Source organism: Amycolatopsis sp. NBC_00348 (assembly GCF_036114655.1).
GTDB lineage: Bacteria > Actinomycetota > Actinomycetes > Mycobacteriales > Pseudonocardiaceae > Amycolatopsis.
In genome coordinates this window covers 6689744-6803956 of sequence record NZ_CP107994.1, presented here as the reverse complement: position 1 = coordinate 6803956, position 114213 = coordinate 6689744, and the positions used below count along the sequence as shown (strand labels likewise).

The 114213-nt window shown below is 70.6% G+C and carries 100 protein-coding genes, 1 tRNA gene and 3 pseudogenes (2 of these 104 only partly in view); 50 read left to right on the top strand and 54 right to left on the bottom strand.

Annotation, left to right across the window (positions count from 1 at the left end):
• The 4 genes from OHS58_RS29605 to ald all read right to left on the bottom strand — a co-directional run.
• On the bottom strand, window positions 1-1578 hold the 5' portion of the coding sequence (locus OHS58_RS29605) for an ABC transporter ATP-binding protein (protein ID WP_326944249.1). It extends 2172 nt beyond the left edge of the window; only the first 1578 of its 3750 coding nucleotides appear in the window; its start codon is at window positions 1576-1578; the stop codon falls past the left edge of the window.
• Between the two features lie 96 nt (window positions 1579-1674).
• The gene (locus tag OHS58_RS29600; protein WP_328644728.1) at window positions 1675-2556 is read right to left on the bottom strand and encodes an ABC transporter permease subunit; all 882 of its coding nucleotides are present in this window, start codon (window positions 2554-2556) and stop codon (window positions 1675-1677) included.
• Entirely contained in the window at window positions 2556-3623 is a 1068-nt protein-coding gene (locus tag OHS58_RS29595; protein WP_326944247.1) for an ABC transporter ATP-binding protein, read from the bottom strand. The genes OHS58_RS29600 and OHS58_RS29595 overlap by 1 nt, the downstream gene beginning before the upstream one ends.
• Window positions 3624-4110: 487 nt before the next feature.
• A complete protein-coding gene (ald, locus tag OHS58_RS29590; protein WP_328644727.1) occupies window positions 4111-5226 on the bottom strand; it encodes an alanine dehydrogenase in 1116 nt (371 codons plus the stop codon).
• 172 nt (window positions 5227-5398) lie between these two features.
• Between ald and OHS58_RS29585 the strand changes: the two genes are divergently transcribed.
• Window positions 5399-6334, top strand: a complete 936-nt coding sequence (locus tag OHS58_RS29585; RefSeq protein WP_328644726.1) for a zinc-binding dehydrogenase — start codon at window positions 5399-5401, stop codon at window positions 6332-6334.
• 66 nt (window positions 6335-6400) lie between these two features.
• Here the strand turns inward: OHS58_RS29585 and OHS58_RS29580 are convergent, their stop codons facing one another.
• Together OHS58_RS29580 and OHS58_RS29575 are read right to left on the bottom strand one after the other, a co-directional pair.
• Window positions 6401-7300 carry a zinc metalloprotease gene (locus OHS58_RS29580; RefSeq protein WP_326944245.1) on the bottom strand — a complete coding sequence of 300 codons (900 nt, stop codon included), beginning with the start codon at window positions 7298-7300 and terminating at the stop codon, window positions 6401-6403.
• Window positions 7301-7458: 158 nt separating this feature from the next.
• Entirely contained in the window at window positions 7459-9021 is a 1563-nt protein-coding gene (locus OHS58_RS29575) for a PucR family transcriptional regulator (protein WP_328644725.1), read from the bottom strand.
• Window positions 9022-9071: 50 nt separating this feature from the next.
• Here OHS58_RS29575 and OHS58_RS29570 point away from each other — a divergent pair, with 50 nt between their 5' ends.
• A complete protein-coding gene (locus OHS58_RS29570; protein WP_326944243.1) occupies window positions 9072-9692 on the top strand; it encodes a class I SAM-dependent methyltransferase in 621 nt (206 codons plus the stop codon).
• Between the two features lie 32 nt (window positions 9693-9724).
• Here OHS58_RS29570 and rdmE read toward each other — a convergent pair whose 3' ends face one another.
• On the bottom strand, window positions 9725-11281 hold the full coding sequence (rdmE, locus tag OHS58_RS29565) for an aklavinone 12-hydroxylase RdmE (protein WP_328644724.1): 1557 nt from the start codon (window positions 11279-11281) through the stop codon (window positions 9725-9727).
• Between the two features lie 191 nt (window positions 11282-11472).
• On the opposite strand from rdmE, the gene OHS58_RS29560 reads away from it, so the two are divergent.
• On the top strand, window positions 11473-12783 hold the full coding sequence (locus OHS58_RS29560) for a bifunctional o-acetylhomoserine/o-acetylserine sulfhydrylase (RefSeq protein ID WP_247057373.1): 1311 nt from the start codon (window positions 11473-11475) through the stop codon (window positions 12781-12783).
• Window positions 12780-13895, top strand: coding sequence for a homoserine O-acetyltransferase MetX (gene metX / locus OHS58_RS29555; protein ID WP_328644723.1), 1116 nt, complete (start codon window positions 12780-12782; stop codon window positions 13893-13895). The genes OHS58_RS29560 and metX overlap by 4 nt, the downstream gene beginning before the upstream one ends.
• On the opposite strand, the gene OHS58_RS29550 is transcribed toward metX, so the two are convergent.
• Window positions 13892-14110, bottom strand: coding sequence for a hypothetical protein (locus tag OHS58_RS29550; RefSeq protein ID WP_326944240.1), 219 nt, complete (start codon window positions 14108-14110; stop codon window positions 13892-13894). The two genes, metX and OHS58_RS29550, sit on opposite strands and share 4 nt — an antisense overlap.
• Window positions 14111-14120: 10 nt before the next feature.
• Window positions 14121-14999, bottom strand: a complete 879-nt coding sequence (locus tag OHS58_RS29545; RefSeq protein WP_328644722.1) for an AurF N-oxygenase family protein — start codon at window positions 14997-14999, stop codon at window positions 14121-14123.
• 79 nt (window positions 15000-15078) lie between these two features.
• Here OHS58_RS29545 and OHS58_RS29540 point away from each other — a divergent pair, with 79 nt between their 5' ends.
• Window positions 15079-15708 carry a TetR/AcrR family transcriptional regulator gene (locus tag OHS58_RS29540; protein ID WP_326944238.1) on the top strand — a complete coding sequence of 210 codons (630 nt, stop codon included), beginning with the start codon at window positions 15079-15081 and terminating at the stop codon, window positions 15706-15708.
• A gap of 28 nt (window positions 15709-15736) precedes the next feature.
• Here the strand turns inward: OHS58_RS29540 and OHS58_RS29535 are convergent, their stop codons facing one another.
• On the bottom strand, window positions 15737-16243 hold the full coding sequence (locus OHS58_RS29535) for a hypothetical protein (protein ID WP_326944237.1): 507 nt from the start codon (window positions 16241-16243) through the stop codon (window positions 15737-15739).
• A gap of 46 nt (window positions 16244-16289) precedes the next feature.
• On the bottom strand, window positions 16290-16880 hold the full coding sequence (locus OHS58_RS29530; RefSeq protein WP_247057361.1) for an SACE_7040 family transcriptional regulator: 591 nt from the start codon (window positions 16878-16880) through the stop codon (window positions 16290-16292).
• Between the two features lie 322 nt (window positions 16881-17202).
• Here OHS58_RS29530 and OHS58_RS29525 point away from each other — a divergent pair, with 322 nt between their 5' ends.
• The 7 genes from OHS58_RS29525 (at window position 17203) to OHS58_RS29495 (ending at window position 25584) form a co-directional block, all read left to right on the top strand.
• Window positions 17203-18015 carry an SGNH/GDSL hydrolase family protein gene (locus OHS58_RS29525; protein ID WP_442792234.1) on the top strand — a complete coding sequence of 271 codons (813 nt, stop codon included), beginning with the start codon at window positions 17203-17205 and terminating at the stop codon, window positions 18013-18015.
• A gap of 137 nt (window positions 18016-18152) precedes the next feature.
• A complete protein-coding gene (locus tag OHS58_RS29520) occupies window positions 18153-19766 on the top strand; it encodes a carboxyl transferase domain-containing protein (RefSeq protein ID WP_328644721.1) in 1614 nt (537 codons plus the stop codon).
• Between the two features lie 2 nt (window positions 19767-19768).
• Complete coding sequence (locus OHS58_RS29515) at window positions 19769-21754, top strand: acetyl/propionyl/methylcrotonyl-CoA carboxylase subunit alpha (protein ID WP_328644720.1); 1986 nt, start codon at window positions 19769-19771, stop codon at window positions 21752-21754.
• A complete protein-coding gene (locus tag OHS58_RS29510) occupies window positions 21751-22905 on the top strand; it encodes an acyl-CoA dehydrogenase family protein (protein ID WP_247057353.1) in 1155 nt (384 codons plus the stop codon). The genes OHS58_RS29515 and OHS58_RS29510 overlap by 4 nt, the downstream gene beginning before the upstream one ends.
• A 58-nt stretch (window positions 22906-22963) precedes the next feature.
• Window positions 22964-23476 (top strand): GNAT family N-acetyltransferase, encoded by a 513-nt coding sequence (locus OHS58_RS29505; RefSeq protein ID WP_328644719.1) that lies wholly within the window; start codon window positions 22964-22966, stop codon window positions 23474-23476.
• 59 nt (window positions 23477-23535) lie between these two features.
• Window positions 23536-24381, top strand: coding sequence for an SDR family oxidoreductase (locus OHS58_RS29500; protein WP_328644718.1), 846 nt, complete (start codon window positions 23536-23538; stop codon window positions 24379-24381).
• A 132-nt stretch (window positions 24382-24513) separates the two neighbouring features.
• Window positions 24514-25584, top strand: coding sequence for an alpha/beta fold hydrolase (locus OHS58_RS29495; RefSeq protein WP_247057346.1), 1071 nt, complete (start codon window positions 24514-24516; stop codon window positions 25582-25584).
• Here the strand turns inward: OHS58_RS29495 and OHS58_RS29490 are convergent.
• The 5 genes from OHS58_RS29490 to OHS58_RS29470 all read right to left on the bottom strand — a co-directional run bounded on the left by OHS58_RS29490 (window position 25573) and on the right by OHS58_RS29470 (window position 30153).
• Window positions 25573-26436 (bottom strand): peptidoglycan recognition protein family protein, encoded by an 864-nt coding sequence (locus tag OHS58_RS29490; protein WP_328644717.1) that lies wholly within the window; start codon window positions 26434-26436, stop codon window positions 25573-25575. The two genes, OHS58_RS29495 and OHS58_RS29490, sit on opposite strands and share 12 nt — an antisense overlap.
• Window positions 26437-26438: 2 nt before the next feature.
• Window positions 26439-26660 carry a hypothetical protein gene (locus OHS58_RS29485; protein WP_326944227.1) on the bottom strand — a complete coding sequence of 74 codons (222 nt, stop codon included), beginning with the start codon at window positions 26658-26660 and terminating at the stop codon, window positions 26439-26441.
• Between the two features lie 46 nt (window positions 26661-26706).
• Complete coding sequence (locus OHS58_RS29480) at window positions 26707-27912, bottom strand: acyl-CoA dehydrogenase family protein (protein WP_326958034.1); 1206 nt, start codon at window positions 27910-27912, stop codon at window positions 26707-26709.
• Between the two features lie 17 nt (window positions 27913-27929).
• Window positions 27930-29225 carry an acyl-CoA dehydrogenase family protein gene (locus tag OHS58_RS29475; RefSeq protein WP_326960082.1) on the bottom strand — a complete coding sequence of 432 codons (1296 nt, stop codon included), beginning with the start codon at window positions 29223-29225 and terminating at the stop codon, window positions 27930-27932.
• Between the two features lie 100 nt (window positions 29226-29325).
• Entirely contained in the window at window positions 29326-30153 is an 828-nt protein-coding gene (locus OHS58_RS29470; protein WP_328644716.1) for an SDR family NAD(P)-dependent oxidoreductase, read from the bottom strand.
• Between the two features lie 100 nt (window positions 30154-30253).
• Here OHS58_RS29470 and OHS58_RS29465 point away from each other — a divergent pair, with 100 nt between their 5' ends.
• Window positions 30254-31087, top strand: coding sequence for a helix-turn-helix transcriptional regulator (locus OHS58_RS29465; protein WP_326944224.1), 834 nt, complete (start codon window positions 30254-30256; stop codon window positions 31085-31087).
• Here OHS58_RS29465 and OHS58_RS29460 read toward each other — a convergent pair.
• Window positions 31082-32285, bottom strand: a pseudogene (locus OHS58_RS29460) (low temperature requirement protein A). The gene OHS58_RS29465 and the pseudogene OHS58_RS29460 overlap by 6 nt on opposite strands.
• A 152-nt stretch (window positions 32286-32437) precedes the next feature.
• Here OHS58_RS29460 and OHS58_RS29455 point away from each other — a divergent pair.
• The 4 genes from OHS58_RS29455 (at window position 32438) to fxsT (ending at window position 40422) form a co-directional block, all read left to right on the top strand.
• Window positions 32438-33316, top strand: coding sequence for an effector-associated domain 2-containing protein (locus tag OHS58_RS29455; protein WP_328644715.1), 879 nt, complete (start codon window positions 32438-32440; stop codon window positions 33314-33316).
• 81 nt (window positions 33317-33397) lie between these two features.
• The gene (locus tag OHS58_RS29450; RefSeq protein WP_328644714.1) at window positions 33398-34861 is read left to right on the top strand and encodes a VMAP-C domain-containing protein; all 1464 of its coding nucleotides are present in this window, start codon (window positions 33398-33400) and stop codon (window positions 34859-34861) included.
• 7 nt (window positions 34862-34868) lie between these two features.
• Window positions 34869-35936 (top strand): AAA family ATPase, encoded by a 1068-nt coding sequence (locus tag OHS58_RS29445; protein ID WP_328644713.1) that lies wholly within the window; start codon window positions 34869-34871, stop codon window positions 35934-35936.
• Between the two features lies 1 nt (window position 35937).
• The gene (gene fxsT, locus OHS58_RS29440; RefSeq protein WP_328644712.1) at window positions 35938-40422 is read left to right on the top strand and encodes an FxSxx-COOH system tetratricopeptide repeat protein; all 4485 of its coding nucleotides are present in this window, start codon (window positions 35938-35940) and stop codon (window positions 40420-40422) included.
• Between the two features lie 9 nt (window positions 40423-40431).
• Here fxsT and OHS58_RS29435 read toward each other — a convergent pair whose 3' ends face one another.
• Both OHS58_RS29435 and OHS58_RS29430 read right to left on the bottom strand, forming a co-directional pair.
• Window positions 40432-42270: an HEXXH motif domain-containing protein gene (locus OHS58_RS29435; RefSeq protein ID WP_328644711.1), complete on the bottom strand. Its 1839-nt coding sequence runs from the start codon at window positions 42268-42270 to the stop codon at window positions 40432-40434.
• A gap of 301 nt (window positions 42271-42571) precedes the next feature.
• Window positions 42572-43753: a TetR/AcrR family transcriptional regulator gene (locus OHS58_RS29430; protein ID WP_328644710.1), complete on the bottom strand. Its 1182-nt coding sequence runs from the start codon at window positions 43751-43753 to the stop codon at window positions 42572-42574.
• 149 nt (window positions 43754-43902) lie between these two features.
• Between OHS58_RS29430 and OHS58_RS29425 the strand changes: the two genes are divergently transcribed.
• From OHS58_RS29425 to OHS58_RS29410, 4 genes are all read left to right on the top strand, one after another.
• Window positions 43903-45114 carry an acetyl-CoA C-acetyltransferase gene (locus tag OHS58_RS29425; protein WP_247057317.1) on the top strand — a complete coding sequence of 404 codons (1212 nt, stop codon included), beginning with the start codon at window positions 43903-43905 and terminating at the stop codon, window positions 45112-45114.
• A gap of 8 nt (window positions 45115-45122) precedes the next feature.
• Window positions 45123-47294 (top strand): 3-hydroxyacyl-CoA dehydrogenase NAD-binding domain-containing protein, encoded by a 2172-nt coding sequence (locus OHS58_RS29420; protein ID WP_328644709.1) that lies wholly within the window; start codon window positions 45123-45125, stop codon window positions 47292-47294.
• 131 nt (window positions 47295-47425) lie between these two features.
• Window positions 47426-49762, top strand: coding sequence for a GH92 family glycosyl hydrolase (locus tag OHS58_RS29415; protein WP_328644708.1), 2337 nt, complete (start codon window positions 47426-47428; stop codon window positions 49760-49762).
• A 93-nt stretch (window positions 49763-49855) separates the two neighbouring features.
• The gene (locus OHS58_RS29410) at window positions 49856-51373 is read left to right on the top strand and encodes a hypothetical protein (RefSeq protein ID WP_328644707.1); all 1518 of its coding nucleotides are present in this window, start codon (window positions 49856-49858) and stop codon (window positions 51371-51373) included.
• 1 nt (window position 51374) lies between these two features.
• On the opposite strand, the gene OHS58_RS29405 is transcribed toward OHS58_RS29410, so the two are convergent.
• The 4 genes from OHS58_RS29405 to OHS58_RS29390 all read right to left on the bottom strand — a co-directional run bounded on the left by OHS58_RS29405 (window position 51375) and on the right by OHS58_RS29390 (window position 56050).
• The gene (locus OHS58_RS29405) at window positions 51375-53480 is read right to left on the bottom strand and encodes an MMPL family transporter (protein WP_328644706.1); all 2106 of its coding nucleotides are present in this window, start codon (window positions 53478-53480) and stop codon (window positions 51375-51377) included.
• Between the two features lie 113 nt (window positions 53481-53593).
• On the bottom strand, window positions 53594-54262 hold the full coding sequence (locus OHS58_RS29400; RefSeq protein WP_326944206.1) for a response regulator transcription factor: 669 nt from the start codon (window positions 54260-54262) through the stop codon (window positions 53594-53596).
• Between the two features lie 7 nt (window positions 54263-54269).
• Window positions 54270-55328 (bottom strand): sensor histidine kinase, encoded by a 1059-nt coding sequence (locus OHS58_RS29395; RefSeq protein WP_328644705.1) that lies wholly within the window; start codon window positions 55326-55328, stop codon window positions 54270-54272.
• Window positions 55329-55348: 20 nt separating this feature from the next.
• A complete protein-coding gene (locus tag OHS58_RS29390) occupies window positions 55349-56050 on the bottom strand; it encodes an MBL fold metallo-hydrolase (protein WP_328644704.1) in 702 nt (233 codons plus the stop codon).
• A 141-nt stretch (window positions 56051-56191) separates the two neighbouring features.
• Between OHS58_RS29390 and OHS58_RS29385 the strand changes: the two genes are divergently transcribed.
• Both OHS58_RS29385 and OHS58_RS29380 read left to right on the top strand, forming a co-directional pair.
• A complete protein-coding gene (locus tag OHS58_RS29385; RefSeq protein ID WP_326958073.1) occupies window positions 56192-56692 on the top strand; it encodes a DUF3761 domain-containing protein in 501 nt (166 codons plus the stop codon).
• Between the two features lie 69 nt (window positions 56693-56761).
• Entirely contained in the window at window positions 56762-58201 is a 1440-nt protein-coding gene (locus OHS58_RS29380) for an MFS transporter (protein WP_442788322.1), read from the top strand.
• A gap of 43 nt (window positions 58202-58244) precedes the next feature.
• On the opposite strand, the gene OHS58_RS29375 is transcribed toward OHS58_RS29380, so the two are convergent.
• Genes OHS58_RS29375 through OHS58_RS29360 form a run of 4 tightly spaced genes read right to left on the bottom strand, consistent with a single transcriptional unit; the run spans window position 58245 to window position 62880 of the window.
• On the bottom strand, window positions 58245-59051 hold the full coding sequence (locus tag OHS58_RS29375) for an SAM-dependent methyltransferase (protein ID WP_247057299.1): 807 nt from the start codon (window positions 59049-59051) through the stop codon (window positions 58245-58247).
• Between the two features lie 47 nt (window positions 59052-59098).
• Window positions 59099-59896: an SAM-dependent methyltransferase gene (locus tag OHS58_RS29370; protein WP_328644703.1), complete on the bottom strand. Its 798-nt coding sequence runs from the start codon at window positions 59894-59896 to the stop codon at window positions 59099-59101.
• A 42-nt stretch (window positions 59897-59938) separates the two neighbouring features.
• Complete coding sequence (locus tag OHS58_RS29365) at window positions 59939-61498, bottom strand: acetolactate synthase large subunit (protein ID WP_328644702.1); 1560 nt, start codon at window positions 61496-61498, stop codon at window positions 59939-59941.
• Window positions 61495-62880, bottom strand: a complete 1386-nt coding sequence (locus OHS58_RS29360) for an FAD-binding oxidoreductase (protein ID WP_328644701.1) — start codon at window positions 62878-62880, stop codon at window positions 61495-61497. The genes OHS58_RS29365 and OHS58_RS29360 overlap by 4 nt, the downstream gene beginning before the upstream one ends.
• A gap of 158 nt (window positions 62881-63038) precedes the next feature.
• On the opposite strand from OHS58_RS29360, the gene OHS58_RS29355 reads away from it, so the two are divergent.
• Window positions 63039-63860, top strand: a complete 822-nt coding sequence (locus OHS58_RS29355) for an aldo/keto reductase (RefSeq protein ID WP_328644700.1) — start codon at window positions 63039-63041, stop codon at window positions 63858-63860.
• Window positions 63861-64396: 536 nt separating this feature from the next.
• Here OHS58_RS29355 and OHS58_RS29350 read toward each other — a convergent pair.
• A complete protein-coding gene (locus tag OHS58_RS29350) occupies window positions 64397-64894 on the bottom strand; it encodes a DUF3830 family protein (protein WP_328644699.1) in 498 nt (165 codons plus the stop codon).
• Window positions 64895-64896: 2 nt separating this feature from the next.
• Window positions 64897-66153, bottom strand: a complete 1257-nt coding sequence (locus OHS58_RS29345) for an aspartate aminotransferase family protein (protein ID WP_326958082.1) — start codon at window positions 66151-66153, stop codon at window positions 64897-64899.
• Between the two features lie 93 nt (window positions 66154-66246).
• On the opposite strand from OHS58_RS29345, the gene OHS58_RS29340 reads away from it, so the two are divergent.
• Genes OHS58_RS29340 through OHS58_RS29330 form a run of 3 tightly spaced genes read left to right on the top strand, consistent with a single transcriptional unit; the run spans window position 66247 to window position 69290 of the window.
• Window positions 66247-67710 carry an NAD-dependent succinate-semialdehyde dehydrogenase gene (locus OHS58_RS29340; protein ID WP_328644698.1) on the top strand — a complete coding sequence of 488 codons (1464 nt, stop codon included), beginning with the start codon at window positions 66247-66249 and terminating at the stop codon, window positions 67708-67710.
• Window positions 67707-68765, top strand: a complete 1059-nt coding sequence (locus tag OHS58_RS29335; RefSeq protein WP_328644697.1) for a tartrate dehydrogenase — start codon at window positions 67707-67709, stop codon at window positions 68763-68765. Before OHS58_RS29340 ends, OHS58_RS29335 begins: the two co-directional genes overlap by 4 nt.
• A 60-nt stretch (window positions 68766-68825) precedes the next feature.
• Window positions 68826-69290, top strand: a complete 465-nt coding sequence (locus tag OHS58_RS29330; RefSeq protein ID WP_328644696.1) for a DUF4262 domain-containing protein — start codon at window positions 68826-68828, stop codon at window positions 69288-69290.
• 253 nt (window positions 69291-69543) lie between these two features.
• Here OHS58_RS29330 and OHS58_RS29325 read toward each other — a convergent pair whose 3' ends face one another.
• Genes OHS58_RS29325 through OHS58_RS29315 form a run of 3 tightly spaced genes read right to left on the bottom strand, consistent with a single transcriptional unit; the run spans window position 69544 to window position 71802 of the window.
• On the bottom strand, window positions 69544-70254 hold the full coding sequence (locus OHS58_RS29325; RefSeq protein WP_328644695.1) for a GntR family transcriptional regulator: 711 nt from the start codon (window positions 70252-70254) through the stop codon (window positions 69544-69546).
• Between the two features lies 1 nt (window position 70255).
• Window positions 70256-71002 carry a maleate cis-trans isomerase family protein gene (locus OHS58_RS29320; protein WP_328644694.1) on the bottom strand — a complete coding sequence of 249 codons (747 nt, stop codon included), beginning with the start codon at window positions 71000-71002 and terminating at the stop codon, window positions 70256-70258.
• A 59-nt stretch (window positions 71003-71061) separates the two neighbouring features.
• Window positions 71062-71802 carry a maleate cis-trans isomerase family protein gene (locus tag OHS58_RS29315; protein ID WP_328644693.1) on the bottom strand — a complete coding sequence of 247 codons (741 nt, stop codon included), beginning with the start codon at window positions 71800-71802 and terminating at the stop codon, window positions 71062-71064.
• Window positions 71803-71906: 104 nt separating this feature from the next.
• Here OHS58_RS29315 and OHS58_RS29310 point away from each other — a divergent pair, with 104 nt between their 5' ends.
• The 3 genes from OHS58_RS29310 to OHS58_RS29300 are packed head-to-tail and all read left to right on the top strand — an operon-like array spanning window position 71907 to window position 74598.
• Window positions 71907-72905 carry a D-2-hydroxyacid dehydrogenase gene (locus OHS58_RS29310; RefSeq protein WP_328644692.1) on the top strand — a complete coding sequence of 333 codons (999 nt, stop codon included), beginning with the start codon at window positions 71907-71909 and terminating at the stop codon, window positions 72903-72905.
• Window positions 72902-74284 (top strand): amidase, encoded by a 1383-nt coding sequence (locus tag OHS58_RS29305; protein WP_328644691.1) that lies wholly within the window; start codon window positions 72902-72904, stop codon window positions 74282-74284. Before OHS58_RS29310 ends, OHS58_RS29305 begins: the two co-directional genes overlap by 4 nt.
• Window positions 74285-74340: 56 nt before the next feature.
• Complete coding sequence (locus OHS58_RS29300; RefSeq protein WP_326944188.1) at window positions 74341-74598, top strand: hypothetical protein; 258 nt, start codon at window positions 74341-74343, stop codon at window positions 74596-74598.
• 195 nt (window positions 74599-74793) lie between these two features.
• On the opposite strand, the gene OHS58_RS29295 is transcribed toward OHS58_RS29300, so the two are convergent.
• Window positions 74794-75471 (bottom strand): ArsR/SmtB family transcription factor, encoded by a 678-nt coding sequence (locus OHS58_RS29295; RefSeq protein ID WP_328644690.1) that lies wholly within the window; start codon window positions 75469-75471, stop codon window positions 74794-74796.
• A gap of 65 nt (window positions 75472-75536) precedes the next feature.
• On the opposite strand from OHS58_RS29295, the gene OHS58_RS29290 reads away from it, so the two are divergent.
• On the top strand, window positions 75537-76016 hold the full coding sequence (locus OHS58_RS29290; RefSeq protein WP_328644689.1) for a MaoC family dehydratase: 480 nt from the start codon (window positions 75537-75539) through the stop codon (window positions 76014-76016).
• Here the strand turns inward: OHS58_RS29290 and OHS58_RS29285 are convergent.
• A complete protein-coding gene (locus OHS58_RS29285; RefSeq protein WP_328644688.1) occupies window positions 75967-77211 on the bottom strand; it encodes an MFS transporter in 1245 nt (414 codons plus the stop codon). The genes OHS58_RS29290 and OHS58_RS29285 overlap by 50 nt on opposite strands.
• A 301-nt stretch (window positions 77212-77512) precedes the next feature.
• Window positions 77513-78028, bottom strand: a complete 516-nt coding sequence (locus OHS58_RS29280) for an ArsR/SmtB family transcription factor (protein ID WP_326958108.1) — start codon at window positions 78026-78028, stop codon at window positions 77513-77515.
• Between the two features lie 107 nt (window positions 78029-78135).
• Here OHS58_RS29280 and OHS58_RS29275 point away from each other — a divergent pair, with 107 nt between their 5' ends.
• Window positions 78136-79095, top strand: a complete 960-nt coding sequence (locus OHS58_RS29275) for an aldo/keto reductase (RefSeq protein WP_328644687.1) — start codon at window positions 78136-78138, stop codon at window positions 79093-79095.
• Between the two features lie 16 nt (window positions 79096-79111).
• Here the strand turns inward: OHS58_RS29275 and OHS58_RS29270 are convergent, their stop codons facing one another.
• On the bottom strand, window positions 79112-80476 hold the full coding sequence (locus OHS58_RS29270; RefSeq protein WP_247057256.1) for a WS/DGAT/MGAT family O-acyltransferase: 1365 nt from the start codon (window positions 80474-80476) through the stop codon (window positions 79112-79114).
• Window positions 80477-80572: 96 nt separating this feature from the next.
• Between OHS58_RS29270 and OHS58_RS29265 the strand changes: the two genes are divergently transcribed.
• The 6 genes from OHS58_RS29265 to OHS58_RS29240 are packed head-to-tail and all read left to right on the top strand — an operon-like array spanning window position 80573 to window position 88640.
• Window positions 80573-81751, top strand: coding sequence for an NAD(P)/FAD-dependent oxidoreductase (locus tag OHS58_RS29265; RefSeq protein WP_328644686.1), 1179 nt, complete (start codon window positions 80573-80575; stop codon window positions 81749-81751).
• A 43-nt stretch (window positions 81752-81794) separates the two neighbouring features.
• Window positions 81795-83426, top strand: a complete 1632-nt coding sequence (locus tag OHS58_RS29260) for a thiamine pyrophosphate-binding protein (RefSeq protein WP_326944181.1) — start codon at window positions 81795-81797, stop codon at window positions 83424-83426.
• A 10-nt stretch (window positions 83427-83436) separates the two neighbouring features.
• Window positions 83437-85467 carry a hydantoinase/oxoprolinase family protein gene (locus tag OHS58_RS29255; RefSeq protein WP_328644685.1) on the top strand — a complete coding sequence of 677 codons (2031 nt, stop codon included), beginning with the start codon at window positions 83437-83439 and terminating at the stop codon, window positions 85465-85467.
• A complete protein-coding gene (locus OHS58_RS29250) occupies window positions 85464-87164 on the top strand; it encodes a hydantoinase B/oxoprolinase family protein (RefSeq protein WP_328644684.1) in 1701 nt (566 codons plus the stop codon). The genes OHS58_RS29255 and OHS58_RS29250 overlap by 4 nt, the downstream gene beginning before the upstream one ends.
• Entirely contained in the window at window positions 87164-87949 is a 786-nt protein-coding gene (locus OHS58_RS29245) for an SDR family NAD(P)-dependent oxidoreductase (protein WP_328644683.1), read from the top strand. Before OHS58_RS29250 ends, OHS58_RS29245 begins: the two co-directional genes overlap by 1 nt.
• 10 nt (window positions 87950-87959) lie before the next feature.
• Window positions 87960-88640, top strand: coding sequence for a GntR family transcriptional regulator (locus OHS58_RS29240; RefSeq protein ID WP_326944177.1), 681 nt, complete (start codon window positions 87960-87962; stop codon window positions 88638-88640).
• On the opposite strand, the gene OHS58_RS29235 is transcribed toward OHS58_RS29240, so the two are convergent.
• Complete coding sequence (locus tag OHS58_RS29235; protein WP_442875476.1) at window positions 88630-90594, bottom strand: NPCBM/NEW2 domain-containing protein; 1965 nt, start codon at window positions 90592-90594, stop codon at window positions 88630-88632. The genes OHS58_RS29240 and OHS58_RS29235 overlap by 11 nt on opposite strands.
• A 151-nt stretch (window positions 90595-90745) precedes the next feature.
• On the opposite strand from OHS58_RS29235, the gene OHS58_RS29230 reads away from it, so the two are divergent.
• Window positions 90746-91936 (top strand): CaiB/BaiF CoA transferase family protein, encoded by a 1191-nt coding sequence (locus OHS58_RS29230; RefSeq protein ID WP_326944176.1) that lies wholly within the window; start codon window positions 90746-90748, stop codon window positions 91934-91936.
• Between the two features lie 144 nt (window positions 91937-92080).
• Window positions 92081-93346, top strand: a complete 1266-nt coding sequence (locus OHS58_RS29225; RefSeq protein ID WP_328644682.1) for an aminotransferase family protein — start codon at window positions 92081-92083, stop codon at window positions 93344-93346.
• A 150-nt stretch (window positions 93347-93496) separates the two neighbouring features.
• Here OHS58_RS29225 and OHS58_RS29220 read toward each other — a convergent pair whose 3' ends face one another.
• The 6 genes from OHS58_RS29220 to OHS58_RS29195 all read right to left on the bottom strand — a co-directional run bounded on the left by OHS58_RS29220 (window position 93497) and on the right by OHS58_RS29195 (window position 97833).
• Window positions 93497-93934: a VOC family protein gene (locus OHS58_RS29220; RefSeq protein ID WP_328644681.1), complete on the bottom strand. Its 438-nt coding sequence runs from the start codon at window positions 93932-93934 to the stop codon at window positions 93497-93499.
• A complete protein-coding gene (locus tag OHS58_RS29215) occupies window positions 93913-94110 on the bottom strand; it encodes a hypothetical protein (RefSeq protein ID WP_323323023.1) in 198 nt (65 codons plus the stop codon). Before OHS58_RS29215 ends, OHS58_RS29220 begins: the two co-directional genes overlap by 22 nt.
• Window positions 94111-94253: 143 nt before the next feature.
• Window positions 94254-94757, bottom strand: a complete 504-nt coding sequence (locus OHS58_RS29210; RefSeq protein ID WP_326944173.1) for a GNAT family N-acetyltransferase — start codon at window positions 94755-94757, stop codon at window positions 94254-94256.
• 43 nt (window positions 94758-94800) lie between these two features.
• The gene (locus OHS58_RS29205; protein WP_326951649.1) at window positions 94801-95586 is read right to left on the bottom strand and encodes an IclR family transcriptional regulator; all 786 of its coding nucleotides are present in this window, start codon (window positions 95584-95586) and stop codon (window positions 94801-94803) included.
• 151 nt (window positions 95587-95737) lie between these two features.
• Window positions 95738-97285 (bottom strand): PH domain-containing protein, encoded by a 1548-nt coding sequence (locus OHS58_RS29200; RefSeq protein WP_326944172.1) that lies wholly within the window; start codon window positions 97283-97285, stop codon window positions 95738-95740.
• Entirely contained in the window at window positions 97282-97833 is a 552-nt protein-coding gene (locus OHS58_RS29195; protein WP_442788282.1) for a PH domain-containing protein, read from the bottom strand. Before OHS58_RS29195 ends, OHS58_RS29200 begins: the two co-directional genes overlap by 4 nt.
• A 142-nt stretch (window positions 97834-97975) precedes the next feature.
• Here OHS58_RS29195 and OHS58_RS29190 point away from each other — a divergent pair, with 142 nt between their 5' ends.
• Window positions 97976-98896, top strand: a complete 921-nt coding sequence (locus tag OHS58_RS29190; RefSeq protein ID WP_247057202.1) for a proteasome assembly chaperone family protein — start codon at window positions 97976-97978, stop codon at window positions 98894-98896.
• Here OHS58_RS29190 and OHS58_RS29185 read toward each other — a convergent pair.
• On the bottom strand, window positions 98893-99498 hold the full coding sequence (locus tag OHS58_RS29185; protein ID WP_328644680.1) for an NAD(P)-dependent oxidoreductase: 606 nt from the start codon (window positions 99496-99498) through the stop codon (window positions 98893-98895). The genes OHS58_RS29190 and OHS58_RS29185 overlap by 4 nt on opposite strands.
• Before the next feature lie 83 nt (window positions 99499-99581).
• On the opposite strand from OHS58_RS29185, the gene OHS58_RS29180 reads away from it, so the two are divergent.
• Both OHS58_RS29180 and OHS58_RS29175 read left to right on the top strand, forming a co-directional pair.
• On the top strand, window positions 99582-100364 hold the full coding sequence (locus tag OHS58_RS29180; protein ID WP_328644679.1) for a class I SAM-dependent methyltransferase: 783 nt from the start codon (window positions 99582-99584) through the stop codon (window positions 100362-100364).
• A 14-nt stretch (window positions 100365-100378) separates the two neighbouring features.
• Window positions 100379-101200 (top strand): class I SAM-dependent methyltransferase, encoded by an 822-nt coding sequence (locus OHS58_RS29175; RefSeq protein ID WP_328644678.1) that lies wholly within the window; start codon window positions 100379-100381, stop codon window positions 101198-101200.
• Here the strand turns inward: OHS58_RS29175 and OHS58_RS29170 are convergent.
• The 4 genes and pseudogenes from OHS58_RS29170 to OHS58_RS29155 all read right to left on the bottom strand — a co-directional run bounded on the left by OHS58_RS29170 (window position 101187) and on the right by OHS58_RS29155 (window position 103923).
• Window positions 101187-101537, bottom strand: coding sequence for a YciI family protein (locus tag OHS58_RS29170; RefSeq protein WP_326944167.1), 351 nt, complete (start codon window positions 101535-101537; stop codon window positions 101187-101189). The genes OHS58_RS29175 and OHS58_RS29170 overlap by 14 nt on opposite strands.
• Before the next feature lie 21 nt (window positions 101538-101558).
• Window positions 101559-101964, bottom strand: a pseudogene (locus OHS58_RS29165) (ABC transporter substrate-binding protein); the annotation flags it as partial.
• Window positions 101957-103147 carry an FAD-dependent monooxygenase gene (locus OHS58_RS29160; RefSeq protein WP_328644677.1) on the bottom strand — a complete coding sequence of 397 codons (1191 nt, stop codon included), beginning with the start codon at window positions 103145-103147 and terminating at the stop codon, window positions 101957-101959. The gene OHS58_RS29160 and the pseudogene OHS58_RS29165, both read right to left, overlap by 8 nt.
• Window positions 103148-103212: 65 nt before the next feature.
• On the bottom strand, window positions 103213-103923 hold the full coding sequence (locus OHS58_RS29155; protein ID WP_328644676.1) for a helix-turn-helix domain-containing protein: 711 nt from the start codon (window positions 103921-103923) through the stop codon (window positions 103213-103215).
• Window positions 103924-104070: 147 nt separating this feature from the next.
• Between OHS58_RS29155 and OHS58_RS29150 the strand changes: the two genes are divergently transcribed.
• The 3 genes from OHS58_RS29150 (at window position 104071) to OHS58_RS29140 (ending at window position 106479) form a co-directional block, all read left to right on the top strand.
• The gene (locus tag OHS58_RS29150; protein ID WP_326944164.1) at window positions 104071-104892 is read left to right on the top strand and encodes an alpha/beta fold hydrolase; all 822 of its coding nucleotides are present in this window, start codon (window positions 104071-104073) and stop codon (window positions 104890-104892) included.
• 2 nt (window positions 104893-104894) lie between these two features.
• The gene (locus OHS58_RS29145; protein WP_326944163.1) at window positions 104895-105746 is read left to right on the top strand and encodes an alpha/beta hydrolase; all 852 of its coding nucleotides are present in this window, start codon (window positions 104895-104897) and stop codon (window positions 105744-105746) included.
• A 67-nt stretch (window positions 105747-105813) separates the two neighbouring features.
• Window positions 105814-106479 carry a TetR/AcrR family transcriptional regulator gene (locus tag OHS58_RS29140; RefSeq protein WP_326958144.1) on the top strand — a complete coding sequence of 222 codons (666 nt, stop codon included), beginning with the start codon at window positions 105814-105816 and terminating at the stop codon, window positions 106477-106479.
• Here the strand turns inward: OHS58_RS29140 and OHS58_RS29135 are convergent.
• The 3 genes from OHS58_RS29135 to OHS58_RS29125 all read right to left on the bottom strand — a co-directional run bounded on the left by OHS58_RS29135 (window position 106459) and on the right by OHS58_RS29125 (window position 108184).
• Complete coding sequence (locus OHS58_RS29135; RefSeq protein WP_326944162.1) at window positions 106459-106734, bottom strand: YggT family protein; 276 nt, start codon at window positions 106732-106734, stop codon at window positions 106459-106461. The genes OHS58_RS29140 and OHS58_RS29135 overlap by 21 nt on opposite strands.
• A 68-nt stretch (window positions 106735-106802) precedes the next feature.
• Window positions 106803-107276 carry a GNAT family N-acetyltransferase gene (locus OHS58_RS29130; protein ID WP_328644675.1) on the bottom strand — a complete coding sequence of 158 codons (474 nt, stop codon included), beginning with the start codon at window positions 107274-107276 and terminating at the stop codon, window positions 106803-106805.
• Window positions 107264-108184: an MBL fold metallo-hydrolase gene (locus OHS58_RS29125; RefSeq protein WP_328644674.1), complete on the bottom strand. Its 921-nt coding sequence runs from the start codon at window positions 108182-108184 to the stop codon at window positions 107264-107266. Before OHS58_RS29125 ends, OHS58_RS29130 begins: the two co-directional genes overlap by 13 nt.
• Before the next feature lie 87 nt (window positions 108185-108271).
• Here OHS58_RS29125 and OHS58_RS48815 point away from each other — a divergent pair.
• A pseudogene (locus tag OHS58_RS48815) lies at window positions 108272-109148 on the top strand (AraC family transcriptional regulator).
• A gap of 56 nt (window positions 109149-109204) precedes the next feature.
• Here the strand turns inward: OHS58_RS48815 and OHS58_RS29110 are convergent.
• A tRNA-Arg gene (locus OHS58_RS29110) sits at window positions 109205-109277 on the bottom strand.
• A 148-nt stretch (window positions 109278-109425) separates the two neighbouring features.
• Between OHS58_RS29110 and OHS58_RS29105 the strand changes: the two genes are divergently transcribed.
• Both OHS58_RS29105 and OHS58_RS29100 read left to right on the top strand, forming a co-directional pair.
• Complete coding sequence (locus OHS58_RS29105; protein ID WP_328644673.1) at window positions 109426-110526, top strand: epoxide hydrolase family protein; 1101 nt, start codon at window positions 109426-109428, stop codon at window positions 110524-110526.
• A gap of 177 nt (window positions 110527-110703) precedes the next feature.
• Window positions 110704-111624 (top strand): cation diffusion facilitator family transporter, encoded by a 921-nt coding sequence (locus OHS58_RS29100; protein ID WP_247057166.1) that lies wholly within the window; start codon window positions 110704-110706, stop codon window positions 111622-111624.
• 93 nt (window positions 111625-111717) lie between these two features.
• Here OHS58_RS29100 and OHS58_RS29095 read toward each other — a convergent pair whose 3' ends face one another.
• Together OHS58_RS29095 and OHS58_RS29090 are read right to left on the bottom strand one after the other, a co-directional pair.
• Window positions 111718-112440, bottom strand: coding sequence for a DUF305 domain-containing protein (locus OHS58_RS29095; protein WP_326944156.1), 723 nt, complete (start codon window positions 112438-112440; stop codon window positions 111718-111720).
• Entirely contained in the window at window positions 112437-113252 is an 816-nt protein-coding gene (locus tag OHS58_RS29090) for a DUF3105 domain-containing protein (protein WP_328644672.1), read from the bottom strand. Before OHS58_RS29090 ends, OHS58_RS29095 begins: the two co-directional genes overlap by 4 nt.
• A 195-nt stretch (window positions 113253-113447) precedes the next feature.
• Between OHS58_RS29090 and argS the strand changes: the two genes are divergently transcribed.
• Window positions 113448-114213, top strand: the start of a protein-coding gene (argS, locus tag OHS58_RS29085) for an arginine--tRNA ligase (RefSeq protein WP_328644671.1). Its footprint extends 890 nt past the window's final position; the window shows 766 of its 1656 coding nt (coding positions 1-766); the start codon lies at window positions 113448-113450; the stop codon falls past the right edge of the window.

Here is a 114213-nt window from a genome sequence, read left to right as displayed (position 1 = left end):
GTGGATCGCCGCCTCGGTGACGGTGTCGATGGCCGACGTCGCGTCGTCGAGGACCAGGATCCGCGGGTCGGTGATGAGCGCCCGCGCCAGCCCGAGCCGCTGCCGCTGGCCGCCCGACAGGGTCAGGCCGCGCTCGCCGACCAGGGTTTCGTAGCCCTCCGGCAGCTCGCGGATGAACTCGTCGGCCTCCGCCGCGCGCGCCGCCGCGACGATCTCCTCGTCACTCGCGTCGGGCCGGCCGTAGGCGATGTTGTCGCGGATCGAGGAGGAGAACAGGAACGCCTCCTCGAACACGACGCCGATCGCCTGGCGCAGCTGCCGCAGCGGTACGTCCCGGACGTCGAGCCCGCCGACGCGGATCGCGCCCGCGTGCACGTCGTAGAAGCGGGGCAGCAGCAGCGAGATCGTCGACTTCCCGGACCCGGCGGTGCCGACCAGCGCGAGCGTCTCGCCCGGGTGCGCGGTCACCGAAAGGCCGTCGAGCACCGGTTCGCTGCGGGTGTAGCCGAACCGGACGCCGTCCAGCTCGATGCCGAGCGGGCCCGCCGGCAGCGGGCGCGCGCCGGCGGCGTCGACGACCTCCGGCTGCGCGTCGATCAGCTCGTAGACGCGTTCGGCGCCGGCGCGGGTCAGCTGGGCCTGCACGACCAGGCCGGACAGCATCCGGGCCGGGCCGATCAGGGTGGCGAGGTAGGTCGCGAAGGCGAGGAAGGTGCCGAGCGTGATCGAGCCGTTGAGCGCCAGGACACCGCCGATGCCGAGCACCGCGACCTGGCCCGCGGCGGGCAGCGCGGCCGTGGTCGCCGTCGGCACCGCGGACAGCTTCGCCGCGCGAAGGCGCTCCCCGAACAGCTTGCGCGCCGTGCGCTCCAGCCGGCCGACCTCGCGCGACTCCTGGCCGAAGCCCTTCACGACGCGGACGCCGGTGACGGTCTCCTCCACCTGCTGCGCGACGTCCGCCGCGCGCTGCTGCGCCGACCACGTCGCCGGGAACAGCCGCTTCCGGCTGCGGGTCACGACGATGCCGACCGCGGGCGTGACGACCAGCGCGATCAACGTCAGCACCGGGGACATCCACAGCATCGCCACGAACGACAGCAGCGCGAAGATCACCGAGCCGAACGACAGCGGGATCTGCATCAGGATCCCGGTGACCAGCTGCAGGTCCGAGATCGCGCGCGAGACGACCTGGCCGGTGCGCAGCGCGTCCTGCTTGCCGCCGTCGAGCCGCGACACCGCGTTGAACACCCGCTGGCGCAGGTCGTGCTGGACGTCGAGCGCGAGCTTGCCGCCGAAGTACCGGCGCAGGAACGCGGTGGCGAACGCGACCAGCTGCAACGTCACCAGGACGACCGCGATCCCCGGCAGCGCGCCGGTCTGCCCCGCGACCGCGTCGTCCACCGCCGCGCGCACCAGCAGCGGGCTGGCGGCCTGGACGCCGACGCTCAACATGGCGGCGACCAGCGACAGCACGACTGTCGCGCGGTGCTCCCACGCCGCGGCGGACAGCCTGCGGACCCAGCCGACGGTCTCGGCAGGTGGGAGCTCTTGACGGGGACGAGGTGGAGCGATGGTCACGTAGCAACACTAAGCGCCGCCACCGACAGAATATTTCCCGAAAGCCGTGAGGGCCCCTTCCCGACGTCGGGAAGGGGCCCTCACGGGATCGCTCGATCAGGTGATGTCGCGCTTCTGGTTGCCCAGCCAGCCGAAGCCGAAGAAGATCATCGTCCAGGCGAAGAAGATCAGCGCCGACACCCACCACGAGATCACGCCGGGCGCGCCCGCCGCGAGCTGCAGGCCCAGCTGCGACCAGTGGTCGACGCCGCCCGGCAGGTTCAAGGTGTTGATGCCGAACGCGCTCGCCGCGATGCCGCCGACGATCCCGTTCGCGGTGCCGTTCGGCAGGATCCCGCCCAGGATGTCGGTGGTGTTCCAGAACGCGATCACCAGGACGTTCTCGACGATGAGGAACCACACGACCAGCAGCACGACCGCGAGCGGCACGTTGCGGAGCACCGCGCCGAACCCGATGCCGAACAACGTCACCAGCACCGCGGCCAGCACGGTCCCGCCGAGCGCGGCCAGCCACTGGCCGGCGCTGGGCCAGCGGCCCGAGTCCACCGACACCATCACCGCGATCGCCGAGACGCCGAAGCTGACCAGGCCGTAGATCGCGCCCCACGCGACGTAGGTCAGCATCTTCGCGGTCAGCGCCGAGATCCGGTTCGGCGCGGTGAGGAACGTCGTCGTGATCGTCTTGCTGCGGTACTCGCCGGCCAGCGCGAACACCCCGAACAGCGCCGGGATCAGCTGCGCGATGTTCACGCCGTGCGCGAACGCCAGCAGGCCCACCGGCAGCTTGCTCGCGTCCAGGCCGACCGCGCCCGCGACCTCGCGGGCGTCGCTGGAGCCGATGAAGTCCGCGAAGTCGTTCGTGATCTTGCCCCACACGTAGGTCAGCCAGAAGGCGACCAGCACGAGCGGGATGAGCAGCACCCACCACGTCTTCAGCGAGAGCGTCTTGCGGAACTCCGCCTTGATCAGGTTCCCCATCACTGCTGCGGACCTCCCCAGCCCTGCGGCGGACCTTGTTGGTACTGCTGCTGTTGCGGCCCCGACGGCGGCCCCTGCGGCGGGTACTGCTGCGGCGGGTACCCGGGCGGCGGCGGGCCCTGGTACTGCGGCTGCGGGGGATAACCCTGGGGGCCACCGCTGAACTGGCCCTGGGTCAGCTGGAAGAACATCCGCTCGAGGTCGGCGTGCTCCTCCTGCATCCCGTAGACGGCGATCCCGGCCTTCGCGGCGAGGTCACCGATCTGCTGGACGCTCGACCCGGCGACCGCGACCCGGCCGTCCGGCGTCGGCGAAACCTGGGTGACGCCGTTCTCCTGCAACGCCTTCACCAGCGCGGCGGCGTCCGCCGGCTGCACCAGCACCCGGGACTGCTGGCCCTTGCGCAGCTGGTCCAGCGACCCGTTGTAGCGCGTCACGCCCTGGCTGATGATGACCACCTGGTCGATCAGCTGCTCGACCTCGTTGAGCAGGTGGCTCGACACGAGGACCGTGCGGTGCTGCTCACGGGCGTAGGAGCGCAGGAAGTTGCGCAGCCAGAGGATGCCCTCCGGGTCCAGGCCGTTCGTCGGCTCGTCGAGCACCAGCACCTGCGGGTCACCCAGCAACGCCGTCGCCAGCGCGAGCCGCTGCCGCATGCCGAGCGAGAAGCCGCCCGCCTTCCGGTCAGCGGCGCTGCCCAGGCCGACCAGGCCCAGCACCTCGTCCGCGCGGGTGTCGGGCACCCCGATCGCGGCGGCGTAGACGCGCAGGTGGTTCCGCGCCGTCCGGCTCGGGTGGAAACCCTCGTTCTCGAGCACCGAGCCCACCACCCGCGCCGGGTTCCCCAGCTGCGAGTGCGGCCGCCCGTTGATCGTCGCCGACCCCTGGGTCGGCGTCACCAGCCCGAGCAGCATGCGGAGCGTCGTCGTCTTGCCGGCACCGTTCGGGCCCAGGAAGCCCGTCACCGAGCCCGGCTCGACCGTGAAACTCAGGTTCTGCACCGCGTTCACCGTGCCGAACTGCTTGCTCAGGTTCTGCACCACAATCCGGCCACTGCCGTCGTGCATACCGTCCCCTTACGTTCCCGCTGATGGGGCGCATCCTGCCCTACTCGGGCGAGACGTGCGCCCGGAACGGGCGAATCGGCGGAGAGCGACCTTCGTCACGTTCCGCAACCGGTTCCGGACACCGGGGGTAGCGGCGGCGAGCGTCTGACCAGAGGGTTTGCTCCCGCGCCCGCGGGGCCACCGGACCGAGTTGATAAAGAATTTGCCAGACTTGCCGACCCGGTGCAGCAAAGTCCTCCGAAGCCCTCTAAGCTTGTCAGTGGCGGCCCGCTCCCAATGACCCCCAGGTTGGTTGAGCGGGCCGTCGTTATGTCTTCGCTTCGCTTCGACTCACTTCGTTGTGTCTCCCGGGGGCCGAGCCCCCGGACCCCCACGGTGCCTCTGGTGCACCTTCCAGCGTGGCTGGTGTTCGCGGCCTTGGCTTGATCCTTGTGCAAAGGAGCGGGCCCCTGTCTTGCGACAGGGGCCCGCTTCTTTGGTTCTTTGGTCAGGCTAGGACTTTGGTCAGGGGGGTGTGCGGGAGGTCGTGGGCTACCGCTACTGGGGCGTTCGTTAGGGCTCCGGCTTGGGTGTTGAGGCCCTTTGCCAGGGCCTCGTCTGCCTGTAGTGCTGCCTTCCAGCCCTTGTCGGCCAGTTGGACTGCGTAGGGCAGTGTGACGTTCGTTAGGCCGTAGGTTGAGGTTCGGGGGACTGCTCCCGGCATGTTTGCCACGCAGTAGAAGACCGACTCGTGGACCGTGTACGTGGGGTCGTCGTGGGTTGTGGGGCGGGAGTCTGCGAAGCAGCCTCCCTGGTCGATTGCTATGTCGACCAGCACGCTGCCTGGCTTCATTCGGGAGACCAGCTCGTTCGAGACCAGCTTTGGTGCTTTTGCTCCTGGGACCAGTACTGCGCCCACGACCATGTCGGCCTGCAGTACCGACTCTTCTACCGAGAGCCTGGTTGAGGTCACTGTGCGGATGCGGCCGCCGAAGTCGTTGTCGATCTGGCGCAGGCGGTCGACGTTGGTGTCCAGGATCTCGACGTCCGAGCCGAGGCCCAGTGCGACGCGGGCGGCGTTGAGGCCGGCCACGCCGCCGCCGATGACGACGACGCGTGCCGGGTGCACGCCGGGGATGCCGCCGGGCAGCACGCCGCGGCCGCCGCTCGGCTTCATCAGGGAGTACGCGCCGACCTGCGGGGCCAGCCGGCCCGCGACCTCCGACATCGGGGCGAGCAGCGGCAGCGCGCCGTTGGCGGTCTGGACGGTCTCGTAGGCGATCGCGGTGGTGCCCGCGGCCAGCAGCGCGTCGGTCAGCGGCCGGTCGGCGGCGATGTGCAGGTAGGTGAACAGCACCTGGTCGGCGCGCAGGCGCGGGTACTCCTCGGCGATCGGCTCCTTGACCTTGAGCACGAGCTCGCCCTGGGCCCAGGTCTCGTCCGCGGTGGCGAGGATCTTCGCGCCGGCGGCGACGTACTCCTCGTCGGAGATCGAAGAACCGACACCGGCACCGGTCTCGACGAACACGTCGTGCCCGCGCCCGACCAGCTCGTGCACGCCGGCCGGGGTCAGCGCGACCCGGTACTCGTGCTTCTTGATCTCACGGGGAACGGCGATACGCACGGTCGGCCTCCTGGGTCGGTCTGCGTCCGGAAACGGTGCGGTGGTGTCCTTCACGGTGAGCCACCCGGACGGCGGTGTCATCGTGCTGAGCGGACAGTTGTTCGACGCATTCATGGTGCTGAGCCGACAGGCCGTTGACTTCGACCGCGCTTGAGGTTGCAGCCTGTGCGGCATGCGCGTGGTGTGGATGCGGGAGTTCGGCGGTCCGGAAGTGCTCGTCCCGGGGGAGGCCCCGGACCCGGTCGCGGGGGACGGCCAGGTGGTGGTCGAGGTGGCGTTCGCGAACATCACGTTCGTCGAGACGCAGCTGCGGGCGGGCGGCCCGGGACCGTTCCGCCCCGAGCTGCCGATCGTGCCCGGCAACGGCGTCGGCGGCGTGATCAGCGCGGTCGGCGCGTGGGTGGACCCGGACCTCGCCGGGCAGCGGGTGGTCACCTCGACCGGCGGGTCCGGCGGGTACGCCGAGCGCGTCGCGGTGGACGCGGCGGCGGTGTTCCCGGTGCCGGAAGGCCTGGCCCTCGACGCGGCGGTGGCGCTGCTCGCGGACGGCCGCACGGCGACGGGCTTGATCCACGCGACCGGGGTACGGCCCGGTGACCGGGTCCTCGTCGAGGCGGCGGCGGGCGGCGTCGGCGGTCTGCTGGTGCAGCTGGCGAAGGCCGCGGGCGCGACGGTGGTGGGCGCCGCGGGCGGCCCGGCGAAGGTGGCCCAGGTGCAGGGGGCCGACGTCGTCGTCGACTACCTGCGGCCGGACTGGACGTCCACCGCCGGTGCGGTCGACGTGGTCTTCGACGGAGTGGGCGGCGCCATCGGCACGGCGGCGTCCGGCCTGCTGCGTCGTGGCGGCCGGATGGCGATCTACGGCCTGGCGAGCGGTTCGTGGGCGGAAGTGTCCGAAGTGGACGCTGCCGCCCGCGACGTCACGCTGGTCCGTTCGCTGGGCGGCCCCGAAGACATGCGCACGTTCACGAAGTCGGCGTTGACGGAGGCGGCGGAGGGCCGCTTGACCCCTGTGATCGGCCGACGCTTCCCGCTGGCCCAGGCAGCCGAGGCCCACGCGGCCATGCAATCCCGCACCACGGTGGGAAAGACGCTGCTGGTGCCCTGAAGTCCGTGAATGCCACATTGAGGGACACTAGGTCTCTCAATGTGGCATTCACGGACTTGCGGAGTGTCAGGCGCGGTAGGCCGACCAGGAGCTGGTCATGCGCGTGCCCTGGCCCGCGGTGAACTCGTACATGCAACCGTCGTAGCTGTAGTCCATGAAGTTGTGGATCGGGTCGCTGCCCGCCGCCGAGCAGGTGTTCTTGCTCGCCGGGCAGCCGGACGTCGCGGTCGCTTCGGCCGGGGTGTCGGAGACGTAGTCGCCCGAACCGGAGCAGCCGCCCTGGAAGGTGTGGTAGAGCCCCATCCAGTGGCCGACCTCGTGGGTCGCCGTGTCGCCCTCGTTGTAGTTGGTCGCCGAGCGGCCCGGGAGGGATTCGTCGAGGATGACGACGCCGTCGAGCTTCGGCGACGCGGTGTAGTTCCACGGGAACGTCGCCCAGCCGAGCAGGTCGTCACCGAGGTTGGCGGTGTAGATGTTCAGCGCGTTCTTGCCGCCCTTGCGCAGCGCGTTCTTCATGTTGCGCTCGGCGGACGTGCCGTCGGTGATGCCGTTGTACCAGGTGGAGTTGTTCGTGTAGTCCGTGCTCACCAGGCTGAAGCTGAAGCCCTTGCTGCCGTAGGCGCTGTTGAGCACCGAGATCTGCTTGGTGATCGTGGCGGCCGGCAGGTTGCCGGTCGAGCCGCTGGTGATCACGTGGAAGTACACCGGGATCGACGTCGCCGCGGGCGCCAGCGCGGCGCGCTTGCCGGCCAGCTTGCTCTGCATGTCGGCTTCGACACGGGCGGCTTCGGCCGGCGACAGGCTGTCGGCGTGGCCGTCCTTGCTGCGGTCCGCGGACTGCGTGGGCGTGAAGCAGTCGCCGCTCGGCGCCGCGACGGCGCTCCCGGCAGTGGCGCCCGGGACGGCCAGGGAAACCAGGGAGAGCGCGGACACCGCGCCCAGCTTCAGGGCCCTGCGAAAACTCATGGACACTCCTCTGCGACGACCCGGCTACCGCGGGTGGTGCAGCGAAAATGCGCCGGACAATCGCGAGAATCCACCCTCTTTCGGTGGGAAAGGACAATCCGTACGATCGGCGCGATCCATGCGGAGTAGTGCATGGGTGACGTGTTGGGCCGATCGGCTCAGCTCCAGCGCAACGCCACCAGCTGGGTGATCAGCGCGAGCCGGACGTCGGGGTCGTCGAGATCCAGCGGGACCAGCGCCAGCAGCTTCCGCATCCGGTACCGCAGGGTGTTGGGGTGGATGCGCAGCTCGCGCGCCGCCGCGCGCGGGTCGCCGGGGTGCCGCAGCCACTCGTAAAGCGTGTCGGTGTACCCGGCCTTGCTCGTCTCGTCGTGGGCGCGCAGCGCGCCGAGCGGTCCGAGCTCCGCGACCTTCGCCGCGACCGCCGCCGTCGCCCCGCGGTGCAGCGCCAGCGCCGTCCAGGCTTCGTCGAAGGTGATGACGCGCTCGTCGAGGATTTCCGCGCGCAGCAGGCCGAGGGCTTCGTCGGCTTGGGCGCGCGACGTCGACAGGTCGCCGATCTCGCCGGGCGAACCGGCCGCGGCCCGCGGGGCGCCGCCGCGGCGGGACGCCGGCTGCGTCGCGAGCGCGTCGCGCAGCTCGGCCCAGCCGCCGGAGCCGGCGCGGTCCGGGACCACGGCGTAGAGCAGCCCGCCCAGCTCGGTCGCCACCGGACGGCGGCCGATGCCCTGGGAAAGCCGTTCCAGCAACGCGAGCCGCAGGCCCTCGGCGTCGCGGCCGTCGCCGCCGGTGACCTCGATGACGACCACGCGGTGCGGCTCGTCGGACAGGTCCAGCTCCGCCATCGCCTTGCGCGGGTTGGCCCGGCCTTCGAGCACACCGCGCAGCAGCTCGGCCGACGCGCGGCGCTGCGCGTCCGTGTAAGCCCGGCGCCGCAGCAGGTGCAGGGCGACGACCGGGGCGGCGTCGGCGAAGGCGGCCGCGCGCTCGTCGGACACCGGCCCGGCGACCACCGCCCACATCGAGCCGAGCAGCTCCCCGCCCATCCGGATGGGCACGATCAGCCGCGGCAGCGTGCCGTCGCGCTGGGCCGGCACGAAGATCGTCTGCCGCCCGCGCGACAGCTCGCGGAACACGCCGCGTGAGCGGAACCGCGCGAGGACGTCGTCCGGGATGCGGCGGCCCATGATCGTGGCGACGCGCGCGGGGTCGGTGAGGTCCTGGCGGGCGGAGTAGGCGAGCACGCGCGAGTTGGTGTCCTCGATGGTCACCGGAGCGTCCACAACGGACGCGACGGCGTCGGCGAGCCGGAACAGGTCGCCGGAGCCGGTGTCGTTCTCGAGGTTCTCGGACTCGTCGGCGAGCGCGTCGAGGACGGTCCGCAGCAGCCACACGAGCTGCGCCCACGACGTCGCCGCGTGCACCTGGATCAACGCGATCCCGGCGGCTTTCGCGGCCCGTTTCACTTGGGTTTTCCCGGCGACGGGCGGCTTGAGCAGTACGGCGGCCGCACCCTGTTCGGCGCTCTGTTTCACCAGCTCGGCGGCATCTTCGGGCCCGGTGGTGGCCACCCCGAGCACCAGATCCCCGGCGGCGAGGGTGAGACCCCCGCCGGGCTCGGCGATCACGACGTCGGCGACGGCGGGCGAGTCGTCGGGCACCTGGAGCGCGTGGAGCAGCGTCGGCCCCACCCGGTCGACCACGCTGCGCACCGACACCACGGCCTCATTCTGGCCGAAAACGGATCGCCCGGCTCGCTAGGGTCGGCAGGGTGAGCGAACCCCGGCGGATCGTCGAATCCGGCTACGACAGCTCGGCGGAGCGTTACCTCGAGTGGAGCGCGCGGATCACCGACGACCCGCGGCTGCGGTTCCTGGGGGAGCTGACCGGCCGGCTCGCCGACGGCGCCGCGGTGCTCGACCTCGGCTGCGGCGCGGGCGTGCCGTGCACGGCGTCGCTCGCCGAGCGGCACGACGTCCTCGGCGTCGACGTCTCCGCGGCGCAGCTGGATCTCGCGCGCCGGAACGTCCCCGGCGCGCGGTTCGAGAAGGGCGACATGGCGGAGGTGTCGTTCCCGGGCGGGAGTTTCGACGCCGTCACGGCGTTCTACTCGGTGCTGCACGTGCCCCGCGAGGAGCAGGGCGACCTCTTCAAGCGGATCGCCGGCTGGCTGCGGCCCGGTGGCTGGTTCCTGGCCGCGCTGGGGTGCAGTGAGGCGAACGGCGTCGAAGCCGACTGGCTCGGCACGCCGATGTTCTTCAGCAGCCACGCCCCGGCGGAAAACCGGCGGCTCCTCGAAGCCGCCGGTTTCACGCTGGTCGTGGACGAGCCCGTGACGATCCACGAGCCCGAAGGCGAAGCGACCTTCCACTGGGTGCTGGCCCGGTCGTGAGTGTTTAGGGCGGTTAGAACCGCCCTAAACACTCACGACAAGCCGCGGCAGACCGGCTGACGCGACAGGACCGCGTCCAGGACCCGCTTCAGCTCGGCCGCCGGGTCGTCGACCGGTTTCTTCGAGCGCCACGCGACGATGCCGTCCGGGCGGACCAGGGACGCGCCTCTCGGGGCCAGCCCGTACTTCGTCGCGAACTCCTCGCCCTCGATGGCGTGGCAAGCCAGTCCGATGCCGGAAGCGGCGGATGCCCAGCGCGAGGCGTCACCCGCGCACAGCAGGACCCACGAGTGCCCCAGCAAGTCCACTGTGGACGTCATGCCCGGCGCGCGGAACCCGGGACGTCCGGTCGTCGCGTGGACGTCTTCGACGCGTGCGCCGTCGTCCGGCTCTTCCGAGAGCACCGCCGTCGAGCGGTAGCGGAAGCCGAGGACCGCCGCTAGGGGGTCCTCGGCCTTCGTCAAGCCGGAGACGTCCAGGTCGGGGTGCATGCGCTGCTTCAGGTTGTGCAGCGACATGTCGACAATCATCCGCGCGATCGGCTTCCGCTCGGCCTCGTAGGTGTCCAGCAGCGCGTCGCCCGCGTCGCCGCGGAGGACCGATGCGAGCTTCCACGCGATGTCCGCGCCGTCGCCGACCGCGGTGTTGCCGCCCTGGCCGCCCGACGGCGGGGTCACCTTCGCCGCGTCGCCGGCCAGGAAGACGCGGCCGGCGCGGAACCGCTCCGCGATCCGCGCGGCGATCTCCCACGAGCCCGTCCAGACGATCTTCGGGTCGAGCTCGGGCAGGTCGGTGGCGGTGCGGATCATCGCGACCAGCCGGTCGTGGCCGAAGTCGTCCGGGCTCTCGCCGCGTTCCGGGTGGTAGTCCGGGGCGAAGACGTACCGGCCGGCGACGTCGGTGTTCGACAGCCCGGCCGTGAACTCCGGGTTCTGCAGGTAGAAGAGATCCGTCACGCCCGCCTTGACGCGGTCGCCGAGGTCGGCGTCGAACACCACGCCCAGGCAGTGGCTGAGCCCGTCCAGTCCCTCGGTCGGGATGCCCAGCAGCTGCCGGATCCCGCTGCGCCCGCCGTCGGCCGCGACGACGTAGTCCGCGCGCACCACTGTCTCCTCGCCGGAGTCGCGGTGCCGCAGCGTCGCGGTGACGCCGTCGTCGTCCTGCTCCAGCTCGATCAGTTCGGTCCGGAACCGGACGCGCGCGCCCGCCTTTTCCGCGGCCGCCAGCAGGATCGGCTCGACGACGTCCTGTCCGGCCATGCCGTGCGGCATCGTGGTCGTGGCCGAGACGTCGAACTCGCTGCCGTCCTCCACGAGCCGGTGGAAGACCTGGCCTGCCAGGCTGGTCGCGACCGTGATCCGCAGGCCCTGCGACGCCCGTGGGCTCGCGTGCAGCACGTCGTCGTCGATGCCCGCCCAGTGGAACAGCTCCATCGTGCGCCAGTTCTGCCCGGACGCTCGCGAGTGGACCGACGTTCCGGTGTGCCGCTCGACCGTCAGCACGTCCACTCCTGCCTGCGCCAGGAACATCGACGCCGACAGCCCGCCGAGCCCGGCCCCCACGACCAGCACCTGTGTCCGTTCCGCCATGACTACCTCCCGTGAAGTCTCCCTGTAAAAGTATCTTAGATACAAAGAGATTCGACTCGCAAGATAATTCTCGGCGGCAACCCCGGGTAGCCTGTCTCCCAGGACGTGGGAACGGTTGGGTACTCCGTTCGGCCGAAGTAGCTTCGGACAAGCAGCCCTCCAGCACCCCCCTTGAGCCGCAAGGAGAACCGATGAGCGCGGACGACACCTCGGCGTGGTCCTTCGAGACCACGCAGATCCACGCGGGCGCCGCGCCGGATCCGGCGACGGGCGCGCGGGCGACGCCGATCTACCAGACGACGTCGTACGTCTTCCGCGACAGCCAGCACGGCGCCGACCTGTTCAGCCTGGCCGAGCCGGGCAACATCTACACGCGGATCATGAACCCGACCCAGGACGTCCTGGAGCAGCGGGTCGCCGCGCTCGAAGGCGGCGTCGCGGCGCTCGCGTTCGCGTCCGGTTCGGCCGCCACCACCGCGGCGATCCTCAACCTGGCCAACGCGGGCGACCACTTCGTCTCCAGCCCGTCGCTCTACGGCGGCACCTACAACCTCTTCCACTACACGCTGCCGAAGCTGGGCATCGAGGTCTCGTTCGTCGAGGACCAGGACGACCTCGAGCAGTGGCGCGCCGCCGTCCGCCCGAACACCAAGCTGTTCTTCGCCGAGACGCTGGCCAACCCGGGCAGCAACGTCCTCGACATCCGCGGGGTCGCCACCACCGCGCACGAGGCCGGTGTCCCGCTGGTCGTCGACAACACCGTGCCGACGCCGTTCCTGCTGCGCCCGATCGAGCACGGCGCCGACATCGTCGTCCACTCGGCGACGAAGTACCTCGGCGGCCACGGCACCACGGTCGCCGGCGTGCTGGTCGACGGCGGCACGTTCGACTTCGGCAAGGACGCGGCGAAGTTCCCGGGCTTCAACGAGCCGGACCCGAGCTACCACGGTCTCAAGTACTGGGAGGCGCTCGGCCCGGGCGCGTACGCGGCCAAGGCGCGCGTCCAGATCCTGCGCGACACCGGCGCGGCGATCTCGCCGCTGAACAGCTTCCTGATCCTGCAGGGCATCGAGACGCTGTCGCTGCGCATCGAGCGGCACGTGTCGAACGCGCAGGCGCTCGCCGAGTGGCTCGAGCAGCGCGACGAGGTCGAGAAGGTCTACTACGCGGGCCTGCCGTCCAGCCCGTTCTACTCCGCGGCGCAGAAGTACCTGCCGCGCGGCGCGGGCGCGGTCCTGTCGTTCGACCTGCGCGGCGGCGTCGCGGCGGGCCGGAAGTTCGTCGACGGCACCGAACTGCACAGCCAGCTGGTGAACATCGGCGACGTCCGCAGCCTGATCGTGCACCCGGCGTCGACCACGCACAGCCAGCTCTCCCCGGAGGAGCAGCTGGCCAGCGGCGTGACGCCGGGCCTGGTCCGGCTCGCCGTCGGGCTGGAGGGCATCGAGGACCTCAAGGCCGACCTGGAGGCCGGATTCCGGGCGGCCAAGGCGGATCTGTGACGGCTGAGCCCGTCACCGGGGCCTGGCGGATCGGTGATCCGCCAGGCCGCAGGCAGTTCGTCACCGGCCCCGAGCTCGCGCTCGAGGCCGGTGGTGTGCTGCCCGGGTACACCCTGGCCTACGAGACGTGGGGGACGCTGAACTCCGACGCGTCCAACGCGATCCTCGTCGAGCACGCGCTGACCGGCGACAGCCACGCCGCGGGCCCGGCCGAGCCCGGCCACCCCAGCGCGGGCTGGTGGGACGGCCTGATCGGGCCCGGGAAAGCCTTGGACACCAAGGAGTTCTTCGTCGTGGTCCCGAACGTGCTCGGCGGCTGCCAGGGCTCGACCGGGCCGTCGTCACCCGATCCGGACGGGACGCCGTGGGGCAGCCGCTTCCCGGTCGTGACGGTCCGGGACCAGGTCGCGACCGAGGCCGTGCTGGCCGACGCGCTCGGGATCACGCGCTGGGCGGCCGTCGTCGGCGGGTCGATGGGCGGGATGCGCGCGCTCGAGTGGGCGGTATCGCTGCCGTCGCGGGTGGCGACGGTGCTGGTCCTGGCGTCGACGGCGCGCGCGTCGGCCGAGCAGATCGCCTGGGCGGCCCCGCAGCTGCACGCGATCCGCGCCGACCCGGACTGGCACGGCGGTGACTACTACTCGGCGCCGGCCGGGCCGTACCGCGGCCTCGGCGTCGCGCGCCGGATCGCGCACGTGACCTACCGCAGCGAGCCGGAGCTGGCCGACCGGTTCGGCCGGAACCACCAGAGCGGCGAGGACCCGTTGCGGGGCGGGCGGTTCGCCGTCGAGTCCTATTTGGACCACCACGCCGAGAAGCTGGCCGGCCGGTTCGACGCGAACAGCTACCTGGTCCTGACGGAGTCGATGAACACCCACGACGTCGGCCGCGACCGCGGCGGTGTCGCGGCGGCCCTCGGGCGCGTGACGGCTCGCGCGGTGATCGGCGGGGTGGACAGCGACCGGCTTTATCCGTTCTACCAGTCGGCGGAGATCGCGGCCGGGATCAAGGGCGCGACGGAGCCTGCGGTGGTGACGTCGCCGTACGGCCACGACTCGTTCCTCATCGAGACCGAGCAGATCGCCGCGTTGGTGAAGGCGCTGCTGGGCTAGCGGCCCGCGACCCGTTCGCCCAGCCGCACCAAGCGGTTCGCGACCCGGCGGGACGCGCCGGCCGCGACGTCGCCGAGGCGCTCGGCCGCCTTGTCCGACAGCTTCGCCACCCGCCAGGCGACGTCGTCGGCGCGTTCGCCCGCTTCGTCGCCCACTGTGCTGATCCGGTCCGCGAGGCGGCCGGTGCCCGCGACGAGAAGATCCTTGAGTGCCATGGCTTTCCTCCTAGAGCATCCCGGCGCGGCGCCAGAGCACCGCGCTCGGCCCGCCGATCAGGTCGTTCTCCCGCAGGAACCGCACCAGCTTCCGGGCGCCGAACGAGAGCGTCTCCCGCCGGTGCGCGCTCGCCCGCGCCGCCGCGACGGCCACCGCGGGGTCGAGCCCGGCGCGCTGGTACTGCCGCGGCCGGGACAGCAGCCGCGACATCAGCAACGCGCCCGCGGCAACGACAATGCGCGTGAACTCCTTGCGCCACCACGGTGCGCCGGCCAGCGAACGGACCAGGTCGTCACGCGCGTAGCGGACGTGCCGCGCCTCTTCGGTGACGTGGATCCGCATCACCGCGCGCACCACCGGCTGCACCATCTCGTCGTCGAGGTGCTCGCGCTGCAGCGCGTCGAAGATCTCCTCGCCGATCAGCGTGGCCACCCACATCGCGGGCCCGTGCAGGATCAGCGGCAGCGCCTGCGCGGACCGTTGCAGCCAGCGGTTGTTGCGGTAGGGCCGGCCGCCGACGCGCTCGATCAGCGTCGCGAACATCGTGGAGTGCCGGCATTCGTCGGCGACCTCGGTCAGCGCGTAGTGCACGTGCCGCGTCGTCGGGTCCTGCCGGTAGGACGCGCGCAGCAGCATCTGCATCAGGATGATCTCGAACCAGATGCCGACGCTGACGGTGTTGACCAGCTCTTGGCGCGACAGCTCGATCCGCTGCGCGCGCGTCAGCGTGTCCCACAACGGCGTGCCGTACAGCGAAACCAGCCGTTCGGGGATGAAGAACTGGTCCTCGTTGAGCGGCGCGGCCCAGTGGACGTCGACGTCCGGGTCGTAGGAGAGCCGGGCGCTCGACTTGAGCAGCCTCTCGGCCGTCGCTTCCCGATCACCCATGCGTGCCTCCCCGTGTCCTGAAACAGGAGAACGCATGAAACAAGTTCCGTCAAGTTGTAAAGCGGCCTAGGGTTGCCCCATGCGCAACCTCCTGCAGCACGCGCTCGACGCCGAGCTGCCCGGTGACGAGACGTCCGAGCGGATCATGGGCGCGGCCCTGACCCAGGCCGAAGACTTCGGGCTGCGCCGGTTCACCGTGGACGACGTCGCGCGCCGCGTCGGGCTCTCGCGCGTGACGATCTACCGCTACTTCCCGAAGAAGGACCAGCTGCTCAACGCCCTGATCCTGCGGGAGATGAAGCGGTTCCTGACGAAGGTCGACGCCGTCCTCGAAGCGCAGCCGACGCCGGAGGAGAAGCTCATCGAGGGGTTGAGCTTCTCCCTGGTCTACCTGCGGGGCCACCGGCTGCTCAACCGCCTGCTGCGCACCGAACCGGAGCTGATCCTGCCGCACCTGACGGTGCAGGCCGGCGGCCTGTTCGCGGCCGCGCGGGCCCGGATCGCGACGCACTTCCGCGCGGAGGTCGCCGCGGGCCGCCTCAGCCTGCCGGACGACGACATCGACGGCATGGCCGAGCTGCTCATCCGGATCGTGGTCTCCCTGGTGCTGACACCCGAGACGGTGCTGCCGGTGGACGACGACGTCGAACGCCGTCGCATCGCGGAGCTGTACCTGACCCCGATCGTGCGCTCTCTGCGCCCGGCGTGAAGCGGCACTTTCACGTGAAAGTGCCGCGCTAGTCCGAGACGGCTTCCGAGATCCAGGGCGCCACCGGCAGGTCGCGGTCCAGGCACTCCACCGACAGCCGGATCGTCCAGCGCAGGGCCTGCAGCACCAGGCTGTCGACCTCGTCGGGGGCCGCGTTGGCCAGGGCGATCTCGACCTGCTCCTGCGCCGCTTCGGTGTTGCCGTGCACCTCGGCGAGCAGCGTCCGCACGGCCGTCCGCACCGGCGGGTCGGCCTGGTCGATCGAGACCTCTTCGCCGTCCTCGTCGAAGACCTGGACCTTGACCGGCGCACTGCCGCCGTCGCCCAGGGTGGAGACCATCGCGCTGCACTCGCCGAACAACAGCAGCATCAGGTCCTTGGTCTCGTCCGCGCGGGCCTGCGGTTCGGCGGCCGTCGGGGCGAGCTCGCCGAGCGCCACGGCGTCGTTGCCGAGGCTCAGCGCGGTCAACGCGCGCTGCGCCTTCTCTACGAGCTGCCGTTCCGGCTCGCTCCAGTCCGGGTCCACGTGCCCCATCAAACACCAGCGACGGCGCTCATGGGGATACCTTGATCCGGGTCGGTCATCCGGCCGCGCGCAACGCACCCAGCGCGAGGCGGCAGAGCAGTTCCGCGAGTTCGGCGTCACCGAGATGGCGGTTGTACGGCGTCGAGTTGATCAGTCCGAACACGGCGTGCGCCGCCGATCGCGCCTGGCGTTCGCCCAGCTCCGGCAGCGCGTCGCGGATCGCGCGGACCCACACCTCGACGTACTGCCGCTGCAGCGCGCGCACCTGCTTGCGGTCGGTGTCGGTGAGGTTCGCGAGGTTGCGCTCCTGGACGGTGATCAGCGCCGGGTGCTCGAGCGCGAAATCGACGTGGAACCGGACCAGCCCGCTCAGCGTGTCGTCCGGTTCGCCGGGCCGGCTCGCCCGCGCGGTGCCGCCGTCGAGCAGGTAGCGGCTGATCGAGTTCAGCATCTCGCCGAGGATGGCGTCCTTGCTGCGGAAGTGGCGGTAGAGCGCCGGGCCGGAGATGCCGACCGCGGCGCCGATGTCGTCGATGCCGACGCCGTGGAAGCCGTGGTGGGCGAACAACTCGGCGGCCGCGGACATGATCTGTTCGCGTCTGTTCGCCTTCTCGCCGTTCACGAGGGGAGTCGGGTTCGCCGCCATCCGGCCATATTAGGGGCGGCCGGTTAGCGGTCGCTAACTTCCCTGGTGAGCGTCTATGACGCAGATCGCAGGCCACGGTGTTCTGCGGCTGATGTAGCGCGGGTGGATCCCACCGGACCACGCTGCCAACGCCGCGCCCGACGGCGCCACGCGCTCGGTGAAGGCCTGGAAACCGCGCAGCAGGTGACGGCTGACCGGTGCGAACTCCACCCACCTGACTTAAGTAGTGGGCCAAGAGGGTTACTTACGAGTAATCGCTCTTCCTTGTGAAGGCCTCACCTGGTGTGATTTTCCCATCGGTTCTGTCACAAAGGAGTGGCCCATGGGGGTTCCGATCCGTACCGCGCGACGCTTTCTCCTGCGGCTGACCACAGCACTGGGTGCCGTCGCCCTGTCCACCCTCGGCGTCGTGGGCACCGCTCATGCCGCCGGGGCCGTCTACGCCGCGCTCGGCGACTCCTACTCCTCCGGGGTCGGGGCCGGCAGCTACGGCAGTTCCGGGAGCTGTTACCGCAGCTCGAACGCCTACGCCCAGCTGTGGACCAACGCCCACGCCGGCACGGCGCTCACGTTCCTGGCCTGTTCCGGCGCGAAGACGCCGGACGTCATCAGCCAGGCCAATTCGATCCCCGCCAACGCGACCCTGGTCACCGTCACCGTGGGCGGCAACGACGCCGGCTTCACCGACGTGATCCAGACCTGCACCCTCGGCAGCGACGCGGACTGCACCAACCGCGTCAACACCGCGAAGACCTACGTCAACAACACCCTCCCGGCGCTGCTGACGAACACCTACAACGCGATCAAGGCGAAGGCGCCGGGCGCGCGGCTCGTCGTCCTGTCCTACCCGCGCTTCTACACCGTGCCCGGCTCCTGCTGGGTCGGGCTGAGCGACACCAAGCGCACCGCGATCAACTCGGGCGCCGACACGCTGGCGTCGGTGACGGCGTCGCGCGCGGTGGCGGCGGGCGCGACGTTCGTCGACGTCCGGTCGGCGTTCACCGGCCACAACATCTGCTCCTCGGCCGGCGACTACCTGCACAGCCTCACCTGGCCGGTCATCGAGTCGTACCACCCGACGGCGGCCGGCCAGTCCGGCGGCTACTACGCCCCGCTCCGGGGTGCCATCGGCTGAACCCGGTCCCCTCCGGTCGTGAAGGCCATCCCGGTGCGTCCGGGGTGGCCTTCACGGCGTCCGGGCGACTGGACAGTCAGGTTAGCGGTCGCTAACATCGGGACGGAGGTTAACGACCGCTAACTTCGAGGGAGCCCATGGACACGCCGGCTCTGGGGACGTCTGCTGCCCCGGACAGCGAGGCTTACGCCCGCAACGCCACATCCCACGCGGAGCTGGTCGAAGACCTCCGCAAACGCCTCTCGAGCGCCCGCCTCGGCGGCCCGGAGAAGTCGCGCACCCGGCACGTCGAACGCGGCAAGCTGCTCCCGCGCGACCGCGTCGACACGCTGCTGGACCCGGGTTCGCCGTTCCTCGAGCTGTCGCCGCTGGCCGCGAACGGACTGTACGACGACGAAGCGCCGTCGGCGGGCATCATCACCGGGATCGGGCGCGTCTCCGGACGCGAGTGCGTGATCGTCGCCAACGACGCCACCGTCAAGGGCGGCACGTACTACCCGATGACGGTGAAGAAGCACCTGCGCGCCCAGGAGGTCGCGCTCCACAACAACCTGCCGTGCGTCTACCTGGTGGACTCCGGCGGCGCGTTCCTGCCGCGGCAGGACGAGGTCTTCCCGGATCGTGAGCACTTCGGCCGGATCTTCTACAACCAGGCGACGATGTCCGCGCGCGGCATCCCGCAGATCGCCGCGGTGCTCGGCTCCTGCACGGCGGGCGGCGCGTACGTCCCGGCGATGAGCGACGAGGCCGTGATCGTCCGGAACCAGGGCACGATCTTCCTCGGCGGCCCGCCGCTGGTGAAGGCCGCGACCGGCGAGGTCGTCACGGCCGAGGAGCTGGGCGGCGGCGACGTCCACTCGCGCCAGTCCGGCGTCACCGACCACCTGGCCGACGACGACGCGCACGCGCTGCGGATCGTCCGCTCGATCGTCTCGACGCTCGGGCCGCGCACGCCGCGTCCGTGGGACGTCCTGCCGACCGAGGCGCCGGCCGTCGACCCCGACGAGCTGTACGGCGTGGTGCCGACCGACTCGCGCACGCCGTACGACGTGCGCGAGGTGATCGCGCGGATCGTCGACGGCAGCCGGTTCGGCGAGTTCAAGAAGGAGTACGGCGCGACGCTGGTCACCGGGTTCGCCCGGATCCACGGCCACCCGGTCGGCATCGTCGCGAACAACGGCGTCCTGTTCGCCGAGTCCGCGATGAAGGGCGCGCACTTCATCGAGCTGTGCGACAAGCGCTCGATCCCGCTGCTGTTCCTGCAGAACATCACCGGCTTCATGGTCGGGCGCGCGTACGAGGCCGGCGGCATCGCCAAGCACGGCGCGAAGATGGTCACCGCGGTGGCCTGCGCGCGGGTGCCGAAGCTGACCGTCGTGATCGGCGGCTCGTTCGGCGCCGGCAACTACTCGATGTGCGGCCGGGCGTACTCGCCGCGGTTCCTCTGGATGTGGCCGAACGCGCGGATCTCGGTGATGGGCGGCGAGCAGGCGGCGTCGGTCCTCTCGACGGTCCGCCGCGACTCCATCGAGGGGCGCGGCGGCGAATGGTCCACAGAGGACGAAGAGACGTTCAAGGACCCGATCCGCGAGCAGTACGAGGCGCAGGGCAGCCCGTACTACTCCACCGCGCGGCTGTGGGACGACGGCGTCATCGACCCGGCCGACACCCGCACGGTCCTCGGCCTCGCGCTCTCGACCGCGGCGAACGCTCCCTTGTCCGATGTCAACTACGGCGTCTTCCGGATGTGATCATGTTCGACTCAGTGTTGGTCGCGAACCGTGGCGAGATCGCGGTGCGGGTCATCCGCACGCTGCGCGACCTCGGCATCCGCGCCGTCGCCGTCTACAGCGACGCCGACGCCGAAGCGCGGCACGTCCACGAGGCGGACACCGCCGTCCGGATCGGGCCCGCCGAAGCCGCTCGCAGTTACCTCTCCATTCCGACCATTGTGGACGCCGCCGTGTCTTCGGGCGCGCAGGCGGTGCACCCGGGGTACGGCTTCCTGGCGGAGAACGCCGCGTTCGCGCGGGCCTGCGAGGACGCCGGACTGGTGTTCATCGGCCCGCCGGTCGCCGCGATCGACGCCATGGGCGACAAGATCCGCGCCAAGGCGACGGTGTCGAAGGCCGGTGTCCCGGTCGTGCCCGGAGCGTCCGATGTGGACATCCCGGCCGGCGGGTTCGCCGCGGCCGCGGCCGACGTCGGGTACCCGCTGCTGATCAAGCCGTCCGCCGGTGGTGGCGGCAAGGGCATGCGGCTGGTGCACGCTCCCGATGAGCTGGACGAGGCCATCGAGTCGGCGCGGCGCGAGGCCAAGAGTTCCTTCGGCGACGACACCCTGCTGATCGAGCGGTTCGTCACGACGCCGCGGCACATCGAGATCCAGGTCATGGCCGACACGTTCGGGCACGTGATCCACCTCGGTGAGCGCGAGTGCAGCCTGCAGCGGCGGCACCAGAAGATCATCGAGGAGGCGCCGTCGGTGCTGCTCGACGAGGCGACCCGCGACAAGATGGGCACGGCGGCCGCCGAGGCGGCGCGCTCGGTCGGCTACGTCGGCGCGGGCACGGTCGAGTTCATCATGTCGGCGCACAACCCGGACGAGTTCTTCTTCATGGAGATGAACACCCGGCTGCAGGTCGAGCACCCGGTCACCGAGCTGGTCACCGGTCTCGACCTCGTCGAGTGGCAGGTCCGCGTCGCGGCCGGTGAACGGCTTTCCGTTGCGCAGTCGGACGTTTCCCTGCGTGGCCACGCCGTCGAAGCGCGGGTGTACGCCGAGGACCCGGCGCGCGGGTTCATCCCGACCGGCGGCACGGTGCTGGCGGTGCACGAGCCGTCCGGTGACGGCGTGCGCGTCGACTCCTGGCTGGCGCCGGGCGCGGTGATCGGCTCGAACTACGACCCGATGCTGGCCAAGGTCATCGCCTGGGGCCCGGACCGCGCGGCCGCGTTGCACCGGCTCGACCGGGCGCTGGCCGACACGGCGGTGCTGGGCGTCGGCACGAACACCGCGTTCCTGCGGGGCTTGCTGGCCGACGAGGACGTTCGGTCCGGACGTCTCGACACCGAACTGGTCGACCGCCGTCTGTCCACATTGGTCTCTTCGGACGTGCCGGCGGAGTTCTTCGTCGCGGCCGCGTTGGACCGCCTGCTGGAGCTGCAGCCGTCGGGATCCGTTGTGGACCCGTGGGACGTCCCGGACGGCTGGCGGATGGGCGCGGCCGGCGGCGTGACGTTCCGGCTGAAGTCCGGCCAGACGTCGGCCGTGGTGCGGGTGGAGGGCACGCCTTCCGCGGCGACCGTCTTCGTCGACGACGCGGCGCCGGTGCTCGTCTCGGCTCGTCGTGACGGGTCCCTTCTGGAGGTTCGTCAGGGCGGCGTGTTCCACCGGTACCGGCACGCGTCCGGTCCTGATCGGACGGTGTGGCTGGCTCGCGACGGTCAGAGCTTTCCGTTCGGGGAGCAGGAGTTCGTGCTGTCGTCACGCGGCGAGGCCGCCGGCGCCGGGCCGGTCGTCAGCCCGATGCCGGGCACCGTGCTCGTCGTCAAGGTCGCCGCGGGTGACGTCGTGCGTGCCGGGACGCCGTTGCTGGTCGTCGAGGCGATGAAGATGGAGCACACGGTCACCGCGCCGATCGACGGCGTCGTCAGTGAACTTCCCGTCCGGGCCGGCCAACAGGTCGCGCTGGACGAAACCCTTGCCGTAGTGACGCCCCAAGAGGAGCAGCCGTGATCGACTTCCGCCTGGACGAGGAATACGAGTCCCTCCGCAAGACGGTCGAGGACTTCGCGCACGCCGAGGTGGCGCCGGTGATCGGCGCGCTGTACGAGAAGGAAGAGTTCCCGTACGAGATCGTCGCGAAGATGGGCGAGATGGGCCTGTTCGGCCTGCCGTTCGCGGAGGAGTTCGGCGGCATGGGCGGCGACTACTTCGCGCTGTGCCTGGCGCTGGAAGAACTCGCCCGCGTCGACTCGTCGGTCGCGATCACGCTGGAGGCGGGCGTTTCCCTCGGCGCGATGCCGATCTACCGCTTCGGAACGCAGGAGCAGAAGGAAAAGTGGCTGCCGTCGCTGTGCGAGGGCACGGCCCTGGGCGGCTTCGGCCTGACGGAGCCGGGCGGCGGTTCGGACGCGGGCGCGACCCGCACGCGAGCACGTCAGGACGGTGACGACTGGGTCGTCAACGGCAGCAAGGCGTTCATCACGAACTCGGGCACGGACATCACCCGCCTCGTCACGGTCACCGCCGTGACGGACGTGATGGAGAACGGCCGCAAGGAGATCTCGGCGATCCTCATCCCGTCGGGCACGCCGGGCTTCGAGGTCGCGCCTAAGTACTCGAAGGTCGGCTGGAACTGCTCGGACACGCACGAACTGTCCTTTTCGGACGTCCACGTCCCGCTGGCGAACCTGGTCGGCACGCGCGGCCGCGGGTACGCCCAGTTCCTGTCCATTCTGGACGAAGGCCGCGTCGCGATCGCCGCGCTGTCGGTGGGCCTGGCCCAGGGCTGCGTCGACGAGTGCTTGGGCTACGTGAAGGACCGCGTCGCGTTCGGCAAGCGCATCGGCGAGTACCAGGCGATCCAGTTCAAGATCGCCGACATGGAGGTCCGCACCCACACCGCGCGCCTGGCGTACTACCAGGCGGCGTCGAAGATGCTGCGCGGCGAGCCGTTCAAGAAGGAAGCGTCGATCGCCAAGCTGGTGGCCTCGAACGCGGCGATGGACAACGCGCGCGACGCAACCCAGATCTTCGGTGGCTACGGCTTCATGAACGAGTACCCGGTGAGCCGCTTCTACCGCGACGCCAAGATCCTGGAGATCGGCGAGGGCACGAGCGAGGTCCAGAAGATGCTGATCTCCCGCCACCTCGGCGTCGGCTGAGCTGCTCGCCTTCGCCGAAGCACGCCCGCGCGTCCGCCCGGTCCGGTAAACAGGGGGCATGGACAACATCGTCATCCGATCGGGTGACTCCGGGGACGTCGACATCCTGCTGCGCTTCTTCGACGAAGCCGTCGAGTGGCTGGTCGCGCGGGGCAGCTCGAAGCAGTGGGGGACCGAGCCGTGGAGCGGCGTTCCGAAGCGGGTCGAGCGCGTCCAGGGCATGGCCGCCGATCCCGGGCTGCGGATCGCGATGGTCGAAGGTCAGGCCGCGGGCGCGCTGATCGTCTCCGAGGACCACGATCCGCACGTGCCCGCCGTCGACGAGCGTGAGCTGTACGTGCGGCTGCTGATCACCTCCCGGCGCTTCACCGGGCAGCGCGTCGGCGGGCGGCTCGTCGAGTACGCGCTCGACGAGGCCAAGCGCCGCGGCATCGACCTCGTGCGCGTCGACTGCTGGGCCGGCGGTGACGGCGACCTGCAGCGCTACTACGAGAGCCAGGGCTTCAAGCCGACCGTGCGGTTCGACGTCGACGGCTGGACCGGTCAGGTGCTGGAGCAGCGCGTGGGGTAGCGCGATCGCGGCCGGCGAGCGACACTGTTGACGCGTTGCCAACAGACGAAGGAGTCGCCGTGGCCGAGCATCTCGCGGGCAAGGTCGTCGTCATCACCGGCGGCGGGCAGGGGATCGGCGCGGCGACCGCGTCGGCGCTCGCCCGGCTGGGCGCACAGGTGGTGATCGGCGACCTCGACCAGGTCCGGGCCGAGAAAACGGCCGGTGAGCTGGGTGCGGACGCGCTGCCGCTGGACGTCACCGACATCCGCGGTTTCACCGGGTTCCTCGACGAGGTCGAACGCCGGCACGGCCGCATCGACGTGCTGATCAACAACGCCGGGATCATGCCGCTCGCCGGCCTCGAAGAGGAGAGCGACGCGACGACCCGGCGGCAGCTCGAGATCAACCTGCACGCCGTCATCCACGGCACCCGCGAAGCGATGAAGCGGATGCGGCCACACCGCAGCGGGCACATCGTCAACGTCGCGTCGTTCGCCGGCAAAGCGGGCTTTCCGGGCGCGGCGACGTACTGCGCGACCAAGCACGCCGTCGTCGGGCTGTCCGAGGCCGTGCACCTGGAGCTGCACGGCTCCGGCGTGCACGTCTCCTGCGTGATGCCCGCGATCGTGCGGACCGAGCTCGCGAGCGGCCTCGGCGAGGCGAAGCTGTTCAAGTCCGCGAGCCCGGCAGACGTCGCCGACGCCATCGTCGCCGCGCTGCGGAAGCCGAAGTTCGACGTCTTCGTGCCCCGGTCACTGGGTCCTATGGGCAAACTCACGGGACTGCTGCCGCGCCGGGCCGCCGAACTGCTCGCGCGGACGTTGAAAGCGGATCGGCTTTTGGCTTCAGCGGCCCATTCCCCGGCCCGTGCGGCGTACGAAGCGCGGGCCGCGGAGAGCGCTCCCGGGGCGGGCCCGGAGTAACTCGGACGGCCCAACGACTGTCCGAATTGGACGTGCTTGCGGGGTGCTTGCAGGTGTGGTGATGTTGAGCCGCGCGCGTCCGCACTGGCAAGATTGCCTGGAATCCCCGGGGGACATCCAGGAGGCAAGAGAATGGCTTCACCGCCCGCACGGCTGGCCGCCGCGGCGTCGAACGTGGTCGGCAAGGTGCTGCACGGCGGGGTCGCCGATCTCCGCCCGATGCCGCGGGTACTGATCGACCAGGGCCCGAACCGCTCGGTGTACCGGATGACGCACAGCAGCCGTCCGGTGTCGGGGCCGCCGATCCTGCTGGTGCCGCCACTGGCCGCGCCGGCGATCTGCTTCGACCTGCGCCGCGGCTGCAGCCTCATCGAGCACCTCGTCGAGGCCGGCCGCAACGCCTACCTCGTCGACTACGGCATGGTCGCGTTCTCCGACCGGCGCCTGGGCATCGAGCACTGGATCGACGAGGTGCTGCCGCGCGCGATCCGCAAGGTCAGCGCCGACAACGGCGGCCAGGCTGTGCACCTGGTGTCGTGGTCGCTCGGCGGCATCTTCTCGCTGCTGGTGAACGCCGACCAGCCGGACCTGCCGATCGCGTCGATCACGGCGATCGGCTCCCCGGTGGACTTCACGGCGATCCCGATCGTCGCCCCGTTCCGCCCGCTGGTCGACCTGACGGGCGGCCACCTGCTGACGCCGATCTACCGCGCGTTCGGCGGCGCACCGTCCTATTTGGTCAGCCGGGTGTTCAAGGCGACGGGCATCAGCAAGGAGATCACGAAGCCGATCGCGATCCTCAAGAACCTCGACGACCGGGACTACCTGGCCCAGATCGAGGCGGTGGACCACTTCATGGACAACATGTACGCCTACCCGGGCCGCACGTTCGGCCAGCTGTACCACCGCCTGTTCCGCACCAACGACCTGGCGGAGGGCAAGGTGGACCTCAACGGCCGGGTGATCTCGCTGTCGACGGTGAAGGTCCCGACACTGGTGGTGGCGGGCCAGAACGACACGATCGCGCCCCAGGCGTCGGTGGAGCGCGTGGTGGAGCTGCTGGACAACGCGCCCGAGGTCCGCTTCAAGACCGCGCCGGGCGGGCACCTGGGCGTCCTGACCGGCCGCAAGGCGCGCGGCACGACGTGGCGCTACCTCGACGAGTTCCTCGACGACCGGATCGCCGCCGGCTCAGCCGACTAGGTCGAGGTCGAACGGTTCGGCCGCGCTGTAGCTGACGTCCGCCCACACCGCGCCCGGCAGCTCGTAACGCCGGTGCGACGTCAGCTTCGGGTCGTAACCCGGCTGCTGCGCGGGGTCGTGGCCGACGCCCGCGTGGTCCGAACCCCACGCGAGGATGCCCGGCACCCACATCGGCTTCGCGGAGCCGTCGTCGCCCAGCCGCGGCCGGACGACGATCGCCGAGCCCGGGCTGCCGGACAGGAAGACGCGCACCGTGTGCGCACCCGCGTCCGGCGGCGTGACCGTGATGCGTTCCAAGATTTCGACTCCTGTCGTGCCGGGTGCGCCGGTGGTGGCGCGCTGGCGGAGCCAGCCGGTGTCGATGCCGGCCGGGTCGATCTTGCGGCCGGGTGGCACGCAGACGTCCTTGTGCCCGGCGTAGCGCTCGACGCCGCGGGACATGTAGCGCAGCAGCGCGGCGACGAGCTTCGGGTAGGCGTCGCGCTGCGCGTCGGTCCAGCCGCCGTTGCCCGCGGACTCCGCTTCGATGCCGAGGAACTCGTCGTTCAGGTCGAGGAACCCGAGCCAGCGGGACGGGCCGGCGTGGTAGGCGCAGCCGGCGGCGACGACGTAGATCGTGCCGCTGCGGCCGAGGCCGAGGTTGCACAGCGGCCCGGCCAGGTCGGGGCGGCCGCGGGTGACGAGGTCGAGGGAGGGGTAGTCGCCCGGCGCGGAGTCGGCGGTGGCGGTGTGGTGCCCGACGACCCCTTCGACGACGCGCATGCCGCCGTGGCCACGGGTCTGCCACCCGGCGACCTCGACGACGGGGTAGCCGGTGCTGCGGGCGGCGTCGACGAGCCAGGGGACGTACACGGTCAGCCCTCCAGCGCGTCGTAGGCGCCGGAGTCGGCTTCGGTGTCGGACGAGTCGTGCGCGGCGATCCGCGCGGCGAGCGCGGCCCGAGCTTCGTCGAGGGTCTTCGGGTTCTGCCGCCCGGAATCCCACCCCTCGGCGGCCCACTCCTCGGGCGTCTTGATCGGAGTGGTGTCACCGGGCTCGTACACCACGGCGTCGTCGGTCCTGGCAGGTTCGGTCAAGGTCGGCCTCCGCGGGCGAGCGTACCGGAGGCCGACCGCCGGCGACCTACTTCAGCTGAGCACTCGTCTTCCCCAGCACCCGCCGAGCCACGATGAGCTGCTGGATCTGCTGGGTCCCCTCGAAGATGTCGAGGATCTTCGCGTCCCGCGCCCACTTCTCGAGCAGCGACTCCTCGCCGTAAGCCCCGGTCAGCTCGACGCACTTCAGCGCGATGTCCACCACCGAACGCCCGGCCTTGGCCTTCGCCATCGACGCCTGCAGGGAGTTCGGCTTGCGGTTGTCCGCCATCCACGCCGACTCCAGCGTCAGCAGGTACGCCGACTCGTAGTCCGCTTCCAGGCGCAGGAACTCCGCGGCCGCCGCGTGCTGGGTGTGGGCCGGGCGGTCGTAGTCGATGACCACGCCCGCGTCGGTGAGGATCCGGCGCGTCTCCTCCAGCGCCGCCCGCGCGACGCCGATCGCCATCGCCGCCACCAGCGGGCGGGTGTTGTCGAACGTCTGCATGACGCCCGCGAAACCCTTGGCCGTGTCGATCTCCGGCGTGCCCAGCAGGTTCTCCGCGGGGACGCGGCAGTTCTCGAAGCGCAGCACCGCGGTGTCCGACGCGCGGATGCCGAGCTTGTGCTCGACGCGCACCACCTCGAAGCCCGGCGTGCCCTTCTCGACCACGAACGACTTGATCGCCGCGCGGCCCTTCGTCTTGTCCAGCGTCGCCCACACCACGACCGCGTCCGCGCGCTCGCCCGACGTCACGAAGATCTTCTCGCCGTTGAGGATGTAGTCGTCGCCGTCGAGACGCGCGGTCGCCGTGATCGCGGCCGAGTCCGATCCGCACGACGGCTCGGTGATCGCCATCGCCGCCCACAGCCCGGAGAAGCGCTTGAGCTGCTCGTCGGTCGCGACCGAGCCGATCGCCGCGTTGCCCAGGCCCTGCCGCGGCATCGACAGCAGCAGGCCGACGTCACCCCAGCACATCTCGATCGTGCCGAGGACGACGTTCAGGTTGGCGCCGTTGCGGTTGCCCTTCTTGGCGTCGTCGGAACCGGAACGCCGGACGCCCGCCGCCCCGGCGCCGCCTTCGCCGGACGAGTTCAAGCCGTCCAGCAGCGCCGCGAACATGTCCAGCTCGGCGGGGTAGGTGTGCTCCGCGCGGTCGTACTTGCGCGAGATCGGCCGGAACACCTCGGCCGCGGCCTGGTACGCCTGGTTGATCAGCGCGCCGGCCTTCTTGGGAGCTTCCAGGTTGATCATCGGTTCAAAGCCCTTTCCTAAAGAAGGACGGCGCCTTCCATGACGCCGATGGCCCGCAGGTCCCGGTACCAGCGCTCGACCGGGTGCTCCTTGACGAAGCCGTGCCCGCCGAGCAGCTGCACGCCCGCGTTGCCGATCTGCATGCCCTTGTCCACGGCCAGCTTCCGGGCCAGCGCGACCTCGCGGGCGTAGGACTTGCCCTGCTCGGCCCGGGACGCGGCGCGCAGCGTGACCAGCCGCAGCCCCTCCAGCTCGATCGCGATGTCGGCCACCGAGAACGCCACGGCCTGCCGGTGGCTGATCGGCTCGCCGAACGCCGTCCGGTCGTTGACGTAGGGCACGACGTAGTCGAGGACGGCCTTCGCGGTGCCGGTGGCCAGCGCCGCCCAGCCCAGCCGCGAGAGCCGGACGAGCTCGGTGAAGACGTCGAGCTTGCCGCCGCCGAGCAGCGCGCCCGCCGGCAGTGCGACGCTCGAAAGGTGCAGCTTGCCGGTCGCGGCGCCGCGCAGGCCCATGGCCGGCTCGGCCTCGATGGTCACGCCGGCGTTCGACGACTCGACGAGGAACAGCGCCGGGCCGCGGCCTTCGAGATCGGCCGAGACGATGAACAGCTCCGCCTGCGCCGCGCGCGGGACCAGCGACTTCACGCCGTCGAGCTGGTAGCCCTTGGGGGTGCGGCGCGCCTTCGTCGCGGGCTTGAACGGGTCGTACAGCGCCCGCTGCTCCTGCAGCGCGAGCGCCGCGGCGGGCACGTTCTCGCCGACGAACGCGGGCAGGTAGTCCGCTTGCTGCTGCTCGTCGCCCCAGCTGACCAGCGCGGTGCTGACCGCGGACGGCGCGAGCACCGCGACCGCGAGCCCGAGGTCGCCGTGCGCGAGGGCCTCCGCGACCAGCGCGTTGGTGACGACCGAGCGTTCGGTGCCGACGCCGCCCAGCTCCTCGGGGATGCCGACCAGGCTGATGCCCAGCTCGGCGGCCCGGCTCAGCAGGCCTTCCGGGGCTTCGAGCTTGGCGTCGGCGTCCGCGGCGGCCGGGCGCAGCTGCTCGGCGGCGAACTCCGTCACCGTCTCGACGATGAGCTGCTGGTCCTCGCTCGGCGTGAGGTCGAACAGCCCGGTGTCGGACGTCGGCGCGAGCCGGGCGGGCTTGCCCAGCTTCCGCACCGACGTGAACGACCGGGTCGCCGCGCCCGCGGCGCGGAAGCCGTTGCGCGTCCCCGCCGTGACCAGGCCTTCGATGGGCTTGCGCAGCCCGGCCCGATCCACGACCTTGCTCCCGGCCAGCCGGGTCAGCGCCGAAAGGCCCCAGCCCATCGCGTCCCGTTTCCTTGGCGCAGCCATGTGGCCCTCCATCCCGTTACCTACTCGTGAGTAGGTTAACGTGGGATGCGGCTCGGCGCCAGTGCGGGGTCACTTACGAGTGAGTCAGCCGGGCCGAGACGTCCCAGAGGGCGCGCGCGACGGCCGCGTCGCTGTCCGCGGGCCGCCGCCGGGCCGGCTTCGGCGTCTCACCGGATCGCCCGCCCGGGCCGAGGTAGGCGTTGCCCGGGACGTCCTCGGTCGCGGCGAAGAGCGTGGGCAGCGCGCCGTACTCCGTCTTCTTCTGCGTGATCAGCGGGTAGAGCGCCTTGACCACCACCGCCTGGACGCCGCCGGCGTGCCGGTCGAGCCCGGTCCGCGCGACGCCCGGGTGCGCCGCGACCGCCAGCACCTTGCTGCCGGCTTCGGTGAGCCGGCGCTGCAGCTCGAGCGTGAACAGCAGGTTCGCCAGCTTCGACTGGCCGTACGCGCGCATCGGCGAGTAGCGGCGGCGTTCCCAGTTCAGGTCGTCCAGCTCGATCTTGCCCGTCCGGGACAGGCCGGACGCCACGGTCACGACGCGTCCGGTCAGGTGCGGCAGCAGCAGGTTCGTCAGCGCGAAGGGCCCGAAGTGGTTGACGGCCATGTGCGTCTCGAAGCCGTCGACGGACTTGCCGTACGGCACGGCCATCACGCCCGCGTTGTTGACGAGCACGTCGAGATCGCCGGACCAGCCGTCGGCGAACGCGCGCACGGAAGCCAGGTCGGCGAGGTCGAGGCGGCGGACCTCGGTGTCGCCGGGCGGCGGCGTGACGCGGGCGGGGTCGCGCACGGCGAGCACGACGTGCGCGCCGCGGGCGGCCAGGTCGCGGGCGGTGATGGCACCGAGGCCGCCTGCGGCACCGGTGACGACGAAGGTGCGGCCGGAGAGTGAAGTGGTCATGCGCTCAGCGTCGCCGCGACGGGCGGGCCGTGGCAGAGCGCGTCGAACGGGGGATCGGCGATCCCTGGCACGCCCGGCGGAAGTGCCGATAATCGAGGGTGTGGACCGACCCGAACTCGCCGACTTCCTGCGCCGCCGTCGTGAGGCACTGAGCCCGGAGGACGTCGGGCTGCCACCGGGGCAGCGTCGTCGTACCGCCGGGCTGCGCCGCGAGGAGGTCGCGACGCTCTCGGGCATGTCCACCGACTACTACACGCGGCTGGAGCAGCAGCGCGGGCCGCGGCCGTCGGAGCAGATGCTCGTCGCCATCGCGCGCGGCCTGCGCCTGTCCCTCGACGAGCGCGACCACCTGTTCCGCCTCGCCGGCCACACCGCGCCGACGCGGGTTTCGCGCAGCGACCACGTCAGCCGGCCGTTGATGCGCGTGCTGGACCGGCTGCACGACACCCCCGCCCAGGTGATGTCGAACCTCGGCGAGACGCTCGTGCAGAACCAGCCGGCCAAGGCGCTGCTCGGCGACGAGACCGGCTACACCGGGCCCGCGCGCAGCGCCGTCTACCGCTGGTTCACCAACCCGGACGAGCAGCTGATCTACCCGGCGGCCTACCGCCCGCGGCACGCCCGGTTCCTGGTGGCGAACCTCCGGACGGCCAGCGGCACCGACGCCCGGGCCACCGAGCTCGCGCGGCTGGTCCGGGCGAAGAGCGCGGAGTTCGCCGAGCTGTGGGACGCGCACGAGGTCGGGGTGCCGTCGGAGCGGCGCAAGACGATCGTCCACCCGAACCTGGGCGAGATCGACCTCGACTGCCAATTGCTGTTCACCGACGACCTCGCGCAGGTGCTGCTGGTGTTCACGGCTACCCCCGGCACCGAGGACGCCGAGAAGCTCCAGCTCCTTTCGGTCGTCGGCCCGGAGCTGCTCGAGTCGTCATGAGTGCTCGGCGTGCACCTGCTTGCGCCACTCCGCGAACTGCAGGCGTTCGAAGGCGATGAGCGCGAGCACGACCGCGGCGACGATCAGCACCAGCACGGCGGCGGGCACGTGTTCCAGCAACGGCGTCGCCGCGACCAGCAGGACCGCGATGACCAGGCGCTGGTGGTTCCAGCTGCCGAGGTTGCGCTTGCGCAGGGAGCTCAGCGCGATCAGGTAGAGCGCGAGCCCGCCGGTCAACGTCCAGGCCGGCACGCCGTGCAGCGCTTCGCCGGGCGCGTGGTGCTCGGTGTCGGCGACGTAGAGGAGCGCCTTCTTCAGGCCGAGGGCGACCAGCACGATCCCGGCGATCAGCGGCAGGTGCAGGAACGTGTAGGAGTCGGTGGCGAGCTTCGCGCGCTCGCGCCCGGTCGCCCGCGTCAGCCGGTGCTCGGACACGCGCGCGACGACGTCGAAGTACGTCCACCACATGCCCGCGGCCAGCGCGAGCCCGCACACGGCCGCCCCGGTGACCGGCCACGACATCGGCAACGCCCCGATCCCGATGCCGATCGCGACGATCGACTCCCCGAGCGCGATGATCACGATCAGCCCGAACCGCTCGGCGAAGTGCGCGGGCGAGTTCAGCCGCCAGCCGTCGGGCCCGGTGAGGTAGACGTTGAGGTAGTCGACGAGCAGCGCGACCACCCAGAGCCCCAGCTGCCACGGCCCGCTCAGCGCCGTCGCCACACCGAGCAGGATGACGCTCGGCAGCAGTCCGACGAACATCCGGAGCAACACGCGCTTCAGCCCGGGATCATGCCGCGCGGCGCCCAGGTAGGCGACGAGGTGCAGCAGCCGCACAAGCGCGTAGCAGACCACGAACAACACGGGCGCGAACAACCCGCCGGGATGATCGACAAAGGCCTCGGGAATGGTGAGCGAGACGAGGAACATCACGGCCATCGCCCCGAACATCGCGAGCCGCGCGATCCCGTGGTCGACGTGGATGGTGGTCCCGAGCCAGGCGTAGGAGCACCAGCACCACCACAGGACAGCGAGCATGGCCAGCCCCTGCCCGACCCCGAGCGGGCTCAGGTGGTCGGCCATCAGCTGGGTGGTCTGGGTGATGGCGTAGACGAAGACCAGGTCGAAGAAGAGCTCGATGGTCGAGACGCGGTGGTCCTCATCCGCTCACCAGGTGCAGGCGTCTCGTTGGCACGCCGAATTATGGCCAGTGCGGCCCGCTGACGTCCGCGTTTCGGGGTAACGCCCTGCGCGAACATGGCCGTGTGTGCATATGTCTGGGACACTGAGCGCGGGACGTGGGGAGGTGTCGTGCTACCGGATTCTGCCGCGCAACACCGGACGATCATGGCCGTCGACATCGCAGGCTACAACGACCCGAAGCGAGCAATGATCCATCGCCGGGCTGTGCACGAAGGATTCTGGGGCCTGATGCGTAGATCGTTCGCGGACGCAGGCATTCCCTGGGACGTCTGTTTCGTGGAGAACACCGGAGACGGCGCGATGATCCAATTGCCGGCACAGGTGGCAAAGGCGGATCTGGTCGCTGGGCTGCCGGACCGCATGCTCGCCGAGCTGCGCCGTTACAACGAGGTCCGCGCTGATGCCGCCGGCATAAGGCTGCGTGTGGCCATCCACGCGGGTGAGGTCTACGAAGGAAGCCACGGCACGGTTAGCGATGCGACGAGTTTCGCGTTCCGGCTGCTGGACGAGCAGCAGGTCAAGAGCGCTCTGAAGTCGTCGGGAGCACAGCTGGCGTTGATCGTTTCCGACACTTTCTTCCAAGACGTCGTCCGGGCGGACCCTGCCGCGGACCCCGGTTCCTATCGCCGCATAGCAGTTTCGGTGAAGGAAACGCATACCGAAGCCTGGCTGCGCCTGCTGGGCACCCTGGTGAAGGGGTACGCCGCCGCTGCCGCCGGCTCCGAGCTCGCGCTCAAGGTGGACTTTCCGGCACTGGTCGATGCCCTGCTCGCGGTGCCTTGCGTGCGTGACATCGAAGGCCGTCGGTTGCTGCTCGAGCAGCTTCCCCGGCGTGAAATCGCCGATGCTGTGCCCTACCATCCGGAGGATCGGTTGCACGTCATCGCTCTGGCTCGTACTTGTCAGCGGTTCGACAGTGGCCTGTCCGACCTGCTCGCGGCCGTGCGGACGCTCGAACCTGAATCACCCCAGGTACGTGAACTCGCCAAGATCATCGGCGGACTGCCCGGTGGAATCGGATGATCTTTGTCCAGGATTTGCCCTTTTGTCAGCGCGGCGAATAGGTAAACTCACGATCTTCGGGGCGCTTCGCGGGGGCGGGAGGTGGTTCGTCAGGTGGCTTCGCGGCGAGGCCGGGTCAATCTCGCGGCACGAAAAGCGCTGGTGGACGTGTTGGCCGCCGCCGGTTTCGCACACGACAAGGCGCGCCGTGCGCTCCTGGTCGGAGAGCTCGAGACGGTATTGGAGTGCCAGTTCACCTTTTCGGACCAGCTCGCCCCACGTGACGAGTTGCTCGAAGTGGTCAACGCGTGCGGCAGGCTCGAGGACGGCATGGAAGCGTTGGCGGACGTGTTCGAGTTGATGCGTCCGGGGACTCCGGAATGTGCGGAACTGCGCAGGCTGGTGTCTTCTCTCTGGTTGCGGGACGTCATCCCCGAAACGGAACAGGAACTGATCCGTGCCCGGCTGACCGGACTGGCGCCTCCGGGGCTCGCCGCGGCGGTGCGGCGGGCAGCCCGAGACGCTGCAGTGCCCCCGCCGCGGTACGAGGACGCCTGGATGGCGTTCTCCGATCTTGCCGACTTCAACGCGGCTCCCGAGGAACTGCCCCCTGCCCTGGTCTTCATCGAGCTGATCGGGGCGGAATGCGGCGGTCCGCTGGGTGCGGATCTGATCGAGTGGACCACCAGGCAGGCCCGTCGCCTTCGGCTCGACGGGGCGTTGCGGCGGTTGCGATCGGAGAGCCGTACCGCAGGCCCGGCTGGACGGCTGCATCTGGTGATAGCGATCGAACCGGACGGTATCGACGCAGGCCGGTATCAGATCTCTCCGTGGCGGCAGGACGATGCTGGGCAGTGGCCGCCGCCGCGGGGTGAGATTCGGTTCGTCTGTGCGGACGACCTGGAGGACGAGATCGGTGACCTCGTAGGCGTGGCGGAAGAGTACTGGGCAGGCGTGGCGTCGGAGGTAGCCATCGAGTTCGTGCTGCCTAGGGCGTTGCTCAACCTGCCGGTGCATTCCTGGTCGACTGACCGCCGTTCGGGTGATCCCAGTCCGCTGTTCATCAGCTACCCGATCGTGATTCGTTCACTGGAGCGGTTGGAAACCCGTCAATGGCATCGGCGGTGGCGTTTGCGCTGGCGCGCGCTGGAGGCCGATCCATCCGTCGATCGAGTGTATTTCTGTCATGAGAAGGACACGGAGGAGCCACATCGGCTGGACTCGATCCTGAGTGACGACCAGTGGGTGATGATGGTGCTGACCGAGTCTCCGCCGGTCAGACCGGTTCCTGGGCAAGATCAACTGTTCGCGGCATTGCGGGCCGGATTGCCGATTCTCGTCTGGCACCCGACTGCCGGTGTGGAGGCCTTGCGCGAGGTGGTATCGTGGATCGTCGGTGCTAATGGTTTGGGAGAATTGCCGTACCGGACGCAACAAACACGGCAAGCAATTTTCTCAGACCTGTCGGTGCCGTTTGACACTGACATTCTCCGTGATCTGGTGGTGTTGTGGGACGACCCGGGTCGACTGGTCGGCGATACGTTCGATCGTCCTGCGCGGACATGAGTCGCCGATGACAGCGGTGGAACACCGCGATGGCGCACCGGCGTGGTGCATCTATCGCGGTACGGGGCATCCGCTGGAGGACATCGGGCTCGCTGAGCTGCTGCCACCGGCACCTCCTTGGCGCGTCTTCGACGGGGGCCCGTTGCCCGAAGCGGACGTCGTTCCCGAGGATGACGGTGAGATGGACCGGCGTCTGGGCCGCAGGCACCGGTCGGCGCTTCATGTCGACCCGCACGAAATCGAGATGGTCAACGCGGCGATCCATCTGCGTCGGCCCTTGCTGGTCACTGGCCGACCGGGCAGTGGCAAATCCAGCTTGGCATACCGAATCAGTCGCGAACTTCGCCTTGGGCGGGTGCTGCGCTGGCCGATTACCTCGAACACCACTCTCAAGTCCGGGCTCTACGACTACGACGCCATCGGGCGCGCGCAGGTGGCCGGCACCAGAGCGGTCGGCCATTCGCCGTCCGGTGGGGTGTCGGATGAGTCGCCGATCGGTGATTTCCTGCGCCTGGGCATGTTGGGCACGGCCTTCCTGCCGCGTCGTCTGCCGAGAGTGCTACTCATCGATGAATTGGACAAATCGGACTCCGACCTGCCGCATGACCTCCTGAGTCTTTTCGAGGACGGCGAGTTCGTCATCCCCGAGCTGGCTCGTGCCGCGCGCCGGACGCCCGAGATCGACGTCTTCACCGCCGACCAGGATCAGACCGCCGAAGTGGCCGGCGGCCGGGTCAGGTGTGCTGCCTTCCCCATCGTGGTGATCACGAGCAATGGCGAACGGGAATTCTCACCGGCCTTCCTGCGCCGTTGCCTCACGTACAAGACGAAGACCCCGACGGCGGAGCAACTGGCGGCCATGGCGGCGGCACACGCCCTCGACCCGGACAATGAGCACCGGTCTCGGCTGGTCGAGGAGTTCGTCGAAGCGAGCAAGGCCAAAGGGGCCCCGCCGGCGGACAAACTACTCGACGCCGTGTACCTGGCGACTTCAGGCGCTTACCAAAAGGATGGTGAGTCGTGGCGACGCGTGGTCGGTGCGCTTTGGCAGCAGCTCACGTCGCCGGAGTCTTGAGATGGCGGGTGGACCGGCCGGCGTTCCGGACGCCCCGCAGCTGACTTCCCGTGAACTCGCCGACGGACTGTGGCTCGCCGCGGTGATGCAGGGCGCTGTTCCGAACTTCGGACAACGCGATGACCAGGTGACGAGGGAACTTGAGAGGGATCTTTCCGCTGTCGAACCTGCTCTGACACCTGAGTCCACCGAGCCCGACACAGTATTCCCGCCGCCGGACCCCGGTGTGGAATCCGAGTCTCCCGACGAGGGTGGGGCACGGCACGACGTCGTACTGAAGGACGCCGAACCGGATGACGAGATGTCCACGGAGGCGGGGGAGGATGAGGCGCCGAGCCCAGCACCGTGGGTGCCCATCGCATTCGCGCCGTCCAGCAGGGGCCAGTGGCAGGTCTCGGACGCAGGCATCGCGACGTTGCCCGACGCAGCTGAATTCGTCCGGTCGTTACGGCCCCTCAAGCGGCTGGTCAAGTCCCGACGCCCGGACGATCTTGAACTCGATGAAGATCGTACCGCCGAAGAAGCGGCGGAGACCGGGCGCTGGTGGCCGGTCACCCGGCAAAAACGGCGGAAGTGGCTCGATTTGACGCTGGTGATCGACGCGGCGCCATCACTGGCTCTTTGGAAACCGACAGTGAACGCGTTCATCAGCCTGCTGGAACGACTCGGCGCGTTCCGGTCGATCCAGGTTCGCATGCTCGACACGGGAAAGGCGGGGCAGGCCGAGGACGGCACGGTTATCGAGCCGGAGCTGCACGGGGGCACGCTCGAAACACCCGCTCGCGGCGCCGCGGAGGTTCTGGACTCGTCCGGACGTCGGCTGATGCTGGTGGTGACCGATGGCGTTTCCGATGCCTGGCGAAATGATCTCGTCTCACCGATCCTCGCGGACTGGGCCCGCGCGATGCCGGTGGCCGTGTTGCATCTGTTGCCGCAGCGACTCTGGCCGCGAGGCGGTCTCGACGTGCACCGCGCGGTCCTTGCCACATCCGGGCCGTTGCGAGCAAATCGGCACTACGGGCTCGAACTCCCCGACAACTGGGTGGACCCCGACCGTTCGGCGGAGCTCGTCGCGGGCTCGGTGCCTGTGCCGGTCCTGGAATTCAAACCGCGATGGTTGCATTGGTGGGTCGGACTGGTCACCGGGAGCGGTGAAGAACGGCGTACGGCCAAGGTCTTGCTCGCTCGGAACCGGCCGGTTCCGCTCCGCGAAACGGAACTGGAGCGGGAAGAGACCTTCGACCCGTCGCCAAGAGACCAAGTGAAACGCTTTCACAGTCAAGCCTCTCCGCCGGCGTATCGGCTGGCGACGCTCTTGGCCGCCGTGCCGGTCACGGTCGGCGTAGCGCGGACGCTGCAGGCAGAACTCGTGCCGGACTCGGAGCCCGCACATCTGGCGGAAGTCTTCACCAGCGGGTTACTGGAGCAGACTGGCGGCGAGGGGCCTTGGGATGCTGTGAACTGGGACTTTCCGCATCAAGTCCGGGCAGTCTTGCTGAGTGGGGCACGTCGGTCGGAGACCGTACGGGCGGTATTGGCCGCGCGACGTTCTTTCGGTGTCCGCAGTGGGTTTCTCGCGCGATTGCGAGACGCCCTGGAGGATCCCGACAGTACTTCTGACCCCGCGCCCGAACCGGGAACAGCCGACGAAGTCGCCCTTGAACGGGCTGTCATGGCCGCGCTGTCCGGCCCGTACCTTTCACGCGCAGCTCGGCTTGACGCTATCGAAGCAGAGGCCGGCGCTGAACAGCAAGGCCCCACTCGGGTATCCACATTAGACTCTAATATCGAACCGGTGAGTGACACGATGTCCCAGGCGCCCGACCGGATCGCCGGTCTTCCGAGCGACCCTGCTGCCCTTGCCCCGACCAACTCCCCCGTTCCGGACGGCCGACCGGATTCCGGCGAGGGTGGCACGGTGAGCCCTGCGCGCGCCGTGTCCAGCGTGGCGTCGACGGCGCGGCATGAGCGGCCGTCCAGTGATGAGAACCCTCCGGTCTGGGGAAAGATACCGGCCAAGAACCTCAATTTCACCGGCCGGGACGACTTGCTCGACCAGCTCGGCGAACGTTTGGGCGCGGGTACGACGGCTGTCCTGCCAGCTGCATTGCATGGCATGGGCGGTATCGGCAAAACGCAGATGGCGGTCGAGTTCATTTACCGTCACCTCCAGGACTACGATTTGGTCTGGTGGATCCAAGCCACCGAGGAGACCCAGATCAGATCGTCGTTGACCGAACTGGCCCAGCACCTCCGGCTGCCTGGCTGTGACGAGGCGATCACGGCCGTACCGGCGGTCCGGGAAGCACTCCGGCTCGGCCGGCCGTACCGGCGCTGGTTGCTGGTGTTCGACTCGGCGGAGAATCCGGATATGGCCCGCCGGTTCTTTCCGGTGAACGGACCCGGCGAGATCCTGGTGACGTCCCGCAACCCGGATTGGGCCGGGATCGCCCGGCCGCTCGAGGTCGCGGTCTTCGAACGCTCGGAGAGCCGGGACCTCTTGCGGCGCCGCGGGCCGGCGATTTCCGACAGTGATGCGGACCTGCTGTCCGAGAAGCTTGGCGACCTGCCGCTCGCCATCGCCCAGGCCGCCGCGTGGCGTGCGGAGACCGGGATGCCGGTGCAAGAGTATCTGCGACTGTTCGACGAAAAGGTCACTGAAGTCCTCAGCACTTCGGCACCGGCCGACTACGAGGTCTCGGTCGCGGCAGCGTGGAACGTCTCGTTCGACGAGCTGAGCCGGCGCAATCCCGCTGCCCACCAGCTGTTGCAGGTGTGCGCGTTCTTCGCGCCAGAGCCGATCGCGCGCAGCTTGTTCACCGGCGTGCGCGGCGTGGAAATCACCGCTGAGCTCGACGAAGCGCTGCGCGATCCGATGGAGCTGGGGCGTGCGATCCGCGACATCAACAAGTTCGGACTGGCGAAGATCGACCACGGTAACGACACCATCGTGTTGCACCGGCTTGTTCAGCTCGTGTTGCGCAATCGACTGAGCAGGCAAGACCGGGCTCACATGCGTCACGGTGCGCATATGCTTCTCGCGAATCTTGATCCCCGCGACCCGGCTTCTCCGAAGCATTGGCCTCGATACCAGATCTTGCTGCCGCACGTCTATTCCGCCGAATTGATCGGTTGTGATGACCGCTGGGTGCGTCAGCTGGTGATCAACCTTCTGAAGTTCCTGTACCACTGGGGCGACCACGAGGGCGCGCTCGCACTGGCGGACCAGACCGTGCGCGCCTGGTCTGTCCCGGACGCTGATGCGGATGTGCGCCCGGAGACCGATCTGCAGGTGCTGCAGGCGTCCGAGCGCCTCGGGTTCTACTACTGGGTCGTCGGGCGGTACACCGAAGCCGCTGAGGTCACGCAGCGAACGTTGGACCTGTACCTGGAGACTTTGGGCGCGGACGCGGAACAGACGATCAACGCGGAATTGACGGTGGCCCTGGTGCTGAAGGCCAACGGTGATTTCGCGGCCGCCAGGTCCCTTGGTGACCGGACCTACGTGAAGACCAGGGGTTTGTTCGGCGAAGACGATCCGATCACCCTAAACGCGGCGCATGACTTCGTTGTTTCGCTACTGCTGACGGGGGAGTACGAGGAGGCTCGCCGGCTCGCCCAGGAGACCTATGACCGCCGTGCGCAGATCCTCGGCTATGACCACGACGCGACCATCTCGACCCAGGTGTTGCTGGTCATCGCCCGGCGGGAGCTGGGAGAGTACCCGTGGGCGCGGATAGAGCAGGAGCGGATCGCCGAGCGAGCATTGAAGCTCTACGGCGAGAACAGCGTCGGAACGCTTCGACGTCGCTACCACCAGGCTGTCGCATGTCGGAAGGACGGCGACCACGAGGCAGCCTTGGCCTTGTCGGATGCGGCGCTCAAGCGGTTCCGGGAACGTTACGGCGACAAGCACCCGAATGCACTGGCTTGTGCTCTCGGGCACTCGATCGACCTGCGGCACGCCAAGGACTTCACCAAGGCGCGCGCACTGGGTGAGCAGGTGTTCAACCTGTACCGGGAGAGCGTGGGTGAGCAGCATCCCCACACGCTTTCGGCTGCGCTCGACCTGGGCGTGACCATGCGTCTCAGTGGTGACCCGGCCAGCGCGCGAGCCATTGACGAGCGTTCGCTCGAACAGCTGAGGACATTGCTCGGCGCGGACCACCCACACTCCATCGTGTGCGCGATCGACGTGGCGAGTGACCTGTTCGCCCTCGGCCGTGTCGAGGAGGCGGCGGCGATCGACGACGAGATGCTGACCCGGGCACGCCGCATTCTCGGCAAGGACCACCCGACCACTCTCGCCGCTCAACTCAACCGGTCCCTCGATCTGCGCGCCCAGGGTGACGACGGCGAAGCCGATGTGCTCTACCAAGACGTCATGGAGCGGTACCGGGCTGTTCTCGGGGAGACACACCCGGGCACGCTCAGCGCGTCTCGTGGCGTCCGCGCCGACTGCGACATCGACCCGATGCCGCTGTAGTCCCTTCGGTCAATGAGTGAACCGGCCGATCCACGCGGCGACCGTTTCGGGTGACGGTGCGTCGCGAGTTTCAGCGCGGAGGCGACGATGCACCGCCCGGACGAGTTCCGGGCGGTGCATCAACGCCCGGGCGGCCGGGCTGGTGCCTCGCGTGGAGAGCGCGAGGCCGAGGCCAACCAGAGCGGACGGGCTGTCAGGTGCCTTGCTCAGCTCGGCCCGGTAGCCGGCGATCGCCGCTTCGGTTCGTCCTGCTGCGTAATCGAAGTCAGCGGAGCTCGCGCCCCTGACGGACGACCAGTTCGTGGCCAGCCGGTGGGCGCCGTCAGGACTCAGTCGCAAGCGGACGAGGTCGGCCCGGGCGTCGGGCCACGTTCCGTCCGGCACCGGGGTCGGGCTTTCGGGTTCGAGCAGTCGTGTCACATTCGGACGGGTGTGGTCGGCTCGCCACGCTCGGACGAGTTCCGTGACGGTAGCGGGGATCGGTCGCAGGTGCCGAACCCGCCAGCCCGCGTAGTGGTCGGACGCGATGGCTGCCGCCCACGCTGCCGGGCCAGGGGCGATCGGGTCTTCTTGCCAAGGGCCGAGCCGATCAGTGACGCCGTCGAGGAATCTGCGGCCGGCGTCGGTCAAGGCGGTATCCCGTCTGACCACCCGCAAGGTGTTCCAAGTCGCGCCCCGCCACAGTGCGAATTCGAACGCGGCCAGCTCATTGTTCGGGTCGGCCGAAGTCAATCGCCGCCAGAGGCCGGTCACTCCGAAAAAGGCGTAGATGCCGTGCAGAACTCCGGCGATCGGCCGAGGATCGTCTCGCCAAGGCGCGTAAAGCCGCTCCCGAGGGTCGGCGGTGGTAAAGGCCGTCAGGTGTTGGAGACCGCCCAAACGGATGTGGTGGAATTCGTGCACTAGTGCTGCGGCAAGGGACGCGGGATCCTCTGAATGGGCGATGATCGCACTGCCGAAGGCTTCACCACTGGACGCGCTCGGCTGGCGGAACGGCACCGCGGGCGCTGGTACGAGTGAATCGAGGCCGTCCGGGAGCGCGTCGGCCACCTCGGGCAGGTGCCGGACGAGCAAGTCCCACGCGCCACCAAGCACGGTGCGCCAGGATTCAACTTCTTCGATGGTGAGCCGCCGCGGGGGAACAGGTTCGTAGAGTCCGCGGTACGGGTCCAGATCGTCGAGCCGAACGGACAGCCTGTGACCCTCGGTTTGCGCCGTGGCTTCGCGGATCCCCGACCATCCGGGCACATCGATCGACCGGTCTGCCGGCAGCAATACACGTGAATACCAGTTCTCCACTGTGACTTCACCGTCGCGACTGTGAACTTCGGCGACGGAGAACGGCTCATCCGTCGCGAGGTGAGCCATGCCGAGGGTTGGCAGGGATACGTTGCCCTGCCACACCGGAACGTCGATGTCGAACTGCAGCCCGGCGTGTACGGCTGCGGCCGCAGCCAAGCAGTGCACGTGCCCGACGTGGACCCAGATCGGGCAGACACCCGTGACCTGCTGGTGGAACAATCGCGTCGTGTAGCCGGCCCAAGTTCCCGTGTACGGGTGCGCGAGAGTCAGTTCCAGTGCTTCAGGAGCGGCGTGCTGCACTCGAGCGAGCAATTCCCAGGCGGATTCCGGTGACGAAAGAGGGCCGAATCGATCGTGGCTCTTGCTCGCGATGTCAATCAGGCCACGCAACAAGAGCAACCGTCTGCTGCGCTCGGCTGCCCGCAGTTTTCGCACGGGTCCCGGACCACCTTCGCCGCGGGCGAGGGCGTCGAAATCGGACCAGGGAAGGTGATGCGGCGCCAGCTCCGGCGCGTGTTCGTCTCGCTCGGGGTTTTCGATGAGCACAGCAGACCTCGTCAATCGAGCCGTTTCGCGCCTTGGCTTCCACTCGCTGTCACTTGGATATGGGACACGCGTTCCACGGCGTGTCGCAACGCGGTTCGCATCCGGTTGCCGTCGAGCGTGCGCAGCCTCGTCAGTGACACGGAGCCGAGGTCGAGGAGTTCCGATTCGATTCCCATGTCCCCGTCGGTCCCCGGTGACTGCATCAGAAAATCCCCTCTCGCAGGGAGAACGGACCCCGTCGGCCCGTCCGCATTGTCTCGCATTTTTCGCCGTTGCGACAGGGACGGACGTCGTGCGTCGATCAGGCGACGGCGAGGATCGTGTGCAGCAGCGTCGTCAGTTCGGCCTCGAAGTGGGGGCGGGTCGACAGCCGACGGGTGCGGGCCAGGTCGTTCGCGATGGTCAGGGCCGCGTGGACCGTGATCTTTGCTTCTCGTGGCGGCAAGGACGGGTGAACCACGGATAGCAGCGTGACCCACTGGGCCACGTAATCACGCTGTACCCGCAGGAGGTCGGCTTTGTCGCGGTCCGGCATCGTCACCCGGTCTGCCGAGAACGAGACCAGCAGCTCCGGCGTGTGCAGAATCGTGCGGACGTACGACGCCGCCAAGCGGCGTAGTGCCGTCGGCTCGTCGGGGGCCTGTAGTGCTTGCTCTGCCGCCAAGGCCAGGCGGTCGGCCGCTCGGTGGCCGATCGCGACCATCAGGGCCGCCTTGCTCGGGAAGTGGCGGTAGACGCTCGGGCCGGCTATGCCCGCCGCCGCTCCGATGTCCTCCATGCTCACGTCGTGGAAGCCGCGCTGGGCGAACAGGGCCGTGGCCTCCGCCAGGACCTGCTCTCGGCGGGACGGCGTACCCAAGCGCAAGGAAGGTGTCTCCGAAGGCGTGGAGACGGGCAACGGGAGTGTGGCGTTCAGCACACCGAGGGCCAGCTCGACCAGCAGCTGGGCGAAGCGGCGGCGGGCCACGGCGGTGTGGTGGACCGACACGCTGCCGAACACCGACAGCGCCGCCCAGCACAGCAGCTCTGCGTCTTCGGCCGGCAGATCCGGGCGCTGGACCAGCAGCGCCTTCGACCACGACGCCAGCGCCAGCGTCGACCTGCGGGCGATCTCCCGCTGGTCTTCTTTTGGGAGGTGACGGCCTTCCCAGCGCCACAGCGCCGCGATCTCTCGGCGCTCGACGGCCTGGGCCGCGAGCCGCGTGAGCAGGTCTTCCAGCTGGTCAACGGGCGGAACCGAGTCCGACAGCGCCGAAGCCGTCGCGGCCTCCAGGTCCTCGAAACCGCTCAGGACGACGTACGCGAGGATCGCCTGCTTGTCCGCGAAGTGCCGGTACAACGCCGGGCCGGTGACGCCCGCCGCGTCCGCTATGTCCTTGATGCCGACCCCGGGGAAGCCGCGCGCGCGGAACAGCCCGGCGGCGACCGCGGCCAGCTGGGCCTTGCGGTCGCGCGGTCGCGCGGCACGTACGGAGTCGGTCATGGTGAGTCGACGATAGCGGCTAACGGCACAACGGCAACCCATTGACACCATGGGGTTATCCGGAGATATGTTAATGGCCATTAGCACTACTGGCCGGTATCATCGGTCAGGGTACGAAGACGTCCCATCCGCTCGCGAGGAGTTTTTCTGTGAGTAGCGAGGCCTACATCTACGAGGCGATCCGCACGCCTCGCGGCAAGAACAAGGGCGGTGCCCTGCACGGCACCAAGCCGGTCGACCTGGTGGTCGGCCTGATCGAAGAGCTCAAGGTCCGCCACCCGAACCTCGACCCCGCCGTGATCGACGACGTCGTGCTCGGCGTCGTCTCGCCGGTCGGCGAGCAGGGTGCGGTCATCGCGCGCACCGCCGCGCTGAACGCCGGCCTGCCCGAGACCGTCGCGGGCGTGCAGCTCAACCGCTTCTGCGCCTCCGGCCTGGAAGCCACCAACACCGCCGCGCAGAAGGTCCGCTCCGGCTGGGACAACCTGATCATCGCCGGCGGTGTCGAGTCGATGTCGCGCGTGCCGATGGGCTCCGACGGCGGCGCGCTGTTCATGGACCCGGCCACCGCGTACGACAACTACATCGTCCCGCAGGGCACCGGCGCCGACCTGATCGCGACCATCGAGGGCTTCTCGCGCGAGGACGTCGACGCGTGGGCCGTGCGCTCGCAGGAACGGGCCGAGGCAGCCTGGTCCGGCGGCTACTTCGCCAAGTCCGTCGTCCCGGTCAAGGACATCAACGGCGTGACCGTCCTGGACCACGACGAGCACCGCCGCCCCGGCTCCACCGTCGAGAGTCTCGGCAAGCTCAAGCCCGCGTTCGCCGGCATCGGCGAGCTGGGCGGCTTCGACGCCGTCGCGCTGCAGAAGTACCACTCGGTCGAGAAGATCAACCACGTCCACACCGGCGGCAACTCCTCCGGCATTGTCGACGGCGCCGCGCTGGTGCTCGTCGGCTCCGAGCAGATCGGCAAGACCTTCGGGCTGACGCCGCGCGCCCGGATCGTGGCGACCGCGTCGATCGGCTCCGAGCCGACGATCATGCTCACCGGCCCGACCCCGGCCACCGAGAAGGTGCTGAAGACCGCGGGCCTCAAGCCCGAGGACATCGACCTGTGGGAGCTCAACGAGGCGTTCGCGTCCGTCGTGCTCAAGTGGATCAAGGACCTGCACCTCGACGAGGAGAAGGTCAACGTCAACGGCGGCGCGATCGCCATGGGCCACCCGCTCGGCGCCACCGGCGCGATGCTGGTCGGCACCGTGGTCGACGAGCTCGAACGCCGCCAGGCGCGCCGCGCCCTGGTGACCCTGTGCATCGGCGGCGGCATGGGCGTCGCCACCATCATCGAGCGGGTGTGAGGACACTAATGGCTGAGAGCAAGACCATCCGCTGGGAGCAGGACGAGGACGGCATCGTCACGCTGACCCTCGACGACCCGAAGCAGTCGGCGAACACCATGAACGCCGACTTCCGCGAGTCGCTCGGCGTGACCGTGGACCGCCTGGAGGCCGAGAAGGACTCCATCACCGGCGTCGTCATCACCTCCGCGAAGAAGACCTTCTTCGCCGGCGGTGACCTGAACGACCTCATCCAGGCGAAGCCCGAGAACGCCGTCGAGTTCACCGAGTCGTCCGGCCTGATGAAGGGCCAGATGCGGCGGATCGAGCAGCTCGGCAAGCCGGTCGTCGCGGCGATCAACGGCGCCGCGCTCGGCGGTGGCCTGGAGATCGCGCTGGCGACGCACCACCGGATCGCGGCCGACGCCAAGGGCAGCCAGATCGGCCTGCCCGAGGTGACGCTCGGCCTGCTGCCCGGCGGCGGTGGCGTTGTGCGCACTGTCCGATTGCTGGGTATCCAGAGCGCGCTGCTGAACGTCCTGCTGCAGGGTCAGCGCCACCGCCCGCGCAAGGCGCTGGAGCTGGGCCTGGTGCACGAGGTCGTCGACACCGTCGAGGAGCTCGTCCCCGCCGCGAAGGCGTGGATCAAGGCCAACCCCGAAGGCGGCGTCCAGCCCTGGGACGTCAAGGGCTACCGGATCCCCGGCGGCACGCCGTCCAACCCGAGCTTCGCGGCGAACCTGCCCGCGTTCCCGGCGAACCTGCGCAAGCAGATCAAGGGCGCGAACATGCCGGCGCCGCGGGCGATCCTGGCCGCCGCCATCGAGGGCTCGCAGGTCGACTTCGACACCGCGATCACCATCGAGACGCGCTACTTCATCAGCCTCGCGACCGGCCAGGTCTCGAAGAACATGACGAAGGCGTTCTTCTTCGACCTGCAGACGATCAACTCCGGCGGCTCGCGGCCGGACGGCTTCGAGAAGTACACGGCCAAGAAGGTCGGCGTGCTCGGGGCCGGGATGATGGGCGCCGCGATCGCGTACGTGTCGGCGAAGGCCGGCATCGACGTCGTCCTCAAGGACGTCTCGCAGGAGGCGGCCGAGAAGGGCAAGGGCTACGCGGCCAAGATCGAGCAGAAGGCCCTTTCGCGCGGCAAGACGATGCAGGAGAAGTCGGACGCGCTGCTGGCGAAGATCACGCCGACCGCCGACCCGGCCGACTTCGCGGGCGTCGACTTCGTGATCGAGGCCGTGTTCGAGAGCGTCGAGCTCAAGCACAAGGTGTTCGGCGAGATCGAGAGCGTCGTCAACGCCGACGCGGTGCTGGGCTCCAACACCTCGACGCTGCCGATCACCACGCTCGCCGAGGGCGTGCAGCGGACCGAGGACTTCATCGGGATCCACTTCTTCTCGCCGGTGGACAAGATGCCGCTGGTCGAGATCATCTGCGGCGAGAAGACGTCGCCGGCGACGCTGGCGAAGGTCTTCGACTACACGCTGCAGATCAAGAAGACCCCGATCGTCGTCAACGACAGCCGCGGCTTCTTCACCTCGCGCGTCATCGGCACGTTCATCAACGAGGCCGTCGCCGCGCTGGGCGAGGGCGTCGAGCCGGCGTCGATCGAGCAGGCGGGTTCGCAGGCCGGTTACCCGGCGCCGCCGCTGCAGCTGATGGACGAGCTGACGCTGACCCTGCCGCGCAAGATCCGCAAGGAGACGCGCGAGGCGATCGAGGCCGCGGGCGGCACCTGGAAGGCGCACGCGTCGGAGGGCGTCATCGACCGGATGGTCGAGGAGTTCGACCGCAAGGGCCGCTCGACGGGCGCCGGCTTCTACGAGTACGGCGAGGACGGCAAGCGCACCGGGCTGTGGCCGGGCCTGCGTGACGCGTTCAAGTCCGGCTCGGCCGAGGTCCCGTTCGAGGACCTCAAGGAGCGGATGCTGTTCGCCGAGGCGCTCGAGACGGTGAAGTGCTTCGACGAGGGCGTGCTGACGTCGATCGCGGACGCCAACATCGGCTCCATCTTCGGCATCGGCTTCCCGGCGTGGACCGGCGGTGTCATCCAGTACATCAACCAGTACGACGGTGGCCTGCAGGGCTTCGTCGACCGGTCGCGCGAGCTGGCCGCCCGGTACGGCGACCACTTCGAGCCGCCGCAGTCGCTGGTGGACAAGGCCGCCAAGGGCGAGATCTACGAATAAGCAAGGTCCGTGAAGGCCTCCTTGCCGGCTCTAACCGCCGGTAAGGAGGCCTTCACGGCTTTCGTGGGTGTCCGGAAGCTTGTCCACTTCGAATTCGCCGGAAGGCCATCGAAGCGGGTTAATCTCCGCCCATGCGCCGTCCCGTCACGGTGGTCCTCGCCGCCGTCCTGCTCGCCTCCAGCCTGACAACGATGTCGGCCGCCTCCGGGCTGAGCCCCGCAGACTTCGTCGATCCCCTCATCGGCTCGGCCGGGGACGGGAACACCTACCCCGGCGCCACCGCGCCGTTCGGGATGCTCGCCTGGAGTCCCACCAGTACGCGCGGGGACCAGACCAGCACCGGGGCCGCCAACGGCTATCAGTACGACACCACCCGGATCCGCGGCCTCAGCCTCACCCACGTCAACGGCGCGGGCTGCAACCCGGGCGCCGCGGGGGACGTGCCGATCCTGCCGTTCGCCGGGGACGTCACCTCGTCGCCGACCGCCGACACCACCGACGCGATCTACGCGAGCAACTTCAGTCACGCCGACGAAGCCGCGACGCCGGGGCGCTACAAGCTCGGGCTCGCGAACGGCGTCACCACCGACGTCGCCGCCACCGAACGCACCGCGATCGGCGCCCTGCAGTACCCGGCGGGCAAACCCGCGAGCCTGCTCTTCCGGACGTCGAACTCGCTCAACGGCAGCGAAGACGCCGAGACGCACCTCGACCCGGCGAACCGCAAGGTCACCGGGTCCGTGCTCACCGGCGCGTTCTGCGGCCGCCGCGCGAACGGCGGCGTCAACAACCGCAAGTCCTACTACCGCCTGTACTTCACCGCGCAGTTCGACCAGCCGTTCGCCGGCACCGGGACGTGGAAGGACGCGACGCTGCAGCCGGGCGGGCTCGACCAGACCGGTGGCGAGGGGTACGCGACCGGCAGCGACCGCGCCGGTCGGGGCTCCGGCGGGTACGTCACCTTCGCGCCCGGCAGCAAGGTCACCATGCGGATCGCGATCTCGTACGTCTCGCTCGACGGCGCGGAGCGCAACCTGCGGGCCGAGCAGCCCAGTAAGTCCACTGTGGACAACGTGGCGGCCGGGACGAAACGCGCGTGGAACACCGAGCTGAACCGCGTGGCCGTCGGCGGCGGCACGGCCAACCAGCAGGTCACCTTCTACACCGCGCTCTACCACGGCCTGCAGCAGCCGAACCTCGTGAGCGACGTCGACGGCCAGTACCTGGGGATGGATCAGCGGCCCCACCACGTCGCCCGGGGGCAGGACGCGCAGTACTCCAACTTCTCCGGCTGGGACCAGTACCGCGCGCAGGTGCAGCTCCTGGCCCTGCTCGAACCCCGCGTCGCCGGGAACTTCGCGCAGTCGCTCTACAACTACGCGCAGCAGAACGACGGCGTCTGGGACCGCTGGGTGCACGTCAACGGCGCGACGCACGTCATGACCGGCGATCCGACGGCGGCGACGCTCGCGACGTTCTACGCGATGGGCGTCCGCAACTTCGACTACCGCGGCGCGTTCGATTCGCTCTACAAGCAGGCGACCGTGCCGCGGCCGGAAGGCCTGCAGGACGGCGGCTGCCCCGGCCAGTGCGTCGGCCAGCGCCCGAACCTCGCGCAGTACCTGACCTCGCACTACGCGCCCAACGACGTCTGCCACTGCTGGGGCGGCGCGGCGGAGACACTCGAAGACGCGGTCGCGGACTACGCAATCGGACATTTCGCAGAGCTGCTCGGACGCACTCACGAAGCCGCGGAGCTGCACGCCCGGGGTGCGTACTGGCGCAACGTCTTCAACCCGGGGACCGGTTACATGCAGGCCCGCAACGTCGACGGCAGCTGGTTGACGCCGTTCGACCCGGCGAGCGACCGCGGTTTCGCCCAGGGCAGCGCGGCGGCCTACACGTGGATGGTCCCGCAGGACGTCTCCGGCCTCGCCGACGCGATGGGCGGCAAGGCGACCGCCGTCACCCGCCTCGACGGCTTCTTCCACGACGCGAACGGGAACTGGCTGCTCAAGGGGGGTGGCCCGCTCAAGTACGACCCGACGAACGAACCCGACATCCACGCGCCCTGGTTGTACAACGAACTCGGCCGGCCGTGGAAGACGCAGGAGACCGTCCGGCAGCTGGTGAACTCGGTGTACACGACCGGGCCGTCGGGCCTGCCCGGCAACGACGACCTCGGCACGATGTCCGCTTGGTACGTCTTCGCCGCGCTCGGCATCTACCCGCGCACGCCCGGCTCGGGCGAGCTGCTGCTGTCGAGCCCGCTGTTCCCGAGCGTGGTGATCCGGCCGGCGGCCGGGGCCCCGATCCGGATCACGACGTCGGGCAGCGGCAAGTACGTCGCGGACGTCCGCCGCGGTGGCTGGCCGCAGCGGGACTGGAAGCTCGACGCGTCCTTCCTGCGCACGGGCGGTTCGCTCGACTTCCGCCTGTCCGAGACGCCGACGACGTGGGGGAGCTGACCGTCACCCGATCGGGCTGAATGCATCCAGCTCTCGTGCCGTGGCCGGTACTGTCTCGATTTTCCTGCCACGGCACGAAGGAGTTCCGGAGAGGTGAAAGAACCCGTTCATCGGACGATCTTCGTGGTCGACGTGCAATGTTACGGCGCCGAGAAGCGGACGACGCCCGATCTCCTCGCCGTGAAAACGGGTCTGTACCGGGCTTTGAAGGTGGCGTTCCGTGAATCCGGCGTGCGCTGGCGCAAACTGCGGTGCGAGGGGACCGGCGACGGCTTCTTCCTCCTCGCGCCCGCGTCGGTGCCCAAGTCGGTTTTCGTGGAGCGCGTTCCGCACGTCCTGGCGGAGCGGATCCGGCGGTACAACGCCGGTCAGCGGGAGCAGGCGCGGATGCGGATCCGGGCGGCGCTGCACGCCGGCGAGGTCGTCCACGACGCCCGCGGAGCGACCTCGCCGGCGATCACCAAGGCGTTCCGCCTGCTCGACGCGGCCGAGCTGAAGGCGGCGCTGGCCGGATCCGAAGGCGAACTCGCGCTCATCACGTCCGATTGGTTCTACGCCGAAGTCGTCCGGCACAGCACGGAAGCCGAGACCTACCGGCCGTGCCGCGTGCAGGTGAAGGAGACCTCGGAAGCCGCCTGGTTCGCGCTGCCGCGGGCGTCGTATCCGCCGAGGCCGGCGCGGACTCCGGCGTGGCTGTGGGGCTCGGTGGCCGGCGCGGCCTCGGCGCTCGTCGTCGCCGGTGCGGTGTTCGCTCCCGCGCGTCCGGCGGCCGCGCCCGGCGAGTCGATCGTGGGCGCGCCGCGCACCGCGGACCCCTGCGCGGTGACCTTTCCCGACGCTCTCGGCGGCTACGGCGTGGTCGAGCAATCGGACGACTTCGGGAACTTCAATCGCTGCGACGCTCTCGTGTACCCGTCCGGCGACCGCGCGGACTACGTCGACGTCAGCGTCGAACTCGCCACCGGGACGCGAGAACCCCTGCCGGTCCAGTGGGATGGTGGGTTCGGCGTCCAGCGGCCGTCCGCCGAGCCGGGCCACTGCACCAGGATCCTGCTGCTGCCGGACGCCGGGACTCAGGTGGTTGTCGGCGCGGACGGCGACCCTGCGGCGAAGCACGACTTCTGCGGGATGGCCGAAGCGGTCGCCGCCCGCGCCCGGACGGCTTTGGGACGCGGCCAGATCCCGCGGCGCCAGCTCCCCGCGGGCTCCTTGGCGAGCAAGGACGCCTGCGCGTTGCTGGACACCGCGGCGACGACAGAGGCGCTCGGGGCCGGTCCGGTGGAGCGGATTCCCGGGTTCGCGAACTGGGCGTGCGACTGGAGCTACCCCGACCGGCCCGGGCTGGTGAAGGTCCTGTTCGACCGGACCGCCGCCGAGATCCGGCAACCGGGGACGCCGGTGCAGCTGGGCCGCTACTCCGCCCGGGTGCAGGCGCGGGAGCGCGGCGACACCAGCTGCACCGTGACCATCGTCTACCGCACCTACGTCGACACCAAGCACCAGCAGACGGACGAGCTGGCGGTCGTCGACGTCGACAAGAGCGACGCGCGGCCGGAAGACCTGTGCGCCCCCGCCCGGAGCTTGGCCGCCGCGGTGGCGACGCGGCTCTGAGTCACGGTTCCAGCGCGACGTGCGGGAGCCGCCGGTCCAGTCCGCGCGGCAGCCACCAGGCCCGCGCGCCGAGCAAGCGCATGATCGCCGGGACGAGCAGGCAGCGGATCAGCAGCGCGTCCAGCAGCACCGCCACCGCCAGGCCGAGCCCGAACTGCGCCAGCATCCGCGACGGGTCGAGCAGGAACGCGCCGAACACCAGCACCATGATCGCGCCGGCGGCGGTGATCACGCCGCCGGTCGCGGCGAGCCCTTCGCGCACCGCGAGGCGCGCGTCGCCGGTGCGCCGCCACTCCTCGTGCATCCGCGACACCAGGAACACCTCGTAGTCCATCGACAGCCCGAAGACGATCGCGAAGATCATCACCGGCACGAACGCCTCGATCGGGCCGGACTGCGCGCCGAACCAGCCGTCGCCGAACACCAGCGTCATCACGCCGAGCGAGGCGCCGATGCTCAGCAGGTTCAGCAGCGCCGCCTTCAGCGGGATCAGGATCGAGCGGAACACGACCATCAGCAGCAACGCCGAGAGCCCGACGACGACCAGCACGAACAGCGGCAGCCGGTCGGCGACGGCGTCGGCGAAGTCCGTCGCGGCCGCGACCGAACCGCCGACCAGGTAGTGCCCCGGCAGGGACGGCAGGACCTCGGTGCGCAGGCGCGTCACCAGTTCGGCGGTCGCTTCGTCCTGGGGAGACGTCGTCGGGAACGCGAGCACGGTCAGGCCCGTCGGCGGCAGCGCGCGGGCGATCCCGGGGGTCGATGCGAGCCGTTGCTGCAGCGCGACGGGATCGCCGTCTTCGGTGACGACGGCGAGCGGTCCGCTGAAGCCCGGCCCGAACCCTTCGGCCATCAGGTCGTACGCCTCGCGCGTCGTCGTTCCGGCGGGGTCCGTGCCCGAGTCGGCGAAGCCGAGCCGCATGCCCGCGGCCGGGATGGCCAGGCCGATGAGCACGATCAGGCCGATCGCCAGCGCGGCCAGCGGCCGACGCTGGACGCCGTCGGCGAGCCGCCGCCAGGCGTTGCCGTGCTCGCGCGGTGTCACCTGGGGCTTCGCTCCAGGCCCGGCCCCCTTCGAGCGTTTCACGGCGTGCTTGCGGATGCCGCGTTCGAGCCGCTTGCCGAACAGCGACAGCAGCGCGGGCAGCAGCGTCACCGACGCGAGCATCGTCATGAGGACGGTGAGCGCGACGGCCAGCGCGACGCCCCGCAGCCCGCCGAGTCCGAGAGCGAGCAGGCCGAGCAACGCGATGATCACCGTCGTCCCGGCGAACAGCACCGACCGCCCGGCGGTGTCGAGCGCGCGACGCGCCGCCGTGTCGCGGTCGTGGCCGGCGAGGATCTCGCCGCGGTAGCGGGAGAAGATGAGCAGCGAGTAGTCGACGCCCACCCCGAACCCGACCAGCATCATCAGCGGCGACGTGTAGCTCGCGATGCCGACGTAGTGCGAGACGAGCGTGATCGCGCCGAGCGTGCTGCCGACCGCGAACACCGCGGTGATGACCGGCAGTCCCGCCGCGAGCAGCGAGCGGAACAGGAACACGAGCACGACCAGCGCGGCGAGCAGGCCGACGCCCTCCGCCGGGCCGCCGCCTTCGGAGACCCGCTTGATCGGGTCGCCGGCGAGCGCCACCTGGACGCCGTCGGCCGCCTTCGCGGTGTCGACGACCTTGACGATGTCGTCGTAGGGGAGGTCGGCCGACGCGGCGTCGAACGCGACGGTCGCGTAGCCGATCCGGCCGTCCCGCGAGAGCGTCGCCGGGCTGTCGAACGGGCCGGTCACCGACCGCACGTGCGGCTGCAATCGGACATTTGCCAGAGCGTTATCGACCGCTGCACGCCTGGCGGCGAGCCCGCTGTCGGACTTGAAGACGATCTGCGCGTCCGCCCCGGACTGCGTGGTCGTCTTCAGGAGGTCGACGACCTGCTGCGACTCGGTGCCCGGCAGTGAGTTGTCGTCGTGGAAGGCGCTCCCGGTGAGCCGGGAGGTGAACGTGACGGCGAGGAGGACCAGGGCCCAGAGTGCGACGGCGAGCCACCGGTGGCGTTGCGCCCAGCCGGCCAGGCGCGCCAGCCGGCCGCCGGTGGTGCGGGTGATGGTGTCCATGGTGGACAAGAATCGCGAGTGCGGGCCTACTGCGCGTCGCGCTCCGGAGGGCACTTCGCGTGCACCCAGCGGTGTCCCTTAAGGCCTTTCCCGTACTCCCGCGGGAGTACGGCTCAGGGGGTGAGCCAGCGCGGCGTCACCGCGCCGGACTCGTAGGCGAGGACGACGAGCTGGGCGCGGTCGTGCGCGCCGGTCTTGGTCATGATGCGGCTGACGTGCGTTTTCGCCGTCGCCGGGCTGAGCGTGAGTTCGCGCGCGATGTCGTCGTTCGACATGCCGGCGGCGACCAGGGAGAGCACTTCGCGTTCGCGGTCGGTGAGCCGGTCGAGCGCCGGTGACGGCGTCGGCCGGGTGACGCGCGCGGCGAACTCGGAGATCAGCCGCCGCGTGACGGACGGCGCGAGCAGCGCGTCCCCGCGGGCGACCACGCGCACGGCGTGGATCAGTTCGGCGGGCTCGGTGTCCTTGACGAGGAACCCGCTCGCTCCCGCGCGAAGGGCGCCGTAGACGTCTTCGTCGAGGTCGAACGTGGTGAGGATGACGACCTTAGTGCCGGTCATCCCCGGATCGGCCAGCAGGTGCCGGGTGGCGGCCAGGCCGTCGAGCACCGGCATCCGGATGTCCATCAGCACGACGTCCGGGCGGTGGTCGTGCGCGGCCTGCAGGGCTTCGCGCCCGTCGGCGGCTTCGGCGACGACGTCGATGTCGTCCTCGCCGTCCAAAATGGACCGGAAGCCGGCGCGGACGAGCCGCTGGTCGTCGACGAGCAGGACCCGGATCATCGGCCCATCATCGCACCGGAAGCCGGGCACGCACGCGGTAGCCGCCACCTTCACGGGGCGCGGCGGTCACTTCGCCGCCGAGCGCCCGCGCGCGCTCGGTCATGCCGCGGATGCCGTTGCCCGCCGGGGCGGTGCCGCCGCGCCCGTCGTCGTCGACCTGCACGGACAGCTCGGTTTCGCCGTAGCCCAGCCGGACGACGACGGTCTTCGCGGCGGCGTGCTTCGCGACGTTCGTCAGAGCTTCCTGGACGACGCGGAACGCGGCGTGCTCGACGTCCGGCGGCAGGTCCCGGGCGACGCCGTCGATCTCGGTGCGCACGGTCAGCCCGGACGCACCGGCGGATTCGGCCAGCTCCGCGACGCGGGAAAGCGCGGGCACGTTGTTCTGGCGCAGCATGCCGAGGGTCGCGCACAGCTCCTGCAACGCCGTCTTGCTCGCGTCCTTGATCGCCGCGAGCGCTTCTTCGGCCTGCTCCGGATCACGGCGGTGCAGCGCGGCGCCGGCCTGGACGTTGATCAGCGCGAGGTGGTGGCCCAGCGCGTCGTGCAGCTCGCGCGCGATGCGGAGACGCTCGTCGGTCCGCGCTTCGGCCGCGCGAGTGCGCTCGGCCGCAGCGCGGAAGTGCGCGACCGCGCCGCCCGCGACCAGCGCGACGAACCAGCCCGTCATCAGGAAGAACGCGAAGTTGTCGACGTGCCGCCCGGACCGCGAGCTGATCTCGCCGACCACGACACCCGCCATCGCCGCGACGACCAGCAGCGCGGCGCCGCGGATCCGTCCGGCCGCGGCGGCCGTGTAGAGCGTGTAGGCGAAGGCCAGCAGCACCAGCCCGTCCGGATCGGTGAGCGGGTAGTAGAGCGCGCAGCAGATCAGCGCAAACCCGGCGACACTCAGCGGGTACCGGCGGCGTAGGAACAGCGCGGCGCAGCAGGCGATGGTCAGCACCCAGCCGAGCACGACGTGGTTCCCGGGCTCCGCGGTGTCGCTGAGAACGGCGAACAGCGAGCCCGCGAGCACGGCGACGGTGACCGCGAGTTCGGCGGCGTACCGCCGTAACCAGGACATCCGGCGAGTCTAGGGCGGATTCAGGCCAGCCCGTCGAGAGCGGCGCGCAAGCGGTTGCCGGCGTGCTCGGTGAACGGATCCATGTGGCCGAAGCACGCGATGTCGACGTCCAGCGCGGCCAGCCTGCGGAACGACGCCAGCAGGCGCGGGCGATCCGTGTTGAACACGCCGGGGATCGCGACGCCGTCCATCTGCGAGACCGAGTCGCCGGTGAACAGGATGCCGTGCGCCGGTAGGTGGATCGCGATGCTGCCGTCGGTGTGCCCGGGGATCGCGAGGACCTTCGCGCCGCCGCCGAAGCCGAGTTCGTCGCCGTCGGCCAGTTCGCGGTCGACGACGCAGGGCGGCCCGGTGAGCCCCTTGGTCTCGGCGCCGGTCTGCTCGTACAGCGGACGCTCCCAGTCGAGCAGCACCGGCGGGGTGGCGGGCTGCTCGCCGCGCACCACCGGCGCGTCCGCCCCGTGCGCGAGCACCTCGATCCCGCCCGCGGCGCGGAGATCGGCGGCCGCGCCGGTGTGGTCGGAGTGGTAGTGGGTCAGCACGATCCGGCGCAGCTCACCGGGATCGCGGCCCGCGGAGCGGATCGCGGCGGTGACACCGGGCGCCCAGCCGGCGAGGCCGGTGTCGATCAGCGTCAGGCCGTCGTCGTCCTGCCAGAGGTAGGCCTGGACGAAGGCGTCCCGGATCAGGTGCAGCCGCGGGGTGATCTCGACGAGCTCCATGTCGCGAGATTAGAGGTGAGCACGTGGGTGCGGGGCGGGATTTGCTCACAGCGTAACGGACTTCGCGTGCGATTTTCGCTGTAACAAACGGTTTCCGGTCACCGACTAGGCGGCATTGATTCGCTTGGCTGAGGAGTGGCAGTGGGTAAGAAGCTCGGGTTGGTCCTGGCGGCGGGACTGCTGGTCGCGGGCTGCGGCGCGGGTCCGCAGCAGTACAAGGACACCGGCAACGTCGGGGTGATCGCGCCGACGACATCGAGCTATTCGACGCCGACGTATTCCGTTCCGGTCACGACCGAAGCGCCGGCCACCTCCGCATTGCCGACGACGTCCGACGTGCCGGTCGCCACGACGGTTCCGGCCGCGCCGAACACCGTCGCACCCAAGGCCGTCGCGCCGAAAGCCGTCGCGCCGAAGACGACCGCGGCGAAGGCCCAGGCGCCGAAGACCACGGCCAAGCCCGCGCCGCAACCGGCCGCGTGCGGTGCCGACTACTACCGGAACGTGGACGGCAACTGCGTGCACCGGCCCGGCAGCAGCCCCGCAGGCGCGACAGCCCTCTGCAAGGACGGCACCTACAGCTACAGCCAGAACCACTCCGGGACCTGCTCGGGGCACGGTGGAGTGCGCACCTGGCTGTGAGATGTGCGGCATCGAGCACGAATGGATCGGAATCCCCCAGCACGTAGGTACAGTGCATGAAGTTGCATGATGCGTACTAACTACACATCTGGGGGTGTGGTGTCCCGTCCCGAAGGGTCCGGCCGCGCGATCGTCGTCGTCCTCGCTTCGTGCGGGCTGGTGGCGTCGTTCATGCAGACCCTGGTCGTGCCGCTGATCCCGGTGTTCCCGAAGCTGCTGCACGCGTCGGCCGCCGACGCGTCGTGGGTGGTCACGGTGACGCTGCTCGCCGCGGCGGTGATCACGCCGGTCAGCGGCCGGCTCGGGGACCTCTACGGCAAGCGGCGGATGATCCTCATCAGCCTCGCCGTGCTCATCGCCGGTTCCGTGGTGTCCGCGACGACCAGCGCGCTCGCGTTCCAGATCCTCGGCCGCGGGCTCCAGGGCTGCGCGATGGGCGTGATCCCGCTCGGCATCAGCATCATGCGCGACGAGCTCCCGCCCGAACGCGTCGGCGGCGCGATCTCCCTGATGAGCGCGACGCTCGGGGTGGGCGGCGCGATCGGGCTGCCGGTCGCGGCGCTCGTCGCCGAGAACGCCGACTGGCACGTGCTGTTCTGGACGGCCGCCGGGCTCGGCCTGGCCTGCGCGCTGCTGATCCTCACGGTGGTGCCGGAGTCGTCGCTGCGCACGCCCGCGCCGTTCGACTACTTCGGCGCGTTCGGCCTGGCCGCAGGCCTGCTCTGCCTGCTGTTGCCCGTGGTGAAGGGCGGCACGTGGGGCTGGACCAGCGCGCCGACGCTCGGCCTGGCCGCGCTGGCCGTCGTCATCCTGGTCGGCTGGGGCGCCTACCAGCTGCGCCGCCGCGACCCGCTGGTCGACCTGCGCGTCTCGTCCCGCCGTCCGGTGCTGTTCACGAACCTGGCGTCGATCATGGTCGGCTTCGCGTTGTACGCCATGGCGTTGTCGTTCCCGCAGCTGCTGCAGGCCCCGTCGTCGACCGGTTACGGGCTCGGTCAGACCATGGTCGAGTCCGGGCTCACACTCGCGCCGAACGGCCTGGTGATGATGCTGCTCTCGCCGGTGTCGGCACGGCTCATCACCCGGTTCGGCCCGCGTCCGACGCTGATGAGCGGCGCGCTGGTGATCGCCGTCGGCTACGCGTTCGCGATCGTCCTGATGGACAACGCGCTCGAGCTCATCACGGCCTCGGTGATCATCGGCGCCGGCGTGGGGATCGCGTACGCGGCGATGCCCGCGCTGATCATGGGCTCGGTGCCGGTCACCGAAACGGCGTCCGCGAACGGCCTGAACGCCCTGATGCGTTCGGTCGGCACGGCGGTCTCGAGCGCGGTGATGGCCGCGATGCTGGCCCAGCTGACGATCAGCGTCGGCGGCCTGGCGGTGCCGTCGCTGGGCGGCTTCCGCGCGACGTTCGCGGTGGCGGCGTGCGCGGCACTGGCGGGCGTCGCGCTGGCGGCTTTGGTACCGAAGACGAAGGTGGCGCCGGTCTTGGTCGGCGTCGCGTAACCGCGGGTCCGGGTGGCGAAACCCGGACCCGCGGCGCACGCCGTCAGTTCTTGCGCGCCACCAGCGCCAGCCCGCCGCACTCCGTCGGGTCTTCCGGCATGTCGTCGGCGGCGTCCGGGCGCCACTGCGGGATGAACACGACGCCGGGGTCGACGATCTCGAAGCCGTCGACCAGGGCTCGCAGCTCGTCGGCCGAGCGCGGGATCACCGGGTTGGAGCTCTTCTTGTACATCGCCACCGCGCGCGCGGTCTCGTCGCTCTGCCGCTCGTGCGTGGCCGACGACAGCGCCAGGTAGCTGCCGGGCGCGAGCGCGTCGCGGTAGGCCGCGAGCAGCCGGGCGGGTTCGCGCTCGTCCGGGATGAAGTGCACGAACAGCGCCATCACCACCATCACCGGCTGGTCCAGGTCCAGCATCATCTCGGTGGTGTCGTGCTCGAGGACGTCGTCCGGGAACTCGGCGTCGGCGTACACCATCGCCGCGTTCTCGTTGTCCTCCAGCACGATCTCGCTGTGCGCGACCGCGACCGGCTCGTTGTCCACGTAGACGACCCGCGACGTCGGGTCGGCGGCCTGCGCCACCTCGTGCACGTGCCCCACGGTCGGCATGCCCGAACCGATGTCGAGGAACTGCCGGATGCCCTGGTCCATCCCGAACCGGATCGCGCGGCGCAGCCACTGCCGGTTGAGCTGCGCGCGCTCCCGCGCGTTCGGCTGCGCCGTCAGCACCTGCTCGGCGAACATCCGGTCGACGGCGTAGTTCAGCTCGCCGCCGAGGATGTAGTCGTACACGCGCGCGGCGTTCGGCTTGTCGAGGTCGATGCCGCGCCTAGCGAGTTCGTCTTCGGTCATCCGCCGCTCCCGGGCTCAGGTGTGACGCGAGAATAGCCCGGCCCGCGTCAGGCCTTGCGAGCCACCAGCGACAGACCGCCGGACAGCGCGGGCGGGTCTTCGAGCGGCCCGTCCGGGCGCCACTCCGGCGTGAACACGACACCCGGCGGCAGGATCTCGAACCCGTTCACCAGCGCGCGCATCTCGTCGGGGGAGCGCAGGGTCAGCGGCGTGCCGCTCTTCTCGTACAGCGCGACCGAGCGCTGCGACTCCTCGCCCTGGCCTTCCCACGTGCCCGACGACAACGCCAGGTAGCTGCCTGACGGGAACGCGTCGAAGTACTGCGCGATCAGGCCGGCCGGATCGCGGGAGTCGGGGATGAAGTGCGCGAACGCGGCCATGATGATCATCACCGGCTGGTCGAAGTCCAGCATCGACTCGGTCGTCGGGTGCTCCAGCACGTCGTCCACGTACTCGGCGTCGGCCTGCACCATGGCCGCGTTGTCGTTGCCCTCCAGCACGATCTCGCTGTGCGCGACGGCGATCGGCTCGTTGTCGACGTACACGACCTGTGACTCCGGGTCGATCCCCTGGACGACCTCGTGCACGTGCCCGACCGTCGGCATGCCCGAGCCGATGTCGAGGAACTGCCGGATGCCCTGTTCCGCGCCGAACCGCACGGCCCGGCGCAGCCACGCCCGGTTGACCACCGCCATGTGCCGCGCGTTCGGCAGCACGCCCAGGACCTGGTCGGCGAACATCCGGTCGACGGCGTAGTTCAGCTTGCCGCCGATCATGTAGTCGTACACGCGTGCCGCGTTCGGGCGCTCGAGGTCGATGCCACGCTGCGCGTGCTGGTCGGTCATCGCCGCTCCTCGCCGTCGGTTCGACGGCGAGGATAGCCCGGTTCAGAGCAACGGCGGCACCGCGGCGTCGATAAGGTGCGGCCCTGGTTCGGCGAACGCGCGCTGCAGTTGCTCGGCGAGCTCCTCGGCGGTCGTCGCGCGGGTCGCGGGCACGCCCATGCCCTCCGCGATCTTCACGAAGTCCATGTCCGGCCGCGAAAGGTCGAGCAGCTCGTTCGCCTTCGGGCCGCCCTGCGCCCCGACGCGCTGCAGCTCCAGCCGCAGGATCGCGTACGCGCGGTTGTTGAGCAGCACCGTCGTCACGTTCAGGTTTTCGCGCGCCTGCGTCCACAGCGCGGAGATCGTGTAGAGCGCGCTGCCGTCGGACTGCAGGTTGAGCACGGGACGGTCCGGCGCCGCCACGGCCGCGCCGGTCGCCACCGGCATGCCGTAGCCGATCGCGCCGCCGGTCAGCGTCAGGACGTCGTGGTGCGGCGCGCCCGCCGTCGCCGTCGGCAGCATCAGGCCGGACGTGTTCGCCTCGTCGGCGATGATCGCGTTCTCCGGCAGCAGCGCGCCGATGACGTCGACCCAGTTCTGCGGGGTCAGCGGGCCGCTCGGCAGGGCGGGCCGGGACGCCTGCTGCAGCACCGGCTCGGTGTCCGCGGCGACGAGGTCGGCGACCTCGGTCAGCGCGCGCGTGACGTCCTGTCCGAGCGACGCAAGCGTGTGCACCTGGGCACCTTCCGGCACCAGGTCGCTCGGCTTGCCCGGGTAGGCGAAGAACGACACCGGCGCCTTCGTGCCGGCGACGACGATGTGCTTGATCCCGTCGAGCTGGTAGGTGACCTGCTCGGCGAGGTACCCGAGCCGCTCGATCGTCGGCAGTCCCTCGCCGCGCTCGAGCCGGGACGGGAACGTCTCGACGAACGCCTTCGCGCCGGTCGCGGCCGCGATCCGGCTGGCGGCGCGGAGCCCTTCTTCGTGACATGCGGCGCCGCCGATCAGCAGCGCGACCGGTTCGCCGGTGCCGAACACCGCGGCGACGTCCTTGATCGTGGTCGCGTCCACCGCCTGCGGCACGCGCGGCGGGATCGGCGCGCACGTCTCGCCGCCTTCGCCCCACGAAGCGTCCGCGGGGAGGATCAGCGTGGCGACGCGGCCGGGCGCGTCCTGCGCCGCGGCGACCGCGGCGGCGGCGTCCGCTCCGACGTCCTTGGTGTGCTCCGAGCGGCGCACCCAGCCTTCGAGCGAGCTCGCGATGGACTCGATGTCCGATTCGAGCGGCGCGTCGTACTGCTTGTGGTAGGTCGCGTGGTCGCCGACGACGTTGACGATCGGCGTGTTCGCGCGGCGCGCGTTGTGCAGGTTCGCCAGGCCGTTGCCGAGGCCCGGGCCGAGGTGCAGCAGCGTCGCGGCGGGCTTGCCGGCGATCCGCGCGTAACCGTCGGCGGCACCGGTGACGACGCCCTCGAACAGCGCGAGCACGCCCCGCATCTCCGGGACGGTGTCGAGCGCGGCGACGAAGTGCATCTCCGACGTGCCGGGGTTCGCGAAGCACACTTCGACGTCGGCGTCGACCAGGGTGCGGATCAGGGACTGGGCGCCGTTCAGCTCGCTCATGCGGTTCCTTCGGTGAAGAGAACGCCGGGGTTGAGGATCCCGGCGGGGTCGAAGCTCTGCTTGATCCGGCGCATCAACGCGATCTTCGCCGGGTCTTCGAGTTCCTGGTAGTAGCTCGCCTTGGTGCGGCCGAGGCCGTGCTCGCCGGAGATCGCGCCGCCCAGCTCCATGGCGTGCGCGAAGATGTCGGTAAGCAGCTGCTTCCGCTTGTCGCCGTCTTTGCAGAAGATCCCGAGGTGCACGTTGCCGTCGCCGGCGTGCCCGCAGCCGATCGCGCCGCCGCCCGCGGCCATCGCGAGCTCCCGCGCCTTCTTGATGAACTCCGGCATCGCGGTGCGCGGCACGACGACGTCGATGACGTCGTCGGCGCCGGCCGCCTTCGCGGTCCAGAAGGCCTTCTCGCGCGCTTCGATGAGCTTGCGCGCGGCGCCGCCGTCGAGGACGTAGACGTCGGTCGCGCCGAGTTCGCCGAGTAGCTCGCCGACGGTCTCGACGTCCTGCTCCAGCCGCTGCGCCTCGCGGTTCTCCAGCGCGACGACGAGGTACGCCTCGGTCGTCTCGCGGATCTTGTCCGGTACGCCGAGCTCGAGCTTCTCGTTGTAGACGATCGCCGCCATCGTCAGGTTGTCGATGTATTCGAGGATGTGCGGCGCGAGCCCGCTGGAGAGGATCTCCGGCACGGCGGCCATGACCTGGTCGAAGTTGCCGAACGGCGCGAGCACGGTGGCGCCGTGCGTCAGCCGCGGGTGCAGCTTGACGATGACCTCTGTGGCCAGCGCGAGGGTGCCTTCGGAGCCGATGATCAGCTGGGTGAGGTCGTAGCCGGTCGACACCTTCGACGTCTTGCCGCCGGTGCGGAGGATCTCGCCGGTCGGCAGCACGGCCTGCAGGCCGAGGACGTTGTTGCGGGTGACGCCGTACTTCACCGCGCGCATCCCGCCGGCGTTGGTGCCGACGTTCCCGCCGACGCTCGCGCTCAGCTCGCCGGGGTAGACGGTGTAGCTGAGCCCGGCTTCGGCCGTCTTGACGTCGAGTTCGGCGAGCGTGACGCCGGGCTGCACGACGGCGACGTGGTTGCCGGTGTCGATCTCGAGCACGGAGTTCATCCGCTCGAAAGAGATGACGAGGCCGTCTTCGCGGGGGCGCGCGGCGCCGGACAGTCCGCTGCCGGAGCCGCGTGCCGTCACCGGGATGCTGTGCTCTGTAGCCGCCTTCAGCAGCTCCGCGACTTCTTCGGCCGTTGCCGGCTTCACGACGTACGCGGGCTTCTGCGGCTCCGCCGTCAGCGCTTCGTCGTGCGCGTAGTCCTCGGAGATCGCCTCGCCCGTGAGCAGGTTCTTGTCCCCGACGATCTCGGCCAGCTGTGCCGCCACGTCGCCCATCGAGAGTCTCTCCTCCGCGCCGTTGCTGTGGTTACCGCAGCGTAGTACGTACCGCCAGTACGCCGCTATGAAGATGTTTCACATTTGGATGGGTGGGTCAGAATTTAGCTCAGGCTAAATCTCTGGTGGGTGACGGCCGGCGGGGCGAGGCTTCCGGCATGACATCGACGTACACCTTCGACGACGGCTTTTCCGTGCAGCGCCTGGGGTTCGGCGCCATGCGGCTGACCGAGTGGGACCACGTTCCGCCGGGGAGTGCGGCCGTTGCGCGCCGGGCGGCGGAGCTCGGCGTGACGTTCTTCGACACCGCCGATGTCTACGACCTGGGGCGGAACGAGGAGCTGCTCGCCGAGGCGCTCCACCCGTACCCGGGGCTGCTCGTGGCGACGAAGTGCGGGCACGCGCGCCCGAGCCGCGGCGAGTGGGTCCCGCTCGGCCGGCCCGAGTACCTCCGGCAACAGGCGGAGCTTTCGCTGCGACGCCTGCGCGTCGACCGCCTGGACCTGCTGCAGCTGCACGGGCTCGACCCGCAGGTGCCGCTCGCGGACCAGGTCGGTGCGCTCGCGCGGCTGCGGGAGGAGGGCAAGGTCGCGCGGGTGGGGCTGTCCGAGGTGAGCGTCGCACAGCTCGAAGAAGCCCGGGCCGTCCCGCCCATCGCGAGCGTGCAGAACCGCTACAACCTGACCGACCGGGCGTCCGACGACGTCCTCGACCACTGCACGCGCGAAGGGATCGCGTTCATCCCGTGGTTGCCGATCGCCAACGGTGGGCACGCGACGGCCGGCGGGGTGCTCGGAAAGGTCGCGGCCGATCTCGGCGCGACACCCGCTCAGGTGTCCCTCGCCTGGCTGCTGCGCCGGTCCCCGGTCGTCATCCCGATTCCCGGGACGTCGTCGCTCGAACACCTCGAAGAGAATTGCGGTGCGTCGGCAATCGAGCTTTCCGACGACGATTTCGTGCGGCTGTCCGCGAGCGCGTGAAACGGCCCGGCCGCGGTTTCCCGCGACCGGGCCGTTCGGTCGCCTAGGTCAGACCAGCCAGCCGAGGACGTGCGCCAGGTGCGCGAGAACGCCCGTGAGGATGTCGTGGGCGTGGTGCGCGTGCTGGGCGAACATCTGCATGGAAAGGCTCCTTAATGAATGATTCCTGATTCCCTGGAGTTGCTCTCGCGAGGAGCTGAATCAGGTTTTCACCGTGCTGGCGACCTGTCAAAGAGCCGAATTCCGGGAATCCCGCCGTCGCGGAATCTTCCCATGCTAAACACGTAATCCCTTCGTGTTTGCCGCCGGGGTGCCCTGGTCGGCGGTCAACCACTCTGGGTAGCAACTGGACCGATCATCACTGACGGTGATGCCGGGCTTGATCCGGCAACCTGGGCTGTCGCGTAGCTCGATCTGGTGATCACCGGCCACGAAAGGTGAAACTCCGACGATCACCCTTTCGAGTGGCGAAAGGCGTGAAAAAGGAACGCCGGGTGCGGTATTCGCACCCGGCGTCCCCTTGGCGGATAAGGGTTTCAGGCTCGCGCGAACGAGAGCGTCTCGCCCTCGACACCCCGTAGCCAGAGGTCCTGCGCGGCGGCCGCCATCTCGGCTAGGCCCTCCTCGATCGTGGCGAACACGTTGCCCGGCACCCAGCCCGCGTCGCCGTTGATCAGCAGGTTGTTCCGCCCGTAGAAGATCGCGAGGTCGGTCGCACCTTGGTCGCTGTGGGCCTCGCTGCCGTCGTCGTAGCCGTACGCGGGGTTGCCGATCTCCCACGCTTCGAAGCCGAAGTACAGGACGTCCCCGGGGATCGGCGTGATCGTCGGGTTCTCCCGCCCCGGCTTCGGCTCCGCGAACGGCGGCACGAGCGTGTAGACCTCGTTGCGCGCGTACTTCGCGTGGTAGGCGGACCCGCTCTGCGGCAACGCGTCCCACACCGCCTTGCAGGTGCGCGGCGCCTCGTCGTCCAGCAATCGGGCCCGGCAGGTGATCCCGCGTTTGTCGAGGGTGATCGTGACGTACCGGGCCATCCTCAGCTCCCGGTGACGGACGCGACGACCTCGCCCCAGATGCGCAGCGCGTCGTCGACCTGCTCGGCGGTGACCACCAGCGGCGGCACCATCCGGACCACGTTCATGTACGGCCCGCAGGTGAGCAGCAGCAGGTTGTTCTTGGCCGCGGCCTGCTGCGCGGCCGCCGCGGTCGCCGGGTCCGGCTCGCCGTCGGCGGTCGTGAACTCCGAGCCGACCAGCAGCCCCAGCCCGCGCACCTCGCCGATCGCCGGCGTCTTGTCCGCGACGAGCCGCGCGCCATCGAGCAACTGCTGCCCGCGCGTCGCGGCGTTCTCCACCAGGTTCTCCTGCTGGATCACCTCGAGCGTCGCGATCGCGGCGGCGCACGAAACGGCGTTGCCGCCGTACGTCCCGCCCTGCGAGCCCGGGAGCGCCTTCGCCATCAGCTCCTGCGAAGCGGCGATGCCGGAGAGCGGGAAGCCGCTGGCCAGGCCCTTCGCGATGAGCACGATGTCAGGGGAGACGTCGAAGTGGTCGTGCCCCCAGAACTTCCCGGTGCGGCCGAAGCCGGTCTGGATCTCGTCGACGACCAGCAGGATCCCGTGCCGGTCGGCGCGCTCGCGCAGCCCGGCCATGAACTCGGTGTTCGCCGGGACGTAACCGCCCTCCCCGAGCACCGGCTCGACGAAGATCGCGGCGGTCTCGTTGGGCGCGCTGACCGTCTGGAACAGGAAGTCCAGCTCGCGCAGCGCGAACTTCGTCGCGGTCTGCTCGTCCCAGCCGTAGTGGAAGGCGTAGGGGAACGGCGCGACGTGCACGCCGGCCATCAGCGGGCCGATGCCGGCGCTGAACCGCGTCCCGGACGTCGTCATCGACGCCGCCGCGACGGTCCGGCCGTGGAAGCCGCCCTGCATGACGATGACGTTCGGGCGCTTCGTCGCCTGCCGGGAAAGCCGCAGAGCGGCTTCGACGGCTTCGCTGCCGGAGTTCGCGTAGAAGAGCGAGTCGAGGCCGCTCGGCAGGACGTCGCCGAGGCGCTTGGTCAGTTCGAGCAGCGGCTGGTGCATCACCGTCGTGTACTGCCCGTGGACGAGCTTGCCGATCTGCTCCTGCGCTGCTCGTACGACGTGCGGGTGGCAGTGCCCGGTGCTCGTGACGCCGATCCCGGCGGTGAAGTCGAGGTGCCGGTTGCCGTCGACGTCGTAGAGGTAAACCCCTTCACCGTGGTCGACCACGACGGGCGTTGCCTGCTTGAGCAGCGGAGATAGCTGGGCCATGGCAGCGTGCTCCTCGGTCGGTCTGAGTGGGTTGTCGATTGTTGACAATATCCATAGCATGGCCCTCGGGACAACACGTGAGGAGCAGTCGGGATGAGCGTGAGCACCGAGTCCGGCGTCGTCGACGCGGTCGGCAAGGAACTGTTCATCGGCGGCAAGTGGGTCGCCGCCGAGGCCGGGAAGTCCTTCCCGGTCGTGGATCCGGCGACCGGCCGGGAGCTGTGCCAGGTCGCCGACGCCTCCCCGGCGGACGGCGTCGCCGCCCTGGACGCCGCCGTCGCCGCGCAGGCGGACTTCGCGAAGATGGCGCCCCGCGAACGCGGCGAGATCCTGCGCCGGGCGTACGAGCTGCTGATGGCGCGCCAGGACGAGCTCGCCCTGCTCATGACGCTCGAGATGGGCAAACCGCTGGCGGAGTCGAAGGGCGAGATCGCCTACGCCGCCGAATTCTTCCGCTGGTTCGCCGAGGAGGCCGTCCGGATCGAGGGCGGCTACGCGACCGCGCCCAACGGCTCCGGCCGCTTCCTCATCACCAAGCAGCCGGTCGGCCCGACGCTGCTGATCACGCCGTGGAACTTCCCGATGGCGATGGGCACCCGCAAGATCGGCCCGGCGATCGCCGCGGGCTGCACGTCGGTGATCAAGCCCGCCGCGCAGACGCCGCTGTCGATGCTCGCGCTGGCCGGCATCCTCGCCGAGGCCGGGCTGCCCGCCGGCGTCCTCAACGTCGTCACGACCAGCGACTCCGGCGGCGTGATGGAGCCGCTGATCCGCGACGGCCGCGCCCGCAAGCTCTCCTTCACCGGCTCCACCGGCGTCGGCCGCAAGCTGCTCGAGCAGTGCGCCGACAAGGTGCTGCGGACGTCGATGGAGCTGGGCGGCAACGCGCCGTTCCTGGTCTTCGAGGACGCCGACATGGACGCGGCCATCGAAGGCGCGATGCTCGCGAAGATGCGCAACATCGGCGAGGCGTGCACCGCTGCGAACCGGTTCTACGTGCAGCGCGGCGTCGTCGAGGAGTTCTCGCGACGGCTGACCGAGCGCATGCAGGCCCTGCCGATGGGCCGCGGCACCGAGAGGGACGTCGTCGTCGGCCCGCTGATCGACGAAGCCGCCGTCACCAAGGTGACCGAGCTGGTCAAGGACGCCACCGACCGCGGCGCGAAGGTGCTCACCGGCGGCGCCGGCGTGGACGGTCCGGGCCACTTCTACCAGGCGACCGTGCTCACCGACGTCCCGCAGGAAGCGCGTCTGACGCACGAAGAGATCTTCGGGCCGGTCGCGCCGATCTCCGCGTTCGACACCGAGGAAGAAGTGGTGGCGAAGGCGAACGACACCGAGTTCGGCCTCGTCTCCTACGTCTACACCAGCGATCTCAAGCGGGCGCTGCGCGTCTCCGAGGCGCTAGAAGCCGGGATGATCGGGCTGAACCAGGGCATCGTGTCGAACCCGGCGGCGCCGTTCGGCGGGATCAAGGCGTCCGGGCTCGGCCGCGAGGGCGGCTCGTTCGGCATCGAAGAGTTCCTGGAGACCAAGTACATCGCGGTGGCCCTGTGAGCTCCTACCGCATCGCGAGCATCCCCGGCGACGGCATCGGCGTCGATGTCACCATCGAGGCCCGCAAGGTCCTCGACGCCGCCTCTTCGAAGTTCGGCTTCTCCCTGGAGTGGACCGAGTTCGACTGGAGCTGCGAGCGGTACGCCCAGCTCGGGTCGATGATGCCGGACGACGGCGTCGCGCAGCTCTCGGCGTTCGACGGGATCCTGCTCGGCGCGGTCGGCTTCCCCGGCGTCCCGGACCACGTTTCCCTGTGGGGCCTGCTGATCCCGCTGCGGCGCGCGTTCTCCCAGTACGTCAACCTGCGCCCGGTGCGGCTGCTGCCGGGCACAACGTCGGTGCTGGCCGGGCGGAAGGCCGAGGAGCTGGAGCTGGTGATCGTCCGGGAGAACTCCGAAGGGGAGTACTCCGCGATCGGCGGCCGGCACAACGCCGGCCGGCCGGACGAGTTCGTGCTGCAGGAGTCGGTGTTCACCCGCGTCGGCGTCGAACGGATCATCCGGTACGCCTTCGAACTCGCGCGGACGCGGTCTTCGCGCGTCTGCTCGGCGACGAAGTCCAACGGGCTCATCCACTCGATGCCGTTCTGGGACGAGATCTTCGCCGAGGTCGCGGCCGAGTACCCGGACGTCCGCAGTGAACAGATGCACGTGGATGCCTTGGCCGCGCGCATGGTCCAGGCGCCGGACCGGCTCGACGTCATCGTGGGGTCGAACCTCTTCGGCGACATCCTGAGCGACCTCGCGGCCGCGATCACGGGCGGCCTCGGCATGGCACCGTCCGGCAATATCAACCCATCGGGTGAATCCCCGTCGATGTTCGAAGCGGTCCACGGGAGTGCTCCGGACATCGCCGGACAAGGCATCGCCAACCCCGTGGCGCAGATCCTGGCGGCCGCGATGCTGGTCGAACATCTGGGCGAAACCGTTGCCGCGCAAGCGATCCGCGCCGCGGTGGACCGGGTGCTCGACGAGGGCCGGGTGCGCACGCCGGACCTCGGCGGCAGCGATACCACAGAACGGCTCGGCACGGCAGTGGCCGAAGCACTGGGCTGAGTTTTTGTCGGTGCCCTCCGGCACGGTGGTCCCCAGTCCACCGAGGGGGAGGAGACACCGATGTGTCAGCAGTGCGAAGACCCGGACAGATCCGGGTACCTGGAACGGCTTCGCGATGGCGTGGCCGACCGGGGCTGGCTCGTGCAGGGCGTGGAAAGCGCCGGGCCGTACCCGCCGTGGGCCTACACGATCGGGCTCAGCGGGTACGGCCTGCCCGAGCTGGTCGCCACCGGGCTTCCGTTGCGGGCGGCGGCAAACCTGCTCAACGACGTGGCGAGCCATACGCTGCACGCGGCGCCACCCGAGCCCGGTGAACGCATCCCGCTGCGCGGCGGCCCGCTGATCGAGGTCGTCCCGCTCGCCGAGCCGTCGGCGCACCTGGTGTTCGCGGTCGCGTTGTACGGCCCGGAAATCCGGGCGCTGCAACTGGTCCACGCGGACGACCGGGGCCGCTGGCCCTGGTCGCCCGACTTCCGCGACGGCCACGGCGGCCAGCCGGTCCTGGGGGTCCGCCATGTCCGCTGACTGCGGGTGCGCGCTGCCGGTCGGCTGCTTCCCGGTCCCCGTGCGGTCCGTCCAGGTACGCCTGCCGCCCGTCCGGGTGCGCGAGCCGACCCCTCTGGTACCCGTGTCGACGTTGCGCTCACGCGTGCCGACGCCCCGATCACGCGTGTCGCGCCTGCGATCACACGTGTCGGCTCTCCGGTCACGGGCGTCCTCGTTGCGAGCGCGGGGAAGTCGCGTGATCGGGCCGGCGGCGCGGGTGCTCGGCCGAGCGTCAGGGCACCGGTGGGGCGTGTCCCTCCACGAGGCTGGTGCCCGGTGCGAGGCGCTGCACCGCGTCCTCCATGTGCGCGTCCAGGAGGGCGAGCGCCGTCTCCTCGTCACCCTCGCGGAGGGCCTGGATGAGCTTCGTGTGCTCGTCCACGCGCTCTTCGACCCGCTGGTAGGTGCCCTGGAGCGCGGTCAGGCACATCCGGGTCTCGATGAGCAGGGTCCGGGCCATCCGGACGAGCCGCTTGCTGCCGGAAGCGTTGATCAGGGCCTCGTGGAACCTCAGGTCCGCCGTCGAAAGCGCGCTCGGGTCGTCGTCGCTCGCGGCGGCCGCCATCTCGACGACGGTCCGCTCGAGGACCTGCGCGATCCGGTCGCGTTCACCGCCGCGGATGGCGCGCAGCATCGCGGCGCGTTCGATCGCGGAGCGGGCGGCGTAGATGTCGTAGACGTCGCCAGGCTCGAGGTCGATCACGAACAGGCCGCGGTGCCGTTCGCTGCGCAACAGCCCTTCGGACACGAGATGCTGCATGGCTTCCCGGAGCGGCCCCCGTGACACCTGGAACCGGGCGGCCAGGTCGGTCTCGCCGAGCTGGGTGCCCGGCGGCAGGGTGCCGGTCATGATCGCGTCACGCAGCTGGCGCGCGATGACGGCGGCCGTCGACTCGCGGCTGACCGGCTCGATCGCGGGGAGCATGCCCGGTGGGAGCGCCATGTCAGGCGCTCCGGTCCGGCACATGCCGGAAGAGTGCGCCGAGGGAGCGGACGAGGCGGTGCCGCCCGGTCAGGCGCAGGCCCTCCCAGACGGTGACCTGGTTGGCGGTCAGCACGGGCTTCTTCAGCGCGGCTTCGAGGGTGTTGATCTCCTGGAGGGTTCGCATCGCGGTGTCCGGCACCAGCACCGCGTCGGCGTCCGGGTGGTCGTGGCGCACGGCGAGCTCGACGACGGCCTCCGGGGGCAGCGCGCCGACCTCGGCCGCGGTGACGATGTCGGCGGCGGCCATCGAGACGACCTCGATGCCGCCGGCCTCGAGGAAGCCCGCGAACAGCCGGGCGATGTCGTCCGGGTAGCTGGCGGCGACGGCGACCCGCTTGACGCCGAGGGAGCGCGCGGCGTGCACGAACGCAAAGGAGGTACTGGAAGCGGGCACGCCGGCGACGGCTCTCAGCCGGTCGATCTGGTCCTGGGCGCCGTCCCAGCCGTAGACGAAGCTGCCGCTGGTGCAGGCCCAGATGACGGCGTCGGGCTCGTGTTTCTTGAGCAGCGCGGCACCGTCGGCGAGGCGGGTCTCGCTGCCGAGGTCCAGCAACTCGGCGACCGCGTGCTTGTCGGTGCCGTAGATGTGCTCGACCGCGAGCCGGATGCCGCCTTCGGCGGCGGCCGTCCCGCCGAGCAGCTGCTCGGCGAGCGGGTAGTCGTCTTCGGCCGCGTGGTCGGGGTAGATGAAGCCGATGGTGGTCACGGAACCTCCGGAGAGACGCAAATTGTCGACAATCCTAGAGGGATGGTCAAGGAAACCCTTCACGACACGTCACGAAGCCACTTCCCGGGGCCCACGATGGGCAGGTTCATGCGGCGCAGGCACGCCCACATGGTCAGCTGGTTGGCCGTGAGCACCGGTTTGCCGAGCGCGGTCTCGAGCGGCTCGATCAGGTCGTAGGTGGGGAGGTTGGTGCAGCTGACGAAGATCGCTTCGGCGTCACCGTGGTCGGCGGCGAGGATGTGCTCGGCGATGGTCCGGTAGCTGACCTTCCAGATCCCGCCGCCCAGCCCGAGGTGGTCGCTCGCGACGGTCTCGACGTTCAGCTCGCCGAGGAAGTCGTGCAGCGCCCGGGTCAGGTCGGCGTCGTACGGCGTGAGCACCGAGATGCGGTGCAGGTCGAGCTGGTGCAGCACTTCGGCCAGCGCGCCCGAGGTGGTGACGGCGTCCGGCGCGCCGGCGTCGCAGATCGCCTTGGTCAGCGAGCGTTCGTAGTCGATGCCGTTGACGAAGCTGCCCGACGTGCAGAGGTAGGCGACGACCTCGGGCTCGACGTGCAGCACGTCCCGGGTGGCGCTGGCCAGGTGGTGACTGTCGCTGACGAGACGCGCCATCTCCATGCTCACCGGCACGGGCTCGTACGGCGTGCGGGCGAGGTGCAGCGACACCTCCATCGGCACCCAGCGCCAGAGCTCGCGCTCGAGAGCGAGGTCGAAGGGCGCGATCACCCCGATGCCGCGCTGCGCCAGCGGGCCTTCGAACGCCAGGAAGTCGAAATCCAAGGCTCAGCCTCCGGAATACGTCTGAACTTGATGACACGTCCGGTGCTCCGGGGGTCGTTCCTCGGATTGTTGACAATCATACGAGCCGCTTTTACCGTGTCAACGTGATCGCCTCGGAAACCCGGGAAACCCCCGTCTTGGCCGTGCTCTGCGGCGAGCACCGCCCACCGGACATGCGTGCAGTCGAATCCAGGGCGGTCGTGCGTTACACGGACGCGGCGGGATTGCCCGAAGCGCTGTCCGGAGCGGACGCGCTGTTCGTCTACGACTTCCTCTCGACGGCCGTGCCGGGCGCCTGGTACGCGGCCGACCGGCTGCGCTGGCTGCACATCGCCAGCGCCGGCGTCGACCCGGTGCTGTTCCCGGGGCTCGTGGAGAGCGACGTCGTCCTGACCAACTCGCGGGGCGTCTTCGACGACGCGATCGCGGAGTACGTCTTGGGCGTCGTGCTCGCCTTCGCCAAGGACTTCGCGCGCTCGCACGACCTGCAGCGCGAGAGCCGCTGGCTGCACCGCGAGAGCGAGCGGATCGCCGGGCGCACGGCGGTGGTCGTCGGCACCGGGCCGATCGGGCGGGCCATCGCGCGGCTGCTGTGCGCGGCCGGGATGCGGGTGAGCGGCGCCGGGCGCCGGGCCCGGACCGGTGACCCCGACTTCGGCGTCGTGCACGACTCCGTGCTGCTCACCGAGTACCTGCCCGAGGCCGACTACGTCGTCGCGGTTGCGCCGCTGACCGAGAACACCAAGGGAATGTTCGACGCGCGCGCGTTCGCCGCGATGAAGCCGTCGGCGCGGTTCGTGAACGTCGGGCGGGGCGAGCTGGTGGTCACGTCCGACCTGGTCGCGGCGCTGACGGATCGTGCCATCGCCGGAGCTGCGCTCGACGTGTTCGACACCGAGCCACTGCCGCCCGAGAGTCCACTGTGGAACATGCCGGACGTGCTGCTCTCACCGCACATGTCCGGGGACTTCATCGGTTGGCGGACCACGCTGGTCGAGGTGTTCGCCGAGAACTTCCGCCGCTGGCGCGCTGGGGAGCCGCTGCGCAACGTCGTCGACAAGACGCTCGGGTACGTGCCGTCGGGGAACCAGGGAGCCGGATGAACGACAGGATGCTGACCGCCAGCGAGCTCGTCGCCGCCTACTCGAGCGGTGAGCTCTCACCGGTCGAGGCGACGCAGAACGCGCTGCAGGCCATCGAGGCCCGGGACGGCGAGTGCAACGCTTACACCCTCGTCGACGCCGACGGGGCGCTGGAACAGGCCAAGGCGTCCGAGATCCGCTGGCGCGACGGCAACCCGATCGGCCTGCTCGACGGCGTGCCGTCCTCGATCAAGGACATGTTCCTGACGCAGGGCTGGCCGACCGTCCGTGGTTCGAAGAGCATCGATCCGAACCAGCCGTGGGACGTCGACAGCCCGGTCGCGGCGCGGATGCGCGAGGCCGGCCTTGTCCTGCTGGGCAAGACGACCACGCCGGAGATCGCCTGGAAGGGCGTCACCGACAGCCCGCTGCAGGGCATCACGCGCAACCCGGCCGACCCGACGAAGACCTCGGGCGGCTCCAGCGGCGGCAGCGCCGCGGCGGTCGCCGCCGGGATGGGTGAGCTGTCCGTCGGCACGGACGGCGGTGGCTCGGTGCGGATCCCGGCGTCGTTCTGCGGGATCGTCGGGCTGAAGCCGACCCACGGCCGGATCGCGCTGTACCCGGCGAGCCCGTTCGGGCCGCTGTCGCACGCCGGCCCGATGGCGCGGTCGGTCGACGACACCGCGCTGCTGATGGACGTGCTGTCGATCCCCGACCACCGTGACCCGGCCGCGCTGGCGCCGCCGGTGACGTCGTTCCGCGAGGCGGTCCGGCGGGACGTGCGCGGCCTGATCGCCGCGTTCTCGCCGACGCTCGGCTACGTCGACGTCGACCCGGAGGTGGCCGCGATCGTCGCGGCGGCCGTGCGCGCGCTCGGCGACGCCGGGCTGCACGTCGAAGAGACCGACCCCGGGTTCGCCGACCCGAAGCCGGCGTTCGACGTGCTGTGGTCCTCCGGCGCGGCGAAGCTGCTCGACAGCTTCCCGCCGGGGTCCGAGGACCGCACCGATCCCGGCCTGCGCAAGGTCTGGGAGCTGGGCAAGACGTGGTCGGCGAGCGACTACCTCGACGCGACCGCCGAGCGCGCCGCGTTGGGCATCCTGATGGGCGAGTTCCACACGCGCTACGACGTGCTGATCACGCCGACCGTCCCGATCCCCGCGTTCGAGGCGGGCCACAACGTGCCGCCGGGCAGCGGGCTGAGCGAGTGGCCGGAGTGGACGCCGTTCACGTACCCGTTCAACATGACCCAGCAGCCCGCGATCAGCGTGCCGGCCGGGAAGACGTCGGCGGGCTTGCCGGTCGGGCTGCAGATCGTCGGGCCGCGGCACTCGGACGACCTCGTGCTGGCCGTCGCGAAGCTGCTGGAGGAAGTGCGGCCGTGGGCGCCCGCCTGACCACGTAAGGGTGAAACCCCGGCCACGGCTGGGAAAGCTGTGCCACTGTCGGCCGGGTGAACGCTCAAGGCTGGCGGTACGAACGAGCTATTCCGACCGTCGACGTCACCGGGGAACCGACGCGGGTGGTCGTCGGGCTGATCGAGCAGGGCGACCGGCTGGCCGCGGGCTTGAGAGTCGGCGACGGCCCGGCCGCGCTGGTCCCACTCGAGACGGGCGGCGAGCTGCTCAAGGCGCTCCGCGAGACGCTCGAGAGCTGGTGGCGCCTGGACGGTCACCGCGACCTGACCCCGGAGCCCCGCGCGGGCCGGTAGCGCGAGCAACGGCCATCGCGACTTGGCCTCGATATCCGCGCCGGACCGGTGGCAACCGTCGTGGCCTGACGTTGATGACGGCGTGGGTGGTAGCGCGAGCGTGACAGCCGTTGTGGCTGGACAGCGCAGTGAGATCTGCGGGGCGGCGGCGCGGGAGCGACAACCCATCGCGGCCCGACACTGATGCGCGGGCCGTCAGCCGATGCCGAGTTCGGTGAATCGGCGGCGTCCCGGTTCGGTGATCCGCAGGGCGCGACCACCGGGTCGGCGACGTACCCAGCCGTCGTCGAGCAACGCTGCGAACAGTGCCGCGCCCAACGCGCCGGCGAGGTGGACGGTGCCGTGCGACCAGTCGAGGCATGCGCGCACGCCGGGGTGTGAGTCCGGCAGTGCGGCGATGCCGAGGGCGGCCAGCAGCGGCTGGTCGAAGGTGCGGACCGTGCCGGATTCGCCCGGGGCCAGGTCGTCGATCACGCCGTCCTTGCGCAGCAGTGCCGCGATGTCGACGCCGAGCTGTCCACCCACGTGGCCGTAGCAGGCCCGGGCCCGCAGCAACGGCCCCGTCGGCGGGTCGGGTTGTAGCCGCTCGGGCAAGCGGGGCGGGGCGAAGGCGGCCAACGCTTCGACGAGCTGCGCGACTTCCGGGCCGGCCAGCCGGTGCAGGCGCTGACGCCCTGCGTAGGTCGCTCGCACCAGTCCCGCGTCGCGGAGCCGTCGCAGGTGCGAGCTCGCGGTGGACGGCGCGATCCCGGCCACGGTCGCCAAGGCCCGGGCGGAGTGCGCGGCGCCGTCCATCAGTTGCAGGAGCATCGCGGCCCGCGCCGGTTCGCCGATCGCCTGGGCGACCGAGGCGATGTCGGGTTCGCCGGGCACGGCGCCGAGCGTAGCCGGGGAACCGTTCGCTCCGGATCGAAGTGTTCTTGTGGCACCCTGCGGCCATGACGAGCGAGTTCGGCACCCCGATCGGCGACCGCTACTTCGCGGACTACGTTCCCGGCGCGACCTACGACTGCGGGAGCGTCGAGGTGACCGAGGCCGAGATCCTGGAGTTCGCCGAGCGGTACGACCCGCAGAGCTTCCACGTCGACCCGGCCGCGGCGGCCGCCGGCCCGTTCGGCGGGCTGATCGCGAGCGGCTGGCACACGGCGAGCCTGATGATGCGGCTCTACGCGGCGCACTACTTGTCCACTGTGGCCAGTCTGGGCAGCCCCGGGGTGGACGAGCTGCGCTGGCCGCGTCCCGTCCGGCCCGGGGCGGTGCTGCGGCTGCGCGCGACCGTGACCGAGGCCCGCGTCTCGCGGTCGAAGCCGGATCGGGGAGTGTTGCGCACGCAGGTCGAGTTCGTCGACGACGGCGGCGACGTGGTGTTCAGCGCGAGCCTGCTGAACCTCCTACTGGTGCGACCGGCGTCCGCCTGACCAGGCCGCGGATCTGCGGGCTGCACAGCACGAGCGCGGTGGTGACGACGACCAGCACCGCGCCGCCGACCAGCGTCGTCTCGCGGCCGGCGTGCTCGGCCAGCGGGCCCGCGCTGATCTGGCCGAGCGGCAGCGCGAGGAACGAGCCGAGCATGTCGTAGGAGTACACGCGGGCGAGCTTCTCCGGCGGGATGTTCTCCTGCAGCGACACGTCCCACGCGACGGAGAACTGCTCGAGCGCGACGCCGCCGAGGAACATCGCGAGCAGCAGCGGCGCCAGGTAGGGCGTCACGCCGAGTGCGATCATCGGGAGCGCGTCCGCCATGACCAGCGCGACGCCGAGGAACAGCATCCGCCGCGGTCGCCAGTGCGCCGCGAGGACGCCGCCGAGCAGCGCCCCGGCCGTCTGGACCGCGAGGGCGAGGCCCCAGCCAGTGCGGCCGAACGTGTCGTCGGCGACCAGTGGGCCGATCACCACGATCGCGCCCGAGTTGACCGCGTTGACCAGCATGAACTGCAGTACCACCAGCCACACCCACGACCGGGAGCGGAATTCGCGCCAGCCCTCGGCGAGTTCGGCGAGCGGCCGGCTGCCGGGGATGCGATCGCCGCTCGGCAGCCGGATGCGGTGGTATGACAGTGCGGCGGCGACGAACAGCAGCGCGTTTCCGGCGAGCGCCCATCCGGAACCGGCGAAGGCGACCAGGACACCGGCGAGACTGGCCCCGGCGATCCGGCCGACGTTCGACAGGAGGCGGAGCAGCGCGTTCGCCTGGGTGAGGAGCGCGCCGGGAACGGTCAACGGCGTGAGCGACGCGGCGGCGGGCAGCGAGATGGCCGAGACGGCGCCGTTGACGAGGCTGAGCCCGACCAGCAGCGGCACGGAGGCGAATCCACAGAGGACACTCGCGGCGATGGTGGCCTGCGTGAGCGCGGCGGCGGTTTCGGTGCCTTGCAGGATCACCGACCGCGGCAACCGGTCGGCGAGCATCCCGCCGAACAGCACGAGCAGGATGTTGGCGATCGATCGAGCCCCGACGACGATCCCGAGGTCCACGGCCGATCCGGTCAGGTCGACCACGGCGAAGGCCAGCGCGAAGGGCGCGACGGCGTTGCCGAAGTCGGCGAAGGTCCGCCCGGTGACGAGCGCCCGGAACCGGTGCTCCCGCAACGGAGCGAGCAACGGCAGGCTCATCGCGTCTCCTTCGCCGTCGTCGGGACGGCGCTCGTCGGGAACTCCTGCGGTGCATGGCCGGCGCCGGCCCGGACGACGTCGCGGCAGGCCGGCGCCGATCGGATTCGTCGCGGGAGGTCCGGCTCGGGAAGGTGCGGCAGACCCGGTTCGGCGCCGATGTCAAGTTCACTGTCCACAGGGACGAAGTTGTCCACAGATTCCCGCACCCCCCGTTTTCGCAGGCAGGCGGCGGTACGCTGGGATCGGGGACGCCCCCCGGGACGGGTGGGGGCTGCTCTTCGGGCCGGCTCGGATCCGGTGGTCACGGTGCTTCTCCCGGCTTCAGCTCGAAGAGCGCCATGCTGACGCTGACACGGACCGTGCCCGGCGTTCTCGGGGCCTGCGCCGCGGTGTGGAGTTCGTGGCTCAGAGCCTTCGCGCGGGCCAGGAGGTCCGACCACACCTCCGGGGCCAGCCACAGGTCCGCGTCCGAGAGTGACGCCGGGCGGCCCGAGGCGCGCGACTCCGCTCGGCGGAGGAGTTCGCTCGCGATCGCCCTCGTCAGCATCTGTTCCTCGACTGGGTCGCGGGACGTGAGGCGCCGGCCGGAGTCGGGGTCGTGGCGGTAGCGCTTGGCGCGGCCGCCGCGGATGCGGACTTCTTCCGCGACCTCCAGCAGGCCCGCGTCGTGCAGGCGGCGGAAGTGGTAGCTGATGTTCGCCTGGGTTTCGCCCAGTTCGCGCGCCGCCTCCGCCGCGCTCATCGCCGTGCCCGTCAGCAGCGAGAGGATCCGCATGCGCAGCGGGTGGGCCAGGACCCGGAGGTCGTCGAGGGACATGCTCCCGAGTTTCGGGGATGCCGGCGCAACTGTCAAAGAGTTATTTGGGGGTTTCGCTCGCCGGGAAGATCGGTGCAGTGGTCCGACGTCTGTGCTGTGCTGGACGCATGCGTACGACGATCTTGGGCCGCAGCGGCCTCGAAGTCTCGAAGATCGCCTTCGGGACGTGGCAGCTCGGCGGTGACTGGGGCGCCTTCGACGAGGACACCGCGATCGCGGCGATCCACCACGCCCGCGCGCTAGGCGTAAACTTCTTCGACACCGCGCAGGCCTACGGTCGCGGCCGGTCCGAAGTGCTGCTGGGGCGGGCGCTGCGAACAGAGCAAGACGTCGTCGTCGCCACCAAGGGCGGCATCAACCCGCGGGCGCAGCGGCCGCGCGACTCGCGGCGCGCGTGGCTCACCCAGGGGCTCGACGAGAGCCTGCGCAACCTCGGGCGTGACCACATCGACGTCTACCAGGTGCACTGGCCCGACCCCGACACCCCGGCGGCCGACGTCGCCGGTCTGCTGCAGGAGTTCGTCGACGCCGGCAAGGTCCGGCACGTCGGCGTCTCCAACTACGACGCCGCGCAGCTGGCCGCGTTCGACGAGACGCGGCCGGTCGAGACGCTCCAGCCGCCGTACCACCTGTTCCGGCGCGGCATCGAGACCGATCCGCTGCCCTACGCCCGCGAGCACGACATCGGCGTGTTCGTCTACAGCCCGCTCGGCAGCGGCCTGCTCACCGGCGCGTTCACCCCGGACAGCACCTTCGAAACCACCGACTGGCGGTCACGTTCATCCGCGTTCCAGGGCGACAACCTGCGCCGCAACCTCAAGATCGTCGACGAACTCCAGGCCTTCGCCGCGCACCGGGACATCACCGTCAGTCAGCTCGCCATCGCCTGGACGCTCGCCCGGCCGGGAGTGCACGCCGCGATCGTCGGGGCGCGCCGGCCGCAGCACATCGAGGCGAGCCTCGCCGCCGCGGACATCACGCTGACGCCGGACGACCTGGCCGAGATCGACCGCATCGCCGCCGGCGCCGTGCAGATCGCCGGTGCCGCGCCGGAAGGCGTCGCCTAGTCCACTGTGGACAGAGTTACTTGACGGCGGCTTCCAGCTCCACCAGCGCCGTGTCGAGGTGCGTGAGGATCCGCTGGAGGTGCGGCACGCTGCGGCGGCACCCCATGATGCCGAAGTCGAGGTTGTCGCCGTTGCTGGTCAGCGTGATGTTCACGGCCTGGCCGTCGAGCAGCACCGACGCCGGGTAGATGCCGTCGAGCTGCGCGCCGTTCCAGTACATCTGCTTGCGCGGGCCGGGCACGTTCGAGATCACCAGGTTGAACGGCGGCCGCGTGTTGTTGACGACGCCGGGGATCGGCGAGACGCCCAACTGCGCCACGTTGATCCCGGACAGCAGCAGCGTCTGCAACGGCGTCAGTTCCGAGAACAGCCGCTTGCCGTTGCGCATCGACTGGTGGATCGCGACGAGCCGCTTGCCGGCGTCCGGCAGGTCGGTGGCCAGGTTGCACAGCAGGGCGCCGATGTTGTTGCCCGTCGCCTCACCCGGGTCGGTCTTGCGGCGCAGCGAAACCGGCACCATCGCGATCATCGGCGCGTCCGGCAGCGCGCGCTGCTCGATGAGGTAGTCCCGCAGCGCGCCCGAGCACATCGCGAGCACGACGTCGTTGCGCGACACCCCGGCCGCGTTGGCCACCTGCCGCACGCGGTCGAGCGACCACGACTGCGCCGCGAACCGGCGCGCGCCGCCGATCGGCACGTTGAACATCGTCCGCGGCGCCTGCCCCGGGAGGGTCACCGTGTGTTCGCTGAACGCTTCCCGCGCGACCTTCACCGCGGCCGGCGCCAGGCTCGCGATCTGGTTGACCGTCTTGCCGGCGCTGTCCAGCAGGGACCGGGGGCGCTTGGTGCGGCCTTCGCCCGGTTTGCGCCGTGTGCCCCACCAGGGCGGGCAGTCCATGTCCGACGGGTCGTCCGACAGCGTGCCCTGCAGGTGGCGCAGCGCCGAGACGCCGTCCATCAGCGCGTGGTGGACCTTGGTGTAGACGGCGAACCGGCCGTCGGCCAGGCCTTCGACGAGGTGGATCTCCCACAGCGGCCGGTGCCGGTCGAGCAGCGTGCTGTGCCAGCGGCTGGTGAGCTCCAGCAGTTCGCGGATCCGGCCCGGCTGCGGCAGCGCGGAGTGCCGGAAGTGGTAGTCGAGCTCGAGGTCGGCGTCGGTCGACCAGGCGACGTGCCCGAGCGTGTTCACCGGGCGGGCGGGGCGGCGGCGGAAGACCGGCCGCATGTTGTCCGAGTCGAGCAGGTTCCGCCGGAGGCCGCTCAGGTAGTCGGGGCCCGCGCCCTCGGGCTTCTTGAACAGCTGCAGGCCGCCGACGTGCATCGGATGCTCGCGCGTCTCCACCAGGAGGAACATCGAGTCGGTCACCGGCATCATCGGCATCGGGCATCACCTTCCGCGCGCGGAGCGTCGCTGCCCCGGTGGGCCGACTCTACGCGTTCGGGTGCCACCGGTGGATCACGTTCTACATTGGCGAGTATGACCGTCCGCGGCGCCGGGGAAACGTCTCTGCCACAGTTCGCCGAAGTCGTCGTGATCGGCGGCGGGGTGATCGGGGTGAGCTGCGCGTTCCGGTTGGCCGAGGCCGGCGTCGACGTCCTGCTGCTGGAGCGCGACGGCCTGGGCGAGGGCTCGACGGCGAAGGCCGCGGGCGGCATCCGGTCGTCGTTCACCAAGCCTGTGAACGTCGAGCTCGGGCTGCGCGGGCTCGCGGAGTACAGCGCTTTCCGGGAGCGGTTCGGCGTCGAGATCGACTTCCGCCGCGACGGCTACCTGTACCTGATCACCGACCCGGCGGACGTGCCCGCAATCGGACATTGTGCGGAGCTGCAGCGCGCGCACGGCGTCCGGAGCTACCTGCTCGACCCCGCGGAAGTGCGGGACGTCCTCCCGCTGATCGAGCCGGACGGCGTCGTCGCGGCGCTCTGGTCGCCGGACGACGCCAAAGCGACGCCGGACGCGGTCGTGCAGGGCTACGCGAGAGCTGCACGCGCGTGCGGCGCGCAGCTCCGGACCGGCGTCGAGGTCACCGGGATCGAACGGGACGGTGACGCTTTGGCGGGCGTCCGCACGACGGCGGGGTTCGTGCGGACCGGCGCCGTCGTGTGCGCGGCGGGTGCGTGGTCGGGGCGGGTCGGCGAGCTGGCCGGGCTGGACCTGCCGGTGCGCCCGTTCCAGCGGCAGGTCGTCTTCACCGGTCCGGTGCCCGGATTGCCGGAGTCGGTGCCGCTGACCATCGAGCTGCCGTCGGCGTTCTACTTCCACCGCGAAGGTGCAGGCCTGGCGATGTCCTATTGCGAGGACGACGGCTTCCCGGGCTTCGGCACCCGCTACGAGGCGGGCGAGTGGCTGCCGCGGCTGGCCGAGCTGGCCGGGCGCCGGATCCCCGCGGTGCTGGACGCCGGCATCCGCACGGCGTGGGCCGGGTTGTACGAGATGACGCCGGACCGCAACCAGATCATCGGGGAAAGCGTCCTTCTGTCGCGGTTCTTCTACGCGACCGGGTTCTCCGGCCACGGCTTCCAGATGGGCCCGGCCACCGGCGAGCTGATCCGGGACCTCTACCTGGGGCGACCGACGTCGGTCGACGTCGCCGAGCTGGACGTCCGCCGGTTCGCGGCGGCCGGTAGCGCACCGGCCGAGCACCACATCGTCTAGGGCCGATTGCCAGATCGTTCAACGATCTGGCAGTATCCGGGCCGTGGCTGTGAGTGGTGCGCGGGAGCTGGCGGACGCTTTGAAGGCGTTGGGCACGGAGATCGCCTTCGGCCTGCCGGGAGTGCACAACCTGCCGTTGTGGGAGGCGTTCGCCGAGGCCGGCATCAAGATCATCGGTGTCCGCCACGAACAGACGGCCGGGTACGCCGCCGACGGTTACGCCCGCGCCACCGGGAAGCTCGGCGTCGCGCTGGTGACCACCGGGCCCGGCGCCGCCAACACGCTCGGCGCCGTCGGCGAGGCCATGGCTTCCGCCGCGCCGGTGCTGATCATCGCCACGGACATCCCCTCGACGCTGCGGCGGCCCGGCGTCGTCCGCGGCGTGCTGCACGAGACGTCGGACCAGCAGGCCATGTTCGCGCCGATCACCAAGGGCGGCTTCACCGTCCGCGCGGCCGACCAGATCGGCACCACCGTGCACCGCGCGGTCCGGCTCGCGCTGCAGCCGCAGAGCGGGCCGGTGTACTTCGGCGTGCCCACTGACTACCTGCGCGAGGCCGTGCCGCACCGGCGGTCGCCCGCGCCGCACCGCAAGCCCGACGGCGACGTCCCCGACCTCGCCCGGGCCGAAGCGCTGCTGTCCGACGCGCAGCGCCCGCTGATCTGGGCCGGGGGCGGCGCCCTGCGCTCGGGCGCGGGCGAGGCCATCGGCGCACTCGCCGAAAAGCTGGCCGCGCCGGTGATCACCACCTTCGCCGCCCGCGGCCTGCTGCCGCTCGACCACCCGTGCCTGGCGCCGAACCCGGTGCACACGCCGGAGGTCGGCGAGCTGTGGGACGAGGCCGACGTCGTGCTCGCCATCGGCACCGACTTCGACGGCCTGATGACGCAGAACTGGCTGATGCCCCAGCCGCCCACGCTCATCGCGATCAACGTCGACGCCGACGACGCCGCCAAGAACTACCCGCCGGACCTGACGCTGGTCGGCGACGCGCGCGCGATCATCGAGCGGCTGCTGCCGAAGCAGCGCGACGGCCTCGACGACATCACGCTGCGGCTGGCCGGCATCGGCCGCCGGGTGCGCCAGCGGATCCGCGACGAGGAGCCGCAGGCCTACGACTTCCTGTCCACTTTGGACGAAGTGCTGCCGATGGACGCCGTGCTGGTGTCCGACATGTGCGTCGCCGGCTACTGGGTCGGCGGCTTCCACCGGGTGCGGGCGCCGCGCAAGCTCGCCTACCCGATGGGCTGGGGCACCCTCGGCTACGGCTTCCCCGCGTCGCTCGGCGCCGCCGCGGCGGGGGTCGGCCGCGCCATCTGCATCACCGGCGACGGCGGTTTCCTCTACGCCTGCGGTGATCTCGCGACGCTCGCGCAGGAACAGCTGCCGGTCACGGTCGTCCTGGTCGACGACGGCGGTTACGGCATGCTGCGTTACGACCAAGAGCAGGAAGGCGTGCCGCGTCGCGGGGTCGACTGGGACAGCCCGGACTTCGTCGGCCTGGCCCGCTCCTTCGGGGTGCACGCCGACCGCGTCTCCGGGTTCGGGCGCGCGTTCCGGCGGCTGCTCGGCGAGTTCGTCGAGTCGGACGAGCCGAACGTGCTGGTGGTGAAGGCCAAGCTGAAGCCGCCGCTGAACACGTCGCCGCGGTGGTACCGGAAGGCCGCCGGATGAAGGTCGGCGGATGAGGATCGGTGTCGACATCGGTGGCACGTTCACCGATCTCTGCGCGGTGGACGGCACCGGGATCGTCGCCGTCGGCAAGGTGCTGACCACGCACGACGAACCGGCCCGCGCGGTCGAGGAAGGCCTGGCCGCCCTCTTCGCCGACGCCGGGATCGCCGCGAGCGACGTCGAGCAGGTCGTGCACGGGACGACGCTGGTGACCAACGCGCTGATCGAGCGCAAGGGTGCGCGCACGGCGCTGCTCGCGACCGCCGGGTTCCGCGACGTCCTCGAAATGCGGCGCGAGCACCGGTACGAGCTGTACGACCTGCTCATCGAACTGCCCGAGCCGCTGGTCCCGCGGCACCTGCGCTTCGACGTCCCGGAACGGATCCTCGCCGACGGGTCCGTCCACGTCGGACTCGACGAGGCGTACGTCGCGCGGCTCGGCCGCGAGCTGGCCGCCCGCGGGATCGACGCCGTCGCGATCTGCTTCCTGCACGCGTTCACCAACCCGGCCCACGAGCGGCGCGCGGCCGAGGTCCTCGCCGACGTCGCGCCCGGCCTGCGGGTCGCGCTGTCGTCGGAGGTCGTGCCCGAGATCCGCGAGTTCGAGCGCGCGTCGACCACGGTCGCGAACGTCTACGTCCAGGACCTCACCGAACGGTACCTGCGCGATCTCGAACACCGGCTGCGCCGGCTCGGCGTCGCCGGCGCGCCGCACATCATGCTGTCCAACGGCGGTCTGGCCACTGTGGACACCGCGGCCCGGTACCCGATCCGGATCCTCGAGTCCGGCCCGGCCGGCGGCGCGATCGCCGCCGCGTCGATCGGCCCGGCGGACCTGCTGGCTTTCGACATGGGCGGCACGACGGCGAAACTCTGCTTGATCGCCGGCGGCGCGCCGCTGGTGACGCACCAGTTCGAAGTGGACCGGAAGTACCGGCTGCTGCCCGGGTCCGGGCTGCCGGTGCAGGTGCCGGTCATCGACATGATCGAGATCGGCGTCGGCGGCGGGTCGATCGCCCGGATCGACGCGCTGGGGCTGCTGACCGTCGGCCCCGATTCGGCCGGGTCCGAACCCGGCCCGGCCTGCTACGGCCGCGGCGGCACCGAACCCACGGTCACCGACGCCGACCTGGTGCTCGGCTACCTCGACCCGGATTACTTCCTGGGTGGCGGGATGACGCTCGACGCGCCGGCTGCGCGTGCAGCGATAGGCCGCATTGCCGAAAAGCTGGGCGTGAGCGTCGAAGAAGCCGCGTGGGGCATCCACACGAGCGTCAACGAGGACATGGCGAACGCCGCGCGCGTGCACGCCGTCGAACGCGGGCAGGATCCCGCGAAGCTGCCGATGTACACCTTCGGCGGCGCGGGCCCGGTGCACGGCGTCGGGGTCGCCCGCGCGCTCGGGGCGCCGTCGATCGTCGCGCCGCCGGCCGCGGGGGTGCTCAGCGCGGCCGGGTTCCTGACCGCGCCGCTGGCGTTCGACTTCGTCCGGTCGGCCCGCGCGGCCGTGCTCGACCTGTCGTGGGACCAGGTCGACGCGCTGTTCGCCGAGATGGAGGCCGAGGGCGCGGCGCTGCTCGCGAAGTCCGGTGTGGACGGTGTGACGCACCGGCGGATCGCCGAAATGCGGTATGCCGGACAGGGTTACGAGATCCGCGTGCCGGTCCACGGCGGCAGCTGGCCCGACACCCTGATCGACGAGTTCACGCGCACCTACCGCGCGCTCTACCGGCGCTCCGGGCCCGACGTCGGCGTCGAGGTGCTGAACTGGCGGGTCGTCTCCAGCGGTCCGGCCCCGGACGTCAGCCTCCGGCTGGCCTCGGCCGAGTCCGCGGGAGATGCGCACAAGGGCAGCCGGGAGGCCTACTTTCCTTCGGCAGGTGGATTTGTCGACACGATCGTCTTCGATCGGTACCGGCTCGAGCCCGGTGACCGTGTCGATGGTCCGGCCATCGTGGAGGAGCGCGAGTCCACTGTGGTCGTCCCGCCCGGTGCCTGCTGCGTCGTCCGAGGTGACGCGGGGCTGGAGGTGACAGTGTGACGGTCGATCCCATCGTCGTCGGGCTGTTCGCCAACCGGCTGCACTCGATCCTCGCCGAACAGCAGAACGCGCTGGTCAACACGGCCTTCTCCGCCGTCGTCCGTGAATCGCTCGACCTGGCGTGCGCGGTGTTCGACTCCCGCGGCGAGATGATCGGCCAGTCCGTCGGCGGCACGCCCGGGCACATCAACGCGATGGCCACCGGCATGCACCACTTCGTCGCCGCGTACCCGCCGGAGCAGCTCGAACCCGGCGATGTGCTGCTCACCAACGACCCGTGGCAGACCGCCGGGCAGATCAACGACATCACCGTCGCGACGCCGGTGTTCCGGGCCGGCCGGCTGGTCGCGTGGTTCGCGTCGTGCTGCCACGCGCCCGACATCGGCGGCCGGCTGGTGTCGGCCGAGGCGCACGAGGTCTTCGAGGAAGGCCTGCGGCTGCCGATCCTCAAGTTCCTGCGCGCGGGCGAGGTCAACACCGACCTGGAACGGCTGATCCGCGTCAACGTCCGCACGCCGGAGGAGACCGTCGGCGACCTGTACGCGCAGGTCACCGGCAACGAGGTCGGGGCCGCGAGCCTGGTCCGGCTGCTGGACGAGTTCGGGCTCGACACGCTCGACGACGTCGCCGCCGAGATCATGAACCGCTCCGAGAAGGCCCTGCGGGACGCGCTGCGGGAGCTGCCGGACGGGACTTACACCAACGAAATCGTCACCGACGGCTTCGACGACGAAGAGATCGTCCTGCGTGTCACGGCCACTGTGGACGGTGACGAGATCCACCTCGACTTCGCGGGCTCGTCGCCGCAGAGCCGGCGCGGGATCAACGTCGTGCTGAACTACACCCGGGCGTACGCGTCGTTCGCGGTCAAGGCGGCGATCGCGCCGGAGGTGCCGCACAACGCCGGCTCGTTCCGGCCGGTGCACGTGACCGCGCCCGAGGGTTCGGTGCTGAACTGCCTGCCGCCGGCGCCGGTCGCGTCGCGGCACCTGATCGGGCACTTCCTGCCGTCGCTGCTGATCGGCGCGCTGCCCGGCGCGGCGATCGCGCCGAGCGCGGACGCGCTGTGGATGACCATCTGGCGCGGCCCCGGGTTCATGCTCAACGTCTTCCAGACCGGTGGCATGGGCGCGCGGGCGGCCAAGGACGGCCTGAACACCACCGGCTTCCCGAGCGGCCTGCGCTCGACGCCGACCGAGGTCATCGAGACCATGGCGCCGCTCGTGCAACGCTCCCGGGAACTGCGCGTGGACTCCGGCGGAGCGGGACGCCGGCGCGGCGGCCTCGGACAGGTGACCACGATGGTGGCACGTGACGTGGATTCGTGGAGCGTCAACGGGAACGTCGACCGCGTGCGCGCGGCGGCGTCCGGTGTGGACGGTGGTGGCGCGGGCTCACCCGGACGGTTCGGCTTGCGCGGCGGAGCCGACCTGCCGGCGAAGAGCCGCGTTACCCTCGCCGCGGAGTCCGTTGTGGACGTGACGCTCCCCGGCGGTGGCGGTTACGGGCCGCCGCGCGAACGGCCGGTGGCGACCGTGCTCATGGACGTCGTCGAGGGGTACGTCTCGGCGGAAGCGGCGCGCGAGGTGTACGGCGTCGAAGTGCGGTACCTCGGGAACGCGGACACACTCGTCCGGCTGCCCGAGGACTACGTGGTGGACGAAGAGCAGACAGCACGACTGAGAGCGGGTAAGTGATGGGTCGGTTGGCCGGCAAGGTGGCGGTCGTCTTCGGCGGCGCGCGGGGTATCGGCCTCGCCACGGTGAAGGAGTTCCTCGCCGAGGGCGCGACGGTGTTCGCGTCGGACATCCGCGAGCCCGCCGAGCCGCCGGCGGGTTATCGGCACTCCATAGTGGACGCCACCGACGAGGACCAGGTCGGCGCGTTCGTCGACGGCGTCATCGCCGAGACCGGCCGGATCGACGTGCTGTTCAACAACGTCGGCATCCACCTCGGCAAGCCGCTCGTCGACACGACGCTGGCCGACTTCGACCACATCTTCGCGCTCAACGTGCGCGCGGCGTTCCTCGGCACCCGCGCCGTGCTGCCGCACATGCTCGAGCGCAAGGCGGGCAGCATCGTCACGACGTCGTCGAACGGCGGCGTGATGGGCCGCCCGGGCGACCCGGTGTACAACGCCACCAAGCACGCGCTGGTCGGGCTGACCAAGTCGATCGCCGTCGCCCACGCGCACCAGGGCATCCGCGCCAACACGGTGAACCCGGGCGCGATCGACACCGACATGCTGCGCGGCACGCTCGCGTCGGCGGAGGAGTTCGAAGCCAAGCAGCACCAGCTCGTCGCGAGCACCCCGGCGGCCCGCGTCGGCGAGGCGTGGGAGGTCGCGAAGGCCGTGGTGTTCCTGGCCAGCGACGAGTCGCGGTTCGTCAACGGCGTCGTGCTGCCGATCGACGGTGCGAAGGCCGCGGGGGCGATGCCGGGCCACCGATACAGCCTCGACTTCGAACTCGGCGTCAGGTAGCGGAGTTCCGATGTCCACTGTGGACGCATCGGGGCTGGAGCACGAGCGGCACCTGCTCGCGCGCAGCGGCACGGCCGAGCGGGTCGCCGCGATCCTGCGCCAGTACATCACGGACGGCGTCTTCGCCCCCGGTGAACGGCTTTCCGAGCCGGTGATCAGCTCGGCGCTGGGCGTCTCGCGCAACACGCTGCGCGAGTCGTTCCAGCTGCTGGCCCACGAACGGCTGGCCGTGCACGAGCTGAACCGCGGCGTGTTCGTGCGCGAACTGACCACAGAGGACATCGAAGACCTCTACGTCGTGCGCCGGGCCACCGAATGCGGTGCCCTGCGCCGCGCGGCCGAGCGATCCACTGTGGACCTGACGGCGGCCGAGGGCGCGTTGCGGAGCGGCCGCGCGGCGGCGGCGGCCGAGGACTGGCCGGCGGTCGGCACCGCGAGCATCCACTTCCACCAGGCGCTGGCCGACCTCGCCGGCAGCGAGCGGATCTCCGCCACGATGCGCCAGGTGCTCGCCGAGACCCGGTTGTTCTTCGTGCTCAACGAGAACACCCGCGAGTTCTACGAGCCGTTCCTCGACTGCCACGAGCAGATCCTGGAAGACCTGCGGTGCGGCCGGTTCGACGTCGCGGAGGCCGCTTTGGACCGTTACCTCCGCGACGCCGAAGCCTGGCTCATCGACCTCAGCAGGTGACCGTGGCGTTCGCCCAGTCGGCGTGGTCGTTGGTGTTGCCGTCGCCGCCGTCGGTCACCGACAGCTCCAGCACCTGGACGCCGGAGAGCTGCGCGGTCAGTGGCTGAGCCTTGTCTCCGGGGTGCATGACGCCGGTGGCGGCCAGCTCCTTGCCGTCCCCGAGGAGGCGGAACCCGGCGCTGCCACCGGAGTTCTCGTCGTCCAGCCCGACCAGCGTGCTGACCGACGTGCAGCCCGCGCCGACGTAGATCCGCACGCTCGACGGCGCGTGGGCGCCGATCCCGTCGTCGTAGCCGGTGCCGGCGATGGTGATCTTGTGGCCGTCGCCCGCTTGGGCCTCGCCGTTGCTCGTGCCGCGTTCGACCGGGCCCCAGCCGTTGTCCGACGACATCCACGGTGCCTTCGACAACGCCGTCGTCCCCGCCGCCGGCCGCGAGACGAGCGGCGACGTGCCTTCCGACGTCAGGTCGCGCTTGCCCCACAGGGTCAGGTAGCTCGCCTTCGCGGTGAGCGTGACGTGGTCGCCGGCCGGAGCCACCGGCTTGAAGGTGACCTGCTTCTGCCAGGACTTGCCCGGCAGGACGACCGGCACCGTGAACGATCCGGGCCCGTCCAGCTTCCAGCCCGCGGGCGCCGTGACGCTGGTGCGGACGTCCGCGATCGGCGTGCTGCCGTCGTTGGTCACCTTCAGCGTCGTGGTCAGCGGCCGGTCGGCGGGCACGTAGTCCGGGCTCGGCAGGGCCAGCGTCGTCAGCGGCGCGGCCGCCGGGTGGGTGGCGGGCCAGACGCGGAACACGGCCGAGCCATGGGAGGGGACGGCTGCGCGGAGAGTGCCCGCGGTCTCGGTTTCGGTGCCGCTCCAGAGGTCGCGGACGCGGTAGCCGCGCGCCTTGAGGCCGAGGTCCTTCGCCGTCGTGCTCATCGACGCCGTCGCGGAACCGCGGTTGAACAGCACCACCGCGGCCGAGCCGTCGGACATCGGCTTGGCCCAGACCTCGGTGTCGCCGTCGTCGCGGATCTTGTGGCCCTGGGTGCCCGCCCAGTCCTGGTCGAGCGCGATGACGTCCTTGTTCTCCAGGATCTTCTTGTTCGCGGGCGACATCGCGGGCAGGTCGTTCCCGGCCAGCAGCGGTGCGTTCAGCAACGCCCAGAGCGAGAAGTGCGAGCGGTACTCGGCGTCGGTCATGCCGCCGTTGCCGACCTCGAGCATGTCCGGGTCGTTCCAGCCGCCGGGACCGGCGTACTTCTCCAGGCCGACCTGCTGGTCGAGGATGCCGGTCATGCTGCCCCAGTTGTCGCTGATGTCGCCGGTGGTGCGCCACAGCTGCGCGCCGGCGTCGCGGCCCCAGGTCCACGGGTCGTTCTCGCCCCATTCGCAGAGCGCGTAGACCATCGGGTGACCGGTTTTCTTGATCGCTTCGCCCATCTTCGTGTAGCGCTCGATCGCGTCGCGGCCCTCGTTGTTGCAGTTGTCGTACTTGAGGTAGTCGACGCCCCAGTCGGCGAACGACTGCGCGTCCGCGTCCTCGTGGTCGAGGGCACCCGGCATGGTCTTCTGGCAGGTCAGCGTGCCGGCGCTGGTGTAGATGCCGAGCTTGAGGCCGAGCCCGTGGACGTAGTCGGCGAGCGCCTTGATGCCGTGCGGGAACTTCTCGTGGTTCGGCTCGAGCTTGCCGTCGGCCGTGCGGTTCTGTTCGGCCCAGCAGTCGTCGATGTTGACGTACTGGTAGCCCGCGTCCTTCATGCCGGACGACACGAGCGCGTCGGCGGCCCCGCGGATCAGGTCCTCGTTGATGGCGCAGCCGAACTTGTTCCAGCTGTTCCAGCCCATCGGCGGACGGTCGCCGACGCGCTGGGCGGCGAAGTACTGGGGCTCCGCGGCCGCGGCTTGGGTGACCGTGACCAGCGTGGCGCAGACGGCCAGCGCGGCCGCCATTCCAACAAGACGACGCATCGTTCCCTCCCGGAGTGCGCAACTCTGCACAGACTCGCTCAACAATCAACACGATGGGAGTGATCGCCGTCTAGGTCCGTTGGTAGGAAATCCCTTTTCCGGGTGCGCGAGGTACAAAGGGGCGGACGCCGAGCCCGACGAGGAGCCGTTGATGCCCCCTGCCCCTGACGGATTCCGGCCGCTGGACGGGATCAAGGTCGTCGACCTCTCCCGCATCCTCGCCGGGCCGTACTGCACGCAGCACCTCGGCGAGATGGGCGCCGACGTGGTGAAGGTCGAGCCGCCGGGCCACGGCGACGACACCCGCGGCTGGGGCCCGCCGTTCGTCGGCGACGAGGCCGTCTACTACCTCGCGGCGAACCGGAACAAGCGCGGGATCGTCCTCGACCTCAAGAGCGACCGCGGGCGGGACGCGCTGCGCCGGCTGGTCGCCGACGCCGACGTGCTCGTCGAGAACTTCCGCCCGGGGACGCTGGAGAAGTGGGGGATCGGCTACGCCGCGTTGTCCGCGGTGAACCCGCGGCTGATCCACGTGTCGATCACCGGGTTCGGGCAGACCGGGCCGTATCGCGACCGCGCGGGTTACGACCTGGTCGCGCAGGCCCTCGGCGGCGTCATGTCGCTGACCGGCGAACCCGGCGGCGCGCCGGCGAAGGTCGGGCTGCCGGTGGCCGACCTCAACGCCGGGACGTGGGCGATCATCGGGGTGCTGATGGCGCTGCAGGCCCGTCACACCACCGGCCGCGGCCAGTACCTCGACGTGTCCCTTTTGGACAGTCAGCTGGCCTGGCACATCTACGCGGCGGGCGCGGTGTTCTACGACGCGCCACGCCCGCGCCGGATGGGCTCGGCGCACCCGAGCATCGTCCCGTACCAGGCGTACCCCGTGTCCGACGGCTGGCTGATCATCGCGGTGGGCAGCGAAAAGCTGTGGCACGCGTTCTGCGGTGTGCTCGGCTTGGACATCGCCGCGGACCCGCGGTTCTCGTCGAACGCCGCGCGCGCGGCGCACCGGGATCCGTTGAACGCGCTGCTGGAGCCGGTGCTCCTGACCCGCGCGGCGGCGGACTGGCTGAAGGCGTTCGACGAGGCGGGCATCCCGGCGGCCCCGATCAACGAGCTCGACGACGTCTACGCGGACCCCTGGACAGCCGCACGCGACCAGGTGGTGCGGCTGCCGCACCCGACGGTGGGCACGTACGTGGGCAACGGGTTCCCCGTGAAGGCGTCGGACACCCCCGCGCGGCCGACGTCCGCACCGCCGACGTTGGGCCAGCACACCGCGGAGGTGCTGGCGGAGCTGGGTTATTCGGAGGCGGAGATCGCGGAGTTCCTGGAGTGAGGGGTCAGCCCGTGCCGGGCGGCGTCGTTGTTGCAGGTTGTGGTGCCGTTCCGGCCACGTCCAGCCGCCGAACTGTGCACGATGGAGTGTTCGCGTCGATTGCTTCGCCCTGGTAAGGATGGGGGCGGGACCTGAGGAGGACCGATGTCAGCACAACCGAAACACGCCCTCTGGCACCCGTTTGCCGATATGGGGGCCGTCGACGGGGATCGGATGGTCATCACCCGCGGCGAGGGCTCCTACGTCTGGGACGACGCCGGGCGGCGGTACTTCGACGCCACCGCGTCGCTCTGGTACGCCAACTTCGGGCACGGGCGGCCGGAGATCACCGAGGCCGTCGGCAAGCAGCTGCGGGCGCTCGACTCGTACAACCTGTTCGGCTACAACGCGAACGAGCCGGCGATCGAGCTGGCCGACCGCGTCGCCGAGCTGGCGCCGACCCCCGGCTCGAAGGTGTTCTTCGGCTCGGGCGGCGGGGACGTCATCGACACCGCCGTGAAGCTCGCGCGCGCCTACTTCGCGCAGACCGGGCGGCCGGAGAAGGTGCACGTCATCGGCCGGACGCAGGGCTACCACGGCACGCACGGGTTCGGCACGGCCGTCGGCGGCATCCCGGCCAACGCGGCCGGCGTGGGCCCGCAGCCGCCGGAGTTCTCGCACGTTCCGTTCGACGACGCCGGCGCGCTCGAGGCCGAGATCCAGCGGGTGGGCGCGTCGCGGGTGGCGGCCTTCTTCTGCGAGCCGGTGATCGGCGCGGGCGGCGTGCTGCTGCCGCCGGAGGGGTACATCGAGGCCGTCGCGGAGATCTGCCGCCGCCACGACGTGCTGTTCGTCGCGGACTGCGTCATCGCCGCGTGGGGCCGGCTCGGTACGTGGTTCGGCATCGACCGGTGGTCGGTGCAACCCGACATGATCACGACGGCGAAGGGCATCACCGGCGGGACCATCCCGCTCGGCGCGCTGATCGTGGCGCCGCGCGTGGCGGAACCGTTCTTCACCGGCGCGCCCGGCGCCCCGATCTTCCGCCACGGCGCGACGTACGCCGGACACCCCGTCGCCTGCGCGGCCGGCCTGGCCACGCTGGACATCTACGAGCGCGACGGCCTGATCCCGCGCGGCCGCGAACTCGAGAAGCCACTCGCCGACGCCGTGTCGGGTGTCAGCGACCACCCGCTGGTGAAGGAGGTCCGCGCCGGGTTGGGCTTCCTCGCCGCGGTGGAGCTGACGGGCGACGTCATGGACGCCGACCCGGGCGCCCCGGTCAAGCTGCAGCGCGCCTGCCGGGACGAGGGCGTGATCGTGCGCAACCTCGGCCGCGGGATCGCCGTGTCACCGCCGCTGATCGCGGCGGAACCGGAGCTGGACCTGCTGGCCACGGCGCTGCCGAAGGCCCTGGACCGCCTGCGCTGACGCTGTCGAGCGGCGCATCCAAGGCCTCCGACGCCCTGGATGCGCCCGCTCACGGTGGTGCGGGCCTGCCGCTGGCCCTCGGCTCGCCGGTCGCGATCGCGCGGGCGGACCGGTCACGATCGCAAGCGAGCTGGGCGGACGTCGCGAACGTCAGGACACGCAGAATTCGTTGCCCTCCGGGTCCGCGACCGTCACCCAGCTGTGTGGTCCCTGCTGTCCGCGGTGCAGGAACTTCGCGCCCCGCGTGGTCAGCTTCTCCACCGTCGCGTCGACGTTGGCCGCGCCTACCCAGACGTCCAGGTGGAGCCGGTTCTTCACGGTCTTGGGTTCCGGGACCAGCTGGAACAGCACCCGCCTCGGCGGGCCTTCGGGTGGGGAATCCGGGTGCCGGATGGCGGCACCCGTCTTCCACACCAGTGCCCCGTTGTGCGTCTTCGTCTCCGCGTCGCTCGCGTAACCCTTCGCGATCATCTCGCGGATGAAGTCCTCATCAGTCGGTTCCACGGCCCAGCCGAGCGTCTCGGCCCACCAGTCGGCGAGCACGTGCGGGTCGGCTGAGTCGACGGTCACCTGGAAGTCATACGCCATACCGGCACGTTAACGACCGAGTCCGACATTTTCCGGAGCGCGAGGTCTTCGGGCACCACCGTGAACCGCCACTTGTCGACGCCGCCGCCCATGATCTCGGCGTAGCGGCGGGCGCCGTCCGCGTTCGCGAAACGCACTTGCTGGCCGTTCGTCAGGTGGGTGATCTTGACCGCCACGCTGCCTCCTCAGAACTCCCCGAAAAGATTGGGCCGGCCCGCGGAGCTTCCCCCTCCGGGACCGGCCCGCACAGTAGAACACATGTTCGACTGGTCGCGCCAGTGGATCCCCCAGGTAGGGGAGAAAAGGGCATTTGCGCAGGTCAGAGCGGACGGATCATCGCGGCGCGCGGCCAGGTGTCCAGGCCGCGGGCGGCTTCGGAGCGGCGGATGTCACGCAGCCCGTCGCCGATTTCGGCGTCCTCGACGACGCGGAACCGCAGCCGTTCGTAGTAGGGCGCGTTCCACGGCACCTCGGTGAACGTCGTGAGCGTGAGCGCCGGCAGACCGCGCTCGGCCGCCCACTCGGCGAGCGTCTCGATCAGCGCGCTGCCCAGGCCGCGCCGCGCGTGGCTGGGCCGGACCGAGACCTGCTCGATGTGCGCGCGTCCGTCGACGACTTCCGCGATGAGGTAGGCGACCGGGCGGTCGTCGGAATCGACGCTCACCCAGGCGCGGCCGTCGGCCTGGTAGACCGACAGCTCCGCGACCGAGCCCGGGTCGTCGTCGGCGATCGCGGCCATGTCGAGCTCGCGGAAGAGCCGCCCGGCCTCGCGTTCGACGTCGATCAGGGCGGGCAGGTCGTCGGGGCGCGCGAGCCGGATCACCCGCGCATTCCTACTCGCGCGCCGGCTCCGGCGCGCGGCATTTTTACAGCGAGTACGACGAAATCGTCCGCTGGATGCGGTCGGCGTAGCCGCGCAACGCCGTGATCGCGTCGTCGCGGGCGCCTTCGGAGATCCGGGCGGCGGGACCGGCCACGGTCAGCACCGTCGGCCGCCTGCCCATCGTCGGCACCGGGACCGAACAGGCCCAGACGCCTTCGTCGATTTCCCCGGAGCTGACCGAGAACCTGTTCTCCTGCGCGAACTTCAGCTCGTCGCGCACGCCGGTGCCGTACTGGTCGATGATCGGCGGCAGCCGCCGGTCGCGTTCGATCTCCGGCAGCAGCGCGAGCAGCATCTTGCCGGACGCGCCGAGCCCGAGCGGCACCGAATGCCCGGGCTCGAAGGTGAACCGCATGGCGCGGTCGCACTCGACGCGGTCCGCGCACACGGCGGCGTCACCGAACTGCTGGAACAGCATCACGGTCTCGCCGAGTTCGCGAGCCGCTTCCTCCATGGCCGGCTTCGCCAGCCGGACGAGGTCGTTCGCCAGCTGTGCGGCCCGCGCGAGCGGCATCACCTGACTGGTCAGGTGGTAGTGCCCGGCAGTGCCCTCTTCGAGCAGCTGCAGCTCCTTGAGCAGGGCGACGTAGCGGTAGGTCGTCGCGACCGGTGTGCCGATCGTGGCGGCGAGCTCGGCCACACTGGCCTCCCACCGGCGCTCGGAGAACGCGAGCAGCAGCTGCAGGACCTTCCGGGAACTGCTGGCCCCGGGGGTACGGCGGGGGGAAGTGGTGGCGGAACCGTCGACGGCACTGACGGCAGGCGTCATCATGACCTCTCGGTGAGACAAAAACGACCTTCGCTATCACACGGGGTGAATAAATTAGCACGTTGCGTGAAACGAAAGCCAGCATTTCCGAATCCCGGTCAGATTCCCACTTGCGCTCGCCGAAGTGATTTTTGTTGTAGCACAACGGTGTTCAACGACGCTCCAGGAACGGCGTCAGCAGCCCCGGAAGTGCCTCGTCGGCCAGTGTCAGCCCGTCCGTCTCGCCGACGTCCAGCACTTTGTAGTGGCCCTTGCCCGCGGCCACCGGGGCGATCACCGTGACCAACCCGGCCCGGCGCTGGAAGAACGAACGCTCGACGACGACGCCCGTCATGCCGTCGCACCGGACCACCGCCGTGCCGCGGTCCAGTGAGCCCGACCGCGTCACCAGGTAGCGGCCCGTCAGCGCGTGGCCGAGGCCGCGGTAGCGGTCCCAGCCCACCAACGCCGCGAACGGCAGCAGCACCACGGCCACCTGCCACGGCCAGTCCGGCCAGCCGGCGAGCCACGCCAGGGCGTAGAGCGCCGCTCCCAGCAGGAGCACGCCGATCACCGCGCGGGTCAGCCGGCGGTAGAGCGCCCGGCGGGGGTGCCGCACCAACGGCGTCGCCGCGGGGTCTTCGCCGAGGACCGCCGCGACGACCTCGTGGACGCGGGCGACCGGCGCCGGGGGCAGCAGGAGGCCGCCGCTCTTGTCCGCGCCCTTGCCCTCGCGCAGGCCGCCCGCGATGGCGACGCAGCGGGCGCCACCCGCCAGGCGCAGCGGCAGCGGCTCGCGGACCTCGACGCCGCGCAGCCGGTCCTCCTCGATCGACACCGAGCGCGTCGTGATCAGGCCGCGCCGGATGTGCAGCGTGCCGGCGGGCTCGCGGGTGAGCCGGAAGTTCCAGAACGACAGGATGTAGCCGCCCACCGACAGCACCGACACGAGCAGCAGCAGCCCGACGGCGGCGAGCACCACGCTCACCCACGCCGGCGTGTCGGCGAAGTGCCCGACGACCGTCCGGACCAGCGAGAACTGGACCGGGTCGAAGTGCAGTTCGTGCGCGAAGTGGTAGACGGTGCCGACGGCCGCGCCCACCACCGCCAGCCCGGACAGCGTGAACGGCGCGTACCGCAGCCACCGCTTGTCGACGGCGGCGACGAGCTGCTCCGTCGGCGCGGCGGGCTCGGCTTCCGTCGAAGACGGAGCGGCCACGGCCTTCCGGTGCAGCAGCAGCGTCCGCAGCCGCTGGGCCTCGGCGACCGTGACGGCGTCGAGCACCAGCTCGTCCTTGTTCGGCCCCTTGCCGTGGTTGTGCCGTCCGGTGCCGATCCGCGCCGCGGCCAGCGAGAACAGCCGGTGCTTGGGCTCGGAGGTGACGTCGACCGTGCGGATCCGGTCGCGCGGGATGGCCCGCTGCTTGCGCAGCAGCAGCCCGGTGTGCCACTCGACCTGCGACTCGGTGATCCGGTAACGCGACGTCAGGACGTGCGAGACGCCGGTGAAGACGGCGATGGCGGTGAAGGCCAGGCCGATCCACTGCCACGGCTCGCCGTGCCCGAACAGCAGCGCGCCCAGCAGCACCGGCAGGGACTTCACCAGGTCCAGCACCGGCCGGATGAGCAGCATGCGCCGGTCGAGGTGGTGCCACGGCGCGTCCTGCGTGCCCTCGGCGGGCCGGACCACGGCCGTCTCGGTGTCGGCGCTGCTGCTCATGTCGCGTCCCCCCGGATCGCTTGCGTCGTCTTCGTCAGCTCGTCGGCCAGCTCCAGCGCGCGGTCGTGCCGCAGGCCCGAGATGCGCAGCGGGCCGGCCGCGGACGCCGTCGTCACCGTGAGCTTCGCCAGCCCGAAGAGCTGCTCGAACGGGTCGCGCTCGATGTCGACGGTCTGGATCCGCGAGATCGGCGCGATCCGCCACTGCTGCTTCAGCCAGCCCGCCTGCGTGTAGACGGCCTCGCCGGTGACCTCCCAGCGGTGCACGCGGTAGCGCCACTGCGGCATCACGATCAGGTGCAGCGGACCGAGCACGCACGAGATCACCAGCGTCACGCTGAGGAACGCGGGCGCGTCGTCGCTGGTCGCCACGATGAGCGTCTGCACCCCGATCAGCACGATCCAGAGGATCGCGGCGGTCGTCGTCCAGTAGCCGATGGCCCGGCGGCTGACCCGGTGTGCCGGCGGCCGCAGCCGCAGGGCCGTACTCGTGGTGTGTTCGCTCACCGCTTCAGCGTGCCCGATCGGTGGCTTGCGCGCCCACGACAAGTGTCACGATGCCGATCCGGTCCGGCCTCGATCGCATGGCGTTACGATCCCCGGCACAGCCGGTGGAATGGAATCCCCGTCGGGGTGTGTTGTGCTTGAAGGATTCGCATACGTGTCGGCGAGCAGTGAGCAGGAGGATCCGGTGGGATTCGATCCCGACGACCTGTACGAGGTGGACTCGGACGTCCCCGACCTGACCGGGGCGGTGTTGCTGCACCACTTCGAGGGGTTCATGGACGCGGGTTCGGCGGGTCGTCTGCTGGCCGAGCACCTGCTGAGCGGGGAGCACCGGGTGGTCGCGCGCTTCGACGTCGACCGCCTCATCGACTACCGCTCGCGGCGCCCGACGATGACCTACGCGGTGGACCACTGGGAGGACTACGACGCGCCGGAACTGGTCGTCCACCTGCTGCACGACGCCGACGAGACGCCGTTCCTGCTGCTGGCGGGCCCGGAGCCGGACCACGACTGGGAGCGGTTCTGCGCCGCGGTCCGGAACCTGGTCGAGCGCTGGGGCGTCCGGCTGACCGCCGGCTTCCACGGCATCCCGATGGGCGCGCCGCACACCCGCCCGCTCGGCGTCACCGCGCACGCCACCCGCCAGGACCTGGTCGGCGAGCACCAGCCGCTGCCCAACCGGCTGCAGGTGCCGGGCAGCGCCGCCGCGCTGCTGGAGTACCGCTTCGGCGAGTGGGGACACGACGCGGTCGGGTTCGCCGCGCACGTGCCCCACTACCTCGCCCAGCTGGCCTACCCGACCGCGTCGCTCAACCTGCTCGACGCGCTGGGCCGCGCGACCGGGCTGAACCTGACCGTCGGCGAGCTGCGCGGGGCCGCGGACCTCGCCGCCGCCGAGATCGAACGGCAGATCGCGGCGTCCGACGAGAACGCCGGCGACGTCGTCCGCGCGCTGGAGCGGCAGTACGACGCGTTCGTCGAGGCGTCCGAGAAGGGCAGCCTGCTCGCCGAGTCCGTCGAGCACATGCCGACCGCCGAGGAGCTCGGGACGCAGTTCGAGCGGTTCCTCGCCGAGCAGAACGGCGGCGAGACCCCGGAGCGTTAGGCCACGGCCAGCAGCACCCGCGAGTGCTTCGGCGTCGTCGCCTCGTCGACCAGCGCGAGCGCGAAGTCCGCGTAGGCGAACGTCTCCGCGGGGATGAGCGTCGTAACGGCCGTGCGGTAGGAGCCCGTGCCGTCGCCTTCACCCAGCACGACCGGTGGCGGCGCGACGACCAGCCAGTCCAGGCCGCTCTCGCGCAGCACCGCCAGCTCGGCCGCGTGCCCCAGCGAGAACGCGCGGTGCTCGGCCGGGAAGTCCGGCGCGTCGTGCACCGCGACGCCGGGCGCCGTCTCGAGCGTCGTCCCGATCCCGGCGACGACCAGGCGGCTCACCCCGGCCCGTTTCAGGCCGTCCACCAGCGCGCGGGCGGCGGCCGGGAAGAACTCGCCCGACGCTGTTCCGGTGGCGTACGCGACGCTGATGACCGCGTCGTGCCCGGCCACCACCTCCGCGACGCTGTCCGCGTCGGTGACGTCGGCCGCGACACCCTCGTGGCGACTCGGGTCGCGCACCGCCGCGGTGACCTGGTGGCCTCTCGCTGTCGCCTCGGCGACGACACGCTGCCCGGCCCGGCCGCCGGCGCCGAACACGATGATCCTGCTCATGGAATCCCCTTCCGTCGCCGGTGAAACTAGGCTCGGGGGTGCCGGTTACCGCAACGAAATCGGCTTCGACCTGGGGGTGTGCGATGACGACCTACGACCGCATCGGCGTCGGTTACGCGCTGGGCCGGCGGACCGACCCGCGCTGGCTCGCGCCGCTGCTCGACGCGCTGGGAGACGCGGGCACGGTGCTCGACGTCGGCTCCGGCACGGGCTCCTACGAGCCGCCCGGGCGGCGGGTCACCGCGGTCGAGCCGTCCGCGGAGATGATCCGGCAACGCCCTCCCGGCGCCGCGCCGGTGGTGCGCGCGGTCGCGGAGGCCCTGCCGTTCGCCGCGGGCACGTTCGACGCCGCGCTCGCGGTGCTGACCGTGCACCACTGGCCCGAGTGGCGGCGCGGCCTCGCCGAACTGCGCCGGGTGGCGCGGCGGCAGGTCGTCCTGGCCTACGAAACCGGGCGCCACAACGACTTCTGGCTGGTGCGCGAGTACGTGCCGGAGGTGGCGGAGCTGGAGCGGTCGCGTCCGTCGGCGTCGGACATCGCGGCTTTCCTGGGAGCGCGGAGCGTCGTCCCGCTGCCGGTGCCGTGGGACTTCACCGACGGCGTCTTCCCGGCCCACTGGCGGCGTCCGGAGGCCTACCTCGACCCGGCGGTGCGGCAGGCGTGCTCGGCCCTGGCCCAGACGGCACCCGACGCCGTGGCGCGCGGCATCGCCCGGCTGCGCGCGGACCTGGCGTCCGGTCGCTGGCACGAGGAGCACCGGGACCTGCTGGACCTCCCGGAGTGGGACGCGGGCTTCCGGCTCGTCGTGAGTGTTCAGGGCGGTTCTAACCGCCCTGAACACTCACGAGAGGCGACCACGGGGTGAGGTACCGTCCCGGGATGAACCAGACGGAAAGCCCTTCGTCCGCAGCGAAAACCCTGAGGCGCACGCTGGGCAGGCTGTTGTTCCGGGTGGCCTCGAAAGTGCACGACCCGTACACCGATCAGCTGAACCGGATGAGCGCGGAGCTGCGCGAGGAGATCGTCCGCCAAGGTGACCGGCTCCTCGATCGGGTGGTGGAGTTCGAGATCCGCAGCCGCCGCGACATCGTCTACGCCGGCGACCAGGACGCCGCGCTGGAGAGCAACGTCTTCGCCCGCGAGCACCTGGTCGGCGCCCCGCACTTCGGCCGTCCGAAGCAGACACTCGAGTACGCGCTTTCCCTGGCGCCCCAAGGCGGGATGGCGCTGGAGTTCGGCGTCGCGTCAGGCAACACGCTGCGCACGATCACCCGCGCTCGCAACAGCGAGCAGGTCTACGGCTTCGACTCGTTCGACGGCCTGCCCGAGGCGTGGCTCAACGGCATGCCCGCCGGCGCGTTCGCCCGCGACGACCTGCCGGACGTCCCGGGCGCCGAGCTGGTCGTCGGCCTGTTCGCCGACAGCCTCCCCGGGTTCCTGGACGGGCACCCGGGGCACGTCGACTTCCTGCACGTAGACGGCGATCTCTACAGCTCCGCCAAGACCGTCCTCGACCTCTGCGGGCCGCGGCTGCGCGCCGGCAGCATCGTGCACTTCGACGAGTTCTTCAACTTCCCCGGCTGGAAGCGGCACGAGTACCGCGCCTGGACGGAGTACGTCGAGCGCACCGGCGTCGAGTTCGAGTACGTGGCCTACACCTACAACGACAACCAGGTCACGGTGAAGATCACGAAGGTGTAGGCGGTCCGTCGGCGATCTGGCGCAGCTCGAGCGCGCCGGCCTCGGCCCACGGGTGCCGCGACGCGACCTCGACGGCCGTCTCGTGGTCGGGGCAGTCGAGGATGACGTAGCCGCCGATCTGCTCCTTGGTCTCGGCGAACGGGCCGTCGGTGAGCAGGACGTCGCCGTCGCGCACCCGCAGCGTCTTCGCCTCGGACGGCGGACGCAGGCCCGTGCCGGTCTGCTGGATCCCGCGCCGCGCCAGCTCGGCGCCCCATTCGTGGCAGCGCTGAGCCATTTCGGGGCCGGCGGCCGCTTCCGCGGATTCGTCACCGGCGAGCAGGAGCAGGTATCGCATGCGGTCAGCATGCCACGCGGCTCAGCCGAAGCAGCCTTGCTCATTGAGCGGCCCGAACGACGGCAGCAGCAGCCCGCACAGGTAACCGTCGACCCACCGGCCGTTGCCGGCGAGGTTGACGCCGAGGCGGACCAGCGGCGCGAACCCGCGGATCCCGGCGGCGAGCGCGTCCTGGTTGCGCTGCATCATCGACGTCAGCTGGTCGAGCTGGGTGAGCAGCGGCCCGAGCTGGGTGTTGGCGAGCAACGTGGACAGCTGCCCGTCGCACGAGGCGAGCGTGTCCGAGAGCCCCGACAGTCCCGTGAGCGCGGCGCGGACGTCCTACGGGGATCGGCTCGTCCGGGTCGAGCGTGGCTTCACCCTGCGGGTCGAGCGCCAGGAACTTCTGGCCCAGCACGGTTTTCAGCCGGATCGCCGCGTCACGCCGAAGTGAGCAGCGGGTATTCGCGGTACTCCAGCGCGTTGGCCGCCCGGTCGGTCATCCGCAGGAAGATACCGCCGAACAACCGCGTGCTCAGCATCTTGTAGGCGCGGTTGCGGTTGCGGATCTTCTTGGCCGTGCGCGGCGCGAGGAAGTTGCCCGAGCCCTTGCCGTTCTTCTGCCCGACCGCGGCCGGTTTGCGCAGCCGCTCCTCGTACTTCGCGAACGCCGTCACGTGGTCGCCGCCGGCCGCCGCGAGCTCCCCAGCCAAGACCTGGGCGCCCATCATCGCCAGCCCGGTTCCGGACCCGCCCGGCCCGGCGCACCACGCGGCGTCGCCGAGCAGTACGACGCGGCCCGTCGACCAGCGGTCGAGGTGGATCTGGCTGATCGAGTCGACGTAGAGGTCGTCGGCCGCGGGCAGCGCTTCGAGCAGCTTCGCCGTCTCCCAGCCGGTGTCCGCGAACAGCCGCGCGACCAGCGCCCGCTGCTCGTCGGTGCTGCGGCGGCGGAACTCGACGTCGTCGGCGGCGAAGACCAGCCCGACGTGCAGCCGGTCGGCGTGCCGGTGGCTGCCGACCATCAGGCCGCGGCCGGGCTCGTTGTAGAGCACGCTCGTGTGGTCGAGCCCGAGGTGGTTGGGCGCGGTGAACCCGGCGATGCCGAAACCGAGGTCGCGGCGGAAGTCCCGCTCCGGGCCGAACGCGGCGGCCCGCACCCCCGAGTGCACGCCGTCGGCCCCGACGACCAGGTCGAACTTCCGCGGCGCCCCGCGCCGGAAGGTGACCTCGACGCCGTCCGCGCGCTCGGTCAGGCTCCTGACGCGGTCGCCGAAGACGTACTCGGTGTAGTCCGCGGTGTGCTCGTACAGGACGCGGGCGAGGTCACCGCGCAGGATCTCGACCTCGCCGCTCCACGCCGCGCCGGGCACGCTCAGCTGCGGCTTCCCGTCGAGGCCGAGCACGGTCTGCTCGCCCATCGCCGTCTCGAACCGGCGCACGTCGCCGAGGACGCCCATCGCGGCCAGCAGCTTCACCTGCTCACCCCGGAAGTCGACGGCCTGGCCGCCGGGCCGCAGCTCCGGCGCGGTTTCGACGACGGTGACGCGGTAGCCGCTGCGGTGCAGCCAGTAGGCCGCGGACGGGCCGGCGATGCTGGCCCCGGACACGAGCACGGTCTTGGCGGTCATCGGGAGTTCCTCTCGGTCGGTGATGACCGAAGACTGCGTGCCGCCGCTGACGACCCGCGCACCGTTCACTGACGGCGGCGCCACTCGCTGGGCAGCACGCCGTAAGCCGCGCGGAAGCGGCGGGTGAAGTGGGTCGGGTCCTTGAACCCCCAGCGGCGGGCGACCGCGGCGATCGGGAGGTGCCGGTCGGCCAGGTCGGCGCGGGCCCCCGCCAGCCGGGCCGTGATGATCCACTGCTCGAGGCTCAGGTCCGCGGCCGCGCAGGCCCGGTAGAGCTGGCGCGGTGACACCGAGAGCGCGGTGGCGACGGACGCCGGGGACAGGCCGGGGTCGCCGAGGTGGTGGCGCACGTGGGTGCGCACCTGCGCGATCAACGTCGGCTCCTCGCCCGCCGCGCTCGCCAGCAGCGCCCGGACCAGGTCGACGCACACGCGGCCCAGCGCGTCCGCCGCGGGCGTCGCGCTGAGGGCGTCGGCGTCGCGGGCCAGGCCCTGGACGTGGTGCGCGACCAGCCGGTGGAGCGGGCTCGCCGCGAGCCGTGGTGCGGCCCGGCGGAGCGTCGCCGCGGACAGGCCCAGCTCGTCCGGCGGGAGGTGCAGCGTCCGCGAGCCGACGGGGCCCAGCCAGACGAACGTGACCGGCCGCGGGGTGCTGACCAGGCTCAGCTCGCCGGGCTCCTCCCCGCGCGGGAGGGGGATGCCGGCGGCTTCGACGCGCGACAGCGTCAGCGGCCCGAACGACCACCAGGCGAGCTGCGTCTCGAAACCCACGGTCATGAAGCCAGTCAACCGGACGGCTCGGCGTCTCGACAGCGCCCGGATCCCGCAATCGCGTGGCGCGGACGGCCGAGGGCCGGGCACCGAGAGCCGATCCGGCACGCGCCGGGCGCTCCTAGGCTCGGTTCTCGGAGAAAGGAGGTCGTGATGCCGTACGCCAGCACTTCCGACGGTGCCGAGATCTTCTACAAGGACTGGGGTTCCGGGCCGCCGGTGGTGTTCAGCCACGGCTGGCCGCTGAACGCCGACGCGTGGGACCCGCAGCTGAACCTGGTGGCGTCCAACGGGTTCCGCGCGATCGCGCACGACCGGCGTGGCCACGGCCGGTCCAGCCAGACGTGGACCGGCAACGACATGGACACCTACGCCGACGACCTCGCCGCGCTCATCGAGTCGCTGGACCTGACCGGCGTCGTGCTCGTCGGGCACTCCACCGGCGGTGGTGAGGTGACGCGCTACCTGGGCCGGCACGGCACCGAGCGCGTCCGCAAGGCGGTGCTGCTGGGCGCGGTGCCGCCGCTGATGCTGCAGACCGCGGCCAACCCCGGCGGCCTGCCGCTGAGCGCGTTCGACGACATCCGCGCCGGCGTCGCGGCCGACCGGTCGCAGTTCTACCAGGACCTGTCCGCGCCCTTCTACGGCGCGAACCGGCCGGGTTCGACGGTCTCGCAAGGCCTGCGCGACCAGTTCTGGCGGCTGAGCATGCAGGTCGGGCTGAAGGCGGCCTACGACTGCGTCGCGCAGTTCTCCGAGCAGGACTTCACCGGCGACCTCGGCAAGATCGAGATCCCGGTGCTGGTGGTGCACGGCGACGACGACCAGATCGTGCCGATCGACGCGGCCGGCCGGCGCAGCGCCGAGATCCTGCCGAACGCCACCCTCGTCGTCCACGAGGGCGCGCCGCACGGCCTGTGCGGCGACCACGAGACTCGGTTCAACGCCGAGCTGCTCGAATTCATCCGGGAGTGACCGTGACCGTCCCCGCACCCACCGCTCAGGAACTGGCCGAGGTCGAGCGGGCCAACACCTCCGGCAAGCAGCCGGTCGTGTTCGTCCACGGGCTGTGGCTGCTCGACACCAGCTGGGACCGCTGGGCCGAGTTCTTCGAGGCCGCGGGCTACGCCGCGGTCACCCCGGGCTGGCCCGACGACCCCGCCACGGTCGAGGAGGCCCGAGCGAACCCGGACGTCTTCGCGAACAAGAGCGTCGGCGACGTCGCGGCCTACCAGCAGGCCATCGTCGAGAAGCTGGACCGCAAGCCGGCCATCATCGGGCACTCGTTCGGCGGGCTGCTCGTCCAGATGCTGGCCGGACGCGGGCTGTCGGCCGCGACCGTCGCGATCGACCCGGCGCCCTCGCGCGGCGTGCTCCCGCTGCCGGCGAGCGCGCTCAAGGCGTCGTCGGCGGTGCTGACCAACCCGGCCAACCGCCACCGCGCGGTGGCGCTGACGTTCGAGCAGTTCAAGTACGGCTTCGCCAACGCCGTCAGCGACCAGGAGGCCCACGAGCTGTACGAGAAGTACCACGTCGCCGGCTCGGGCGTGCCGATCTTCCAGGCCGCGTTCGCGAACATCAACCCGCGCACCGAGGTCAAGGCCGACAACCTCAACCCCGACCGCGGGCCGATGCTCGTCATCTCCGGGGAGTACGACCACCAGGTGCCGCACGCCATCGCGCACGCCACCTACGAGCGGCAGCTGAAGAACCCGGGGACGACGGAGTTCGCCGAGCTCCCCGGCCGCGGGCACTCGCTGACCATCGACAGCGGCTGGCAGGAGGTGGCGGCCGCCGCGCTCGACTTCGTCGGCCGGTTCGTCAAATAACCGCAGGTCAGCCGGGTAAGGCGTCAGTTGGCCGGTGATGTCCGGTTCCAGTGGCTAGCATGGCGCGGTGGACCGTTCCGCCGCAGGCCGGATCCAGGAAGACGCCGACGAAGCCGTCGAGGCTCGCATTCTGGACGCCGCCGCGCACCTCATCGCCGAGGACGGCTTCGGCCGGATGAAGCTCGGCGGTGTCTGCGCGCGCTCGGGGTACGCGAAGGCCGTGATCTACCAGCACTTCGGCGACAAGGACGGCCTCGGCGGCAAGCTGGTCGAGTACGCCGTCGAGGAGTTCACCGACGCCTACAGCGAAGCGGTGGCGGCCCGGACCGGGTCCGCCACCGCGACGCCGATGGACATGCTGCGGGCGCTGCTGGACATCATCTTCGAGCTCATCACGACGATGCCGACGCTCAACCACGCGTTCCTGGCCCTCTGGGGCGATGCGTCCGCGGAGAGCTCGGCCATGCGCGCCGCCCTCACCGAGGCCGACCGCCGGTTCCGCTTCGCCATCGCCCAGACCGTCGCCAGCGGCGTCGCGGACGGGAGCATCACGGGCGTCCGGGACGCCGACGCGTACGCGTCCGCCCTGCTCGCCCAGCTGCGCGGGATCTCGATGCAGGCCCTGATCGACCCGGACGGCATCGACCTGCGCGGCGTCCGCGCCGAGCTGGAGCGCGGCGTCGACCGGCTGTCCGCGAGCTTCCGCGGCACGCTACAGGCTGAAGGCGATTGACCGCAGCACCAGCACGGCGACGAACACCAGCGTGAAGGCCAGATCGAGCGAGATTCCGCCGAGCCGCACCGGCCGCACGACGCGCCGCACCGGCCCGATCACGGGCTCGGTCGCCGCGTAGGCCAGCCCGCGGGCCCGCCGGGTCCACGGCGGGCTGGTGCCTACCATGCCGACCCAGTCCAGCACCATCCGCGCGATCAGCACGAGCATGTACAGGGTCAGCGCGAACCCCAGCAACGTCCCCAACGCACCCATCGGTCCTCCTCCGTCTTACTACCCGATGAACGCGCGGGGGTGGCGGAGAGTGCCAGGTCTGTCCGGTTTCACAGCTTTTCGACAGGAAGCAGGGTGACGCGGTATCGCCACGACCCGTCTTCGCGGACGCCGCCGTGCCGTTCGATCGTCTTCGCCGAGGCGACGTTGCCCGGCGCGCAGACGAGGACCACCTCGGGCATCCCGCGGGCGCGCGCCTCGTCGAGCACGCGGGCCAGGGCCCAGCCCGCGAGCCCACGTCGGCGCGCGGACGGCCGGACGCCGTAGCTGATGTGCCCGGCACCCGCGTCCCTGCGGCGCAGAGCGATCCCGCCGAGCACGCGCTCGCCGTCGACGATCCACCAGTACTCGGTGGACTCGTCGGTCGCCAGCCGCGTCAGCCAGGCCGCGAACCCGGCCGGCGTCCCGACCTCGTCGGCGGGGAGCAGCCCGAAGCCGTCCTCGTGGCGGCCGGGGCCCCACTCGGCGTGCGCGTCCAGCCAGGCGGTGCGGCGGTCCGCGGTGGGCGTGATCAGTTCCGGCACTCCGCGACCGTATCCGCCCAGCGGTGGATCGCGAAGTGGCTGCCGTCGCGGCGGATCTCGGCCGCGCCAGGGCCCGCGAAGTGCGCCGGCACAACGAGTTCCCGGTTGTCGGCCGCGCGTTCGAGCACGCTCCGGCGAGTGGCGGCGGCCTGGCGCGGGTCTTCGCAGAAGCAGCTGCTGTGGCGGGGATCGAGGATCTGCACCGGGCTGTGCAGCAGGTCGCCGACGAACACGGCGCGGTCCGCACCGGACGTCAGGCGCACGAGCGCCGAGCCGGGCGTGTGGCCGGGCGCCGGCTCGAGCGTGAGGTTGCCGTCGATGCGGTGGCTCGTCTCCCACAGCACGGCCCGGCCGAGGATCGGGGCGATGCTGTCGGCGTAGACGAGGAGGCTGCTTTCGCGGCGCAACTGCTCCTGCTCGGTGCGCGGCGCCGGGCGGCGATGGGCGTTGCGCGGATCGAAGTACGTCTGGTCGGCGCGGGGGATCAGGTAGGTGGCGTTGGGAAAGGCCGGCACCCACTCGTCGTTGCGCAGCAGGGTGTTCCAGCCGACGTGGTCGTAGTGGATGTGGGTGTTGACGACGACGTCGACGTCGTCGGTCCGCACCCCGGCGTCGGCCAGGCGGTCCAGGAAGCCGGTCTTCAGGTGGTCGAAGAGCGGGATCTGCGGTCGCTGCCGGTCGTCGCCGACGCCGGTGTCGACGAGGACGACCTGGCCCTCGCTGCGCAGCACCCACGTCTGGACGGCGGCGTGGTAACCGTCGGTCTCCGGGTTCCAGTGGTCGGGTGCGAGCCAGGACGCGTTGTCCCGCCGGAGCCCGGCCGGGCTCTCCGGCACGCTGGTCCGCAGCGGGGCGATCTCACCCTGCCACTCGACGACCTTGAGCACTTCGACGTCACCGATCTGCATGTCTCCACGCTAAGACGTTCGTGTGAGTGTTTCCATGGCCGAAATGCTCGTCTGAATGCGCAATCGTCTCACGGTTACGATGGTCTCGTGGACCTCCTGAGCGACGCGATCGCCGCGATGCGGATCGGACAGCCGACGTCGAACCGCCTGCGCGCCGGCTCGACGTGGTGCTACCGCTTCGCGCCGTACGAGGGGCGCGGGGTTCCACGTGCTGCTGCGGGGGAGCGGCTGGCTGGTCCCTTCGTCCGGCGAGCCGGTGCCCCTGGGCGCGGGCGACGTGGTCCTGGTCCCGCACGGCAGCGCCCACACGCTGTCGTCCGCCCCGGACGCCGCCGGCGCGGTGCCGTTCGAGACGGCGGCGCCCGACCCGGACGGCCGCACGGAGTTCCTGTGCGGCAAGTACCGCCTGGACCGCGCGCGCCAGCACCCGGTGCTCGCGGCCCTCCCGGAGGTCGTCCACCTCCCCGCGAGGATCGGCCACCACCCGGAACTACGGGCGGCGATCGACCTGCTGGGCGGCGAGGTTGCGGCGTCCCGCCCCGGCCGGGACACGGTGGTGACGGGCCTGCTGGACCTGTTGCTGGTGTACCTGGTCCGGGCCTGGCTGGCTTCGACCGAGCACCAGGGCTGGCCGGAAGCCTTGCGGGACCGCGAGATCGCGGCCGCACTGGCGGCATTGCACGAGAATCCCGCGGCCCCGTGGCGCATCGAGGACCTCGCGGCCCGGGTCGGCTTGTCGCGCGCAACGCTGGCCCGCCGCTTCACGGCGTTGACGGGCCGCCCCCCGATGGCGTACCTGACGTGGTGGCGCATGACCACGGCGGCGAGCCTCCTGCAGGACACGGACCTGCCGCTGCCCGCACTGGCGGCGAAGGTGGGTTACGGCTCGCCGTTCGCGTTTTCACACGCGTTCAAGCGCGAATTCGGTGTGGCGCCGGGAAAGTACCGGCTGGCGGCCGCATGAATCGACCCCTACCGCGTGTTCGCTGGTAGGGGCCGGTTTTGCGCAATGGATCTGGGTGCCCTCGGCAGGATTCGAACCTGCGACACCTGCCTCCGGAGGGCAGTGCTCTATCCCCTGAGCTACGAGGGCCCATCGCTGGGCGACTTCAGAAGCTTAGCGCATCCCCCGTGACCCGCGCGGGCAGGGCGCCGCAAAACGAATTCGCTGGTCAGGGGGCTGAAGTTGATCCATTCGTGGGCGTCTCGATAGCGTGGGAGGCCCACCTGAAGGAGCTGTCGTGGTTGAGCCGTTCCGGGTACCGCTCGATGAGGCCGACGTCGCCGACCTGCGGGAGCGGTTGCGGCGGACCCGGTGGCCCGAGGCTGAGACCGTCGACGACTGGTCGCAGGGGGCGCCGCTCGCCTACGTGCGGGAGCTCTGCCGGTTCTGGGGCGAGGAGTACGACTTCGGCTTCGCCGGCCGGCTCAACGCCTTTCCGCAGTTCCGGGCCACCGTCGACGGCGTCGGCCTGCACTTCCTGCACGTCCGGTCGCCCGAACCGGGCGCATTGCCGCTCGTGCTCACGCACGGCTGGCCCGGCTCCGTCACCGAGTTCCTCGACGTGCTCGGGCCGCTGACCGATCCGCGGGCGCACGGCGGGGATCCGGCCGACGCCTTCCACGTCGTCGCGCCGTCGCTGCCCGGGTTCGGGTGGAGTGACAAGCCCGCGCTCAAGATCCCGCGGGTCGCCGAGCTGTGGGACGCGCTGATGACATCGCTCGGCTACGAGCGCTACGGCGCCCAGGGTGGCGACTGGGGTGCCGCCGTCACCAACGCGCTCGCGCGGTTCGAGCGCGTCGCCGGGGTGCACGTCAACTACGCGCCCGTGTCGCTGGACCGGGACGACCCGACGGAGCAGGAGCGGCAGGCCCGCGCCGACCTGGCGGAGTTCCGGCGGACCGGCAGCGCCTACGCCGCGCAGCAGGGCACCCGGCCGCAGACGCTCGGTTACGGCCTGACCGACTCGCCCGCCGGGCAGGCCGCCTGGATCGCCGAGAAGTTCTGGGCCTGGACCGACCACAAGGGACAGCCCGAGGACGCCGTCTCCCGCGAACGGCTCCTCGACGCGATCTCCGTCTACTGGTTCACCGCGACGGCCGCCTCGTCGGCGCGGATGTACTGGGAGAACACCGACCGCGACCTGTCCCCGATCACCGTGCCCGCCGGGGTTTCGGTGTTCCCCAAGGAGATCGTGCGGCCTTCGCGGCGGCAGGCGGAGCAGCGTTACGCCGACCTGCGGTGGTTCGAGACGCTGCCCGTCGGCGGTCACTTCGCCGCGCTCGAGCAGCCCGAGCTGTTCGTCCAGCAGGTCCGCGGCTTCTTCCGGCTGGTGCGCTAGCCGGAAGAAGCGCCGAAGCGTAATCGGTCCGCCAGGCGGGAAACCCCTCCTGGTGGATTGGTCGGCGCGCGCGTGCGGGGTACTTTTCGGATGAGTGAACTTAGGCTCCCCTCTGTTGCACATATGCGCATCCGACTATATGTTGGGCCTCGACGGCGAACCGGGAACGGAGGCGAAATGGGGCATGGACACGGGCACGGCCAAGCGGCCGCGCCGGCGAGCGCGTCAGGCAGGTACGTCCGGAGCCTGACGATCGCCCTGGGCATCGGCGCCGGGTTCATGGTGCTGGAGTTCGTCGTGGGCTTCGCGACCGGCTCGCTGGCGCTGATCTCGGACGCGGCGCACATGTTCACCGACGTCCTCGGCGTCGGCATGGCCCTGACCGCGATCATCCTGGCCCGCCGCTCCGGCCCCACCGTCAGCCGCACGTTCGGCCTCTACCGCGCGGAGGTGCTGGCGGCGCTGGGCAACGCGATCCTGCTGTTCGGCGTCGCGGGGTACGTCCTCGTCGAGGCCGTCGGCCGGATCAGCGACCCACCTGCGGTGGCCGGCCTGCCGGTGCTGCTGGCCGCGACGGCCGGCCTGGTGGCGAACATCGTGTCGTTCGCGGTGCTGCGCTCGGGGGCGAAGGAGAGCCTCAACGTCCGCGGCGCGTACCTCGAGGTGCTGGCCGACCTGATCGGCTCGGTCGGCGTGCTGGTCAGCGGCGCGCTGACGCTGCTCACCGGCTGGCGCTACGCGGACCCGATCATCGGCGTCGCGATCGGCCTGTTCGTGCTGCCCCGCACGTGGACCCTGGCCCGCCGCGCGCTGCGCATCCTCTTCCAGCACGCCCCGCAGGGCGTCGACGTCGGCGCGATCAGCGCGGAGCTGTCGGCGCTGCCGGGCGTCGCGGACGTGCACGACCTGCACGTCTGGACCCTGACGTCGGGCATGGAGGTGGCGTCGGCGCACCTGACGCTCGCCCCGCCGGCGCAGCAATCGGACGTGCTGACCGAGGCCCAGAACCTGCTCTCGACGCGCTACGCGATCGAGCACGCGACCTTGCAGGTGGAGGCACCGCACTGCGCACGCCGCTGCCAGGAACTCTCCTGGTAGCTCGCGCCGGGCCCCCAAGTCCCGAAAGCCGTGAAGGCCTCCTTGCCGGCCATAAGAGCCGGTAAAGAGGCCTTCACGGACCTCGAAAGCTCGTCAGGGGAGCGGCTGGGCGCCTCGGCCCGCGAGCATCAGCTTCATCTGGTCCATCTCCGCGCCCTGGGACGTGAGGATGCTGTTCACCAGGGCCTTCAGCGCCGGCAGGTTCGAGTGCTCCGACGCGTACTGCGCCATCGACGTGCCGCCCTGGTGGTGGCGGAGCATCAGCTGCAGGAAGTAGACGTCGAACGGGCGGCCCGACAGTGAGCGCAGCTTCGTCAGCTCCGTGTCGGTCGCCATGCCCGGCATCAACGCGCCGCCTGACGGCGACAGCGACGACGGGGCCATCGACATGCCGTCGTGGCCGGACATCGGTTCCGTCATCCACTTCATCGGCGCGCCGATCGCCTGCTCCGGCTGGTCCCACAGCATGAGCCAGCCCTTCATGCGGCCGACCTGCTCGAGCTGCGTGCGTTCGATGTCGAACGCGAGCTGCTTGATCTCCGGGTCGGTCGTGCGGTCGCGGGCGATGCCCGACATCGTGACCGCCTGCAGGTGGTGCGTCGACATGTCCTGCGCGAAGCCGACCTCGACGGAGTCGCGGGCCGGGGTGGCCGTGGCCGCCGGGTCGTCGACGGCGCGGGTGAGGAACATCCCCGCGACGCCGCCGATCAGCAGGACCGCCAGCAGCGTCCCGCCGATGATCACCCAGCGCGACCACGTCGGCTGCTCGACGACCTCATCGGTTTCGAGGTCGTCGAGGTCGGCTCCGGAACTCACTGGGACGGCGCGCCCGAGGCCGGGGCGGACGCGGGGGCGGTCGGCACGCCGCCGGGGGCGCCCTGCTCACCCTGCGCGGCGGTGCTGCCCTTGTAGTCCATCGGCTTCGCGTCCGGGCCCGGCTTCGACGGGTCGAACGGCGGCGGGTTGTCCGGGTCGAACGAGCCGGGCACCGCGTCGCAGGACGCGCCGACCTCGGGGTAGACGCCGTTCGGGTTGCTGCGCAGGGCCGCGATGAACTCGTCGATCCGCGGGTCGTCGGCGCTGTCCAGCTTCAGCTGGTGGCCCCAGGACTGCAGCGAGATCGGCTTGTCGAGACCGGGGTAGGGCGACAGCATCGTGAACGGCTTGTCCTTGGCGCGCACGCTCAGCAGGTTCAGCGCGTCACCCGAGATCTGCTGCGGGTTGTAGGCGATCCACACCGAGCCGTGCTCGAGCGCGTGCACCATGTTCTCGGTGCGGACGGCGTTCGGGTAGACGATGCCGGTGCAGGTGGCCCACGTCTGGTCGTGCGGGCCGCCGAACGGCGGGGTCTTGTCGTAGGCGACGCGCTCGGTCGGCAGGACGTGCACACTGCCGGTGTAGGTCGCGGTGATGACGCCGGGGATGCGCTTCGAGGGATCCGGGTCGGACGCGGTCGGCGCGAACGCGGCGGCGGCCTCTTCGCGGCTCGCCTGGTCACGCTTCGGCGCGGACGCCACCATGTAGTAGGTGATCACGGCGGCGGCGAGGGCGACGATGGCCACGACCGCGATGATCGTGCCCCATGGCGTGCCCTTCTTGCTGACCACGGAACCGCGGGCCACTTTCACGGCCGACCCCTTTTTCCCAGTTGTCCGGTTCGCCATGGCTCCCGCGTTCTCCTCTGCTGGCTGCGGACGGATTCCCGCCCGGGCCAGTGTAGAGACCACACGTCTGATCACCGTTAACACCTCACGTGGATGCCCGCCGTGACGTGGCCGAGACCGCTGCGAGCGCCCGACCTGGGCACACCTAGAATTCGACGAGTGACTCCCGCCGCTCTCGCCGACCTGGTCCGCAGCTCCGCCGTGCAGGTACTGACCGCACGCGGCATCGACGACACCGTGCTGCCGGAGCAGGTGACCATCGAACGCCCGCGCAACCCCGACCACGGCGACTACGCGACGAACCTGGCCCTGCAGGTGGCGAAGAAGGCCGGCCTGAAGCCGCGTGAGTTCGCCGAGGCGCTGGCCGCGGCGGTCGCGGCGGCCGACGGCGTCGCTTCGGCCGAGGTGGCGGGCCCTGGGTTCCTCAACTTCCGCCTGGCCGCGGCCGCGCAGGGCGACATCGTGCGCCAGGTCATCGAGGCCGGCGCCGCCTTCGGCCGCGGGGACGCGCTGGCCGGCACCAAGATCAACCTCGAGTTCGTCTCGGCCAACCCGACCGGCCCGATCCACCTGGGCGGCACCCGCTGGGCCGCGGTCGGCGACGCGCTGGGCCGCGTGCTCGGCGCGCAGGGCGGCGAGGTCACCCGCGAGTACTACTTCAACGACGCCGGTGCGCAGATCGACCGGTTCGTCCGGTCCCTGATCGCCGCCGCGAAGGGCGAGCCCGCGCCGGAGGACGGCTACGCGGGCGGCTACATCAACGACATCGCCGCCGAGGTCATCAAGGCCGAGCCGAGCGCGCTGTCGCTGCCGGAGCAGGAGCGGCACGAGACGTTCCGCCGCATCGGCATCGGGCTGATGTTCACCGAGATCAAGGACAGCCTGCACGAGTTCGGCACCGACTTCGACGTCTACTTCCACGAGA

Excerpts from the sequence above, each read along its gene's own strand:
- OHS58_RS29600 (WP_328644728.1), bottom strand. The coding sequence starts at position 2,556 with ATGGGGAACCTGATCAAGGCGGAGTTCCGCAAGACGCTCTCGCTGAAG.
- OHS58_RS29595 (WP_326944247.1), bottom strand. The coding sequence starts at position 3,623 with ATGCACGACGGCAGTGGCCGGATTGTGGTGCAGAACCTGAGCAAGCAG.
- OHS58_RS29585 (WP_328644726.1), top strand. The coding sequence starts at position 5,399 with ATGCGCGTGGTGTGGATGCGGGAGTTCGGCGGTCCGGAAGTGCTCGTC.
- OHS58_RS29580 (WP_326944245.1), bottom strand. The coding sequence starts at position 7,300 with ATGAGTTTTCGCAGGGCCCTGAAGCTGGGCGCGGTGTCCGCGCTCTCC.
- rdmE (WP_328644724.1), bottom strand. The coding sequence starts at position 11,281 with ATGGCGGAACGGACACAGGTGCTGGTCGTGGGGGCCGGGCTCGGCGGG.
- OHS58_RS29560 (WP_247057373.1), top strand. The coding sequence starts at position 11,473 with ATGAGCGCGGACGACACCTCGGCGTGGTCCTTCGAGACCACGCAGATC.
- OHS58_RS29550 (WP_326944240.1), bottom strand. The coding sequence starts at position 14,110 with ATGGCACTCAAGGATCTTCTCGTCGCGGGCACCGGCCGCCTCGCGGAC.
- OHS58_RS29545 (WP_328644722.1), bottom strand. The coding sequence starts at position 14,999 with ATGGGTGATCGGGAAGCGACGGCCGAGAGGCTGCTCAAGTCGAGCGCC.
- OHS58_RS29540 (WP_326944238.1), top strand. The coding sequence starts at position 15,079 with ATGCGCAACCTCCTGCAGCACGCGCTCGACGCCGAGCTGCCCGGTGAC.
- OHS58_RS29535 (WP_326944237.1), bottom strand. The coding sequence starts at position 16,243 with ATGGGGCACGTGGACCCGGACTGGAGCGAGCCGGAACGGCAGCTCGTA.
- OHS58_RS29530 (WP_247057361.1), bottom strand. The coding sequence starts at position 16,880 with ATGGCGGCGAACCCGACTCCCCTCGTGAACGGCGAGAAGGCGAACAGA.
- OHS58_RS29525 (WP_442792234.1), top strand. The coding sequence starts at position 17,203 with ATGGGGGTTCCGATCCGTACCGCGCGACGCTTTCTCCTGCGGCTGACC.
- OHS58_RS29520 (WP_328644721.1), top strand. The coding sequence starts at position 18,153 with ATGGACACGCCGGCTCTGGGGACGTCTGCTGCCCCGGACAGCGAGGCT.
- OHS58_RS29515 (WP_328644720.1), top strand. The coding sequence starts at position 19,769 with ATGTTCGACTCAGTGTTGGTCGCGAACCGTGGCGAGATCGCGGTGCGG.
- OHS58_RS29505 (WP_328644719.1), top strand. The coding sequence starts at position 22,964 with ATGGACAACATCGTCATCCGATCGGGTGACTCCGGGGACGTCGACATC.
- OHS58_RS29495 (WP_247057346.1), top strand. The coding sequence starts at position 24,514 with ATGGCTTCACCGCCCGCACGGCTGGCCGCCGCGGCGTCGAACGTGGTC.
- OHS58_RS29480 (WP_326958034.1), bottom strand. The coding sequence starts at position 27,912 with ATGATCAACCTGGAAGCTCCCAAGAAGGCCGGCGCGCTGATCAACCAG.
- OHS58_RS29475 (WP_326960082.1), bottom strand. The coding sequence starts at position 29,225 with ATGGGCTGGGGCCTTTCGGCGCTGACCCGGCTGGCCGGGAGCAAGGTC.
- OHS58_RS29470 (WP_328644716.1), bottom strand. The coding sequence starts at position 30,153 with ATGACCACTTCACTCTCCGGCCGCACCTTCGTCGTCACCGGTGCCGCA.
- OHS58_RS29455 (WP_328644715.1), top strand. The coding sequence starts at position 32,438 with ATGGCCGTCGACATCGCAGGCTACAACGACCCGAAGCGAGCAATGATC.
- OHS58_RS29445 (WP_328644713.1), top strand. The coding sequence starts at position 34,869 with ATGACAGCGGTGGAACACCGCGATGGCGCACCGGCGTGGTGCATCTAT.
- fxsT (WP_328644712.1), top strand. The coding sequence starts at position 35,938 with ATGGCGGGTGGACCGGCCGGCGTTCCGGACGCCCCGCAGCTGACTTCC.
- OHS58_RS29430 (WP_328644710.1), bottom strand. The coding sequence starts at position 43,753 with ATGACCGACTCCGTACGTGCCGCGCGACCGCGCGACCGCAAGGCCCAG.
- OHS58_RS29420 (WP_328644709.1), top strand. The coding sequence starts at position 45,123 with ATGGCTGAGAGCAAGACCATCCGCTGGGAGCAGGACGAGGACGGCATC.
- OHS58_RS29415 (WP_328644708.1), top strand. The coding sequence starts at position 47,426 with ATGCGCCGTCCCGTCACGGTGGTCCTCGCCGCCGTCCTGCTCGCCTCC.
- OHS58_RS29405 (WP_328644706.1), bottom strand. The coding sequence starts at position 53,480 with ATGGACACCATCACCCGCACCACCGGCGGCCGGCTGGCGCGCCTGGCC.
- OHS58_RS29400 (WP_326944206.1), bottom strand. The coding sequence starts at position 54,262 with ATGATCCGGGTCCTGCTCGTCGACGACCAGCGGCTCGTCCGCGCCGGC.
- OHS58_RS29395 (WP_328644705.1), bottom strand. The coding sequence starts at position 55,328 with ATGTCCTGGTTACGGCGGTACGCCGCCGAACTCGCGGTCACCGTCGCC.
- OHS58_RS29390 (WP_328644704.1), bottom strand. The coding sequence starts at position 56,050 with ATGGAGCTCGTCGAGATCACCCCGCGGCTGCACCTGATCCGGGACGCC.
- OHS58_RS29380 (WP_442788322.1), top strand. The coding sequence starts at position 56,762 with ATGCGTACTAACTACACATCTGGGGGTGTGGTGTCCCGTCCCGAAGGG.
- OHS58_RS29375 (WP_247057299.1), bottom strand. The coding sequence starts at position 59,051 with ATGACCGAAGACGAACTCGCTAGGCGCGGCATCGACCTCGACAAGCCG.
- OHS58_RS29370 (WP_328644703.1), bottom strand. The coding sequence starts at position 59,896 with ATGACCGACCAGCACGCGCAGCGTGGCATCGACCTCGAGCGCCCGAAC.
- OHS58_RS29365 (WP_328644702.1), bottom strand. The coding sequence starts at position 61,498 with ATGAGCGAGCTGAACGGCGCCCAGTCCCTGATCCGCACCCTGGTCGAC.
- OHS58_RS29360 (WP_328644701.1), bottom strand. The coding sequence starts at position 62,880 with ATGGGCGACGTGGCGGCACAGCTGGCCGAGATCGTCGGGGACAAGAAC.
- OHS58_RS29355 (WP_328644700.1), top strand. The coding sequence starts at position 63,039 with ATGACATCGACGTACACCTTCGACGACGGCTTTTCCGTGCAGCGCCTG.
- OHS58_RS29350 (WP_328644699.1), bottom strand. The coding sequence starts at position 64,894 with ATGGCCCGGTACGTCACGATCACCCTCGACAAACGCGGGATCACCTGC.
- OHS58_RS29345 (WP_326958082.1), bottom strand. The coding sequence starts at position 66,153 with ATGGCCCAGCTATCTCCGCTGCTCAAGCAGGCAACGCCCGTCGTGGTC.
- OHS58_RS29340 (WP_328644698.1), top strand. The coding sequence starts at position 66,247 with ATGAGCGTGAGCACCGAGTCCGGCGTCGTCGACGCGGTCGGCAAGGAA.
- OHS58_RS29330 (WP_328644696.1), top strand. The coding sequence starts at position 68,826 with ATGTGTCAGCAGTGCGAAGACCCGGACAGATCCGGGTACCTGGAACGG.
- OHS58_RS29325 (WP_328644695.1), bottom strand. The coding sequence starts at position 70,254 with ATGGCGCTCCCACCGGGCATGCTCCCCGCGATCGAGCCGGTCAGCCGC.
- OHS58_RS29305 (WP_328644691.1), top strand. The coding sequence starts at position 72,902 with ATGAACGACAGGATGCTGACCGCCAGCGAGCTCGTCGCCGCCTACTCG.
- OHS58_RS29290 (WP_328644689.1), top strand. The coding sequence starts at position 75,537 with ATGACGAGCGAGTTCGGCACCCCGATCGGCGACCGCTACTTCGCGGAC.
- OHS58_RS29285 (WP_328644688.1), bottom strand. The coding sequence starts at position 77,211 with ATGAGCCTGCCGTTGCTCGCTCCGTTGCGGGAGCACCGGTTCCGGGCG.
- OHS58_RS29280 (WP_326958108.1), bottom strand. The coding sequence starts at position 78,028 with ATGTCCCTCGACGACCTCCGGGTCCTGGCCCACCCGCTGCGCATGCGG.
- OHS58_RS29275 (WP_328644687.1), top strand. The coding sequence starts at position 78,136 with ATGCGTACGACGATCTTGGGCCGCAGCGGCCTCGAAGTCTCGAAGATC.
- OHS58_RS29270 (WP_247057256.1), bottom strand. The coding sequence starts at position 80,476 with ATGCCGATGATGCCGGTGACCGACTCGATGTTCCTCCTGGTGGAGACG.
- OHS58_RS29265 (WP_328644686.1), top strand. The coding sequence starts at position 80,573 with ATGACCGTCCGCGGCGCCGGGGAAACGTCTCTGCCACAGTTCGCCGAA.
- OHS58_RS29255 (WP_328644685.1), top strand. The coding sequence starts at position 83,437 with ATGAGGATCGGTGTCGACATCGGTGGCACGTTCACCGATCTCTGCGCG.
- OHS58_RS29245 (WP_328644683.1), top strand. The coding sequence starts at position 87,164 with ATGGGTCGGTTGGCCGGCAAGGTGGCGGTCGTCTTCGGCGGCGCGCGG.
- OHS58_RS29240 (WP_326944177.1), top strand. The coding sequence starts at position 87,960 with ATGTCCACTGTGGACGCATCGGGGCTGGAGCACGAGCGGCACCTGCTC.
- OHS58_RS29235 (WP_442875476.1), bottom strand. The coding sequence starts at position 90,594 with ATGCGTCGTCTTGTTGGAATGGCGGCCGCGCTGGCCGTCTGCGCCACG.
- OHS58_RS29230 (WP_326944176.1), top strand. The coding sequence starts at position 90,746 with ATGCCCCCTGCCCCTGACGGATTCCGGCCGCTGGACGGGATCAAGGTC.
- OHS58_RS29225 (WP_328644682.1), top strand. The coding sequence starts at position 92,081 with ATGTCAGCACAACCGAAACACGCCCTCTGGCACCCGTTTGCCGATATG.
- OHS58_RS29220 (WP_328644681.1), bottom strand. The coding sequence starts at position 93,934 with ATGGCGTATGACTTCCAGGTGACCGTCGACTCAGCCGACCCGCACGTG.
- OHS58_RS29205 (WP_326951649.1), bottom strand. The coding sequence starts at position 95,586 with ATGACGCCTGCCGTCAGTGCCGTCGACGGTTCCGCCACCACTTCCCCC.
- OHS58_RS29200 (WP_326944172.1), bottom strand. The coding sequence starts at position 97,285 with ATGAGCAGCAGCGCCGACACCGAGACGGCCGTGGTCCGGCCCGCCGAG.
- OHS58_RS29185 (WP_328644680.1), bottom strand. The coding sequence starts at position 99,498 with ATGAGCAGGATCATCGTGTTCGGCGCCGGCGGCCGGGCCGGGCAGCGT.
- OHS58_RS29180 (WP_328644679.1), top strand. The coding sequence starts at position 99,582 with ATGACGACCTACGACCGCATCGGCGTCGGTTACGCGCTGGGCCGGCGG.
- OHS58_RS29175 (WP_328644678.1), top strand. The coding sequence starts at position 100,379 with ATGAACCAGACGGAAAGCCCTTCGTCCGCAGCGAAAACCCTGAGGCGC.
- OHS58_RS29170 (WP_326944167.1), bottom strand. The coding sequence starts at position 101,537 with ATGCGATACCTGCTCCTGCTCGCCGGTGACGAATCCGCGGAAGCGGCC.
- OHS58_RS29160 (WP_328644677.1), bottom strand. The coding sequence starts at position 103,147 with ATGACCGCCAAGACCGTGCTCGTGTCCGGGGCCAGCATCGCCGGCCCG.
- OHS58_RS29155 (WP_328644676.1), bottom strand. The coding sequence starts at position 103,923 with ATGACCGTGGGTTTCGAGACGCAGCTCGCCTGGTGGTCGTTCGGGCCG.
- OHS58_RS29150 (WP_326944164.1), top strand. The coding sequence starts at position 104,071 with ATGCCGTACGCCAGCACTTCCGACGGTGCCGAGATCTTCTACAAGGAC.
- OHS58_RS29135 (WP_326944162.1), bottom strand. The coding sequence starts at position 106,734 with ATGGGTGCGTTGGGGACGTTGCTGGGGTTCGCGCTGACCCTGTACATG.
- OHS58_RS29125 (WP_328644674.1), bottom strand. The coding sequence starts at position 108,184 with ATGCAGATCGGTGACGTCGAAGTGCTCAAGGTCGTCGAGTGGCAGGGT.
- OHS58_RS29100 (WP_247057166.1), top strand. The coding sequence starts at position 110,704 with ATGGGGCATGGACACGGGCACGGCCAAGCGGCCGCGCCGGCGAGCGCG.